Below are 115,343 nucleotides of genomic sequence, written 5' to 3' on the forward strand. Positions count from 1 at the left end.
GCCTATCAGATTTGTTTCGGGCAAGGACGATTCGGCTATGGTTTCAGAGAAGCGCTTCATGCGCTCCGTGAAAAAGCTTGAAAAGCTGGGCTATGAGAGCATATCCCACCGTCTTTTCGAGGGAATGCGCCATGATGTGCTCATGGAGAAGAACTCCGTAAACGTATATAAGGACATCGCAAAGACCTTGTTTTCGTGGCTTGACCGCTGGAACGACCAGCGGGCAGAGGAAATGCCTGCGGAGCCTGTACAGGCGGCAGAGACTGCACCAGAGCAGGAAACAGCCGAAAACGAGGAATAATCATCATATACACAGCGAAATTGCAGGTTTTGACCGCAAACTTCGCTTAATGAAAGGAAATACTATGGATATCAACAAGGAATTGGCAAAAGAATTCGGACTAAAACAGGAACAGGTAGATAATACCGTAGCTCTTATCGACGACGACAAGACTATCCCTTTTATCGCCCGTTACCGTAAGGAGCTTACAGGCTCTCTCGACGACCAGATACTCCGTGAGCTCTATGACAGGCTCATGTACCTCCGCAACCTTGAAAAGCGCAAGGAGGAGGTAACTGCCGCTATCACAGAGCAGGAGAAGATGACTCCCGAGATAGAGGCTGCTATCAGCGCAGCTGTTACTCTTGTCGAGGTCGAGGACATCTACCGTCCGTTCAAGCCAAAGCGCCGTACCCGTGCAAGCATTGCCCGTGAGAACGGTCTCGAACCTCTTGCAGTAATGCTCATGGCTCAGGAGAACTCCACAGAGCCCGAAAAGGAGGCAGAGGCTTATATAGATGAAGAGAAGAAGATAACCGACGCTCAGACTGCATTGCAGGGGGCTATGGACATCATCGCAGAGGATATCTCCGACGACGCTGATATCAGAAAGAAGCTCCGTGCTCTTGCAGGCGAAAAGGGCGAGCTTGTGTCAAAGGCTTCGGATCCCGAGGCTGAGAGCGTATATATGAACTACTACGAGTACTCAGAGGCTATCCCGAAGGTTGCAAATCACCGTGTTCTTGCCCTTGACAGAGGCGAGAAGGAGGGCTTCCTCAAGGTATCCGTTACTCTTGACGAGACTATGGCTACAGATGTTATCTTCGGCAAGTACATCAAGGCTAACAATGCCTGCGGAGAGCTTGTCAGAGCTGCTGCCGCAGACAGCTACAAGAGACTTATATTCCCCTCTATCGAGCGTGAGATACGCTCAGAGATGAGCGCTAAGGCTGCCGAGGACTCCATAAAGGTATTCGCAGCAAATCTCCGTCAGATGCTTCTCCAGCCGCCGCTTAAGAGCAGCATTATCCTCGGACTTGATCCGGGATATGCTCATGGCTGCAAGACCGCAGTCATCGACGGCACAGGTAAGGTGCTTGATACAGCTATCATCTACCCTGTTGGTTCGGCAGGAGCTGTTGAGGCTGCTAAGAAAAAGGTCAAGGAGTTTATCCAGAAGTACAACGTAAATGTTATCTCTATCGGAAACGGTACGGCTTCACGTGAGACTGAGAGCTTTGCCGCTGAGATAGTCAAGGAAGTGCCGCAGGACGTAAGCTACATGGTAGTAAGCGAGGCTGGAGCTTCCGTATATTCCGCTTCAAAGGTAGCCGCAGAGGAATTCCCCGAGTACGACGTATCTATCAGAGGAGCTATCTCTATTGCACGCCGTTTGCAGGATCCTCTTGCAGAGCTTGTAAAGATAGATCCGAAGGCTATCGGCGTCGGTCAGTATCAGCATGATATGCCACAGGCAAGAATGAGCGAAGCCCTCGGCGGCGTAGTCGAGGACTGCGTTAACTCCGTCGGAGTTGACCTGAATACCGCTTCACATTCGCTTCTTTCCTATATCGCAGGCATAAATGCAACAGTTGCAAAGAATATCGTTACCTACCGTGAGGAAAACGGCAGATTCACAGACCGTAAGGAGCTCCTCAAAGTTCCTAAGCTTGGCAAGAAGGCTTTCGAGCAGTGCGCAGGCTTCCTGAGAGTACGCGACGGAAAGAATCCACTTGATAACACCGCAGTTCACCCCGAGAGCTATGAGGCAGCTTCATCGCTTCTCAGCGAGTGCGGCTTCACCATTGCCGATATCGCAGGCAGCGGAGCTGAGGGTATCACAGAAAAGGCAAACAGCATAGGCATAGAGAATATCAGCAAGTCCCTCGGCATAGGCGTTCCAACTCTCACCGACATCATCGGCGAGCTTAAAAAGCCGGGACGCGACCTCCGTGACGAGCTCCCCGCACCTCTTCTCAGAAGCGGCGACGTTATGGAGATAAAGGACTTAAAGCCTGGCATGGAGCTTGTGGGAACTGTCCGCAATATCATAGATTTCGGCTGCTTTGTTGATATCGGAGTCCACGAGGACGGACTTGTACACATCTCGCAGATATGCAGCAAATACATCAAGCACCCTCTCGAAGCCGTAAAGGTGGGCGAGGTAGTCAAGGTAAGAGTTCTTGACGTTGACCTCAAGAGAAACCGTATCTCCCTTACAATGCGCCTTAACGACGAGGAGGAGAAGAAGCAGCAGAAGTCCGAGCGCAGACCGAATAACAGAAAGCGCGAGGACCGCAAGCCTAAGGGTTTTGACGCGTCACAGCTCCACAACAGCAGTTTCCGTATCAAGAAGAAATAAGGAGTAGGAAATGGTTTTCAGAACTGAGGAAAAAGAGTTCAAGTGCGCAGTATGCGGCGAGGTATCGGCGCATGAAGTCATAGCCGAGCAGGAGAAACCGACAGAAGCTCCCGACCTTGATATGCGCCCCGGAGAGCCTGTCCGCTCGGGAATTAAGTACTGGGTGAGCAAGTGCCCCAACTGCGGATACTGCAATTCATCAATAGATATACCCGTGAAGTTCACAAGGGAATACCTTGAAAGCTCCAATTACAATAAGGCAGGGGACGACCTTGCAGGAAGATTCATAAAGAAGTCTCTTGCCTGCGAGAAGAACAGCCAGTGGGAGGAGGCTCTCAAAAGCTGTATGTACGCCGCATGGGTCTGCGACGACGAGGGCGACGATGAAAGAGCCGCCGAATGCCGCAGAGCTGCCGTAAGGATATACGATACCCACGGCGCAGTTTTCAAGGAAAGCGCCGATATAAAGCTGCTTGTGGCTGACCTTCTCAGAAGAAGCGGCGCTCATGACCGGGTTATACGCGATTATAAGGGAGAGCGCTTCGGCTCGCCGCTCATAATGGCGATGACTGAGTTTCAGGTAAGTCTTGCGGAGCAGGGCGATCCAGCCTGCCATAAGGCTACGGAAGTCCCCGGTGTAAGAGCAAAATAAACCATATCAAGCGGCAGTACCTTTACTGCCGCGTTTTTTATGCAAACCGCTGAAAAACATGGGCTTTAGGGTAAATTCAATAGTTTTGCTTGACACAAAAAGGAAATATGTGTTAAAATATTATCTGTACTATTATTTTTTGTTATGGAGGTTTTTTTATGGCATTTTGTAAATTCTGCGGAAAGCAGATCCCTGACGGCGGAAGCTGCGACTGCGAAGCAGCAAAGAAGGCTGCCGAGACAGCTGAAAAGGCTGAGAATGCTGCTGAGGCTGTAAAGGAGGACGCTGCTCAGGCTGTTGAAACAGTTAAGGAGGAGGCAGCGCAGGCTGCTGAAACAGTTAAGGAAGAAGCAGCAAAGGCTGTTGAAAAAGCTGAAGAAACAGCTGAAAAGGTCGAAGAAAAGGCTTCAGAGGTCGTAAACGAGGTAAGAAGCGACGCTGTAGATGCTGCAAAGGAGGCTCAGCAGAAGGCTGAGGACGCAGCTAAGCAGGCAGGAAACGGCTTCAAGCAGCTCAGCGGTGCTGATATCGCCAAGAAGGTAGAGGGTATCACAAACAGCATCAATGAAAAGCTTCCCGAGAACGTAAAGAAGAACAAGAGCCTTGTATATATTGCAGCAGGTGCTTGTGCTGCGCTTCTTCTCTGTCTTATCCTTGCAGTCTGCTCAATGGGCGGCGGCGCAAAGGGCACAGCTAAGAAGTACATCAACAATACCTACAGCAAGAAGGGCGGAAAGACCTTCTATTCACTCATGCTTCCAAAGTCTGCTATAAAGGAGCTTAAGGAAGACGACGATTTCGATGATATGGTCGATGATTACAACGACAGGATAGAGGATCTTATAGACGATCTGGACGGAAAGGCTACAGTTCCGAAGTTTGACAAGATCTCACGCAAGGAAAAGATGAAGAAGTCACAGCTCAACAAGGCTGAGGACTATTTCGAGAGTATCTGTGAGATGTTTGACGCTGATGATGACGATATCACAGTAACACAGGGCTATGAGCTCAAGATAAAGACCAAGAACAAGGACGAGGACGGCGACGTTCAGCACGAAAAGGATACTATCTGCGTTGTCAAGGTAAAGGGCGACGGCTGGAAGGTAATTCCTGCTGATGCAGACAGCATTTCTGCTTCATCAAGACTTCTCAGCAGCTTACTTGGCATAAGCTCAAGCTTCTCAGGCAAGGACAGCGACGATTTCAGTCTTGAAGATATCTTTGATTGATTATTATGATCCGAGGCAGAAATGCTTCGGATCTTTTTATTGACTAAAAGCCTTTTGTGTGATAGAATAAGTGTATTGTATTACGTTACGGAGGTCATATAATGCCATATTGTAAGAATTGCGGAAAAAAAGTACCATTATTCAAGAAATGTGAATGCACAGCAGCAGAAAAAAACGTAAAAAACAGCACAAAGCGCTTGCTTGTTTTAATTGTTTTCGTTGTATTCTTCATACTGGGCTTGATACTGGGAGTTAGTTTAGCAGGCTCGGGAACCAAGGGAACTGTCAAGACCTATGTCAAAGCGGCTTCAAGCAAAAAGGGCGGCAAGACCTTCTATTCGCTGACTATGCCCGACGAAGTCATAAAGGTCCTTAAGGACAGTAATAAGTACGATGACAAGGTGGACGCCTACAACGACATGATAGAGGACATGATAGAGGACTTAGAGGGCAAGGAGTCGGCTCCCAAGTTTGACAAGATAATGCGCGAGAAAAAGCTTACAAAGTCTCAGCTCAAGAAAGCGGAGCAGTATTTCGAGCGTATCGCCGAGAAGTACGGTGCTGAGAACGTGGATATAACGGTCACAAAGGGTAAAGAGGTCAAGTTCAGGACCAAGCATAAGAACGAGGACGGAGACTATAAGCAAGAAAAGGTAACGATATGCGTCGTCAAAGTCAAAGGCGAAGGCTGGAAAATAGCTCCCATGAGCGCCGACAGTCTCGGCTGATAAATATCCGATGTATTATCTTAGCACTTATATAAGAGTTTATAGTTATTTATCGGGGAAAACCTTTCTGAGGAAAGGTTCTTCCCCGAACCCCTTTCCAAAGACTTTTAGCTGATTTTTTCTATAACAGAGCCCCTCTGTAGTTCGTACAGAGGGGCAAATTGTTTTTTGGGGCTCTATTATAGAAAAAATGAAATAACGGTCTTGAAAGAGATACGAAAAGCCTTTTCAAAATGGTTACCTCAATAATAAGTATAAAAATTCTATATAAGTGTTAAGGATAATGCTTCGGATTTTTTATTGACTATTACTGCGATATATGGTAAAATAATTTGGTTACTGTTCAGGTGACCGTGAAGCGATACTGTATAAGAAAGCTGGAGAGATAATGGCGTCAACTATACTATATAAAACAGTGATAATGCTCATTCTCATCGGAGTAGGCGTTATCTGCGCAAAAACCAAACTCATAAGCGAGGCTTCAAATAAAGACCTGTCCAAATTCGTATTGCAGGTAGTCAATCCTGTTGTAATATTCATGTCATATCAGACGAAATACCGCAAAGAGCTGGTTAAGAACCTACTGCTGACCTTTGTTATATCGGCGGCAGTACTTGGCGCGGTGATACTGCTCTCCTATGGCTTTGTTCGCAAAAAGCAGGGCAGGGAAACGGAGATAGAGCGCTTTTCGTCGGTGTATTCCAACTGCGGCTTCATGGGTATCCCTCTTGTGGACGCTATCTATCACGAGGAGGGCGTATTCTACCTGACTGCCTTTATAACCGTGTTCAATCTCATTGTATGGACTCACGGAGTTATCCTCATTTCGGGAAAAAAGGACTTCAAACAGGTGGTAAAGGTGTTCTATTCGCCTACAATTATAGCGATATTTCTCGGACTTATCACGTTCTTTGTGCAGATAAAGCTCCCCTCGGCACTGGCTGATTCTCTCGGATTCATCAAGGAGATAAATACTCCCATGGCTATGATAGTTTCGGGAGTCACTATAGCAGGCACGAATATCCCGAAAATGCTGAAAAACTACAGGATATACTACGTATGTTTGTTAAAGCTCCTTGTGATACCTGTTATAATAGCTGTACCGCTGGTGCTTTTGGGCGGCATAGAAGAAAAGGTTCGTATGACCATTCTCATTGCTTCGGCAGCACCTCCGGCGGCAATGTGTACCCTCCTCAGCATAAGATACGGACGGAATTCAGTGTATGCTTCTGAGATTTTTACGTCAGGAACTATACTCTCTGTTGTCACTTTACCCCTTGTAGTTAAAGCTACGGAATATTTAACAAAAATACTATAAGTACTTTGGCAAAAACGCTGATTTTATAAATTTTTGCCCTAAAATGTTTGAAATTTAATAATAGTGTGTTATAATATAATTACGTTAAAAGAGATTGACTTTACAATAAAAAGAAAAAATTATACGGGCAGTTATAATAAAAATTACTGCTCAAAAGGCCTGCGGGGATATGCAGTTTGTACATAGTGGACTTCGTTCCAAACACTGAATTTTTGAAGAAATGGAGTTGTTGTTGTATGGAAAAAAGAGGAATCAGTAAACTCGACCTGAAAAGAAGAAACAGGATGCAGATTCTTAGAGTTATCAGAGAATCAGGCCCCATATCCCGTGTTGATGTGGCAAGCGCTCTCGAGATCACAAGAGCTGCCGTAACTATCATCACCAATGAAATGATAGAGGAGGGCGTGCTCGTTGAGATAGGCGAGGCTCCTGTAAACACCGAAAAGCTCCAGAAAGGCAGAAGAAAAATCCTCATTGATATCAACGTAAACAGCCGTTTCGCCCTTGGTGCAACAGTTGATGAAAAGGAAGTAAGCATAGGTCTTACAAACCTTAATTCCGAGGTTCTTGACAAGGCAAGCATGGTCATCGACGACAGAACTACCAGCAAGGACATCATCAACTATATTATCAAGACCAGCAACGAAATGGTTGAAAACAGCGCACTTACCAAGGATAAGATACTTGGCCTCGGCGTTGGCGTTGTGCCTTCCATGTGGGGCAAACTCAAGATTTTCTATAAGGACGGAGTTCTTGACTTTACAAACTTCATAGATAAGCTGTCGGGCGGTCTCAATTTTGAGATACACTGCGGCAACGCTATCGGACTTATGGCGCTTGCAAGCAATGATTTCAGAACGCTCAACGGCTATCAGACCAATCAGGCATTCATTCATAACGGCAATCAGGTCAATCTCGCTATCATCAACAAGAACGAGCTTTCTGCCGATTATGTATCCTATACATCTACTATCGAGAGATACATCGTTTGTCCTAACGGTAAGGCCTATGAGGGCTATCCTAACGGCTCAGTAAAGGCTGAGCTTTCAAGAACAGCTATGCTCAATGCTTTCTTTGAGATCTATTCCAAGGACAAGACACCTGTGCTCTACGAGCTCACAGAGGGCGACAAGAACGCTATCAACACAGATAATGTATTCATGGCTCTTATGAGAGGCGAGGAGGCTGTAAAGAACGTAGTTGACGATATCATCGCCAAGTACACAGTGCTCATCAACAATCTGGCTATCAGCCATTTTGCAAAGAAGATAGTACTTCACAATTTCAAGCTCAACGAGAAGCAGTTCGACTACTGCAAGCGTGAGATGATACGCCTTGTAAGCGAAGAGATCGCTGACAGAGTAGTACTCAGCAAATTAGACGGAAAGAACAATTTCCTCGGCGGCTGTGCTCTGATAATTCAGGATAACTTCTATGTAAGAGGCGGAATGCAGTAAAATAGTAACAAAACCCGTAAGAAGCTCAGCTCCTTACGGGTTTTTCATCGTGTAGGGGCGAACATCGTTCGCCCGAAATTGCTGCCAAAACTAACGGGCGCACACTGTGCGCCCCTACAACTAATCACTAAAACCTAATCACTTCTATGTATTTTTCGGGCAAAAAGCGCTATAATCCCAATAATTATCAGCGATACACACATACCCACGGTGACTCCGCCTGTATCTATCATCATATCGCGGAATTCACAGGAGCGTCCCTTGACAAAATTCTGGTGTATCTCGTCTGACATGGCGTAAAGAAAGCCAAAACCTATAACACCAAGGCTTTTTGCCGAAAAAAGCCTGCGTTTGCCTGCCGTTACCGATGCACAGAAGCCCAAAGACGCATAAATGCTGAAATGGGCAAGCTTTCGCACAATAAACGAAGCCTTGCTCCATAATTCCTTCTGAACCTCTGGGGACTGACTGTCATAATCACTGTAGAGTATCTTTACGGCGACTTTTGTGAGAAAACTGCTGGTATCAGAAGACTTTTCCGCGTCCTGAGCCGAAAGACAGAAGATAGTTACCATTATCGCTATGGTAAATATAAGAAAAAGAACCTGTATTTTGCTGAGTTTCGGGAATTTCCTTGCCATTTTTCCTATCCTTTCAAATCTTGCTGTACTATATTATTATACAATTTTTGCGGAGTTTTGTAAAGCAGAAGTTTTTTCGGAAAAAATTTCAAAAAAAACTTGTAAAATCGTAATGGAAATGCTATAATATACTGTGTGTGATTATGCGCACTTCTATATAGATCATATTTCGGAGGCAACAATGAGTAAATTTTTTGCAAATGTCTGGACAAAGCGAGTAGTTGCCCTGCTCAGCGTAGTCTATATGCTGTTTGTATGCAGGCTCTGCTATTTTTCGATATTCTACGATATGCACATCAATGACCGCGTTTCTACCTGCCTTGCAGTTTCGGGTGTTTCCCTTGCGGCACTGATAATCATGCTCTATACAAGGCATCAGATACTGACGCGGATATCCAGCTTCATAATCCTGCCTGCCATGCTTCCCGTGGTACTGCTGTACTTCGGCGAGTGGGGACTGATCATTCCCATAATTGTCGTGGGAATCATCATACTTCTTCTTTCGGGCGCAGGCGAGGGAATTAAAACCGCTCTTGCAACTATCATTCTTCTGCTTTATATATTCGGAGCTCTCGGCTACTTCCTGTTCACATCGTTCTTTGTAGCCGCTGTAAAGGAGCAGGTCGTTGAAACAGGTGTATCACCGTCGGGTACATACCGCTACAGGGTAGTTAATACCGACGATACCTCAAAGGGCAGCACAGCTGTCTATGTTGAGCCTAATTACGCAGACGTAAAGAACCAGTTCGCAGTATTCACCCTCAAGAATCAGGAGCACGTTGTCTATATGGAGCGCCCTGTTCAGAGCAAGGTGGAGATAAAGTGGGAAACTCAGTCAAGACAGGATATAACCGATCATCTCAACTCAATATCCGATGAGATAGAGGTAACTGTTACCGACGCAGAGCTCGAAAGACTGGGCTATACCTACGACAACAAGCTCATGCTCACAAATCTTTCAGCAAGCCGTAAGTTCGCACTGGGACTTACAGCCTCAGACGTTGATCCTGTTCCGCTGGACAACCTCAATCAGGAGCAGCTGGACTTCTTCGGCATAGGCAAAGAACCAAACGGAAGATACTATATCGCTGATCCTTCTCCTCGTGTTGTTGAAAAAAACGGCACTGAGCCGGGACAGAGGATATATTTCAACGAAATAAAGCCAAAGGCGCTCAAGCTTTACAACAGCCTCAACGTTGATCCGCCTACAGGCATAACCTACTTCAATGTTGCAAAGAGCCACACAGTAATGCTGAACAGCCTTACAGACGCTCAGCTTGCCGACCTTGGCGTATCAGCCAGCGGTGACGTAATGCTTCTCTCGGCTTCAAAAATGGTGGTTCCCGAGGAGGACAAGAACAAGGAGGACGCAGAGGCTACCGAGGAGGTAGTAACTGCCGAGGATAAGGTAGTTTTCCGCTATTATGTTGCGGAGCTTGAGGACTATTACAACGTAAATTCGAGACGTCTGTCCGTTGACCTTCTTAACTAAAACAATACAGAGCGCTGTGGGCGGTCATATGAATACTGACAGCTCACGGCGCTTTCATTTAAGTATATGCACAAGTCCGCAAAAGAAGCGCAGTATGTAAAAAAATGAGCAAAAAACGTCTTGCAAAAATTGCTGATTTAAGATATTATAAAAATACAGAATAACAATTCAGGTAAGGTAACCTGCACATATTTAGCCATAAAATATCGGTATGCCATTCGCCCCGCCTTTGGCGGGGCGGCGGAAGATGCGGTATTTATCAGGCTATTAAAATATTCAGAAGGAGTTGTAAATTATGGCATATTTAATAGGTGTGGACTGTGGTACAAGCGGTACTAAGACAGTTCTTTTTGACGAAAAGGGCAGCGTTATAGCTTCAAAGACTATCGAATACCCGATGTATCAGCCAAAGAACGGCTATGCAGAGCAGGAGCCTGCTGACTGGGCAAACGCAATGGTAGAGACTATCAAGGCTGTTATGGCTAAGAGCGGCGTCAAGAAAGAGGACGTAAAGGGTATCGGTATCTCAGGACAGATGCACGGTCTGGTAATGCTTGACAAGGACAATAATGTACTTCGCCGTTCTATCATCTGGTGCGACCAGAGAACAGCTGCCGAGGTAGAGGAAATGAACCGTATCGTAGGCAGAGACAAGCTTGTAGAAATTACAGCAAACCCTGCTCTTACAGGCTGGACAGCTGCTAAGATACTCTGGGTCAAGAACAACGAGCCCGAGGTATACTCAAAGGTAGCTCATATCCTGCTTCCTAAGGATTATCTCAGACTTATCCTCACAGGCGAGTATGCTACAGAGGTTTCAGACGCTTCAGGTATGCAGCTTCTTGACGTTCCTAACCGCAAGTGGTCTGACGAGCTCCTCAGCGCATTCGAGATAGACAAGAGCTGGCTGGGCAAGGTCCATGAGAGCTGCGAGGTGACAGGCACACTTACAAAGAAAATGGCTGAGACACTTGGTCTCTGCGAGGGCACTATCGTAGTAGGCGGCGCAGGCGATAATGCAGCAGCTGCTGTAGGTACAGGCGTTGTCGAGGACGGCAAGGCATTCACAACTATCGGTACATCGGGCGTTGTATTCGCTCATACTTCAAATATATCGATCGACAAGAAGGGCAGAGTTCATACCTGCTGTGCGGCAGTTCCAAATACATGGCACGTTATGGGCGTTACACAGGGCGCAGGTCTCTCACTGAAGTGGTTCAGAGACAACTTCTGCATGACAGAAAAGGAGACTGCAAAGCTCATGGGCGTTGACGAGTACTACCTCATGGACAAGCAGGCTGAGACAGTTCCTGTAGGCGCAAACAGACTTCTTTATCTCCCATATCTCATGGGCGAGAGAACTCCACACCTTGATCCTGACGCAAGAGGCGTATTCTTCGGACTTTCAGCTATCCACACCAGAAAGGATATGCTCCGCGCTGTTATGGAGGGCGTAACTTATTCTCTCCGCGACTGCGTTGAGGTATTCCGCGAGATGAATGTAAACGTAAGCGACATGATGGCTTGCGGCGGCGGCGGTTCTTCACCGCTCTGGAGAAGTATGCTTGCTGACCTTTACAACTGCAACGTTAAGACAGTTGCTTCAAAGGAAGGTCCTGCACTGGGCGTGGCTATCCTCGCAAGCGTTGGCGCAGGCATCTACAGCAGCGTATCAGAGGCTTGCGGAGCTATCATCAAGACCGACAAGGTTCAGGCTCCAAAGGCTGAGAACGTTCCCGAGTATGAGAAGTACTATCAGCTCTACAGAGAGATATATCCTGCACTCAAGGCTCAGTACGCTAAGCTTGCAACACTTTGATAAGGACTTCATATCAAAAAAGGCGGACTTTATGTCCGCCTTTACAGATTGTGAGGGTAAATATGGACAATTCTATGTTGAAAAAATTTGCTGCCAAGCAGCGCCAGCTGCTGCTCACGGATAATGACGAGCCGTCTGCATATTTCGGCTTTATGCGGCTTTGCGCAATGGCTTATGCGGACAAAACTGCTCTGGACGAACTCTGTTCTGCGCCCTCGGAGCGCCCCTGCGCACTTTTCATGGAAAAGTGCAGGCAGCTCGGGGAGAGATACGGCGGTATATTTAGTCTGTATTCCGAGCTGCCCGTTCCGCCGACGCTTTTAGCAGTCGGCGGAACAGCAGGGGCGCTCCGAGGGCTGCCGCAGGAGATATGGGACGAAGCTGATATATTGGGCAGATTCCACCAGTACTTCAACGAGCCATACAGGAGCGAGATCGCAGTGGGCCTGAAGTGCAGCAAGCGGCTGAGTTCGGACAAAATTGCGGCGGCAACGCAGCTTTTTACACCCGAGTGGGTGGTGAAGTACATGGTGCAGAATACCCTCGGCAGATATCTCCGCGAGCACGGCTTTGATATTAATAGGGGAGAGCTTGAATTTTGCAATGTCAAGGCGGAAAAGGGCACAGTAGAGCCGGAGGATATTACATTTATCGATCCCTGTATGGGCAGCGGAAATGTGCTTCTCTGCGCCTTTGATATGTTCATGGAACTCTACCGCAGCCTCGGATATTCGGACGATATTGCGGCTGAAAAAATACTCCGTCATAATCTTTACGGTCTGGAGCTTGATGAACGAGCCTGTGCAGTGGCTGAGACCGCCCTGCGGCTGAAAGCCGCAAAGTACGGCGCTTTTGCAAAGCCGCAGGTCTATGACTTTTCGGGAATAAGCTACATGGCAGGCTCACTTCTGAGCGGCGATGAACTGGACGGCAGTTCAGCTAAAACAGCAAGAATCGCCTATCTTTTAAAGAAAAATTACACCATTATTGTAACGAATCCTCCGTATCTCGGCAAGCCAGCTATGAATGTCGAATTATCGGGATTTGTACAGGACCGCTTCGCAGATTACAGTGCCGACCTGTTTTCTGTGTTCATAGCTCGATGTATGGACATGATAGAAGAAAACGGATATCTTGGCTTCCTTACGCCGACTACGTGGCTTTTCCTGCAATCCTATGAAAAGCTCCGCCGACGTATATATAGGGAGTGTTCGCTGCAAACAATGATACATTTTGAGTACTCCGCCTTTGATGACGCCACAGTTCCGCTGTGCTCCTTTACAATGCAGCAGGGATACAGCAGCGAGAATGGTATCTACTTGAGGCTTACCGATTTTAAGGGAGGTATGGACTGCCAGCTTCAAAAAGTTAAGGAGGCTTTGAACGTTGAAAAGTGCTCCTACCGCTTTGAAGCCTCAGCCGAGGATTTTCTTCATATCCCGTCCGCACCTGTTGCATACTGGCTGGGAAAGGCTATGTTTAGAGCTTTTGATAATGTTACCCTTGGTGAGCTTGTGCCTGTACGTGAGGGCATAATCACGGGAGATAATGACCGATTCTTGCGGCGATGGTTTGAAGTATCTGCTGAGAAAACTGCATTTACGGGCAACCAGAATAAGAAATGGTATATGCTGAATAAGGGCGGTGACTACCGAAAATGGTACGGAAACCGCGAGTTCGTCATCAACTGGGAAAACGACGGTGAGGAGATAAAGAGCTTCCGTGATGAAAACGGAAAGCTCCGCTCACGTCCGCAGGGACTTGCCTATAATTTTCACCCGTCTGTAAGCTGGTCGCAGATAACCAGCGGAGCTCTTTCTGTGCGATATTTCAACGAAAACTTCATGTTCAACGTGGCAGGCACAAGCGCTTTTCCGCATGATGAGCGGCAGCTTATTCTGCTTCTCGGACTGCTGAACAGCAAGGCGGCAGCGGAATTTGCGCGAGTTCTCAACCCGACCATGAACATGAACCCCGGAGACCTTGCACGGCTGCCAATACCCGAATTTCCGCAGGATACCGCTGAATATGAGAAACTGATAAAAGAGAATATCCATATCTGCCGCGAGGACTGGGACAGCTTCGAGACCTCCTATGATTTTCGGCGTCACCCTCTGATATAGGGCTTGACAGACAGTCTGAATTATGCTATAATCAGACTTATTATTTACATTGGAGGAATTGATATGAATGCACTTGTCATTAATTGCTGTCCCGTAAAAAACGGTGCGACTGCCGAGATAGTACGTATCGTTTCGGAGCGTCTTTCTGCGAAGTCCATATGTATTGACGACTATGATTTCGGATTCTGCAAAGGCTGTCGAAGCTGTCATGCTACTGCCCGATGTGTTCAAAGCGACGATATTGACCGAATTATGGCGGAGTTCGAGACTGCTGACGTTATCGTCTGTGTTTCACCCTCATATTGGGCGGATATCCCCGGGCAGTTCAAAGCTTTTATCGACAGGTGCACTCCGTGGTGCAATACTCATGAGCCTCATGCAAGTCTGAGCGGCAGCAAAAAGGGCTACGCAATAGCTTTGCGCACAGGTCCAAGCATTGGGGAATGTCAGCGTATTATCGGGACTATCGAGCATTTCTACGGTCATCTTGAGATAGAATGCTGCGGCAGTCTCGGTCTGTGTTCGATTGAATATAAAGAAGCCCTCGAGCCACATATTTCGGAGCTTGAGGACTTCTGTGACAAAATAAAAAGCCCGAGGAACTGAATCCTCGGGCAATTTTTTATCTTGGGGGAAGAAATGTATTCAGGGTATTTATAAATTCACGAACATTTTTCTCGTTTCTTGACTTCGCAGTAATTTCTGTGCCAAGATTTGAAACGCTTGCAATATTGATACCCGTCTTGCCGTCAGGGAGAACTCCCAGTGCTACGTGTAACTTTTCGCCCCATGTAGTCAGCGACATACCTGTGCTGAATACTACCTTGTAGGCATTTCTGTCTGCGGCTTTGACTTTCAGCTTGCGCTGAGCGCCTGTACGCATAACAGCGTCGAGACAAGCGTTTATGTCATAGTTGTAAACGTAATTCTGCTCAAATTTACCCCATGCCATAGTGATTTCCCCTTGTAATTAAGCCTTGTTTACGCTTCCGAAGAGCTCCATCTTCTCCTTGACCTTAGCCTTGATAGCCTCAAATCCCGGTGCGAGAAGCTTTCTTGGGTCGAAGCCCTTGCCCTGCTTGTCCTTACCAGCCTCAACGTAGCCTCTTGTAGCCTCAGCAAATACGAGCTGGCACTCAGTATTTACGTTGATCTTAGCAACGCCGAGAGAGATAGCCTTTGTGATCATGTCGTCAGGGATACCTGTACCGCCGTGGAGAACGAGAGGCATTTCGCCAACAGTCTTGTTGATAGCCTCGAGAGTCTCAAAGCTGAGGCCTTCCCAGTTTGCAGGATATACACCGTGGATATTACCGATACCAGCAGCAAGGAAGTCAACGCCGAGATCAGCGATCTGCTTGCACTCAGCAGGATCAGCGCACTCGCCCTTACCGATAACGCCGTCCTCTTCACCGCCGATAGCGCCTACCTCAGCCTCGATAGAAAGACCGAGATTGTGAGCAGCGTTTACGAGCTCAGTTGTCTTAGCAACGTTCTCGTCGATCGGGAAGTGTGAACCGTCGAACATGATAGATGTGAAACCGGCCTTGATGCACTTGTAGCAAGCCTCATATGAGCCGTGGTCGAGGTGAAGTGCAACAGGAACTGTGATACCGAGAGACTTGTCCATAGCAGCAACCATAGCTGCAACAGTCTCGAAACCGCACATATACTTGCCTGCGCCCTCAGAAACACCGAGGATAACAGGAGAATTGCACTCCTGAGCTGTAAGGAGTATAGCCTTAGTCCACTCAAGGTTGTTGATATTGAACTGACCTACTGCGTATTTGCCTGCTCTTGCTTTCTGGAGCATTTCTGTAGCTGAAGTTAACATAAAAATAATTCCTCCTGAGAATTCATTTACGGGGCATAAGACCCCATCGTTAATATTATATCATAGCTTGCTGTGAATTGCAAGAGTTTCAATAAAATTTAGCAATAAAAGCCTATTCAGCAAGTTTTTAGTGGTCAGTACATAGTGATTAGTTATCTAAGCCTTGTAGGGGACGGTGTCCTCGACGTCCCACGGGTTACAATGAAATGATAAGTGACACATTTGTAGGGGAGGGCGCCCTCGCCCTCCCGTCGCCGCACAAAACAACTTAAAATGACCATATTATGTAGGGGCGCACAGTGTGCGCCCGTTAGTTTTTTATTAATTGTCATTTGAGTCCTCTTTGATATCATCTTCTTCGATATCATCTTCGGCAAGGTCTGGAAATCTTTTTTCCATGATAGTTGTTAACGTATACATATTTGAACGTATCAGATCAACATTATCACACAGGTCTCCGAAAGCATAGAGAAATAAGCTTATAATAAAACTTGATATAAACAAAAATGGTACAATAAACAGGGACCTGATATCATCAATGATCCAATATACTGATAATATGATACTTCCAATAATATTAATATAAAATACTATTTCGGAAAATTTCTTGATTTTTTTACCTGAATTTTTGAACATAAAATATCAACTCCATTATTATATATTATTCTATGGCTGTTGTCAACATGGTTTTGAACATTATTGATAACTATTGTTGAAATGTGATAAAAACGTTTCTTTTATACAAAAAGGCGGATAGTATCCGCCTCTACAAATCGTATTTTGCGGAACGCCGAGGGCGGCGTTCCCTACAAAGCAGAAACGAGCGCTTTGAAAGCGTCGCCGCGCTCCTCGAAGTTCTTGAAGATACCGTAGCTTGCCGCCGCAGGGGACATTACGCAGCTCATGCCCTCGGGAGTTATCTCCGCAGCCAGCTTTACAGCTTCATCAAGGTGCTCTGCGTAGTGAACGCGCTCCTTGTTTTTGAAGCCGTCACGGGCGAGTATCATATCATAAACGCGCCTGCCCGAGGTTTCCATGCAAATCACGCGGATATCGAAGTCCGCAAGGAAGTCAACAAGGGGAGCGTAGTCGATACCTCTGTCCATGCCGCCGATAAGGATAGTACCTGCACTGGGAACGCTCTGCATAGCTGAAATTGCCGTAGCACAGGCAGTTGAGATAGAATCGTCATACCAGCGTATACCGCGGACAGTGTCCACGTATTCAAGTCTGTGAGCCAGTGGAGAGAACGTGCAGAGAGCCTTTGTGAAGTCCTCCTCGCGTATGAACAGTGTGGTCATATAGTAAGCAACAGCGATGTTGTAATGATTGTGAACGCCGAGGAGCTTTACCTTATCGGTGGGAATAACGTAGGGTTCAACGCAGTGTACCATGCCGTTTTTAACGTAAACATCGGCGTCGCGGTCCGTATCGGAAACAGTGTAGGTGTTCCATGAAATAGGCTCAGTCGGTGCAATATCGGAATTTATTAGCAGAACATCGTTCTCCTGCTGGTGGAGATAGATGTTCTTTTTTGCGTTGTAGTAGTTCTCCATAGTGCCGTAGTGGTCGAGGTGCTCCTCGTAGAGGTTGAGGAAAACAGCATATTTCGGCGAAACTGTCATATATTCCAGCTGGTGGCAGGAGAGCTCGCAGACCACGATAGTTTCCTCTCTCATATCCTCGGCGATGTCGAAAACGGGGATACCAATATTTCCTGCGATATGGCAGTCCAGACCGCTCTCCTTCAGCACATGGTAAATGAGAGAGGTGACTGTGCTTTTGCCCTTGGTGCCTGTTATGCCGATTATCTGCTCGCGGAAGCACTCAAAGAACACCTGAGTTTCGCAGGTTATCTGGCATTTCAGCTGAGAAACAGGCTTTTCCAGTACGATACCGGGGCTTTTGAACACCATATCGAAGCGGTCAAGGCAGTCCTGATAACCCTGTCCGCAGATAAGCTCCACACTATCGGGGATATTGCTGGCTTCGCGGTCGATATCATTAAGGTCGGCAATAGCTACAGACTTTGGCGAGCAGTACTTCTCCAGCATTTTATATGTGGACTTGCCCTCTCTTCCGAAGCCGAGTATGCATACGGTCTTGTTTTCAGTATAGTTCTTGATATATTCGCCGAATGATGTCATAAAAGGTTCTCCATTTCTTTTCTGAGTATGGTCTTGAACTCGTCGGGGAGCAGATTCTGCTCGTTGAACGAGCCGCAGCACTCCTTATTGAGGTAATCTATTGTCTCGGGGCAGTAAAGTCCGCGGTCCTTGTATTCCCTGAACAGTAAAGGCAGCGCCTCGCCGTTTGCCTCAAGCTTTCTTATAGCAAGGGATACAGCCAGATTAACCTCGTCAATGCTGCCTACGCACTCAAATGGCTTGTGCTCGGACTGTCCTATGAGCTCGATGAAGTATTCCAGCATATTGCTGTCATTCAGCATATCCTTTCCGAAAACCTTTATCAGCTCCTCCATAGTGAGAAATGGGGAGAGTATCAGGCAAACGAACAGGCACTTAGGACACTCGCCGCACCAGATATCGGGAGACACCTTGCTGCCCAGATTGCAGCTCCTGAAAACAGGTAGATACTTGCGGTGTGATACGAACATCTTAGCTATCTGGAACTCCGCAAGAGGACGCAGGAAACTGAAATAGTACTGTCCCGTGCGGAGGTACTTTTCCTCGTAGTTATGGAAATCCTGCTCGAATTCAAAGCTCTTGGAATACTGGTGATTAACGTCCTGACCTACGACAGTACTTTCGTTGGCACTGGACTCATTGGAGAGAACGATATATTTCAGCTCATTGAGATAAGCAGTTATCTCGGCTGAGAATGCAACTATAGCCGAAAACGGCGTATGACCGTTGATGAAACCCTGACTGTTGAGGTCTACCAGTGAGCGGTCAAAGTGGCGCTGAGATATGATTAGCGCTTCGTCATCGAGACCTGCTTTTCTGACGGTCTCTGTGATAGAGCGGCGCTTGTTTATTGAGTAGCAAAGGCATTTCATGCCCGACTTGACCAGAGTCTCCAGCGTAAGAGCGGAGTCCTTTCCGCCGCCGATAGGAACAAGGCAGCCCTTGGGTTCGCGGACTGTTTCCGTGAGGGAGCTGTTATATTTCCCCGTAGCTATGATATTCACAAAGCTGTCTATATCAGCGGATATGCCGTTTACGAAGAAAAGCTCGCCCAGTCCCATGAACCACAGCTTCTTCCACCAGAGCTTCTGCTCGTCGTTAAGCTCGCCGCATTCTGCGTAAAACTCGGGTGAGCAGGTGGCTTTCCAGTAGCTTACAGCCTCAGCCATACCCAGTGAAAAGGCAAGTCTCTCAAAGGTGAGGTCGCCTTTTACCGAGAAGTTCTCGGGCTTGCGGAAGCTCCAGCTCGGTCTGAATTCAGCCAGACCTGTAATAGAAAACTCATAGCCTATCTCAACGGTGTTTTTAGTCTCGTTTATATGATATGCCTTATATACAAAAGAGGGATACTTCTCTCTGAATTCTTCATATTTACTCATTATTTCTCTCCGTAGCTGACTGTTTATTTTTTGTCTGATTTTTCAAGGAGCTTTCTGTAATGTGATTTGAGCATAGCGAATGTTTCGTCGGAAATGTCGTGCTCTACCTTGCAGGCGTCCTCAGAAGCGATATCGCGGCTGACACCGAGAAGTATGAAAAGCTCCGTAAGAACATTATGCCTGTCGTAGATACGCTCCGCAACGTGTCTGCCGGCGTCTGTAAGTCTGATATGATTGTCGTCATCAACAGTAACAAGTCCCTCGTCCTTCATCTTTTTAAGTATGATAGATACAGTAGGGCGTGAATAGCCCAGATATGAGCAGATATCTATCGCATGAACGTCGGGCTGCTTCTGTGAGAGGATAAGTATAGTCTCGAGGTAATTTTCAACTGCTTCTGTGATAGCCATTTTAAGTCTCCTTTACAAAAAAATTAGGATCGTCGAAAAAAAGATATATACTATATTATATCATATTTTTTAGAAAATAGCAACAATCGCGGCTAAAAACTATGGTTAATTTTTTCTTTAACGCGAAAAAGGCTGCGGCGGCTCGCCGCTTATATCATATTTTTTAGAAAATAGCAACAATCGCGGCTGAAAACTAAGGTTAATTTTTCTTTAACGAAAAAAACACTTCCGCAGTTACTGGGAAGTGTTGTCAGAGAATATCATTTGAAAACCGTCATAGGATCGACGAAAGCTCCGTTATGTGTTATCTCTATATGAAGATGAGGAGCTTCTGCGCTTTCGATATCCGCAGTTTCGCCTACAGCACCGATAACAGCGCCCCGTTCCACGGGATCGCCCTGCTGTACGGCAAGATCAGCTCCGAGACCGCAGTATCTGGTGACAAAGCCGTTTTTGTGGTCGATGACCACGGACACTCCCCACAGCGGATCGTTGGATACAGAGGATATCTCGCCCTTTTCAACGGCGATGACGTCGCTGCCTACCTCAGCCGCTATATCAGCGCCGTTGTGAGTCTGCCATGTGCCTGTTGTAGCGTTTTTTACCAGTTCACCGCTGCTGAACGGCTCGATAACATTGGATATATCATTCAGCGGAGCGCAGGCGTTGTTCATACCCTTTGCTTCTGCCGCAGCTTTTCCGCGCTCAATGAAGCTTTCCACAGCCTCAGCCTTTGCGTCAACGGTTATTTCTGCGGCAGGGATATTCTCCTTAACTGGCGGAGCAGTTACAATTGCCGAGGTTATGCTGTAGGCAGGAACAGTCGCCTTTGGTATGTCGGTGACGCGCTTTCCCACGGGAGTTTCCGCCACTATGGGAGTTTTGTTTGCAGAGGGCTTGATATCGGGTATCGCGTCGCCCTGCTTATGAGCGAAAAGGCAGGCGGCAGCCACCATGACGGCGCTTATGCCGAGGGCAGCATAGAAGCCCTTAGAGCCTTTTCTGTAATGTTTGTCGGTCAGTTCGTTTTTCTTCACACTAACACCTCCGACCATATTATTGACAGTCATACGGAAAATATACATTTTCTTCAGTGATTAGTTTTTAGTGTAGGGGCGGCGTTCCGCCGCCCGAGAGCTTTGCAGTTCGATTTGTAGGGGGCGATGCCTACATCGCCCCGTGGTTTATAAATGGGCTGATGTAGGCATCAGCCCCTACACATAAAAAAGCCGATGTGATAACTATAGTACCTATATGGAAGTTTTACGCTTATTATTGAGAGAACCCCTTTTGAAAAAGGGACCCTCTGACGGAGGACGTCCCCTCTGTCACTGCGTGACATCTCCCCGCACTGCGGGGAGTCACTCTCAAACTCTCTCCCTAAAACTTTCGTTTTGTTTTTTCACAGATAGGGCGCTTCATAAATTAAAAAATCCTGCAAAATGCAGGTGCGCCCTATCTGTGAAAAAACCAGATAAAAGTCTTTGGAAAGGGGTATGGGGGAAACCTTTCCTCAGAAAGGTTTCCCCCATAAATAAGCATAAGCTTCTATATGAGTATTAAAGTTTATCACATCGGCTTTTTGTCAGTTTGTAACAGGCTCCTGATGTCCCTCTGTAGCATATGCATTGGGATCAAAGGGCGGAGTTGCAGGCTCTGTGGGTATGGTTACGGGAGCTGTCCACGGTTCTGTCGGAGGAGTCCACGGCTGCTCATATGGAGCCTCGGTCTGGGGCTCGGTATATGCCGCAGTAACGTCCTCTGCCATGGTTACGGTAGTAACTGTAGTAGTGGTCGTAGTGGTAGTTGTTGTAGAGGTTGTGGTAAGCACTGGACGCCATTCCTCGGGGAGCTTCTGCTTTGTGGGCTTTACGCCGTTCAGTCCGTAGCACTCCTGATAAGCGAGGATAAGGTCTCTTATCATATATTTTGCGTACTCACCGCTTTCGATAACGCCTGCAAATGCGATCTCGGGGTTATTGGCGGGAGCAAATCCTATAAAGAATGAGTTCTGCTCGTTGAGGTTTCGTCCTGTCTGAGGAGTACCTGTTTTGATAGCCACATCGAAGCCTAAATCGCTGAGAGAATATCTCGCAGGCATACTGTGTGAAGCGTCTATCATACCGCCTACGATATAATCGTAAAGGTCGGGAGTCTTTATCTCTATCTTGTTTGCGATAACGGGTTCGGTCTTTTTGATAAGATTTCCCGAGCCGTAGCTGTAATAGCTGTCAACGAGGTATGGCTGGTATCTCACGCCGCGGTTGCCGATAGTATTGGCAACTACAGCCATTTGCAGAGGAGTCATACCGCAGTCCTGGTTACCGATACCTGCCTGTATAACGTATCCGACGTACCATTCCTGACCGTGCTCCTTGAAGGTCTCGGGGTTACAGAGATAGCCCTCTGCGTCGCCTGTTTCTATGCCTGTATGAGAGCCCAGACCGTACATCTTGGCGTATTCGGTTATCTTGTCGATCCCCAACATACGGGAAAGCTCGTAGAAGTAGGAGTTACATGATACCTCGATAGCGCGTCTTACGGTGATATTGCCGTGAAGTCCCGTACAGGAGTAATGTGTGCCGTAAAAGTCATAGCCCATGTTGCAGACCAGCGGAGTACCGCCTGTTACAACACCCTCGTTTAGACCTGCCGTAGCGGTAATGGTCTTGAATGTTGAGCCCGGTCTGTAAAGGCCGTAGCTGCAACGGTTCACAAGGGGAGTATCCTTTGCTTCGAGGAAGTACTCATAGTTTTCAACGTAGTCCTTGAGGTTGTATGTGGGAGCTGTAGCCATGCCCTTTACAGCGCCTGTCTTTGCGTCAAGAACGCAAATAGCGCCGCAGTTTCCTTTCAGCACGCTTGGATTCGGATTTATTGCAGGGAAAGTGTTGTTAAGAAAGTTATCCAGTATATTCTGGAGCTTTATCTGATAAGCTCCGTTTACTGTGAGCTTTACAGTTTCGCCCGATGTAGCCTCGGTAATAGTTTTGACGTCGCGGACAACGCCGTCCTTGACGGCTATCTGCTCCTCGCCGTTTATGCCGCGGAGGGGAGTCTCCATAGCAGCTTCGATACCGCTCTTTCCGAGGATATCGTTGTAGCTGTAGCCCTTGGATTTCAGCTCGTCGTACTCCTCGGCGTAGATAGGACCTACCGTGCCTATCTCATGGGGGAGTATATCGCCGCGGACTATCTTTCTTTCGGAGGCGTCAACAGCCTCGATACCGCGGTAGAAGTTGCCCAGCTCTTTCATGTCGATGACGGTCTGCTCGTCAACGCCCTCTGCAAGGAGCAGGTCGTTGCTGTACGAGAAGTCCTTGTCTATCATCTGATAGCGCATACCTGCGATGATACGCTTTTCCTCGTCGGTGTACTTCTCATCTATCTCATAGTCGGAGATAAGTTTGTCTATGCAGTTTTCAGCAGTAGCGTACACGTTGAGGTTAAGGTCGGAAATGAGCTCCTCGGTGTCGTTTGACATGAATATATATGGCTTTGTAAAGGATACGGGTATGCTTTCCTTGAACTTGTAGCCGTGCTTTTCAAGCTCTCTGTAGATACCGAGAAGAGCCTTGTTGCCCTCCTGCAGGTCAGTAGGGAAGAACGCCATTTGCAGCACAAGGTCTGTACGTGCGTCGTTGGTGACTATGACATTTCCGTCGTAGTCGATTATCTCTCCGCGGGTAGCCTTGATACCCTTTTTGTATGTGAGAGTACCAGGCTCATAGAGCTGGGGAGTGCCTATATCCTTATCGCCGACTACCTGTATCTTCATAAGTCTCAGCGAGCTCAGCAGAGCAAGGAGCACTACCAGCAGTATGATTATGATAGATTTCAGGTTTTCTGCAAATCCTTTCAAAAAGTCTGCCTCCTTTACGGTCTCCCGTATGATTATGACCGCACTTTTAGGGTGCGGTCTCGGATATTATTTTCTGTTTTCTGACTGAATATTGGTATTTATCGCTTCTTCGATAGTGAGGTGTTCCCTCGGCATGAGGAAGCGGTTCACGAGCTTCAGCACAAGATACACAAAGACCGCCGATATTACAGTGTATACCCAGACTCTCAGCGAGACTCTGACGAATATGCGTCCCACATTTTCGTACTCCCATATCTGGTAGTAGAATTTATAGTCCAGCCAGCACTGTATGTATGATACCACGGTGGCAATTATCATGTAGTTTATGAAACGGTCCTTGAGATAGAGCTCAAAGAGCAGATTTGCCAATATACAGAAGAAAGTGAGCACCACAGCGTTGTAGCCGAAAAGCTTGCCGCAGCAGATATCGGTAAGAAAGCCGCATACAGCTCCCGTAACGGCTGAGCCGTACATATTGTTGTTTACGGCAATGCCGATACTCAGGGGGACAAGTATCATGGGCTTGTAAAGGGTGCCCGAGGTCATGATGATGAAGCTTACGAAAATGAGCAGGTAGTACAGTACCCAGCGCAGAGTTGTCTTGAAGCGCAGGATATGCTGCTCACGGGTAGTTCTAATCCTCATTCTCTTCGTCCTCCTTCTTGCCGCTGAAATCGGTTATAACGATGACAGAGGTAAGACGGTTTACGTCCACACATGGCTGTATATCGGCACAAACGGAGAGTCCGTTGGAGTCGAAGCCTATCTCTAAGATAGTGCCTATGGGGTAATCCTTTGGGAAGAGACCGCTGTTTCCTGCGGTTATCATAAGGTCGCCGCGCTTGAGCTTATTCTTCTTGGGGACGTGAATGAGCTTGGTCTGACCGTTCTCGGAGGAGAGCACATTGCCCTCGATAATGCCCTGATCGGCATTGGAAGATGAAGCCACAGCGGCTACGGAAAGGTCAGGAGAGAGGATAGTTCTCACGGTGGCAACGTGCTTTGAGACGTCAACGGTTATGCCCACAAGTCCCTCTGAGGTGACTACGGGGCAGTTCGGCTTTATTCCATCTGCCGAGCCCTTGTCGATAGTAAAGGACTTGAAAGGATCGTTGGTCACATAGCCCAGCACCTTACAGGGCTGAGAAAGCATATAGTCCTCATGCTCTTCTTTTATGGAAACGAACTTGCGGAGCTCCTCGACTTCTGCCTTTATTGCATCGTATTCAGTGAGCTGAGCATTGAGCTCGCCTATCTGCTTTTTGAGCCTTTCGTTTTCCTCGATATACTTATCCGCGTTGGTGAGCTTATCCACGGTGTGCTCCATTTTACGGCTTATGCTGTTTGAAGCTGCGCGGAACGGCTTGGTCACTGTGTTGATGAAGGAAGCTCCCGAAACGGAATAGCCGCCTCTTGTGACGGCATAAACCATCATGCCCACAAGAAAGGCGAGAAAACCGACCATGACCTTGAATCTGGTGCTTTTCAAAAAATCACGCATGGAGCCTCTCCTTAATAGTACTTGACGTTTTCAGTGAGAGCGTCCTGATAATCGCTGATATTTTCCAGTATCTTGCCCGTACCCTCGGCAACGCAGTCCAGCGGGTACTCCGCGATATACACAGGCATACCTGTCTCGCGGTTTATGAGCTTGTCAAGACCGCGGAGCAGAGCGCCGCCGCCTGCAAGAGTAATGCCGTGGTCGATGATGTCTGCGGAAAGCTCGGGAGGAGTTTCCTCAAGAGTGGACTTTATAGCGTCGATGACTCTTGAAAGGGGCTCAACGAGAGCGTCGCGTATCTCCGCAGAGGTAACGGTTATATTCTCGGGGAGACCGTTGAGAAGATTTCTTCCCTTTATCTCCTGAGATTCCTCCTTTTCACTTGGGAAAGCAGAGCCGATATCAAGCTTGATATTCTCGGCAGTACGCTCGCCGATGAGGAGGTTGTACTTCTTCTTGATATAGTTGATGATAGCCGCGTCGAACTCGTCGCCTGCACATCTTACAGAACGTGAAGCAACGATACCGCCCATAGATATAACGGCTACCTCACTGGTGCCGCCGCCGATATCAACTATCATGCTGCCTGCGGGCTCGTTTGTGGGGAGACCTGCGCCGATAGCGGCAGCCATAGGCTCCTCGATGATGAGGACGTTGTTTGCGCCTGCCTTTTTGCAGGATTCGCGGACAGCACGTCTCTCAACGGCAGTAACGCCCGAGGGGATACATATGATGACATTTGCCTTTGTGAAGAAAGTGCCCTTGAGAGCCTTTCTTATAAATTCCTGAAGCATGGTGGTGGCAATGTCAAAATCGGCGATAACGCCGTCTTTAAGCGGTCTTACGGCAACGATAGAGCCCGGGGTGCGTCCGATGACGTCCTTGGCTTCCTTACCGACGTAGCGGCATTTATCCGTTCTGGTATTTACGGCAACTACTGAGGGCTCTCTTATTATTATACCCTTTCCCCTCATATATACAAGGGTATTAGCAGTACCGAGGTCAATGCCAATATCTTTAGTAAACATTTTGCAGCTCCTTAAATTTTGCTATATTTCTATAAATTACATTCAAAGTGAATTATATCACAGTTTATGTGATATAACTGCCCGATACGCAGGGAGCAGAGCTTTGGTATGCGTATCTGTGGGGGCACATAAGATAATTATATCACTATCGGGAAATATGTACAAGAAAAAATCACAAGAAATTTCCCATATCCGCGTTTTTAGTGTAATACGGTAACTTAGACGCGGCAAGGTGATAAAAAACTGTCGAAAAGGACGATAAACAGCGGTTATTAACCTGAGATCACCTTAGGAGCAGTCTTTATGTAAGCATAGATAGCTATAGCGATGAAAATTACCTGCGCAACGCTTATGCTCATTGAGATACCGAATGTAAGCACAAGGATATCGGTGTCGATGAACTTGTCAAGGTTCAGAGCAAAGCTTCTGGAATAGCCCAGCCATGCGAATGAGCCTGAGGCTACATTGCCGAGAACTCCGCCGAGAACGCAGGCGCAGATGAGAAGAAGCAAAAAGTAGAGTGTCTTTTTCATAATAATATCTCCAATCTTTTGTTATTCATATTTCAAATGCCTGACGAACCGAAGCCGCCTGCGCCGCGCTCTGTTTCAGAGAGTTGGTCGCTGACTTCGATCTCGGGCATTAAGATACTTGTAGGGATAAGCTGAGCTATACGCATACCGTGCTCAACGGTAAAGGGCTCCTTGCCGTGATTTATCAGGGGCACGAACCATGCTCCGCGGTAGTCGCTGTCAACCACGCCCACGCAGTTTGCAAGGGAAACGCCGTATTTCGACGAAAGTCCCGAGCGCGGATAGATGAGCAGCGCGATGTCCTCGCGGTCAGGCTCGGCAGTGATACCGAGGGGGATCATTTTTATCTCTCCTGCTTCGATAGTCACGGGAGCGTCAAGGCAGGCGCATAGGTCAAGACCTGCGCTGCCGCTTGTAGCCCGAGAGGGGATTATCGCCCTCGGATCAAGCTTTTTAAAGGTAAGTTTCATTATTGTATACCTCTGTAGTAAAGTCCGCGGGTGATGTTTCCCTGCGGCTTGCGTCCGCTGAGTGCGGCTCGCACCTCCTCGGCGGTCTCGTCCGAGAGATAGACCACGCCGAAGGATATATTGCGTATCTCGTCAAGTCTGTCAGTCATGCATAGCCTGTCCGCATTGAGCACCTCAGCGTAATCCTTGTTACAGACTACGGGGAGCTCCCTGCCTGTGCGGTCAATGAGCTTTTTCGTGCATTTACCGCAGCCCACTTCATTTTTTATGGGACAGTTTCTCGTCAGCATAAGGGGAAGTCTGCCGTAGACTACAGCTCCCAGCGGCAGATTCGGGACGGTATCCGCTATCTGCTCCAGAGTAGCCTCCACTGAGAATACGCAGTCCTCAAGCCCGAGAATGCTCAGTATTTTCACACTGTAGGAGTTGAAAGCATTCAGAGTAAAGCTGCCGTGGAGCTTAAAACCAAGCTCCTTTCCCATAGCTATACAGTCGGGAGTGTGGCAGTAGAGCCTGTCTATACCCATAGCTTTCAGCTGTTCAAGTCTTTTCCTGAGCCCGTTCTCGTCGGTTATGAAACGGGGCGGAGCAGCGATTATCTTGTCACTATCCACGCCGCCGAGCATTTCACCGCTGATGATATTTTCGGGCACTATTACGTACTCCGACAGCTCAGCAGCCGCCGATACCTGTTCTGGTGTGCGGCAGTGAGTCCTTAACGGCAGCTTAGTCCTTTCAGGGGGAGCTATAGCCGTCAGACCTGGCTTGAAATCGGAAATAGTATATTTTGGAGTATTCTTTTCTATGATAAGCTCTGTCAGCTTTTCAGTGACAGTTCTGCGCAGTTCGTTGAGCTTTCCTGCGGGGACTATAAGTCCCTCGTCAATATCGGCAGTAAGCTTACCGAAGCTGAATACCGTGTCGCCCAGCTTTGAGAGCTGTTTTGTGAGAGCATCACAGTCTGTAGGGCGGTTCAGAGCCTTTTCGGGAACATCTCCCTGTGCATAAGCCGAAACATCGCCGCATACAGCGGTTATCACCACGGGCTGTCCCTCTTTTATGACAGCGTGAAAATCGGCTGTATAAGCCTTTCCCTCGAAGCGGTAGAGCTCATGTATCTTTGGGATAAGCTCATGGGCGGAGATAACGTCGTCCTTTTCGCGGACTCCGAACATATCCTGCCTTTTGCCTGTAAAATAGCCGTCCGTGAAGCCGCCGCGTGAGAACACGCCGCGCAGGAGCTTCATATCGGGAGCTTCTCCGTCAAGAGCTGCTTTCAGCTCATGTACTGCGGAAGCCACATACTCGGGGCGCTTCATTCGTCCCTCTATCTTGAATGAGTCCACGCCCATGTCCGCAAGCTCACGGGCATAGGGGAGAAGCGACAGGTCTTTCAGCGAAAGTGCAGCCTTGTCCCTGTTTCCAACAGCGGAAAAGGGCAGTCTGCAAGCCTGTCCGCAGCCGCCGCGGTTAGCGGAGCGCGAGCCTATCATTGCCGACATATAGCACTGTCCCGAAACGGACATACACAGAGCGCCGTGAACGAATATCTCGGTCTCTATGCCTAAATCGCAGATACGGGAAATAGTCTCCCTGTCAAGCTCTCTGGCAGGAACAACTCTTGCATAGCCCAGTTTTTTGAGCATTGCCGCGCCTGCGGCTGTATGCACCGACATCTGAGTAGAGCCGTGGAGTACCGCGTCGGGAACGCAGCGGCGTATCAGAGCCGCACAGCCCCAGTCCTGCACGATAAAGGCGTCAACTCCGCATTTTGCGGCAGCCTTTATGTAACGGCAGAAGTCCTCGGCTTCACCGTCGGAAATGACCGTATTCACGGCTAAATCAAGCTTTGCACCGTATTTGTGGCACAGCCTTGCAGCCTCCTCTATCTCATCAAGTGAGAAGTTTGTGGCGCTGCTTCGCGCCGAGAAGCGCTTTCCGCCGATATATACGGCATTTGCGCCTGCTCTCAGAGCTGCACGGAGAGTTTCCATGCTGCCTGCAGGAGCCAGTATCTCGGTAGGCTTCATTAAATGCTGTCGCTGAGCTGCTTGAGCTTGACCATATTCTCAAGCTGGATTATCTTGGATTTGAGCACCTCTATCTCCTTCTGTGCAGCGTCGCGCTCGATACGAGTTCTGCCAGCCTCGTCAACGTACTCCTTAGTCTGGTCGCGGATATTGTCAAGGCGCTGGTTAGCCTTGTTGAGGTCATCGAGGAGAGCCAGCGACACCATTATTGAAGCAGCATAAGGCGAAGAGCCGCTTGCTGCGGTGATCTCGTTTATCTTGGTTTCAAGTGCTCTTGCGAGAGCAAAAACGTAGTTAGGAGCTTCTGCAGTTTTTATTTTGTACTCCTTGCCGCAGATGATAACTTTTACTTCATTAAGCATTTGCATCGTCCTTTCCGTGGTGTAAATTTAACCACCTTACATTATACACTATTTTTCGCAAAAAGGGAAGTGTTTTTTGAAAAATATTTATTTTTAGTGCTTAGTTGTTAGTAATTAGTGAGTAGTGAGTAGAAAGTAGTGTGTAGGGGGCGATGCCTACATCGCCCCGCTAATAAATTACGGGCTGATGTGGGCATCAGCCCCTACTGCCTCTGGACTCCGCCAAAGGAACACAGTCCCTTTGGAATCCCGTTCATATGTGCTGTAAGCGATGTACGATTATCGTTTATGATAAAAGTAAGCGAGTTTACGAGCGACAACGTGGCAAGGGTGCAGCGTCACGCTGCTCAATAGTAGCGCTTCAAGCCTATGACCTTTCCGAGAACTTCCACCTCGTCCACGATGATGGGTTCCATAGTTGGATTCTCTGGCTGTAGACGGTAGTGTCCCTTTTCCTTGAAGAAGCGCTTTACGGTAGCCTCCTCGCGGTCGATGAAGGCAACGACTATATCGCCGTTTTCTGCGTAGTTCACGCGCTTTACGATGACTATATCACCGTCGAGGATACCTGCGTCTATCATGCTCTCGCCGCGTATTTTCAAGGCAAAGAGCTCCTGCGGATCAACGCCGGGAGCTTCAAAGCCGATATAGCCTGTGATGTCCTCAACGGCTGTGATAGGCTGACCTGCGGTAACTGTGCCCATAACGGGAACAGAGGTAGTGCCGCTGTTGGGCAGGCGCAGGGTGCGGTTGAGGTTGCCTGTTTTCTCGATGAGTCCCTCACGGACGAGAGTCTCTATGTAGCGGTGAGCGGTGGACGTGGACTTAAAGCCCATAGCGTCCATTATTTCTCTTACAGAGGGGGACATTCCGTCGCTGAGACGGGATTTTATATAGTTGAAAACCGCTATTTCCTTATCTTTCAGCATATTATTTCTCCTCCGAAAGCTTTTTCAGTATCATTTTTGCTATCTTGTAGGCGTCTCCGCAGCCGAGAGTGATAACGAGGTCGCCCTCCTGTGCGTGTTCGCAGACATAGTCGCATATCTGCTGGAAGTTTGCGTACTTACGCTCGTCCGTCCACTCTGCGGACTCGTCCTGCGGGAACCATATGCAGTTCGGTATCTTTTCCGCAAGGTGGCGTGTGAAGATACCGTAGGTGTTCTTCTCACGGCTGCCCATGATATCTGTGAGAACAGCGTGGTCGGGTATCTGTAATACTCTTGCGAAGTCGTCCAGCAGGAGCTTGGTACGGGAGAATGTAAAGGGCTGGAAAACTGCCCATACGTGATTGAAGTTCATTTCCATAGCCGCATTGAGGGTAGCTTCAAGCTCTGTGGGGTGGTGAGCGTAGTCGTCAACTACGGTTATGCCATTTTCAAAGCCCAGCTTCTCGAAGCGGCGCTTAGCTCCGCGGAAGTCCTCAAGACCTTTCTGTATGAACTTGAAATCCACGCCCACATAACGGGCAGCAGCAACTGCTGCAAGGGAGTTGAGAACATTGTGTATTCCTGCAACATGGAGAGTTACAGTTCCCAGCTTTTCGCCCTTGTACATAGCGTCATAGGTGGTGAGGAGACCGTTCTCGTGCTTTACGTTCTCAGGATAATAGTCGCAGGAGCTGTCCTTGCCGAAGGTGATTATCTCCTTGCCGCTGATACCCTCCAGAGACTTCATGGAATTTGCGTCAGAGCCGTTTACGATAATGCACTTTGAGGTGTTCTCGTTGAATTTATGGAAGGACTTGATGATATTTTCAAGTGTTCCGAAGTAGTCAAGGTGATCGGCGTCGATGTTGAGTATAACGGATATGTCGGGGAAGAATTTAAGGAAGTGATCCTCGAACTCGCAGGACTCGCAGACCATGATATCACTTTTGCCTGCAATTCCGCTTCCTCCTATGCAGGGGAGCTTTCCGCCGATATATGCGGAGAGGTCAACGCCTGCGGTGTAGAGTATCTGTGTGATCATTGATGTTGTGGAGGTCTTGCCGTGAGTTCCCGAAACACAGATAGCGTTGTCGTACCAGCTCGTTACTATACCGAGGAGGTCTGCACGTTCCAGCACGGGGACTCCGCTTGCTCTTGCGGCAACAAGCTCGGGGTTGTCAGCCATGATAGCGGCAGTGTGTACAATAAGGTCTGCGCCCTCGATGTTCTCGGCTCTCTGACCGATAAATACGGGGATACCCATTTTTCTTACTGCGTCGAGAGTTTCTGTCTCGTTGTTGTCAGAGCCTGTCAGGTAGTAGCCCTGTGAGTGGAGTATCTGAGCGAGGGGGTACATACCCGAGCCGCCTATGCCGATGAAGTGAATGTGCTTTTTTCCGTTTAAGATATTGATATCCAAAATGATCACCTTTCTTAAATAAATGATATACTGACGGTAGCGTAAAGCTGCCGATTATCAACGCTGAGGATAGAATATGCAGTTTTCACCGCATATACACGAAATAATAATAATATTTTCGCCTTTATTTTGCAAAATAGCTTGCATTTTTACGGAAAACAAGTTATAATAGTTTATAGGTTTACTTACTGTTTGAGTTTACTGTTATAACAGTAAACTTTATTGACGTTTAATGCTGACATTTTTATTGTACAGAAATAAAAATACAAACAAGGAGAATAGCTTATGGAAATTACAGATGTAAAGATCAGAAAGATCATGTCCGAGGGCAGGCTCCGTGCGGTAGTATCCCTGACTATCGACGATATGCTCGCTGTACATGATATCAAGGTCGTACAGGGCGATGAGAGGCTTTTCGTGGCAATGCCCAGCCGCAAGGACGAAAACGGAGTTTTCCGCGATATCGTTCACCCAATTTCATCCTCTGCAAGAAAGCTCTTTGAGGAGACTATCCTCGAGGCTTACGAGAGACAGCTTGCTGTCATGGAAGCCGAGGAAGCTGAGAATGCTTCCGTCGAAGCTGAAGAATAAAACAGAAAACTTACCGTGACCTGCCGAAAAGGCAGGTCTTTTTTATGCTCCTGTTATATCCCTAAGATACGTGCGGCTTTCAGGATAGTCACCTGAGTCTTGCCGTCGCGGATAGTTCCGTCCATTACCTGCTTTACAGCCTCTGCAAGAGGAATGCGCTCCACGTCGAGAAATTCGTCGGGATCGAGATTCTGACTGCTGAATGTAAGCCCCTTTGCAAGGTACATATAAGTTACTTCGCTGTTATAGGCAGGAGTGGGGAGCATTTCTCCAAGATATACGTACTCTGAGCAGGTATAGCCTGTTTCCTCCAGAAGCTCGCGCCTGCCGCATACTGCGTGGTCCTCGCCCTTTTCAAGCTTGCCTGCGGGGACTTCTCTTGTTACTGTCTGGAATGGGTAGCGGAACTGCTTGACGAGGAATATCTCGTTGTTCTCGGTTATTGGGATAACGCATACTCCGCCGTGGTGGTGGAGAACATCGCGGACTGCGGTCTTGCCGTTTTCAAGCTCCGCTGTGTCGTGAGTTATAGTGAAGATAGGTCCCTCGTATTTAAGGTCGCTTGTGAGTGTTTTTTCCTGTAAATGCATTATTTTCTCTCCTTTTTGAATAGGCTGTCGCAGTATTGCTGCGCCGCCTGTATCTTTTCACATGATGTGTAATCGTAGTAGTGCTTCATATCGCTGAGTCCGCCGCGCTTGCGCCTGAATATGAGGACGTATATAACAAGCACAGCCGCCGAGCAAAGGCTTATTATGATGCCTGTGCGGAGATATGGCGTTTCGTAGCGGAAAACGATAGTATTTTCGCCTGTGTCGGCTCTTACAGCCATGAAGCCCTCGTCAACGCGCTCAACATCGGCAGGAACGCCGTTTACCTCTGCTGTCCAGCCCTCGCTGTAGGGGACGCTGAAAAATACCAGCTGAGGCTTGCTCAGGTCGATGACCGAGGTAAAGCCGTGAGAATCATAGGTGAATTTCTTTGAGCAGCACATACGCTTTTCTTTGCAGAATACAGTGTACGTGTTCCGCGACAGAGCCGAAGAAGCAGGCATTTCGTATTCGGTAAGGATATCGCTGTATTTTTCCGCCTGTTCGTCGCTGAGCACAAGAGCTTTCATAAGCACGTTCTGGCGCTGGAGCTTTGATTTATTGTCAGCGTCGGATTTTTTTACGTACTTGTCATAGCCGAAGCCCATGGGGATATAGAGCTGGTTCTCGTATATCTCGAAGTGTTCGTTCTCGCCGATATACTTGAAGCTTGGCAGCTCGTCGGGGATTATCACCCTGCTGGTGTCCTCGTCGTCGCTTGCCGAAGTTTTTGACGAAGGCTCGGGCTCGGCTGAGCTTTGCATGCTTGCGGACAGGAGCTCCTCATAGCTGCACCCCTTGGTCTTTTCCTTGTAGTAGTACTTTACGGAGAAAAGTCCGCGGAGAGGGTAATTGCTCAGCTCCGCACGGGAGGCAACATCGCGCTGTATGCCGATGAAGCTGTAGAAATCCATGATAGAGGTGGAGACAACGCTCTGGAAAGCTCTCATTGAGGGCAGTCCCCATATCATGGGATAGTTGTCACAGTCCTCGGAAATATCGATACGGAAGAAATTATCCTCTGTGACCTTTTCGTATACACCGTCGCCGCCCTCGATAGCAGCGCTTATATACTTCCGTGAGTCTCCGATAGTGTTGGCTCCGTAGAGAGAGGTCGTTATTATGCAGATAACAGAGGCGGCAGCGGTGACTCCCACCATGAATCTTGTGCTGAGAGTGCCTTTTTGCTTGCGCCGTAGTATGAAGAATGTGCATATGAGGAATACTACCGCCACACCAATGGTAAGATAGAAGTAAAGCACGTCGTCTGCCATTGTGAAGAGCTTTGCCTTTTTGCCGTCCTCGGGCTTTGCAGGGAAGACACCCATGACTGCCAGTGCAGCAAGCATGACTGCACAGAAGCGCAGTCCGAATTTGCAGTCGCAGTTCTCGTCGTCAAGAGAGTGGGCAGTCATCATAGCCATGATAAGTATCGGCATATAGAACCAGCGGGCGTAGTAGTATGAGTTTGCCGCTTGGAAGAGGCTGTTGAGTACGGGTATAAGTGCGAATATGCCGCAGCAGATGAGCAGCCTTGCCGCCCAGTGCTTTTTGTGCATTCGCATAAAGGAGAGAACTCCCACCATTGAGAACAACGGCAGATATCCGCCGATAGAAGCCCATTTTTCGTAGTCCGATCTGAGCAGATTCGGGTATGCAGGGGGATCCGACGGCATAAAGAAGGTCTGGATTATCCTCGGGATAAGGGTTTTGTCGTAGTACGCCACCATATCCGCACCGTAGGCGTGTTCGCTTATCCTGTAGTTCCCCATGAGCGCCATAGCCGACGGGAGCAGTATAAACGCCGCCATAAGGGAGCCGATGACTGCTTCAAAGACCAGTCCGAAGAACTGCTTCCATGAGGTGTGGAAATCCTTGCACCTCATTCGGAACAGATAGTAAAGAACCAGAAATACCGCCTGACCTGCGAAGAAGTAGTAGTTCACGCAAGCCATGAGCGCCACGGAAAGCGCAAAAACGCCTTTTCTGCGGCAGTTTATGTTCTCCTCCATAGCAATAAGCATGAGAGGGAAGAATGCGGTAACGTCCTGAAAATGGTTGAAGAAGATGTTATACACCTGAAATCCCGAAAAGGCATAGAGCAGAGCTCCTGTGAGAGCGGCGTTCTTGCCGCGGACGAATCGGCGTATATAAATGTATGCTGTCAGCGAAGCGAAGCCGTGCTTCATAGCCAGCAGGAAAGGCATGGAGTAGATTACCAGTCCTCTCGGAAGTATGGTGCTGAGCCAGAAAAACGGGCTTCCGAAAAGATAGAACGAATAGGACGTCATGAAATCGGAGCCTAAATCGGTGAACCAGTTCCAGCCGAAGCTGCCGCTGCGAACGGTGTCGTTTGCGAGGCTGTAAAATGGTATCTGCTGGGCGTTGTAATCGCCGAAATATATGAAATATCCGCGCTCGGTGAGCATCATTGGCAGTGTGGTCAGGAGCATGACGATGAAGCCGATGAGAAACGCAGACAGGTATTTTTCCTTGTAAGAGCGTATATTACCGCAGCTCTTTTTCACAGTGTTTTCCTCCGTAAAATTAGATATACATATTGATTATATCATATTGTCATAAAAAAAGCAACAAAAATCGAATATATTTTCGCGGCGTGGAGCCCACGCTTTAAAAGTTGAGAGTGGAGAGTGAAGAGTTGAGAGTTAATGTGTTCGCTCCGCTCACCTTAATTAAATAATGTCGCCGCAGGCGACTCCGCAACTTTCAACTCTCAGCTCTTCACTCTCAACTCTCAACTAACAAACTCGGTTTGATAGTGTGAAAAACTTGCTTTATTTTATAAAGTATGCTATAATAAAAAGAATGCTACTATAAATCAATGAAGGGAACATGAAATGGAAGTTTACCTTGATAATGCGGCGACAACAAAGCCCTGTCCAGAAGCGGTTGAGGCGGCGGTGTCAGCTATGACCGTGAATTACGGCAATCCCTCGTCCCTCCACAGAGCAGGGCTCAACGCTCAGCTCGTCGTGGACGGCGCAAGGAAAGCCATTGCCGACAGTATCGGCGCAGATAAAGAATGCATATATTTCACCTCGGGAGCTACTGAGAGCAACAACCTCGCTCTCCGCGGAGCTTCTGCGGCTTACGGCAGAAAAGCCAAGAAAATAGTCATCTCAGCAGTGGAGCACGCCTCTGTTGAGGAGACTGCCGCTGACCTTGAGAAAAAAGGCTTCGAGATAGTCCGCGTTTCTCCCCGTGAGGACGGACGCTTCTATGCGGCGGACTTCGTAAATGCCTGCGGCGAAGACACCTGCCTTATCAGCATGATGTATGTCAACAACGAGACAGGTTACATACTTCCTGTTAAGGAGACTTTTTCGGCGGTTAAGCGCCGTTATCCCAATATGATCACACATACGGACTGTGTGCAGGCTTACATGAAGCTGCCTGTAAAGGCAAGTGCGCTCTGCGCCGACCTTATTTCCCTCAGCGGTCATAAGATACACGGCGGCAAGGGAGTGGGAGCTCTTTACATCAAAAAGGGAGTCCGCGTACTTCCCGTTATCACAGGCGGCAAGCAGGAAAAGGGCATACGCTCGGGTACTGAGAGCGTTCCCATGATAGCGGCTTTCGGAGCGGCTGTGAAAAAGCTTGTCCCCGCTATCACGGAGCGTTATGAAAAAGTGGGCGGACTGAAAAAGTATCTGCTCGACAAGCTCAGCGGAATCGAGGGCGTTGTTGTGAACTCTCCCGAGGACGGTTCACCCTATGTGGTGAATATCTCGGCGGTGGGAAAGCGCTCGGAGATAATGCTGCATTTCCTTGAAAGCAAGGAGATATACGTGTCCAGCGGCTCGGCTTGTTCAAAGGGACAGCAGAGCGGAGTTCTGGGACAGTTCGGCATACGTGACAAGCGTGCGGACAGCGCTCTGCGTATCAGCATGACCGCGGAGACTACAGAGGCGGAGCTTGATATTTTCTGCGAGGCTCTCCATGAGGGAATTGAAAAAATCAGAGGCTGATATATTTATATTATAATAGTATAGGAGAAGAATATGAAAGAACTGATACTTGTAAAATACGGCGAAATGGCACTGAAAGGTCTCAATAAAAAGACCTTTGAGGATATGCTCATAAAGAACATAAAGCGCAGACTGAAGCCCCTCGGTCACTTTCAGATGACCAGTGCTCAGTCCACAACATATATAACTCCTCTTGACGAGGATATCGACCTCAACGAAGTCTCAGACAGAGTGGGCAAGATTTTCGGTATCGCTACCTACTGCCGCGCCTGCGTATGCGAGAAGGACTTCGAGGATATCTGCAACAAGAGCTATGAGTATCTCGACGAGGTGCTGAGCTGTGCGAAGACATTCAAGGTCAACGCAAAGCGCTCCGACAAGGCTTTCCCCATGAAGTCGCCTGAGATATGCATGGAGCTGGGCGGAAAGCTTCTTGAAAAGTTCCCGCACCTGTCCGTTGATGTCAAGAACCCCGAAGTTACGGTAACTGTTGAGATACGCGACGAGAACGCCTTCGTTCATGCAGAGAACATCAAGGGAGCAGGCGGACTTCCCGTTGGCAGCAGCGGAAAGGCTATGCTTCTTCTTTCGGGCGGTATCGACAGCCCCGTTGCAGGCTATATGATGGCAAAGCGCGGCGTTCACATCGCGGCTATCCACTATGTCAGCCCTCCCTACACCTCCGAACGAGCACAGCTCAAGGTAGAGGAGCTCTGCCAGAAGCTTACCGACTACTGCGGAGGAATCGCATTCTACTGTGTACCTTTCACTGAGCTTCAGGAGGCTATCAAGGACAACTGCCCCGAGGAGTTCTTTACTATTATAATGAGAAGACTCATGATGGAGATAGCTCAGCGTATCGCCGCAAAGGACAACTGCCTTGCCCTTATCACAGGCGAGAGCGTCGGACAGGTGGCAAGCCAGACAATGGCGGCTATGGTCTGCACAGACGCGGTATGCCGCATACCTGTGTTCCGTCCCTGCGTTGGTATGGACAAGACCGAGATAATCGAAATTGCGCGTAAGATAGACACATTCGATATATCTGTACAGCCCTATGAGGACTGCTGCACCGTGTTCACTCCCCGTCACCCGAAGGTAAGACCTCAGCTTTCGGACATAGAAAAGGCACAGAACAGCTTCGATTTTGAACCGCTTATACAGAAGGCTGTTGAAAACACAGAGATGAAGACCTTTAATTTTGGAGATTGATTTTTTAAGTATTTCACAAATCAATCACTTAATAATTGTGAAATGTTGACTAAAGAAAGCGTGAGTATTTAGTGGTAAGCAGTAAATTTTCTGAATGTGACACCGAAAAACTTGACAAGACCGTTGAAAATGTTGTAAAATTATTAGAACGAGAGGGTTTGACCATAGCTACAGCGGAGAGCTGTACGGGAGGACTCCTTTCGGAGCTTATAACATCAGTATCGGGCGCGTCTGCGGTCTTTGAGCTTGGGATATGCACATATTCTCAGCGGATAAAGACAGAGTTTCTGGGAGTTCCTGCCGAGGTCATACAAGAGTTCGGCGTAGTGAGCGAGGAAACAGCACTGAGCATGGTCAAGGGACTAAAAATACGCTCGGGAGCAGATGTGTGCGTTTCTGTAACGGGTATCGCAGGTCCATCGGGCGGAACTGCGGATACTCCTGTGGGAACGGTGTATATCGGTTTCGATATCTGCGGCAGTCAGTTTGTAAGGCTGCCCGAATTATGGAAGCTGAGCGATATGAGCAGAACGAATATCAGACGATGTGCGGCTGCTTATGCGTTTGGCACGATTGAAAAAATACTGATGGAGGCGAGTAAAGACTGATGAGCGAAAAAATAACCGACGGAAGCTCAGAAGCTCAGCGCAGAGCTGAGAAGATAAAGGCTATCAGAAGGTCTATCCGCAGTGAAGCGGAAGTCGCTCCGATGACTTATGAAAATAAATCAGACAGCGAGCGCTCTGAGAGCATGGCTGACCGCATTGCAAGGGTAAAGGAAAAACACACTGCAACTGCGGCGGATATACTTGACGAGCTCGACAAGGCAATAGCAAGAGAAAAGGCAGACGCAGAAAGATTAGCTGCAAAGCAGGCAGAAGCTGAAGCAGATGTCAAGGCAAACGCTTCTCCCGATATCTCTGATATACTCCCTGCACTGGAAACTCCCGCACATGAGGAACTTCAGGAACTGGCGGAGGAAGTAGCCGGAGACTTCACAGAGGTCAGCGGTGATATCACGGGATATACGGAGGACTTTACCGAGACTGAGGCAGAGGCGGAAACTTATGAAGCAGAAGTAAACAACGCGTATGCACAAGAGGCAGAGACTGAAAGTGTGACGGAGGAAAAGGACGAGGAAACTATGGTCTTTACTCCGATCGGTCATGCTGCCGAAACAAAACAGACGGAAGAACCTGTTCGCCCTCTTCATCGTGTAAATGAGGACAAAGCTCCTGAGCCAATTATTCGGGCGGCTGCGGAGACGACCTCCGAAGAGACGAAAAAGCCTTCCAAAAAGAAGAAAAAGAAGAAGAAAAAAACCATTAAACAGCGCCTGCTGGACCTGTTCCCTCAGAAGGGGGACAGGCTCGGTGAGCGCATAAGAAAGATCGTTTTCCTCGGTTCTGTTGTTGCGATAGTTGTCTGCGGCTACATAGTAGGAGACTACTACTATGACCTGTGGTCAAGTAAGCGCAAGACCAGAGACCTTATGGAAATGTATGAGATATACGGTGATCAGGAGGCTCCCAAGGATGAGACACCTGTGGACGACCGCGTGAGATATCTCGATATGCTGCCCGGCGCACGCAAGCTCTGGGAGCAGAACCATGATATCGTCGGCGTCATCACTATCCCCAATACCCCTATAAATAACCCTGTCATGCAGGCAGAGGACAATAAAAAATATCTGAACATGAAGTTCGACCTGACTGAAAACATAGCAGGCGAGCTGTTCCTTGATTACAGAAACCATTTCGACGAGGTCGGCGAGGACGGCTACTTAGCGTGCGAGAACTCGGATAACCTTATCATCTACGGTCATAATATGTATGACGACCAGATGTTTGGCTGCCTTAAGTATTATAACTGGCGAGAGGATTATTACTCATTGCACCCCGTCATAAACCTCAGATCAAATTACGAAAACTACAAATATAAGATATTCGCATTCTTTATTCTTGACGCAGAGGACGAATCGGATACAAAGTTCGATTGCTGGAACAAACTTGACTTCGACGGCGAGGAGGATTTCTACAACTTCGTCAACGAGGCTAAGAGAAGATCGATACGCCTTAACAAGGTGGACGTTAAGTACGGCGATCAGCTGCTTACCCTTTCAACTTGCAATACTACTCTTGCAGATGAGGAAAGAGGACGTATCATTATAATGGCAAGACGTGTGCGCGAAGACGAGGATCCTATTGCAGGTACTCAGGACAGCGTGCGCAACCCAAATATAAAGTGGCCTAATCTCTATTATGAGAACCATTCGGACGCAAGATATGATCCGAATGCTCCATTTGAGCCATACGGACCTGCGGAGGCGAAGGATAAATAATGAACAAACCTGTAAAAATAATCTCAGCCTGTGCTGCCTGTGCGGCGGCTGTAGGACTTGGCATCTACGCTGTAGTGATAAGCAAGGACAAGAAAGCTGTCCCGATATACAGTGATGTAGTCGAGACCACCGCGCCGACGGAGGCGACAACAATGGCGCTTCCCGATGACCTTGCTGACAAGTACGGTTATGTGCCGTCTCAGCTTGGCATGACTGACAGAGCAAAGTCCCTCATGCACGTCAATAAGGACGTCGTAGGCTGGATAAAGGTGGACGGTCTTCAGATCGATTATCCTATAGTAATGGACCCAGGAGATATCTCCTCGGATATTGCTTTTTACGGCGGCAAGGATTATGACTCTAATTCCTTCTATCTCGACAATGATCTTTACAGACAGTACGACGAGAGAGGTTCACTGTTTCTCGATTACCGCGATACCTTCGGGGCTGTCGAGAGCGAACAGTCAGAGAATCAGGTAATATACGGTCACGCATGGTGGAACGGCGAAATGCTGGGCTGCACCAGAGAGTACCGACTGAACCCCGATTTCTACTGGAAGAATCCTTTCATTCACGTAAGCTCCAACTACAAGGATTACGATTATGTTATTTTCGCTGTTCTTGTTACCAGCGGAACTTACGACGCTACTGACTTCCGCTACTGGACTATGGAAGATCTCAGCTCGGAAGAGGACTTCAATTTCTATATCGACAAGTGCAAGAGCCGCTGGCTTTATGATACAGGAGTCGATGTGAAATACGGCGACAAGCTCATTACCCTTTCTACCTGCTATTCGGACGTGGATAATTCACGATTCCTCGTTGTGGGCAGACGACTCAGGGACGGCGAGGTCGCAGGAGATACAAATTCGATAAAGCGTACTGAGTCATGGTTACAGGCTCAGAAAGCAAAGGAAGCTGAAAAAGCCGCTGAGGAACAGGCTCAGCAATAAGCGAACTCTTATATTTTTCAATAAAGGAGAGCGTTATGAAGGTACAGACCATGCTTAAACGAGCGGCAGCTGTGGCTTCGGGAGTACTTGTGCTCTCGGCGTCTGTTAGCATGAAAACTGCGGACAGCTCTTTGTCAGCCGAGGAAACTACGGCTGCGGAAACTGCTTCGGCAGAAAGCGAAACAGCTGCGGAAACCGAAACAGCCTCTGAGCAGGCTTCGGAGAACGCAGAGGAAGAGCCAAAAATGCCTGAGGATTGGGAGAAAGCTGATATCAACGATTACGATTCCAGCCTCACTCTTATAAGCTATGAGCTCGCAACGCCTGAAATGGCGAAGGTGGGCGAAGCTGTTGATCCATATGCAGGGCTTTCCGAAGAAGAGCGCAAGGCTCTTGAGGAAACAATTGCCAAGAAAAAGAGCGCGTTGAAAAAAGCAACGCCTACATTATCAAAGAATGCGGCTAAGAGCCGCACCAAGGAGCCTACAGCAGTCGATATCAAGACATCGGGTGCGGCAGTAGGCGACATTCCGCCGTCTCAGGAAGGTCAGAGCGTTGAAGCCAAACCCGGTGAATTCGCATTCGTGACATATGGCTGGGGACACGGCGTCGGTATGAGCCAGAACGGTGCAAACTTCTATGCAAGCTGCGCAGGCTGGACATATCAGGATATCCTGTACCACTATTATCCCGGTACGGAACTTATGAATACAGGAATGACCGATGAGGAGGAGCTTACCATTGCTCATGAGCCCGCAGGCGATACTCTGAAGGTCGTATCTGAGATAGTCAACCGAGAGGTGGGCGGAAGCTTCGCTTACGAAGCTATCAAGGCTCAGGCAGTTGCAGTATATACTTATCTCAAGTATAACGGCGACGATTCAAAGGACCTGAGAGGCAAGCCTGATCCTCCGCAGATAGTCATCGACGCCTGCAATGAGGTCCTCGGCGAGGCTCTTTACTATGAAGGCGATTATGCGCTGACAGTATTCTCTGCTTCAAGCGGCGGCTGCTCCGCAAATTGCTATGAAGTGTTCTATGCGGATTATCCGTATCTCAGAAGCGTTCCAAGCGACTATGACGCCGCTTACGATCCGCACTGGGGAACAGTTACCTATATGAGTGCCGAGTCAGTGAAGAAAAAGCTTGAAACAGCTTACCACATCACCCTCTCGGACGATCCCGGAAACTGGATACAGCCCGTTTACTCAGAGGAGACAGGCTACGTCACCTCTGTAAACATAGACGGACAGACAACTGTGAAGGGCTACCCATTCTCAATGATGATGGGACTTAAATCATCGAAATTCAATCTGACATATACATATGATTGATATGGCTTAAAGCCAAAAGATACACAGAACAAAAGGAATAAGTCTTTGGATAGTGGGGCACAGTCTCATTATATCCGAAGGCTTATTTCTCCTTTTAGGTGAAAAAAGGTGGAGCCGTGAGGTGAAAAAACCCTGTTTTTGACCTTGAAAGGTGAAGAAAGGTGAAAACTTTAATAATAATTTAACAAAGATAAAAACGTTTGTTTCGTTTCTTTTTAATCAATGGTTAATGATTAAACAAAATCCATAAAAAATAGCCATTTTTGTGGAGTAATATTGGAAATACCCACCATTGACCTTATCTCTAAATAATGATAAAATATGTTTAGGGTGAAAAAAGGTGATTGGATGTGAAATTTTCCAAATTAGGGTGAATCATTCCTAAGGTTAAAGAGAAAGCGAGGCGAAATTCTATGGCAGATCTGTTATGCGGTACTTATTACCCAAGTATAGATCAGAAGGGCCGTATGAGTTTCCCGACTAAGCTCCGAGACGTACTTGGTGCTGAGTTTTTCCTTTGCCAGGGACATGATGACGCCTATATCGCCGTTTACTCGCCGCAAGCATTCCAGGATTACTGCGAAAAGCTTAATTCTATTAAAGGTAAGAATGGTTCTGACATCAGACGTAAGCTTCTTGCAGGTGCTGATAAGCAGGTCCCCGACAAACAGGGACGTATCTTTATCACACAGCAGCTCAGAGATCATGCCGGTATAACTGACGAAGTCGTTGTTATCGGCGCTAATAACAGAGCTGAGATCTGGAACAAGTCCAAGTGGGAAGAATTCAACAGCAGTATCACTCAGGACGAGATCAACGATGCTCTTGCTGACCTTGTTATCTGATACAGACGTTTTTATCTTTGTTACCGATCAGTTTCGGAAATAAGGAGAGTTTTGCTTGATGGAATTTACCCATATACCTGTAATGCTTGAGGAATGTATTGAAGGGCTTAACATTCGTCCCGACGGTATCTATGTTGACGGTACTGCGGGCGGTGCAGGTCACTCCTCTGCAATCGCCTCTCATTTGAATGAAAATGGAAGGCTCATCGCTCTTGACAGAGATCCCGATGCGGTTGCTGTTGCAACAGAGCGCCTGTCGGTCTACAAGAATGCAATGGTAGTTCACAGGAACTATTCAGAGATAAGAGCGGTCCTCGATGAACTTGATATAGACTATGCCGACGGTATACTTATGGACCTTGGCGTTTCGTCATTTCAGCTCGATGAGGGAAGCAGAGGCTTCTCGTACCACTCCGACGCTCCCCTCGATATGAGAATGAGCAAGGAGGGAATGAGCGCTGCCGATGTGGTCAATACTTATTCCGAGCAGGAACTGGCAAGGATAATATTTGAGTACGGGGAAGAAAAGTTCTCCCGAAAAATAGCCTCAAATATAATCCGTGCAAGAGAAAGCTCGCCGATAATGACTACTACTCAGCTGGCAGACATCATCAGAGAAAGCGTTCCTCAGAAGGCGAGACGTGAAAAGAACCCATGCAAAAAGACCTTTCAGGCAATAAGGATCGCTGTCAACGGAGAGTTTGAACACCTCGAAAAAGGACTCGACGACGCATTCCACAGTCTGAGGGCAGGCGGACGCCTTGCAGTTATTACCTTCCATTCCCTCGAAGACAGAATAGTAAAGAAAAAATTCGCGGAATGGTGCAAAGGTTGCATTTGTCCACCGGACTTTCCCCAGTGTGTATGCGGACACAAGCCGCAGGGAAAACTTGTAAACAGAAAGCCGTTAGAGGCTAAAGAAAAGGAACTCGAAAGAAACAACAGAAGCAGAAGCGCGAAGCTCAGAATAATAGAAAGGAGTGCGGAAAGCAATGGCTGAAAACACTGTACGCTATTATATGGATGAAAGCTATGACGATGCCGATTCGGACGAGATGACCGAAGCAGGTGACGCTATGCAGAATGACTCTGAGCAGAAGCCCGAGATACAGATGAGAAAGACCGAAGCCAGAAGCGGTTCGGTTTTCAAGATAATATGTGTATCACTGTTGGCTGCCGCGCTGTTGGGCTCGGTTATCTATTCTCTTGACAAGAGAAACACGGCATACAACAAGGTGTCAACTCTTCAGGAGAAGCTTGATAGCGTCGCAGCCGAAAATGTAAGACTCCAGTCTGAACTTGACGGAAAAATGTCGGCTAAGAGCATAGAGGAATATGCCAAGTCGCTCGGAATGGAAAAGATCGATTCCACACAGATAAAATATATCCAGATTCAGACAGGCGACGTCGTTACTATTCCCGAACAGAAAAAAGGAATTATGGCGAAAATTAAGTCCTTTTTCGATAAATGCGTGGAATATTTCAGAGGGTAGTACCAATATATATATAACAAAAGGGCTGCCCGCATAATTAATGAACACTATCGGCAACGAAAAAATATATATAAATGCCGAGGTTATATGTAGAACACGGAGATACAGCGGGTGATCGGAATATCGGATGTGCAGTTCCCGGGCTCTGGGCGAAATAGGGCTCGGGGACGGTATGTCCACGCTTGAATAGCGATAAATCCTTCGTCGTATCAAAACAAAAGGACATCCTGAAAAGATAAATAAGATGTTCAGAGGCGGGGCACATTACAACCCTGCCCTTTTTATTTATACAAATTGTCACGGAAAGGAAGCTTCTCAGTGATAAATACAAATCCCTCAAATGCAATGAGGTTCAGATCAAAGATAGTTATGACTGCCGCTTTCAGTGTGCTTTTTGCGGCTGTAGCAGGCAATTTTTTCAAAATATCAGTTCTTGACAACAAGAAATATCAGAATATGGCTAACGACCAGCACTTCGGTTCGGTAAGCATATCAGCCCACAGAGGCTCTATCTACGACTCAAAGGGCGTTGCTTTTGCCAAGAGCGCTACCGTTTATAAGATATTCATCGATCCTAAGAGCTTCAAGGAGGATCTTGAAAGACTGGAAAAGCTTATAAACAAGCGTACAGTGGATATAGCCAACGGCACATATACTCCCGTTCTTGATGAGGATGGCAATGATAAGAACAAGCTCCCTGCGTCAATAGACGAATTCAAGAACGACGCGGTGGCCTTCCTCTCGGTAAAGCTTGGCATAACTCCTGAGGAGATAACAAAGGCTATGGATCAGGACACCCAGTATATCGTCCTTCAGGAACAGGTGGAAAAGCCTATCGCTGACGAGATAGACAATTACTTCAACGAGTGGGGCTTTGTTTCCATAAGAAACGAGGAAGATACAAAGCGCTATTATCCGCAGAAGGATCTTGCCGCTTCTGTTATCGGCTTTACCAACGGAAATGTTGCCTACGGTATTGAGTCTTCCTATGACAAGTACCTCTCGGGAATTGACGGCAGAACCATATCTGCTGTGGACTCAAACGGAAACGCGCTCCCTTACAGATATTCCAAGACCTTTGAGCCTAAGGAGGGCAACGACGTATACCTTACTATCGACAGAGAGATACAGTATATACTTGAAAAGAACTTAGAGGATATGGTAAGGACTCATTACGTCAAGAACCGTGCCTGCGCTATCCTTATGGATCCGAAAACAGGCGCTGTTTACGGTATGGCTACATATCCTACCTTTGATCTCAACGAACCGTTCAAGGTATCGGATCAGACTATATTCAATAAGATATTCGCAGAAAAGAATATCACCGATCCTACGGAAAAGGATTTCAAGGAATATACTCCCGAAGCCAGAGAGCGTATGTGGAAGAACAAGTGCATAACAGAGACCTATGAGCCCGGTTCGGTATACAAGGTCATTACAAGCTCTGCGGCTATCGAGGAGAATGTCATAGATATCGAGCATGACAGCTTCTACTGCGAGGGCTTCAAGAAATTTGAAGGTCATAAGGCTAATATCGACTGCTGGAAACTTGCTCCCGGTCATGGTATGCAGACCTTTCAGGAGGCTCTTACAAACTCCTGCAACCCTGCTTTCATGGATATCGGCGCAAAGCTGGGCAAGGATAAATTCTGCTATTACTTTGACGCATTCGGCTTCAGAGAGCCTACAGGAATAGACCTTCCTGCCGAGGTAGGCGGCAACAATATCAGCGCTGATAAAATGTCTCCTGTCGATCTTGCAGTTAGTGCTTTCGGACAGTGCGAGACTATCACTCCTATGGAAATGATAACAGCCTGCTGTGCCTCAATAAACGGCGGATATCTGCTGAAGCCTTATGTAGTCGACAAGGTAGTCGACAGCGACGGAAACATCGTTCTCAAAAACGAGCGTACCGTTAGAAGACAGGTAATATCCGAGGATACATCGGCTAAGATGAGAAATGCTCTCTACAACGTTGTAGTCGGAAACGGCGCAGGCAACGTTAATATCAAGGGCTATGCTATCGGCGGCAAATCAGGTACATCTCAGCGACTCAGCGAGACCTCCCGTTACGAGGAGATCAAGGAGCAGGAGGACGCCACCCTGCAGGAATACGGTGCTTCGTATGTGTGCTTTACTCCTGCGGACGATCCAGAGCTGATACTTTTAGTGCTTGCTGATATGCCTGATAAGAGTGGCGACGGCTACTACGGAAGCAAGTGCGCTGTTCCTACAGCAAGAAATATCCTTACAGAGGTGCTTCCGTATCTCGGCAAGAGCCCTGAGTACAACGAGCAGGAGCTCAAGAATCTGGACGTCAAGGTACCGCTCCTCAAGGGCGCAAGCATTGATGAGGCTATAAAGACTCTTGACGGCATGGGCGTCAAGTACGAGAAGATAGGCAACGGCATCGAGGTCGTTGACCAGTCTCCGCTGACAGGCAAGGCTATAGCCAAGGACGGCTGTGTATACCTGTATACCGAAAAGGTGAACTACGCGGATACTCTGGTGACAGTTCCTTATCTGTACGGCTGTTCGCCAAGCGTTGCAAATCAGATAATCAACGACAGCGGTCTGAACTATACCACAAAGGGCGCTTCTGTCGAGCGTGACGGCGCTACTGTAAACAGTCAGTCCATTCAGGAGGGCAAGCAGGTGCCGAGAGGTACTACAATAGAGCTTGAATTCATGGTAAATGAGATGAGCGACTGATATATTCAGCCAAAAACTATTACAGATAAAATAAATATTACTGAACAAAAGAAAGACAGGAGGCAGACACAATGAAATTATGCGATCTTATCGAAAACAACGCCGTTACTGCTATAGGCGATACCGAGATAAGCTCAGTTACCGACGACACACGCAAAGTCACCGAGGGAAGCCTCTTTGTCTGTGTAAAGGGCGGCAGCTTCGACGGACACACAGCGGCTAAAGAAATGCTGGAAAAGGGCGCGGCAGCTGTAGTCTGCGAGCGTGACCTCGGGCTGGGAGACAGACAGATAATCACAGAGAACTCCCGAAAGCTCTACGGTCAGATATGCTCGGCATGGTTCGGTCATCCCGAGCGCAAAATGAAAATGATAGGCGTTACGGGAACTAACGGAAAAACTACTATCACCAATGTAATAAAGCATATCCTTATGAAGAACGGGCATAAAACAGGGCTCGTCGGAACGATACAGAACGAAATAGGAGATGAGATACTCCACACCGACAACACAACTCCGATGGCGTATGATTTCATGGGGCTGCTGGCAAAGATGGCAGATGCGGGATGCGAGTATGTTGTTATGGAGGTCTCCTCCTTCGGTCTGTGTCAGTACAGGATAGGCTCCTCATATTTCGATGTGGCTGTGTTCACAAATCTCACTCAGGATCATCTGGACTACCACAAGGATATGGAGGACTACTATCAGGCAAAGAAAATGCTTTTTGATATCTGCGACTGCGCTGTTATCAATGCGGACGACGACTACGGCAGGAGACTCTTCGGTGAAGTGAGCTGCAAGAAACTTGGCTTCAGCGTAAAGGAGAATGCGGACTTCTATGCCGACGGCATAAAGATAAAGTCCACAGGCTCAAGCTTCTGGTTCTGCAACGGCGACAAGTCACACCTTATCAAGACAAGAATGCCCGGACTTTTCAATGTATCGAACATCACGGCGGCAATTGCTGCCTGCCTTGAAGCAGGTCTCAATATCGAGAATATAATCCCTGCTGTTGAGGAATATAATGGTGTAAAGGGACGCTGCGAGGTAATACCTACAGGGCTGGACTTTACAGTAATCTGCGATTATGCGCACACTCCCGACGCTGTGGAGAATATCCTGCGAAGCGTTAAGGAGTACACCGAAAACGACCTTATCTGCCTTTTCGGCTGCGGCGGAAACCGCGACGCGGCTAAGCGCCCGAAAATGGCTAAGGCTGCGGCGAAATACGCCGACAAGCTCATAGTTACATCGGATAATCCCCGAAATGAAGAGCCCGAGGCTATCATAAAGGATATCCTCGTCGGTCTTGAGGGCACAGATGTGAACTATGATGTTGTAGTTGACAGAAAAGAAGCGATTTTTCATGCCTTGAAAATTGCTGAGAAAGGTGATATAATAGTACTTGCCGGCAAGGGACATGAGGATTATCAGATACTTGCAGGCATGGAGCATATACACTTCGACGAGCGCGAGATAGTCGCCGAGGGATTAAAGCTTCTCAATAAATAAAACTGGAGTTGTTATTTTAAATGTCTTTCTGGATAGTAAATCTTGTAACTGCACTTTTATCATTCGTCATTGCAGGAGTTTCGGGCATATTCCTTGTCCCGTTCCTGCATAAGATCAAATTCGGTCAGCCGATAAAGACTGTGGACGGTCCGAAATGGCACGAGAAGAAGCAGGGAACTCCTACAATGGGCGGTTTCATGTTCATAATCTCAACTGTGCTGACCTCTGTTGCAGGCTATTGGATATACAGGTGGGAAACAGGCGTTGACACAACGGATAAGGCGAGCTTCAAGCCCTTTTATCTGCTGCTGGCGGTAGTTCTCTTCTCTGTAGCATTCGGCGTTATCGGCTTTATCGATGACTACACAAAGGTTGCCAGAAAGAACAACGACGGACTTACTCCGTGGCAGAAGATAGCTATCCAGCTTGTGGTATCAGTTGGATTCCTTGCTGCCATACACTTCTTCGGTGACGGTGCTACAAGTATCGACCTCGGCTTCTGGAGAAGCCCCTCACTTGGTATATTCTATTATATATTGATGATACCTGTGATAATTTACCTCACAAATGCGGTAAACCTCACAGACGGCGTGGACGGTCTCTGCGGCTCGGTGACATTCGTGGCAATGCTGATATTCACAGTATGCTGCTCGATACTCAAGCAGAATGAGATGACCTGCTTCACAATGGCTCTTGCAGGCGGCTGTCTGGGATTCCTTCTCTGGAACCTGAACCCTGCAAAGTGCTTCATGGGCGATACAGGCTCGATGTTCCTCGGCGCAGCCGTAACAGGCATGGGACTTATCCTCCACAAGCACCTGCTGCTTCTCCTTGTTGCTCTCGTGTACATCATCGAGGCGCTTTCTGTTGTTATACAAGTCAGCTATTTCAAGTACACAAAGAAGAAGTACGGAGAGGGCAGACGTATCTTCAAGATGACTCCTATCCACCACCACTTTGAAATGAGCGGCTTCAGCGAATACAAGATAGTGATAACTTTTTCGCTCTTCGGCATTATTTTCGGAGTTCTGGGCATAATTACACTGTTAGTTTTCTGAATCACATATATTTAAGGAGAAAAAATGGCGTCAAGCAATTCACAGACACAAAGCCGCTTTGCCAAGTATAATCCCTTTTCGGGAGGCAGGCGCGGAGACCTGAGCCTTTCGTTCTTCGCTTATGTTATGATCTTGCTGGTCGTGGGTATCGTAATGATGTCCTCGGCAAGCTATGCATGGGCATACAGCGAGCACGGCGGCGACGGTTTGTTTTATGCAAAAAAACAAGCGAAAAATGCCTTAGTCGGCTTTGCGGCTATGCTTTTTTTTATGAAAATGGACTATCACAACTTCAAGAACCTGAAGCTGCCCGTACTTAAAAAGCTTAATATCGCGAGCCTTATGTATATCGTCGGCGCAGCACTGCTGATAGCCGTTCTTTTTATCGGTAACGACGAGGGCGGTACTATGGGTGCACGACGCTGGATAGACATCGGACCTCTTAACCTACAGCCCTCCGAGGTGGCAAAGCTGGCACTCATCATCTTTTTTGCCTACAGCATGGAGCGCGACGGCAAGAATATGAACACATTCAAGACAGGTATCCTCAAATATTCGATGATACTGGGCTTGTATGTGCTGCTCATCGGTCTTGAGAAGCATATCTCGGGTATTATCCTTATCAGCACTATCGCCGTAGCTATGATACTCTGCGGCGGCGTCAACAAGAAGCATTTCATCGGGCTCGGAGCGGCAGTTCTCGGACTGGCGATAGCCTATATATCATGGCAGGCACAGGTACCAGACAGCTACGTTGCGGTACGTATAAAGTCATGGAAAGATCCCTTTGCCGATAAGCTCAACGATACGTGGCAGACCGCAAACTCACTTATCGCTATCGGCTCAGGCGGACTTTTCGGTCTTGGTCTGGGAAACTCCCGTCAAAAGTATCTCTATCTCCCCGAGACAAAGAACGACTTCGTTTTCCCGATAGTATGCGAGGAGCTTGGCTTCGCAGGAGCTCTTGCTATCATCATCGTATTCTTCCTTCTTATTGTTGAAGGCTATTCTATCGCAGTACGCTGCAAGGACCGCTTCGGTATGCTCATTGCAGTCGGCATAACCACTCAGATAGGCATACAGACTGTCCTCAACCTTGCCGTTGTAAGCAATCTTATACCGAATACAGGTATCAGCCTGCCGTTTTTCAGCTACGGCGGAACGGCGCTTATCATGCAGCTGGCGGAAATGGGTATCATGCTGAATATATCTCAGCACAGGTATTACCCCGACGAAAAGCCCAAACAGAAAAAGACTAAGAAAGCGGCTCAGAGCAGTCCCAAGGCAGAGCCGAAAGGAGCATAAGTATGAGAGTTCTCATTGCCTGCGGAGGCACAGGCGGTCATATAAATCCGGGGCTTGCCATTGCTGATATCATAAAGAGCAAGTATCCCGATGCGGAGTTCCTCTTTGCAGGCACTCCAAAGGGCATGGAAGCAAAGCTGGTCCCTGCGGCAGGATACAAGCTTGAAACTATCAAGGTGGCAGGCTTCCAGAGAAAGATATCCATTGAAAATATCGGCAGGAATGCCAAGGCTGTGGCTTATCTTGTTACATCGGGTTCAAGAGCAAAGCAGATAATAGAGGGCTTCAAGCCCGATATCGCTATCGGTACAGGCGGCTACGCGGCAGGTCCTGTGATACGCAAGGCTGCAAGAATGGGCATACCTACCGCTATCCATGAGCAGAATGCCTATCCGGGCGTAACGAATAAGCTCCTCTCGAAAGAGGTGGACTACGTTATGCTCACAGTTAAAGAGGCTCTCAAGTTCATGGACGAGAGCAAGTTCGAGCATAGCGTTACGGGACTTCCCGTAAGAAGCAATATCAACACCATGAGCCGCGAGGAGGCACGAAAGAAGCTGGGCTTTGACGACAGCTTTACCATACTTTCATTCGGCGGCAGTCTCGGTGCAGGCTGTATCAACGATACCATGACCGAGGTCATCAAGTGGCACACAGGCAAAAAGCTTAATATAAACCATATCCACGGCTACGGCGGCATGGGAAAGGAGACCTTCCCGCAGGCTATGAAAGCCGCAGGCATACCGCTGAAATCCGACAGGCTTCGCATTACCGAGTACATAAACGATATGGACGTTTGTCTTGCGGCGGCTGACCTTGTTATCTGCCGCTCGGGAGCTTCCACACTGGCGGAGCTTGAAGCCGCAGGAAAGGCTTCGATACTTATCCCGTCGCCTATCGTTGCAGGAAATCACCAGTATCACAATGCAATGGTTCTCGGCAACGCAGGAGCTGCTGTAGTTATCGAGCAGAAAGACGTTACCAACGAGCGCATGATAGCCGAGATAGAAAAGCTCTACGGCGACTCGGCAAAGGTAAAGTCCATGTCCGAAAGTGCAGCAAAGCTGCATCTTACGGATACAAATGAACGCATACTTGCGGTAATTGAGAAATTACTTGCAAAAAACAAATGAATCAAAGTTGAGAGTTAAGAATTGAGAGTTGAAAGTTATGGTGTCGTCTGCGACGACAAAATTTAAATAATGTGAGCGAAGCGAACACATCAACTCTCAACTCTACACTCTCAACTGTAAATCATTTTTGTAACATATCTCTCATTTGAAGCATACTATACATAAAAATGCTGTGAGGTGGTATGATGCAGAAATTTGTTATTACAGGCGGCAGACGCCTTTGCGGTGAGCTTGCCTTACAGGGCAGCAAAAACAGCTCCCTGCCAATAATGGCGGCGGCGCTCCTGTGCTGCGGCGATTGTACGCTGCACAGCTGTCCCAAGCTTACCGACGTTTATGCAGCCGCAAGGATACTCAACTGTGTGGGCTGCAAATGCAGCTTTGAGGGCAATACCGCGGTGATAAACTCCGAAAACATCGGAAGTACCGAGATATCCGAGGAGCTCATGCGTGAAATGCGCTCGTCCATAATCTTTATGGGAGCTATGCTTGGCAGGGCAGGAGAATGTACTGTCAGCGTCCCCGGAGGCTGCGAGCTGGGACCTCGTCCCATAGATATGCACCTTGCCGCTCTCAGGAAAATGGGAGTGGATATCCGCGAAAGCGGCGGCAGTATCATCTGCAAGGCTCCTTCTGGCAGAGCAAAGGGAGCTAAGATATCCCTTGCGTTCCCGTCGGTGGGAGCTACCGAAAACATCATACTCTGCGCGGTTACGGCAGACGGTGAGACCGTCATAAACAATGCCGCCCGTGAGCCCGAGATATGCGACCTCTGCGGCTTTCTGCGAAGCTGCGGCGCTGACATATCAGGGGACGGCGAGAGCCGTATCATAATCAACGGAAAACATCAGCTTCACGGCTGTGAATATACAATAATGCCCGACAGGATAGTCTGCGCGACCTATCTTTCAATGGTGGCGGCGACAAAGGGCGAGCTTATACTTACAAATGCCTGCGTTCCCGAAACAGAGCCTTTTTTATCGGTTCTGGAGCAGACGGGGTGCAGTATTTATACATCTGAAAAGAAAATATACCTTCGCAGCGGTTCACGGCTGAGAGCCGTCAGAGACAGGATAAGGACCATGCCCCATCCGGGCTTTCCCACTGACGCTCAGGCTGTGCTAATGGCTGCGCTTTGTGTTGCCGACGGCACCAGCGTTTTCGAGGAGAACATCTTTGACTGCCGCTATCGTCACACCGACGCTTTTGTAAAAATGGGCGCGGATATACAGGTGCTGGGCAAGGTCGCTGTCATAAAGGGCAGGGAAAAGCTTCATGGGGCAAATGTGGAGGCTACTGACCTGCGAGGCGGTGCAGCCATGGTCATCGCAGCTCTCTGTGCAGAGGGGAGCTCCGAGATAAGCCGTATCTGCCACATTGACAGAGGATATGAAAAAATGGAAGAAGCCGTAGGACTTTTCGGCGGAGATATGCGCCGCGTCTGAGGCGGAAGGAATCAGGAGAAAATATGAAAGACGTTGAAAAGACCAGTGTTGAAAGACAGAACAGCCGAAGACGCATAAGAAGACGTCAGAGATGGACTAATGTCTACGGACTTGTGGTCATACTGCTTGTGCTCACCGTAGGCATAACTATAAGCTACACCTTTTTGTTCAACATAAACGAGATACGTGTGTCAGGGCAGTCGGATATGTACTCTGCTGAGGAGATAGTTGAGGCTTCGGGCATAAACAAGGGCGACAACCTGCTGAGACTTGACTGTGAAAAGAGCGAGCAGAGGATACTTGACAAGCTTCTTTACGTTGAGACAGCTGTGGTCGACAGGGATTTCCCGTCATCGCTGGATATCACGGTAACAAAATGCATACCTGCCTTTAATGTGAACTACGGCGAAGGAACTCTCCTCGTCAGCAAAAAGGGCAAGATACTGGCTGATAACGGCTTCATAACCGACGGACTTCCTATTATATACGGCTTCGATCCTGCGGATCATACCCCAGGTAAGCCTGCCGCTTCGGAAAACGAGCACAAGAACGACGCTTTTCATGAGCTTATATCAAGTATGTCTACCAAGGAAGACGGCAGCATAATGACTGTCGATATGAGCGACGAACACGCTATCATCGTAAATTACAAGAACGGCATGATATTCAAAATGGGCAACTGGAACGACGTTGAATACAAGCTGAATCTTGCGGATACAGTAATGCAGGATGAGACAGTCAAAGGCAAAAAGGGCTATCTGACTATGATAGGCACCAAGCAGTGCAGCTTCAGAACCAGCGACGGTCCTGTGGCAGTGCCAGGTGCTGAGGAGACTACGACACAGCCGATGACCGATGAATACGGTTTCCCTGTGATAAAGAGCGAGCACGATCCGAAGCAGGAGGAAATGCTCAATGAGTTCAACAATAACCGCGGTACTACCGAGCCGACAACTGCCGCACAGCAGTGGACAGACAACAGCGGATATAACGACGGAAGTCAGTGGAGCGATAACAGCTATCAGCAGGATAACCAGTGGACGGACAACAGCCAGTGGTCTGACGATAACAGCTGGACGGATCAGAGTGCTCAATGGTCTGACAACAGCGGTGATACGGCAAATTATGACAGCAATGCTGTAAATCAGTGGTAAATGCTTCAAAATGATGTAAAAAAATATAAGAATTTGCTGCTCGTTATTGTTTATTTCGCTGAAAATAAAAAATGTTTTATTAGGACTTGAAAAAATCATGGCATTATGCTAAAATATAAAGTGTATTTATAGGTTAATATATATATTTGATAAATCAAGGATAATTTAAATAGTAGGAGGAGTTCAAATGTCAGATTTCAATTATGAGGAAACACTCGAACCCGATGTAAATATTAAGGTCATCGGTGTTGGCGGCGGCGGCGGAAACGCTGTAAACTGCATGGTGGATTCGGGTGTCAATAATATAGAGTATATCGCTATAAACACAGACGCAAAGGCACTCAACAAGTCAAAGGCTACTACAAGGATACCGATCGGTGCTAAGCTCACAAAGGGCAGAGGCGCAGGAAACAAGCCTGAGATCGGTCAGCGCAGTGCCGAGGAGAACCGCGACGAGATCGAGACTCACCTCAAGGGTGCTGATATGATCTTCATCACTGCCGGTATGGGCGGCGGTACAGGTACAGGAGCTGCTCCTGTAGTTGCTAAGATCGCTAAGGAAATGGATATCCTTACTGTTGCTGTTGTTACAAAGCCTTTCCTCTTTGAGAGAGAGCAGAAAATGGCACAGGCTGAAAGAGGTATCGCTGAACTCAGAAAGTATGTTGATTCTCTTATCGTTATCCCTAACGAGAGACTTCTCGTTGGTCTCGATAAGCCCCTTACAATGCTTCAGTCATTCGCACTTTCAGATGACGTGCTCAAGACAGGTGTAAAGAGCATCTCTGATCTTATCGTAGAAGAGGGTTACATAAACCTCGACTTCGCAGACGTATCTACTATCATGAGAAACGCAGGCTATGCTCACATGGCTATCGGTCACGGTACAGGCAAGGACAAGGCAAGAGACGCTGCAAACGCAGTTATCTCCAGCCCGCTTCTCGAAACATCTATCTCGGGTGCTAAGAGACTCCTTATCAATATCGCTATGTCAGAGGATATTCTTTCTTCCGATGTTGATGCAGCTACAAAGATGATCACAGATACAGCTGCTGACGGTGTTGAGTTCATCTTCGGTACAGCATTCAAGGAAGATATGCAGGACGAGATGACTATCACAGTTATCGCTGCAGGCTTCGACGATATGGACGCTGCTAACGACGCTGCTGTTGAGGGAGCTCCTATCGAGAATCCTGAAGAGGATATCATTCCTATCGACAATCCTCTTATTGACGGACTTGGCTTCGGCGCACCAAGCGCACCTGCAAAGCCTGCTGCTTCAAATCAGGATTACGACCTTGACGACATCTTCAAGATGCTCGGCAACTAATAAAAATATGAGCGGCTCGATTGAGCCGCTTTTTTATTGGAACGTTAATATGCTATGAGCCCGAGGTTTTTCCTCGGGCTTTTACTTTTATAAAATTGCACAAATTCATATTTCGTATAGCATTTGTGTTTACAAAATGTAACTATTTACATTAATATAACGTATTAAGCTAAAGGAATTGACTGTAAATTTAACACGTAGTATATTTTAATGCATTTTTATAGTAAATTGCACTAAAATCAATCCAAATTTTCTACATTTCAATAGTTGAAATAATATAATTAATATGATATAATTTATGTAAGGCAAAATCATCAGAACCTGTATTCATGGACTGTGAAGGCTTTTTTATATGCAATATCACCAAAGCGGAACCTTCACCGAATCTGAATATGGGTTCTTATTCCTTAATTTTTTACCTCGGTATCAATCGAGGGGAATGGAGAGTACCATGAGCGAACCAACACCAACCGTATTAAGAGAAACCAAGATCGGTCAGAAGGGATTTATCAAAGAGGACGTTATTACATACCTCGATGAGCTTAATTCTAAGATAGTTGCCCTTGAGGACGAGCTTAAAGCGTCTAAGGAAAGCAGTTCATCTGCTGATCCCGAGGAGATAACTAAGTATAAAAATCAAGTTGAGAACCTTCAGGAGAAGCTCAATACCTCCAACAACGCTCTCAGAGCTGCTAAGAAGGAAAATGAAGAGCTCCAGAAAACTATCAATCAGCTCAAGGCGCAGGGCGGCGGTGCAGGGAATGCACAGGCTACTGCTGCTTTAGAGGCTGCTAAGAAGGAAATAGACGCACTCAAGGAACAGCTCAAGAATGCTGAGACTAAGGCTGCACAGGGAGCTGCTAATCCTCAGGCTAACGCACAGACAACTGCTGCTCTTGAAGCTGCCAAGAAGGAGATCGAGGATCTCAGAAACAGACTCAGAGCTGCTGAGCAGAAGGCTGCTCAGGGCGGTGCTGCCGCAGCTGCAGGCGGAGCTGCTGACGCAGAGCTTGCAAAGGCTAAGCAGGAGATCGCTAAGATCTCAGAAGAACTGGCTGTAAAGACAAAGCAGATCGCTGACATCAATGCTAAGCTCGAGGCTAAGACTCGTGAAGTAAACGACAAGAATACAGAGATATCCAAGCTCAACGACGAGATCGCTGATCTTAAGGAGAACTCTGCTCCTACATTCGATATGGGCGCACTCTTTACAGAAGCTCAGAAGAACGTTGTTCAGATCCAGAACAAGGCTAAGCAGGAGGCTGAGGCTGTTACCAAGGAGGCTAACGATAAGGCTGCTCAGGTAACTAAGGAAGCTGACGAAAAGGCTGCCCTCGTTACTAAGGAGGCTAACGACAACGCTGCTAAGGTAACCAAGGAAGCTAACGATAAGGCTGCTCAGGTAGTCAAGGATGCTAACGCAGAGGCTGAAAAGGCTGTTGCCAACGCTAACCGCGCTGCTGAGAACTGCATCAAGGAGGCTAACGATCAGGCTCGCAATACTGTAAACGAGGCTAATGCTCACGCTGATAAGGTAAACGAGATGTCCAAGACAGTCCGTGAAATGCTCCTTACAGAGATCGAGAGCATCAACAGCAAGTTCACAGATATCGCTTCTGTTCTCAATAACCTTACAAACCAGTGTTCAGGCAGAATGAACGACGCTCAGAACATCATCGGCGAAGCTCGCAAGGCTATCGACGTTCACAAGAATGAGCCTGCTGTAAAGAAGATGGATCCTCCAAAGGCTGAATTCACACCTTCAAAGGCTCCAAAGGCTGACGCTGAGACTTACGCTAAGACAGCAGCTGAGATCAAGACTCCTGATCCGTTTGCAGGCGTAGGCAACTTCAATAAGAACAATAATAACAACAACAATAACTTCAACAACAACAATAATAATAACAATAACAACAAGCCTGCACAGAACAACAACGTTCAGAACGCTGCTCAGAATCAGCAGAACAAGCCTCCGCAGGGCAACAAGAGCGCTAACTTCAACTTTGATATGGCTGAGCTCTTAAAGGCTGCTGAGGAAGAGGCTGCTAAGGAATCAGAATAATCAATAACCGTTATTTCCTGTTCCCTCGGGATATTCCCGAGGGACGGGGATAATATCGACTTGTATGGGAAATGCAGATTGTTGGGTGGATATCTTGCTTGATTTGGATTTCAATTTGAATGAATTGAACAGCAAAACAGATGAAGAGCTGGCTGTGCTCGGTAAGACCGATAAATCAGCGTCGGCTGTTCTCATCTCGCGCTTTTCTAAGCTTATTTTTATTAAATCGGAAATTTATGCAAACTCAGAGACCGACAGCGATGACCTGTATCAGGAGGGCATGATAAGCCTTTTAAAGGCTATTGAAGCTTTCAATCCCAAAAAAGGCGTTAAGTTCTCGACCTTTGCCGAGGTCTGTATCGTCAATCGTATGAGAACTGTGTCTAAAAAATCGGTCAGGGACTTCTCCTTTGCCGAAAGGATAGACGACGAAGAAGCAGCTGATGTGCTGTCAGATGAGGAAACTCCCGAAAGCATTTATTTTTACAAAGAATTTTTTTCCGAGCTGTGGAAGGACATCTGCTCGGTGCTTTCTCTTACGGAGCTCAATGTGCTTACCCTCTGTGTGCAGGGAATGAGCTACAGAGACGCCGCTGAAAAGCTGGAGATGACAGAGAAATCTGTTGATAATGCCATGCAGCGTGCAAGAAGAAAAATACGTGCGCTCATGCATGATACAAATTGAAATATGACCGTGTAGCTCAACCCAGAAGAGCGTTGTTTTACAAAGATGTGGGTGTAAATCCAACCGTGGTCGAAAATAATTAAGCGAGGTATTGTACTATGTACGAAGACAAGACATTAGTTTGCAAGGAGTGCGGAAACGAGTTCATTTTCTCCGCAGGCGAACAGGAATTTTATGCAGAGAAAGGCTTCGTTAACGAGCCCCAGAGATGCAAATCATGTCGTGACGCAAGAAAGAACGCAGGCAAGGCTGAGCGCACGATGTACACAGCAGTTTGCGCTTCATGCGGCGGCGAAGCAAAGGTTCCTTTTGAGCCAAAGGAAGGCCGCGCTGTTTATTGCAGCGATTGCTTTGCCAAGATGAACGAGGCATAATTAATGAGACCGAAAGCACAGTCGGAAACGGCTGTGCTTGGTTTTGTTTATGCGTACTGCTCGGCAGTGCGCTATTTTAATGATAATGAGGTACAATAATGCTTGATAACAGACTGAGAAAAATTGCCGAGCTGGTAAGCGGCGAGGGTATCGCCTGCGATGTGGGAACTGACCACGCTTATCTTGCGGCTGAGCTCATAAACAGCGGAAAATGCAGCAAGGTCATCGCCTCCGACGTGAAAGAGGGACCTCTTGACGCTGCAAGGAATACCGTGGAAAGGTACGGCATACAGGATAAGGTGGAGCTTGTGCTCTCCGACGGACTTGAAAATGTTGACCTCAGCGGCGTGACCGATGTTGTAATCGCAGGTATGGGCGGTGAGACCATTGCCGAGATAATCGGTAATTCCACAGCTGACAAGCCCGATGATATGAGGTTTATCCTACAGCCTATGACAAAGTCGGAGCTGCTCAGAAAAAAGCTCTATGAATATCAGTACGAGATCACGGCGGAGTACGCTGTTGAGGAAAAGGACAAGATATATGTCATTATGGTCGCCGAGAAGTCGTCGGAGTGGGCTAAGCTTACCGAGAGCGAGGCACTGTACGGCTTCTTTGACGACAATGACGAAACAGCAAAGAAATACCGCCGCCGTGAAGCTGAAAGGCTCGCAAAGGTAAGCGACTCTCTCAAAAAGGCAGGAGATGCGAATGGGGCAGGGCACTATTCCGCACTTTCGCAAAAAATGGAGAGTGGCGCTGATATCGCAGAGATATCGGAAATATACCGCTTCCTTGACGGCATTTATCCCTTCGGAGCACAGGAAAAGTGGGATAACTCGGGACTTCTTGTGGAGAATTACGATATGAAGTGCAGCAAGGTGCTGCTGTCTCTGGATATCACCAATAAGGCTATAAACGAAGCCTTTGAAAAGGGTGCGGAGCTTATCATTTCCCACCACCCTGTTATATTTGAGCCGAGAAAGAGCATCACTCGGAATGATCCTGTTTTCAGGCTTATCGAGTGCGGTATAGCCGCTGTATGTATGCATACGAATCTCGATATTGCGGCAGGCGGCACAAACGGCGTTATACTGCAAAAGCTAACCGAAAAGCTTGACATTGCAGGCGAGCCTGAGCCCTTTGAGGAGCTTGGCGGCGATAATTCGCTGGGCTGGATAATAGAGCTCAATGAAGAGATAGAGACGAAAAAGCTGGCTGAGCTCTGCAAGTGCATATTCGGCTGCGAGTACGTCCGCACAAGCAAAAGAGTGAGAAGAATAAAAAAGCTTGCTTTCTGCTCGGGTTCGGGCGGCTCTATGCTGGGACTTGCGGCTGAAAAGGGCTGCGACGCCCTCATAACAGGCGACGTGAAGCACGACGTATGGATAGACGCCAATAACCTTGATATAGCGGTTCTGGACTGCGGACACTTCCACACCGAGAACCTTGTGCTCTGGGAGCTCCGCCGTGTACTGGAGGAGAGATTCCCAAGACTTGATATCGAGATAGCCGAGAGCTCTGCCGATCCCTGCGAGTATGTCTGAGGTGAGAACATGAGTGTATTTATATGTCCCGTATGCGGTGAAAAGCTGGAAATTACGGGAAATACATATCTGTGCTCAAAGGGGCACAGCTTCGACAGGGCAAAGAGCGGCTATGTGAATCTGCTTCTCTCTAAGCATATCGGCAAGACTGTTCACGGCGACAACAAGCTCATGGTGCAGGCGAGGAGAAGCTTTCTCGACAAGGGCTACTACGTGCCCCTGTGTGACGCGCTGTGTGAAGCTGTGATAAAGAACATAAATGGACAGACTATTCTTGACGCAGGCTGCGGTGAGGGATATTACACCTCCGCAATAATTGGTAAGCTTGAAGCTGAAAATAAGGCGGCTCAGGTCTGCGGGATAGATATCTCAAAGGCTGCTGTGGAGTACTCTGCAAAGCGCTGCAAGTCCGCAGAGCTTGCCGTTGCAAGCGTTTTCCACATACCCGTGGCTGAAAGCTCCTGCGATATGCTGGTGACTCTTTTTGCGCCCTACTGCGGCGAGGAGTTCATTCGCGTGCTGAAAAAAGACGGCGTAATGATAATGGCTATACCCTCCGCAGACCACCTGTGGGAGCTGAAAAAGGCGATATATGATACTCCCTACAAGAACGAGGTGAAGCCCTACGAGCTGGAGGGCTTCGGGCTAATTGAGAAGAAGCATATCAAATATGACATGGAGCTCGATTCGCAGGAGGATATCGACGCGCTGTTCTCCATGACTCCCTACTATTACAGGACAGGCAGGGAACAGCAGGAGCGCCTTGCAGGCTTAGGACAGCTTACCACAACGGCTGACTTTGAGCTCCTTGTATATCGCAAATTTTGATTAGCAATATTTCGCGCAAAAAGCTATAATATAATTGTAATGAACGGCTTTTGTGCGGAGCAATAAGAACGCAGCGATGCTCAGGCTTCTGCGTTCATTTTTATGTAAAGGAATGATTCTATGGCTCTGGACGGAGCTTTCTTATATGCTGTAAAAAGCGAGCTCATGCCTCTTATCGGCGGCAGAGTGGAGAAGATACATCAGCCCTCCCGTGAGGAGGTCATCATCTCCATACGCACCCGAAGCGGCAGCAAAAAGCTTTATATCTCGGCAAATGCAGGCAGTGCGAGAGTCCACATAACAGAGAATAATGTGGACAATCCCCAGACGCCGCCTATGTTCTGTATGCTGCTGCGAAAGAGACTTGGCAGCGGCAAGCTCATCGACATCAGGCAGGACGGCTTGGAGCGCATACTCTTTCTTGACTTTGAGTGTGTAAACGAGCTTGGTGATATCGTGACCATAACTCTTGCCTGCGAGATAATGGGACGGTGTTCAAACCTCATTATCATAAACAGCGAGGGAAAGGTCATCGACAGTATCAAGCGCGTAGACGAGGATATGTCCCGTGAGCGACTGGTGCTCCCGGGCATGAAGTACACACTTCCGCCGAGAGATGACAGACTGAATTTCCTCACGGCTGAGCCCGAGGAAATTGTTTCAAGACTGAAAAACACTGAGCCTAAGGAGCTTTCAAAGGCTCTGATACGCATTTTCGAGGGAATCTCCCCCATACTTGCAAGAGAATGGGCGTTTTTTGCGGGCAGGGGAGCACACATCGAAACTGACACCATAACAGCTGACCAGCAGGACAGACTTCTCTTTGCTGTTAAGCGCACACGCCAGCAGCTTCAGAGCGGCGAGTGCTGTTTCTCGGCGGTCAGCGACAAGGAAGGACAGCTAAAGGACTTCTCATTCATTCGGCTTTCGCAGTTCGGCACCCTCATGTACACCAAGGAGCTGGGCAGCGCTTCGGAGCTTCTGGACTATTTCTACTCCGAGCGTGACCGTGCAGCCCGTACAAAGCAGCGTGCCAACGACCTGTTCAAGCTGCTTATGAACCTCACAGACCGTACTTCAAGACGTATCGCTGCGCAGCGGGACGAGCTGGCAGCCTGCGCCGACAAGGAGCACGCAAAGCTGTGCGGAGACCTTATCTCGGCTAATATGTACCGTATTCAGAAGGGCGACAGCTCAGTTACCGTAGAGAACTTCTACGACGAAAGCTGTCCGCAGGTGACTATTTCTCTGGACGTGAGAAAGACTCCTGCACAGAATGCGCAGCATTACTACAGCGAGTACAAGAAATCCGTTACCGCAGAGGAAAAGCTTGCAGAGCAGATAAGCAAAGGCGAGGAGGAGCTGCAATACCTTGAAAGCGTCTTCGACGCGCTGACAAGAGCTTCTTCCGAGAACGACATAATACAGCTCCGACTGGAGCTGAAGGAGCAGGGCTATGTCCGCTATGCAGGCGGCAAGGCTAAGCCTCCCAAGGCACTGCCTCCTGTGGAATACAAGTCAAGCGACGGTTTTTCCATACTGGTGGGCAGAAACAACAAGCAAAACGACCAGCTGAGTCTGAAATTTGCCGAAAAAACAGATATATGGCTCCATACTCAGCTCATTACAGGCTCTCACGTACTGATACTCACAGACGGCGAGACGCCGCCCGAAAGAACTATAGAAGAGGCGGCAGTCATAGCGGCTGTGAACAGCAAGGGCAGGGATTCGGGACTTGTGCCCGTTGACCATTGTCTTGCAAGATACGTCAAGAAGCCTGCAGGCGCAAAGCCGGGAAAGGTCATATTCACAAACTACAAGACCATATTTGTCAAGCCCGATACCGAGCTTGAACAGAGATTGAAGGTGTGATATGAACAAACGGCTCGACGCGGAATTCTTCCACAGGGACGTGCTGGAGGCGGCACCTGACCTTGTGGGAAAGATACTTGTCCATAAGCTTCCCGACGGCACCGAGCTCCGCGAGCGTATCGCAGAGACAGAAGCCTACAGAGGCGAGGAGGACAAGGGCTGCCACGCTGCAAGGGGCAGAACAAAACGCACAGAGCTCCTCTACGGAGAGAGCGGCGTTATTTACGTGTACCTGTGTTACGGTATGCACTGGCTGATGAACGTCATTACAGGCGAAAATGACCAGCCGCAGGGATTACTTATTCGGGCAGGAAAAAAATATAACGGACCTGCCAAACTAACAAAAAATATGAAAGTCGACGGAAGCTTCAACGGTGTTTCCCTCAGAGATAATGAGGAAATATGGTTTGAGGACGACGGATACCGCCCTAAGATAAGGACTGCTCCGCGTGTAGGCATAGATTACGCAGGAGAGTACTGGAAAGATATAGAGTGGCGGTTTATAGACGACGGGGAGTTGATACTGTGAACATACGCTGTATAGGCTGTAATTCTATTTATGACAGCAGCTCTGTATTTCGCAGAGCCGCGGCTAAGGAGTATATGCTCATGCTTATGCACAGCCGCTGTAGGTTTGACATCAACGGGCTTACTATGAGGACGCCCGCAGACACACTTATCGTACTGGACGGAAGATATCCTGTGGTTTACTCCGCCGAGGAAAGCCCTCTCGTTTGCGATTGGGTATGCTTCGACGCTGAGGACGAGCAGGAATTTATGGATTCGCTTGATCTTATGTATAACCGCCCTCTTAACGCTGTGGATACGGAGTTTGTTTCCCAGCTTATAAGAAATGTAGCCAATGAGTTCTATTCACTTGAATCGCGCAGACTCAAAATGCTGGACAGCCTCATGAGGATACTTCTTGTAAAGGTCGGAGAGACCACGGTGCACAGAGAGGCGCCTGTACAGACTGCCGAGCCCCATTACGGGCTGCTGGTTGAGCTGCGCGAAAAGATCTACAGAAATCCGCAGATGAAATGGAATGTGGACGCAATGGCGGCATATGTGAATATGTCACGTTCATATTTCCAGCACCTTTACCGCGAGACTTTCGGTGTTTCATGTATCGCCGATGTGATAAGCGGCAAAATAGAAAAAGCAAAAGAGATACTCAGTGAAACAGGCTGCACCGTTTCTCAGGTGGCTGCAATGTGCGGCTACGACAATGAGGAGCACTTTATGCGGCAGTTTAAAAAAGTAGTGGGAATAACCCCCACTAAGTACAGAAAACAGGCATAATCGGATGATATTTTTCATTTATTGCTTACACTGTTCAATTATTGCTCGATTTGCGCTTTTTTAAGGTTGTTTATTAATACTAAATTCATAAAGTTTAAGATGTGATAGACAAGTGAACGGTTTTTCAGATATTTTCCACATATGATTTTGTGCAACTTTTTAGAGCTGATTTTGCTCTTGTTTCCGAAAAATGGCGCAATATAGCCAAATATAGAAGTTATAATATTTAATTTAGTGATAAATCAAAAAATGGTTATTTTTTGGGAAAATTAAGACTATTTTAAGAAAAGGCTCCTATAATATAATCAAAAGATACGAAAGGAGTGTGAGCTCCGAGCAGTTAGGTACTGCTGCGGAGGCGATTATGGCTATTAATACATTCGCTCGCAAAGAGATAAAGTTTCTCCTTAATATGGATCAGTATCACGGGCTTATGGAGGTCATATCCGAGTATATGAATCCGGATAAGTTCTGTATTGGCGGCAAGGAATACGGCATCTACAATATTTACTACGATACACCCGACGATTACCTCATCAGAGAATCACTCTCCAAGCCTTACTATAAAGAAAAGATAAGGCTGCGCAGTTATTATTCACCTGCTGCGCCCGACGATACGGTCTTTCTCGAGATCAAGAAGAAGATAGGCGGTATCGTTACCAAGAGAAGAGTTTCTATGACGCTGGAGGAATCCGACGCATATTTCCGTGACCGCTCAAAGCCTGAATTTACCAAGTATATCACAGGGCAGGTATTCAGAGAGCTCGATGTCTTCCTTGACAGCTATCCTATAGCTCCAAAGCAGTACATCAGCTACCAGAGAGAAGCATTCTTTGGTAAGGAAGATCACGATTTCCGCCTTACATTTGACAGAAAGATCACCGAGCGCAGATATGACCTCGGATTAAACTACGAAAGCTACGGCAACTACATAATAGGCGCAGACCAGAGACTTATGGAAGTAAAGGTATCAAATGCGATCCCTGATTGGCTTGTAAAGAAGCTTTCGGAGCTTCAGATCTACAAGACAAGTTTCTCAAAGTACGGCAGGGCATACCAGAATTTTGTAAAGAGTCAGCTTGAGGACGCTCAGCAGACCGACGGTCACAGACGTATTTACATTTCGGGTATTTCTATGATAAAAAATAATGTTTTGATGAACAGGAGCGTTTGATTTTTATGTTTGAACACGGTTTTTTTGGAAATGTACTTTCAAAGTACTATGAGTCTGATTCGATAATCAACAGCAGCGATTCGGCTCTTGGCACTATCAAGCCCGGAGAATTCTTCCTCTGCGTTGGTGCGGCACTCTTGATAGGATTCCTTATCAGTCTTATCTACATCGTTACTCACAGAAAGGAAGGCTACTCTCAGAGCTATGTTCTCACAATGATCATGCTTCCTACTATAGTATCGCTTATCCTTTTACTTATCAATACCACAGCAGGTGCTCTCAGCCTTGCAGGTGCATTCACACTTGTCAGGTTTCGAAGCGTTGCGGGCGATCCGAAGGACATAGCCTATATATTCTTTGCAATGGCAGCAGGTGTTGCCTGCGGTATCGGCTACCTCGGATTTGCTATCGTATTCTTTGTTATCCTCGGCATTGTAATGTTTATCCTCAGTGAGACAGACTTCGGCGGCTGCAAGAAGAGACACATGACTCTCAAGATAGCTATCCCCGAGAACCTCGATTATCAGGGCGTTTTCGAGCCTGTACTTGCAAGATATACTACTTTCCACAAGCTCAGAAGAGTTAAGACAACTAACTTCGGTACTCTCTTTGAGCTCATCTACAGCGTTGATGTTCTTGATAACATCGACCAGAAGAAATTCGTTGACGAGCTCCGCGCACTCAACGGCAATATGACTATCAATCTTGTCTTCTTCAAGTATGACGACAAGATCTATGAAAACTAATAAACAGACTAAATACTATAGAAAACCCTCTCCTACGTTTGCCAGACTTAATAACCTTTATTGAGTCTGGCAAATTTTTATATCAGGGGGCTTCTAAAGGGGAAAAGGAGAAATTATTATGAAGTATTCAAGACTTTTGGCAGCAGCTGTAGCAGTAACAATGATATTCAGCGGCTATTCCTGCGGAAAGGACGACAATAAAGCATCGTCTGACGTCAACGACAGCACTGTTTCAGACAGCGCAGAGACTACCGAAAAGAAGAGCGCGAAGGACTCGAAATCATCGAAAACCGACAAAAAAGACGGCGAAAAAACAACTACCGACAAGAAAGACGAGAAATCCGACAAGAAGACTACCACAACAAAGGCAGGGGAGAAGAAGTCAGATACGACTACAACTGCCAAGAAAGACAGCTCCGACAAGGGCGGAAACAACTCAGGCGGCGGTTCTTCAAATAATAACGATAATAACAACTCCTCACAGGGCGGCTCCAATAACGAGAGCGGCGGCTCAGGCGAGGAGGTAAAGGAATATACCGCGGAGATAACTCTCGGCAGTACTCCAAAGGCAACAGGCAGCAACGTCAAGGTTGACGGCGGCGTTGTGACTATCACAGCAGGAGGAGACTATCTCTTCACAGGAAATATGGATAACGGACAGATACGTGTTAATACGGGCGCTTCCGAGGACAAGGTAACAGTAGTCCTCAACGGCGTCAATATCTCCAATTCAAGCGCTCCTGCTATCTTCATAGAGGAGGCTAAGCGCTGCACCATAAAGCCAAAGGAGGGCTCTGTGAACCACGTCAGCAGCGGTGTTGAGAAAAAGGGTGTACAGGATACGGGAGCTATATTCTCCAACGATACCGTAAGACTCAAGGGCAACGGCGAGCTTAACGTTACAGCTACAGCTTCTCACGGTATCAACGCAGACGACGATGTTATCATCGAAAGCGGTACATATAATATTGATTCCAGAAAGTCAGGTATCATCGCAAACGATGATATTACAATAAACGAGGGCAGACTTAATATCAAGGGCGGCACAAACGGTCTCAAATCCAAGGGTACTATCAATATAAACGGCGGCTACAGCGTTGTTTCGGGCGGTACCAAGGAGGAGAAGAGCTCTATCTACGCAGGCAGCACTTTCAGTTACACAGGCGGCTATCTCTATGCCGCAGGCAACAAGGTCTCTGTGCCCACATACAGCGAGACACCGTATATCGTGGCAGATCTGGGCGAAACAGTTGGCGCAGGCAGCTCTGTGGAGTTCTTCCTTAACGGAAACAGCATGATAACCATGAATCCACATAACGATTTCCGCTGTGTGATGATGCTTGCTCCTGAGGTAAGCGGCGGCAGCAGTTTTGCTGTATCATTTAACGGAAACAGGAGTCAGGATTTCAGCGTTTCAGACGGTGAAAATCAGTTCTCGTTAAAATAAAAAAATGATACTTGATATGCTTGCTTTGTGTAAAGCAGTTAATGAGTGTCAAAGCTGAAATGGAAAAGTCAAAAATAAACTAAAAGTTAATAAGTAATATCCTAAAACATATTCACAAAAAATTAACTGCAAAAAATACAAAAATTCAAGCAAAAGTACACTAAAGTATATTTTAGTGTACTTTTCTTTATTGTAAAGAACGCAGATTTGCAATATAATAATATCAGCAAATGAAGATTATTGGTATTCAATATCAAGTACCCTCCCCTCTCATGTGCTTGATATTGTGTATTAGTTCACTTGCACGCCATAGAAATAGTTTTGTCAAGTAATAAAACTAACCCCTTTCATTTGTAATTTTTTCATGTTTTCTATTCTCAATAACTTTTTTTAACTTATTAATCTATGGCTCGACCTACAGTGCTAAGCGATGAAAATCGTTTGGGTCGAATTCTCCGCTCCTTGTGAGCGGACTTTTTTTACTCTGTGAAATTTGCGTGAAAGATTATATAATCTGCTTGACAAATTCTATAATCTGTGCTATTATCTATATAACAACAGAAGGGAAGTGATGTACCCGTGAAAAAAAGCGTTTACAGTCTCGTTCTTATGGACGACGTTATAAAAGCCGTAGACCAGCAGGCGTACCGACTGGGGACGAGCCGCTCCAATCTCATAAATCAGATACTTGCCGAGCATTTATCCTGCGTGACTCCCGAAATGCGTATGAGGGAGATATTCGGTCAGGTGGCTGAGCTGGTCAGCAGCAGCTTCTGTGTGCAGGAGCAGCGGTCGCCGTCGCTGATGACGGTTCGGACGGCTCTTGAATACAAATACCGACCTACCATTAATTATAAGGTTGAGCTTGAACGTGCTCCTGTGGAGTATCTCGGTACTCTGCGAGTGAGTATCAGGACTCAGAGTGCGGCTCTCATAGATATGTTCCACAGCTTCTTTGCCTACAGGGCAAAGCTGGAAAATGCCTATCTGTCGCGGCTTGGCGTGGACAGCTACAGCTGTGAGATAGGTGAGGGCAGCTTTGCAAGAAAGCTTATAAATACCCGTACTCTTGATCCGGATCAGGCAGGTGCCGCAATTGGCGAGTACATCAAGGACCTTGACCGCGCCGTTAAGACATATTTTGCCGCACCTAAGGAGTTCGGTGAAAGCGCCCCCTTATTGGAGAAAAACTACCGCTTATTGCTTGAAAAGTACATTATTTAGTACAGATGTCAACAGTAATCAATTAGTATCGAAAGGAGAATAAATATGAATGCTGAAAAATTAACTCAGAAGTCCATTGACGCCGTTAGAAAGGCTCAGAGCATAGCCGTTATGAAGTCAAATTCCGTCATTGAGCCCATACATCTCCTTGCAGGACTTGTTCGGCAGGAGAACGGTCTTATCCCTCAGCTTCTGAAAAAAATGAATATAGACGAGGATATCTTCGACGGTGAGATAGAGAAGAAGATAGATACTCTCCCAAAGGTCACGGGAAGCGGCAGAAGCAGTAATCTCGGTATCTCTGCGGAGTGTGACCGTGTTCTCACAGCCGCCGAGAGTATCGCTTCAAATATGAAGGACGAGTACGTTTCTGTGGAGCACCTCATGCTTTCGCTCATTGACAGCAAGGACAGGGACGTTTCACAGCTTCTTACAACCTTTAATATCACTAAGGACTCGTTTCTCAGCGCTCTTATGTCCGTCAGAGGAAATACCAGAGTCACCAATGAGAACCCCGAGGACACCTATGACGTCCTCACAAAATACGGTCAGGAGCTTGTCGGGCTTGCCCGCAGAAACAAGCTCGATCCCGTTATCGGACGTGACAGCGAGATACGAAACGTTATCCGCATACTGTCAAGAAAAACGAAAAACAACCCTGTGCTCATCGGTGAGCCTGGCGTCGGAAAAACTGCCATTGCTGAGGGACTTGCCCTGCGTATCGTGGCAGGAGACGTTCCCGACAGCCTTAAAGACCGCAAGGTCTTCTCACTTGATATGGGAGCTCTCGTCGCAGGAGCAAAGTACCGCGGCGAGTTCGAGGAGCGTCTGAAAGCTGTCCTCAATGAGATAAAGAACAGCAACGGTCAGATACTTCTGTTTATTGATGAGCTTCACACTATCGTAGGCGCAGGCAAGACCGACGGCGCTATGGACGCAGGCAACCTCTTAAAGCCTATGCTGGCAAGAGGTGAGCTCCACTGCATCGGCGCTACAACACTCAACGAGTACCGCCAGTACATCGAGAAGGATCCTGCCCTCGAAAGACGTTTCCAGCCTGTTATGGTTGACGAGCCAAGCGTTGAGGACACTATTTCTATCCTCCGTGGTCTGAAAGAGCGCTATGAGGTATTCCACGGCGTTAAGATAAGCGATAATGCGCTTATTTCTGCGGCTGTGCTGTCCAACAGATACATCACCGACAGATTCCTCCCCGACAAGGCTATCGACCTTATAGACGAAGCCTGCGCAACTATTCGTACCGAAATGGACTCCATGCCTACTGAGCTGGACGTTATCTCCCGTAAGATAGTTCAGCTTGAAATTGAAGAAGCCGCCCTCAAAAAGGAAAGCGACAATATCTCACAGGAGCACCTTGAAGAGATACAGAAAGAGCTTGCAGAGCTTCGTGAGAAGTTCAAGGGCATGAAGGCAAAGTGGGAGAACGAAAAGAACGATATCTCCGCTGTTCAGAAGCTCCGTGAGGAGATTGAGCGCACAGGCGGCGAAATAGAAAAGGCAGAGCGTGAGTACGACCTTAACAAGGCGGCAGAACTGAAATACGGCAAGCTCCCACAGCTTCAGAAAGAGCTGGAGGAGCTTGAAAAGCAGGCTGAGCACGATGTTGAAAACGGCAGACTGCTCCGTGACAAGGTAACTGAGGACGAAATTGCAAAGATAGTATGCCGCTGGACAGGTATCCCTGTTTCAAAGCTCATGGAGGGCGAAAAGGAGAAGATACTCGGTCTGGAGGGACTGCTCCACAAGAGAGTCATCGGACAGGACGAAGCGGTCACAAAGGTCAGCGAAGCTATACTCCGTTCAAGAGCAGGCATACAGGCTCCCGACAGACCTATCGGCTCGTTCCTCTTCCTCGGACCTACAGGTGTGGGCAAGACCGAGCTTGCAAAGGCACTTTCCGAGATACTTTTTGACGACGAGAGAAATATTATCCGTATCGACATGAGCGAATACATGGAGAAATTCAGCGTAAGCCGTCTCATCGGAGCGCCTCCAGGATACGTTGGCTATGACGAGGGCGGTCAGCTCACAGAAGCAGTCCGCAGAAAGCCTTATTCGGTAGTTCTATTTGACGAGATAGAAAAGGCTCACCCCGATGTGTTCAATATACTGCTGCAAGTTCTTGATGACGGACGTATCACCGATTCACAGGGCAGAACAGTGGATTTCAAGAACACTATCATTATCCTGACTTCTAACCTCGGTTCACCGTATATCCTTGACGGTATCGGCGAAAACGGCGAGATAACCGACGAGGCAAGAGCACAGGTGGAGGGACTGCTGAAAACGCAGTTCAGACCTGAGTTCCTCAACCGTCTTGACGAGATAATCTTCTACAAGCCGCTGGCTAAGACTGAGATAATCAAGATAGTTGACCTTATGCTGGCTGACCTGCAAAAGCGTCTTGACGACAAGCATATCCGCATAAACGTCAGTGAAGCGGCTAAGAACTACATCGTTGACTGCGGCTATGATCCGAACTTCGGCGCAAGACCGCTGAGAAGATTTATCCAGCGCAACGTGGAGACTCTGGCGGCAAAGCGTATCATAGGCGGTAATCTGGCAGCAGGTGACGTCATTGATATCGACCTCGACGCAAACGGCAAGCTTGTTGCAACATGATAAAAAAGCTCCCGAGAGCAATTCGCTTTCGGGAGCTTTTGTTTGTATGCTGAATCCATGAACGGGATTCCAAAGGGACTGTGTTCCTTTGGCAGAGTCCAGAGGCAGCGCCTCTGGTGGGGTGTGGGGCAAAGCCCCGCAGTTACGAAGCGCTCCGCAAGAGAGGGCGTCCCTAATATTACTTTAAGCGCCTTTTACAAGCAGCTTTCTCAGTGCAACGAGGTCGAAAATGTCAATATTTCCGTCGCCGTTTACGTCGCCCATATCAGGTGTTGTGAGCTTTCCTGCGCCGATGATGTACTTCTGGAGCATTACAAGGTCTGCCACCTTTACTTCGCCGTCGCCGTTTACGTCGCCAATGACTTCCTTGCCTTTTTCACCGTATACTGCTATCTCAGCTATATTGCAGAGATAAACATCATCAGTGCTGAGAGGACTTGTGGGAGCGCCTGTTGGTACCTCATAGCGGACATAACGAGCATTGATATTCTCGAATTCCTCGGTATAGTTCATTCTGTAAGCAGGCTTGCTGTCAACTGTGTATACCTTTGTCCAGTTTTCGCCGTCGTTTGATACGCTTATGAAACCGCCGATCATTCTTGCTTCGTAGCCGTTTCGCGGACAGAAGCCGATGTTGCTGATCTTGCATACACTTCCGAAGTCGAGCTGTACGTATCCGCCCTCAAGACCGTCGAAGTATGTGCTGAGGTCGCCGTCGTAAGCCTTTTCGTAGCTTACGGAAGCCGTATCCTTCCACGATTTGCTGCCCTCAGCGGCAACAGGTGTGAGTTTGTCGTACTTTGGCTTTGTGCTCTGGGAAGCCTTTGTTCCGTAGAGAGCTATCTCCGCGATATTAGCACAGTATGAGCTGTCAGGATTGTCACTGCTATTCGGAGCTCCTGAGGGCACCTCATACCGTATGTAACGAGCCTGCGTATCCCCTGAAAGTGCAGTCGCATAATGCATACCCGAAGATGGTTTGCTTTTCACGGTATAAAGTGTGGTCCAGTTTGTGCCGTCCGCAGAAGCCTTGAACATTCCGTCTGTCATGCGGTATTCGTAGCCGCCTCTCGGAGCGTAGCCTATAGCTGTTATGTCATAAAGCTCGCCTAAGTCTACCTGTAACCAGCCGTCAGCGACACCGTCAAAGTAGGTGCTTGTGCTGCCGTCGAAAGCCTTGGCATAGCCTGTTGAAGCGTCGCTCTTCCATGAGTCGGAGCCGCTTATCATGCCCGATGTGATGTCGATTTTATCGGTGAGAGTTGTTCCGCCCTTGACTCCGTCGATTATGAAAGTGGTAACGGAATTGCCTGCAAGAGAAGCCTTGAGGGCTCCGCCGCTGATGTCTATAGTACCTGCGTTAGCCCAGTTCTCGGAATTGCTTGTGCGAATGACCTTTGCGCTTGTACCGCACTGGCTGAACTGTGATAGGTCATAGACCATATCCGACTTTCCCGATGAGGTATTATATGATACGATGACCAGCTGTCCGTTTTTCGCGTCAAAGGCAGCCAGTGTATTGCCCGAGGATTTCAGCATTGTCATACCGGGACGGATATATCTTGTGTACTGTCCGAAGCAGTAGTACTTCTTGGAGAGAACTATCTCGTTCTTGTCGTGGTCTGCAACGGCTGTGCCCCAGAAGCCCTTGGTCATATCAACCATGCCTGAGTCCTTTTTGCCGTTGTAGCCTTTAGAGCTTACGTGCTTGTCGATTACCTGCCAGAGTATCCACGCGGAGGAATTAAGTCCGTTGCAGTCTGCTGTGATACGCTCTGACAACCAGAGTCCGGGAGACATAGCACCTGCGTTCTGACCTGATGTGCCGTTGCCGTCTACCTCGCTCATCCAGAGATTCCTGCCTGCGTTAATGGCAGTATTTTTCAGCTGTGTACGCTGGCTGCCGCCGTAGGTATGGGTGTCGATACGTCCTATAAGTGCCTTTGTGGTACTGGACATCTTGTTCCATGAGCTTATCTGTGTATCTATAATGGATTCATCGTTTGCGCTTATGATGATATCGTTGAGATTGCGTTTTTTGAGGGATTTTGCAAGCTCCTGATATATCTTATCCATTGAAGCACCCTGGTCGAAGTGACAGCCCTCCTGCTTAGCGCTGTATGCGCCCCAGTAGTTAGTGTAGGGCTCGTTCATGGGAGTTATGCTCTGAACGTGAATGCCCCAGTCGTTTTCGTAGTGGGCAGTTACCTCTGCAAGGTACTCCGCAAAATCTGTATACTTATCGTCGCGGAGATTGTTTTTTCCTGAGTTCTTATTTCCGGAGCTGCAGCCGCTCTGCGTCATATAGTATGGGGGCGAGTTTGAGAACATCTCCACTATCATGTCGTCGCCTGCGGCTTCGATACATTTTCGGAGCACGTTTCGCTGATTGGCGTCTGCGTTCCAGTCGTATGTAACAACGCCGTTGTTGTATTTTGTATAGCCCGGCATATTTGAGTCGGTACGGGTGATGTGGTCATGCGACGGGTCGTCACCTCCGCCAATGTTGAAACGGGCGATATTAAGGCGGAGACCATTGTCGCCGTAGAAGGTGTCGGCGGCTTTTTGTGCAAGGCTGTCCGAATAGCCTACACGGTTTGCCCACCAGCACAGAGATGTGCCCCAGCCTTCGAACTTACCGCCATTTATGTCGTAAACGTCGTAAGGGGAAAGGCTGATGTTAGTTGCTGCACTCGCTTCAAATGCAGGCAGAGCAGAAGTCATAGATGTCAGGACTGCGATTGCCGCAGCAGCCGAACATATCTTGCGTAAAATTTTCATTTCCCAATTCTCCTTTATTTTAAATTTCCGTCCGCGGATACAAATCCTATATATATTATACCGCAACATTTGGAAAAAGTAAATAAAAAACCGCAATAATTGAGAATTATATGATATGATTTTTCTAATACAGCATAAATAATATATATTATGCACAATATGTTATGTCAATTATGACGCTCTCAGCCTATAGCATAGTTTGCTGCCGTGGCAGCTGTTCTATTTGGTTTTATGTTATAAGCAAGGTGCCTGTACTGCTTTTAGGCACTGAGATAAATTGATGATATAGTTTTTTTGCTGTGCTTGTTGCTATTTGGGGATTTATATGCTATAATCAAAATTGCAGTGCCGTCGCCGTGCAGAGGCGGAGCGGAGCTCCGCCTGACGGTTTCGCGCATTATAAAAAATGAACACTTTGTATTCGGCAGCGAAACCGTCGGACGCAGGCGTCCCTGCACGGCTTCAATGCTGCGATACTGCAATAAATACAAGCTTTGAGAAAGGAAAACTATGAGCGCTTACGTTGAGTTTAAAAATGTAAAAAAGACATACAAGTCGGGCGAGGTAGAGGTCCATGCCCTTAACGACGTAAACTTTGAGATAAACAAGGGAGAGTTCTGCGTTATAGTGGGAGCTTCTGGTGCAGGAAAGACAACTATCCTCAATATACTTGGCGGAATGGACACACTTACCTCGGGCAGCGTATTCCTTGACGGTACGGAGATTTCAGCCCTCAGCAAGAAGAAGCTCACCGCCTACAGGCGTTATGACGTGGGTTTTGTGTTCCAGTTCTACAATCTTGTACAGAACCTGACAGCGCTTGAAAACGTGGAGCTTGCAGCTCAGATATGCCGCGAGCCCCTTGACGCCGCAAAGGTCCTTGAACAGGTGGGACTTTCCGAGCGTACAAAGAATTTCCCTGCACAGCTTTCGGGCGGCGAGCAGCAGCGAGTTGCAATAGCGCGAGCTCTCGCCAAGAACCCCAAGCTTCTGCTCTGCGACGAGCCAACAGGCGCTCTGGACTACGCTACAGGCAAGCAGGTACTGAAGCTTTTGCAGGACACCTGCCGCAAAAACGGCATGACAGTTGTGGTCATTACCCACAATCAGGCTCTTACGCCAATGGCTGACCGCATAATCACAGTCAGCAGCGGAACTATCTCAGGCGTGAAAATGAACGACAATATCGTAGATATTGCCGATATCGAGTGGTGACGCTATGGGTTCGGCAGTAAGAAAGAACGCTCTCCGCGAGATAAGGAGCACGTTTGGCAGATTCTTCGCAATAATGGCTATCATAGCTCTTGGAGTTGGCTTCTTTACGGGAGTTAGGATAGTTACTCCTGCTATGGTGAATACGGTAAACAAATTCCTTGATGAGAATCAGTTTTACGACTACAGGCTTCTGTCGTCCATTGGCTGGGAGGAAGAGGACGTTGAGGACTTCAAAAGCCGTCCCGAGGTGCGCTATGCCGAGGGCTCGTATACTCTTGATATACTCACGGCAGGTTCACGGGAGTATGTTCTCAGAGCTCATTCCCTCACCGATAATATCAACGGCATACGCCTTAAAGAGGGCAGACTTCCACAGAATGAGAATGAGTGCGTCATCGAGAACGGACGCTTCAAGATCGGCAATACTATCACTCTTTCCGAGGATAACTCTGACAGCGTGAAAAACGCGCTGAAAAGCGACAAATTCACTATTGTCGGCTCTGCGGATTCCTCAATGTACATCAATTTCGAGCGTGGAACGACTTCTGTCGGAAACGGCGAAATTTCGGCTTTTGTTTATCTCCCCAAAGAGGCCTTCGACCTTGACGTTTATACCGAGGTATATGTGCGTTTTCAGCAGGATATGGAGATATACTCCGACGAGTATGAGACATTCATGGACGGCAGGGAAAAGCAGTGGGAGGATTACTGCCGCGAACGTGCCGATATGCGCTATGATGAGCTATACAGTGAAGCCGAGGACAAGCTCAGCGACGGCAGGGCAGAGCTTGAAAAGAACCGCGCAGACGGTCAGGAAAAGCTTGACAAGGCAAAAGCAGACCTTGACGGCGGAAAGGCTCAGCTGGATGAGCAGCTTGCGCAGCTGGAGCAGATAAAGGATATAGCTCCTCAGCAGTATTCCGCAGGCATGGAGCAGTACAATGCCGCCTATGCTGATTACGAAAAGGGGCTTGCAGACTATGAGAGCTCAAAGGCTGACTTCGACAAGCAGATAGCCGACGCCGAAGCGGAGTTGAAAAATGGCGAAAGCGACCTGAGCTCACTGAAAAAGCCCGATATTTACGTCCTTGACAGAAATACCAACATCGGCTACGCCTGCTTTGAGAGCGATTCCGAGATAGTCGCGCAGGTAGCCCGTGTTTTCCCGATATTTTTCATTCTGGTTGCAGCTCTGGTCTGCATGACCATAATGAGCCGCATGGTTGAGGAGCAGCGCACTCAGATAGGCGTTTTCAAGGCGCTGGGCTACTCCGAGGGCACTGTCATGGGCAAGTTCATATTCTATGCAGGACTTGCGGCTATAATTGGCTGTGTGCTGGGCTACAGTCTTGGCACCTACATCTTCCCGAAGATAATCTGGAAGACCTACACCCTTATGTACATTCAGCTGCCTATCGGCTATCTGTTCGATAAACAGCTTGCCCTCATAGCTCTGGCAGTATCGTTGATATGCTCGGTGGGCGTAACATGGTTCAGCTGCCGAGTGGAGCTCTCCGAGACTGCGGCAAGCCTTATGAGACCAAAAGCTCCTAAGGCAGGCAAGCGCGTACTCCTTGAATACGTGACACCTGTGTGGAAAAGGCTTAAATTCCTGCAAAAAGTCTCAATACGAAACATCTTCCGCTACAAAAAGCGCCTTTTTATGATGATTTTAGGTATCGGCGGCTGTACAGCTCTGCTGGTGACAGGCTTCGGACTAAAGGATTCTATCGCAGGCTTTGCGGAAACTCAGTACAACGAGATACAGGTTGCCGACGCATCGGCTAATCTTCGCAACGTAGGAGATGTTTTCCCCGAGGAGCTGAACAACGTGCTCACTGAGAATACCGAGGACTACACTTTACTCTACACGGGAGCGTGGGACCTGCTCTACGGCAAAAAGGTCAAGAGCGTCACTGTAAATGCTGCGGATTCCTTTGAGAATATGGAGAAATATTTCGACCTCCATACTGTCAAGGGGGAGAAGCTGACTCCGCCTGCTGAGGGCGAGGCTGTGGTCAGCCACAGTATTGCCGAGCGCTACGGCATAAAAAAGGGCAGCATGATGAAGCTCCGCGACGAGAATATGCGCGAGCTCAACGTAAAGGTCACGGGAGTTTTCGAGAATCACGTATATAATGTGGTATTTCTCGGCAGGGAAACTATGGAAAGACAGCTTGGCGAGTCCGTTCCCGTGAACTACGCTTTCCTCAACTTCAAGGATGGGGCTGACACCTACAAAACCACGGCTGCTCTGTCGAAAAACGGCAATATCACCGCAGTAATGGTCTTTGCCGACCTCAAGGAGCGACTCAGCAAAATGATGAGCAGTCTTGACTACATCGTGCTTATAGTTATCGTCTGCGCCGCAGGTCTGGCATTTATCGTGCTGTACAGTCTTACCAATATAAATATAACAGAACGTGTCCGCGAGATAGCTACAATTAAAGTTCTTGGCTTTTTCAGGCATGAGACATCATCTTATGTGCTCCGCGAAAATCTGGCGCTCACCGCCTTTGGTACGGTAGTGGGACTGGGCGTGGGAATACTGCTCCATGCCTTTGTAATGGCTCAGATACGGGTGGACTTAGTGGACTTCAGCGTCCGTATATTGCCGAAAAGCTTCCTTTTCAGCACCCTGCTCACATTCCTTTTCAACTTCATCGTTGACCTGTTCATGGTACTGAAATTGGAGCACATCAACATGGCTGAATCACTTAAATCTATCGAGTAGCTTAAATGCAGGATTGAAATTCACACCTCATTCAAATTGGGGTGTGATTTTTTGTGCAAGGTTCTGAATATGCACGATATATCATGCCTTGAATTGACATTTTGATAGATTTGTGGTATAATATGGTTGAGCCAATATGGGGCTCTGGGGATTGTATCGATGTTATCGATAAGGAGAAAACTGAATGAATTACAAGATCAGAAGAGGTGTACTCAAAAGGTACAAAGACGAAAAAGGCGTTACCGAGATCTTTATTCCCGATAATGTCGGAATCATCGATGAGGGCGCATTCAGTGGCTGTACGAACCTTGTAAGGATACTGGTACCCGAGACAGTGCAGGTCATATCGGATACTGCGTTCAGCGGCTGTGAGAACCTCAGATCTATCAATCTTCCTGAAAGCACTATCAGGCTGGGTTGGTACGCATTCCGTGGCTGTCATCATCTTGCTGATCTCACCATTCCCTCCACTTTACAGGAGATAGGTCAGCATGCCTTTGCAGGCTGCAGCGATCTTTCCACAGTAAAGGTCATTCACGATGACAGAGTGTATGAATTCGTGATAAATGGTGAGCTTGACAACAACAAGTGGCAGCAGATAAGACATTCTTTAAGCCACGAAAACAAATCAATAGCAGTATAACTCAAAACCCCCGTCCGTAATAATGGGCGGGGTGTTTTCTTGCCATAGGATTGACAATTCTGTCAGCCTATGGTATTATTTTTTCATTGGCAAAAAATTTTTTTGAAATTTCTGTAACGTTTGTACGCGGACGGAGTCTTATAGTTGAAGGCGGTGAGAAGTTTGGACAAGGTCGAAGAGCTCTATAACGATTATTTCCACGATGTATACCTGTATATACGTTCACTGTCCGCGGACGAACACCTCGCCGAGGACATCACACAGGAAACTTTTTTCAAGGCGATGAAGTCCGTAGACAGCTTCCGCGGAGACTGTGATATAAGGGTGTGGCTGTGTCAGATAGCGAAGAATCTGCTGTTCACACACAGCAAGAAAAGTAAGCGGTTCACGGGAGAGGATATCCCCGAGACCGTTCCCGACAGTACAGTATCCGTAGAGGAAAGACTTGCTGATACTCAGCAGACTATGGAGATACACAAAGTGCTCCATACACTGAGCGAGCCCTACAAGGAGGTTTTTACCCTGAGAGTTTTCGGGGAGCTTAGCTTCCGTCAGATAGGCGACATATTCGGCAAGACCGAGAGCTGGGCGCGAGTGTCCTTCCACCGTGCAAAGCTGAAGATAATAGAAGAACTGGAGGTACAGAAATGAGCAAGAATTGTGATATGATAAAGGACCTGCTGCCCCTGTATGCCGACGATGTATGCAGCGATGAGAGCAGGAAAGCAGTTGAGGAGCACATCAAAGAGTGCGCAGAATGCAAGGGGGAGCTTGATAAACTCCGCAGAAACGTCACTGTAAGCCCTAAAAACGACGGAGAGGTGCTCAAGCGTATAAAGAGACGCCTGCGAATAGAAAAGCTTGTAGTGGGTATTATAAGTGTTTTAGCCGTATGCGGAATACTTCTGTTCGGACTTATGTATCTGATAAACACGGATAAGTCAATGGACGTTGAAAAGTATAATATACCTGATAATCTTCATGTAACAATGCATGGTAGCGAGCTTTATCTTGTTGTCAATGGTGAAGCGGCAGCTTTTTGGCACGCGTTTCCGACTATAAGCGACGCCGACGGCGACCATATGGGATATGGAACAGGCTTTGACAGCGAAAAGAAGAATGGCTACGGTATAACACTCAAACAGCGTAAAATTGACAGTTTTGCAATTTCAAAAATGCTTGATGATAAAAATGGCTGTGAGATAAGGCTGTTTGATATTGAAAAGAACACAAAAATGGAAAAATTCTTCTACTATGATGATGTAAACGATAAAGAATATATTTTATGGGAGCGTGGTACAAATGACTGAGAGAAAATTCAATATACCGCTGATACTGCTTGCGGCAGCTTCATTTGCAATAGGCTTTTTCGGATTTGCTGCTGAGAGCATAGTCCTTGCTGTAGGAGTTATTATAGCTTCGGTGAAGCTTCGTGAGAAGTATCTCATAAAGATACCTGTGACTATATGTATCATTTCAATTGTTGCTTCGGGAGCTTTCCTTGCGCTTATGATATATCATTCAAGTCAGGGTATGGCTTCTTCAAGCTATTGGCTGATAAAGCTTTTATTCGGCAGTCCGGAATAAAACGAAAAATCCCTCGGCTTTTGCCGGGGGATAATTTTATACAGTTAATTCTATCTGATTTCCTTCAATGCCGACGATACAGCTTTCGTAGTAGCCGTCGCCTGTGGTTCGCGGACCGCTGAGAACTTCGTATCCGTCAGCTTTCAGCCGCGCTGTCAGCTCATCGACCTTTTCCTTGCTGCCGAGACTGAATGCGATGTGGATATATCCCGTCCTTGCCACAGCATTTTCGCAGCTTTCAAGCTGCGGACGAGTCATTATCTCCAGTCTTGCTCCGTCGTCGAAGCTGAGAAAATATGAGCGGAAATCCGTAGTTTTATTATGGTAGCCGCTGTTTGATGAAGCTCCCAGATACTTTACGAAAAAGTCCCTTGCGGCTTCAAGGTCGCGGACGTAAATTGCAACGTGTTCTATCTTCATAGCTATTCGTACTGGGCAAGGATACGCTGAGCGACTTCAAGCCGCGTCTGGCGGTTGTTCATTGCCTGTTTTTCAATGTATTTGTGAGCCTGTGGTTCGGTGAATTTAAGGTATTTCATAAGAGTGGTCTTGGCACGGTTGATAGTTCTCATTTCCTCAATACGGCTGAGTATATCCGCGCTTTCTTTTTTTACGCCTGCCATACGGGCACGGGCGGAAAGCACCAGCCTGATAGTACGCTGCAATATCTCACGGGTATAAGGTCTGGCAATGACGTTCACGCCGCTGTCGGAGACTCTGTCTGCTATCTCGTCCGCAACGTCGCCGCCGCAGATGAGTATAATTCCTGCCGATGTGGTCTCGGCTATCATTTCCGCAAGCTCCTGTCCGAATTCGTCAGGCAGGGGCGTATTTATTATTACCAGATCGGGCTCGCTCTCGTTTTTCACAAGCCGCCGTGCTTCACTTCCGCTGACAGCTACAGCTATCCTGCCGCAGCCCTCTATGCGCAGGAGCTGCTCGGCAAGCTCCGATATTTCCTGCCTTGCTGATACTATAAGCGCTCTGTCCATTGCTTACCTCACACGAATTTGAAATATGACTCTTCCTCAAATTTATCCTTGTCGGGAGCTGCGGCATAATCCCTTATCTGCCTGTCCAGCTGAGCAAAAATGCTGCTTCTTATCTCAGGGGAGAGTGTGCGCTTTACGAAGTCGCTGCCCTTTGCGATAGCGGCAGCTTCTTCGAGAGAGGAGGGCAGCTTCTGGAAAAGGTCGCTTTCCTCTCCGCTATGCATAGCGCTTTCAAAGAGAGCGCAGTCCTTTGACTGTATACCCTCGATACCTGCGGCAAGAATGAGCTTGAATGTAATGTACGGATTGCAGCAGGCGTCTGCGGAGCGCAGCTCGATTCGGGGTGTTATACCCACGGGCTTAGGTACGCGGATAAGCTGTGCGCAGTTTTCAGACGACCAGTTTATATACTTGGGTGCAAATCCGATTCCGAAGCGCTTGTAGGAATTAGTGGTGCTGTTGAGAAATGCGGTTATCTCTCTCATTCTGCCGAGTATGCCCGAGATGAAGCACCTGCCCTCAAAAGGCATAGCGTCGATATCGTTGCCGATGATGTTCTCGCCGCCCTTTTTGATACTTATGGAAATGCTGATAGCGCTTCCGTGCTCGTCGGGGAGAGGCTTGGGCATGAACGAAGCAAAAAGACCGTTCTGTGCGGCAATGGACTTAACTACGGTCTTGTAGTGTACCATATTGTCAGCCGCTGTGATAGGCTCACTTTCGCGGAACTCTATCTCGTTCTGCGCAGGACCGTGCTTATGACATGAGCTTTTAGGGCTCATGCCCATTTCCTCCAGTGAGAGACAAATCTCACGTCTTGCGTTCTCGCACTTGTCAAGGGGAGCAACGTCAAGGTAGCCGCCCTTGTCGTGAGGTATTTTTGTCGGCTCGCCGCGCTCGTCCAGTTCAAAGAGGTAGAACTCGCACTTTGTGCCCATTTCGCAGGAATACCCGTCCAGACGGAGCTGATTGATGTAGTTGGTCAGCTCAGTACGCATATCGCCTACGTAGTCGCTTCCGTCGGTGTTTTTCAGCGAGCAGAAGAAGCGGACAACGCGTCCCGACTTAGGTCTCCACGGGAGAACGGAAAGAGTGGAGATATCGGGCACAAGGAGCAGGTCCGAGCAGCCCTCGGCGATACATGAAGCGTCAAAGGGGATACCGTATTCAAATGCTCTCGGCAGCTCGTTGGGCATGATAGCCACGTTTTTGAGATTGCCGAACATATCGCAGAAAGTAAGTCTTATAAATTTTACGTCGTTCTCTTCAACGAATTTCAGTATCTCTTTAGGAGAAAAGCTCATTGAAAGACCTCCAATTAAAATTTGTAGGGGACGGCGTCCTCGACGTCCCACCAGCCCTTAGCCTTTAGCCGTTAGCTATTAGAACTAAGAGCTAAGAACTAAGAACTATTGTAAGGGCGAGTTCCGCTCGCCCGTGTTTAACGCTGCAAATTAAGAAGAATCAATTGTAGGGGACGGCGTACTCGGCGTCCCGTTAGTAGGGGCGGATATTATCCGCCCGATTTAAAAAATAATTGTAATACCGCACAAAAACTTTCCGAGGTATATATGAAAGGCTTTATTTTTTATCCTCATATTCTTCTCTGAGTATGGAGAAGTAGTGCCTTCCCACGTATTCGCCGTTCATAAAGAAATAGTCACGCAGAGTACCCTCATACGTAAAGCCGCATTTCTCTATAACACGCCTTGAAGGCTTGTTGATAGTCTTGGTGCATATCTGGACCTTGTGCAGATTTATCCTGTCGAAGCCGAATGCGATAACAGCCTTTGTAGCTTCGGTAGCATATCCTCTGCACTGGAACTCAGCGCCGATACAGTATTCTATCTCAGCAAAATGGTTCTTGCTGTCCACAAGGAAATATGCTATCTGACCTATGCACTCGCCCGATGCTTTTTCAATTACAGCCCAGCGGTAATAGTCAGGTCTTTCGTATGAGCCGATGTATTTGTCCAGCAGCTCTTTAACTTCTTCTTTTGTGGAATATACAGGCTCTGAATACATGGACTGAATTTTCTCGTCGGCTATCCAGTTCCTCAGCATTGAATCATCATCTGAGTATTCAAATTTTCTGAGAATGAGCCTGTCTGTTGTAATAGTATCTGTACCGTTATGAGTAAGCATTTTTTTCTCCATTCGATATGATATTTAGTGCGGATATTATCCGTACTAAAACTGATCACTAATAACTCAAATCACACATTGAAGCGGAACAGAACTATATCTCCGTCCTGCATAACGTATTCCTTGCCCTCAAGGCGTACAAGTCCTTTTTCCTTAGCGGCAGCCATGCTTCCGCAAGCCATAAGGTCGTCGTAGGAGATTACCTCCGCACGGATAAAGCCCTTTTCAAAGTCGGTGTGTATCTTGCCTGCTGCCTGCGGAGCCTTAGTGCCCTTGGTGATAGTCCATGCGCGGACCTCCTGCTTTCCAGCGGTGAGGTAGGAGATAAGACCGAGGAGAGAATAGCCCTCCTTGATGATACGGTTGAGACCTGATACCTCAAGACCCAGCTCGCTGAGGAACATAGCCTTGTCCTCGTCGCCCATGTCGGAGATCTCAGCCTCTATCTGTGCGCAGATAGGCAGTACAGCGGAGTGCTCCTCTGCTGCGAGAGCGCAGACAGCCTTGTAATTCTCGTTTGTCTCGATATTGTTAGTGAAGTCGTCCTCGCTGAGGTTGGCCGCATAGATAACGGGCTTTGCGGACAGCAGGGGAGTTGACTTGATAAGCTCGCGCTCCTCGTCTGTGAAATCGAAGCCTCTTGCGGACTTGCCGTTTTCAAGGTGAGCCTTTAATCTTTCAAGGAACTCAGCCTCTGCAAGGTACTTCTTGTCGCCCTTTGCAGCCTTTTTAGCGCGGTCGATACGTCTTTCAACCATTTCGATATCGGAGAAGATGAGCTCCAAGTTGATAGTTTCGATATCGCGGAGAGGATTGATGCTGCCGTCAACGTGAATGATATTAGGATCCTCGAAGCAACGAACAACGTGAACGATAGCGTCCACCTCGCGGATATCCGCAAGGAACTTGTTTCCCAGTCCCTCGCCCTTTGAAGCGCCCTTTACCAGACCTGCTATATCAACGAATTCAAGAGTAGCAGGAGTGAACTTATCGGGCTCGTACATCTCAGCAAGCTTGTCCAGTCTTTCATCGGGAACTGATACAATGCCTACGTTCTTCTCGATAGTACAGAATGGGTAGTTCGCAGATTCAGCACCTGCGTTTGTGAGTGCGTTAAAAAGTGTGCTTTTGCCTACATTAGGCAAACCAACCATACCAAGTTTCATATTTGATTCTTACCTTTCTTATCATATGTTTCCCCACCTTTACCGTGATATCTGCATAGAAACTTGTGCTTACTCATCGGGGGAACCCTTTCTGAGGAAAGGTTCCTCTGACGGAGGCGCGCCCCTCTGTCACTGCGTGACATCTCCCCGCACTGCGGGGAGTCACATCCGAACCCCTTTCCAAAGACTTTTATCTGGTTTTTTTCTGATAGGGCGCATTTATTAATATAAAAAATTCTATATTTTTGTAAGCGCCCTATCCGAAAAAAACAAAAATGAAAGTTTTCGGGAGAGAGTTTGAGAGAAGCCCCTTTTTCAAAAGGGGTTCTCTCAATAATAAGCGTAAATTCCATGCATATACCACGATATAGGCGGGGAAGATTAAACATTAAGTGCTTGCGTAAGTTATTCTCTTGTTATTTACAAGTGAGCTTACGGTGGAGTTCTGTATCTGGACATCGCCGCTGCTTGTGCCGATATCCTTAGGATTGCCTGCGTTGACAGTCATGGACACCTTAGAATCGATGATAGTGAGGTTTCCTGAGCCCAAAGCGTCACCGATGCCTGTTACCTCATCGCCCTCGGAGTCAATGGTTATCTCTGCATTTTTTATCTTAGTGTTAACGCTGCCCTTCATAGCACCAATACAGGAGTGCTTGCCCGAGCGCATTTTCATATTGATAGTACCCTGCTTGATGTAGATACTGCCCTCGCCCTCTTCGAGGACACCGATACCAACTGCCTGAGCGCCTGTACAGGACATTGTTATATCCGCACCTGAGCTTATGGTAGAGATACCCTTGCAGCTGCCGATACCTGTTACCTTGATACCAGATATAGTGATATCAAGCTTGCAGTTCTCGCCGATCTCGATATTGGCGTCGCCGTTGAAGCTGCCGACAGCAAGTCCGTTGTGAGAGTACATGAATATCTTTATATTTCCCGAACGCAGGTCGATGTCGGAGTCGTCATCGTTATGACCGCCGCCGATACACATTGAATCTATGCTGTTGGAGATGATCTCCAGATTGCCGCTGAAATCAACGATGATATCGCCGTAGCCGTGGTCGTAATCGTTGCCGATACCGATACCCTCAGAAGCGTAGCAGTCTATAGTGAGGTCGCCCTTGCCGCCGAGAACGAACTGTGAGCCCATAGGCACATAGATACCCGAGTAGCTAAGCTTGTTGCTCTTGACAACGTTGAGTTCAAGGCGGGCATACTCGCCAACAGAGATAGTAGGCTTGCTGTTGCCGCTTATCATATTGACATTTTTCAGCGTCAGCTCGCAGCTGTGATTGTCCATAATGGAGATGTTCATCTTCACAGGCTTGTCGGGATCGCCGACAATAGTGAGCTTGCTCTGATAAATGTGGATATCAGTGTATTTTTCCAGCGCCAGCTTAAGGAGGTCGAGCTCCGTATCATTCTGGGCTGCGTATATCTTCTTGACGCCGTCGGGACGTGTTTCAAGATTGGTCTTGATTATCTCGTCCTTGATATCCGCAGATATGCTGTTGAGAAGCAGGGGCTTCGGCTTTGAAGTGTAATAGCCCTGTACAAGGTCAACGCCGAGACGGATAACGGTTTTCAGTTCCTGAACGGTCTCAACGCCCTCGGCAAGGGATTTCAGCTGATTTTCGTGACAGAACTCGATTACAGACGTTACCAGCTGCTGCTTTTTCAGGTCGTTCTGGATATCGCTTATGAGCGAGCGGTCTATCTTTATGTAATCGGGAGAATAATGCAGCAGGTTTGACGAATTGGAATAGCCTGTGCCGTAATCGTCGATAGCAAGGGTAGTGTGTGCAAAGCCGCAGCGCTTCTTTAATGTCTCGATGCTCTCTGCCGTAGCCGCAGATTCCTCCACGATTTCAATAACCGTCTTTTCAAGGAGCTCGCCATAGGTCAGGTACAGCTCGTTGAAGTCCTCATCGGAAAGGAGATTGTTTGAGAGACAGTTTATAAACAGCTTGCGGTTCTCGAATACCTGCTGATTGTCGCTGAGAAGCTTCATAACGTTGAAGAATGTCAGCTTCTCGATAGCGTAAAGGTCGTTCTGTGCCGCAGCTATTTTAAGTATCTGATTCGGCGTCATCTTGATATCGCCGATAGTTCGCATAAGAGCCTCATAGCCTACTATCTCGCCCTTCTGAGTCTCAACGATAGGCTGGAGATGATAGGTAAGGAGATTCTCCTGCACGATACGGGAGAATGTCTGTGCGTTGCGGTATGAGTCCTTTTCGTGGACGTAATTCTCCTCGGAGAACCAGTTGATAACTGCGCGTTTTGAGGCCTTAGCCTCAAAAAGAGCGAATTCCGAGTAGTTCACCAGCATATTGAAGTCAGAGGCTTCCTCGGGATATGAAGCACAGCCGATAGACAGGCTTATCCTGCTCTTGTCGGAGATGTCGATTATCTCGCCGAAATCATCGGTGAGAATGCAGTTCTGCACAGCTTCGTCCATGCTGTTGAGGATATTGTAAATGCTCATCTTGTCGCTGTCGCGGAAGAAAACGCATATCTCATAGTTTGACTTTGAGCCGATTATGAGAGTATCGCTGGCAAAGCCCTTCAGCGCTTCGGCTACCGATGTTATGCAGTTGTTGGTGTTGTCAACAGTGAGATAGGAGCCCAGCTTGTCTATGCCGTTTATGTAGATAGTGGCAAGGCAGCCGTGCTGAACATCGGGGAGTATCTGCTTTATCTTCTGTGAGAACGAGGGGAATGAGGGCAGTCTTGTGATAGGATCGTACTCCACAAAAGCCTTCTTGTCGCTGAGCTCTGTCATCTGGCGCGTAAAGTCCTGAATGAAGCCCAGCCATTCATCGCTGCTCTCATAGATGTTCATTTTTATAAAACGAGTTGTATTCCCGTCAGTAAACTTGTAAATGTGCTTTTGTCCCTCTACAGGGCATTTTGATATCTTTTCGAGAAGATTGAAGAACTCGAATTCGTTTATCTTTTCACTCGGGCAGCCGAGCATATGACAGGCGGCTGAATCCAGATAAGCAGCCTTGTCCTTTGCAATATATGTAAATGCACCAATATTGCCGACAAACTGCTGGAATACCTGCCAATCATGGCTTAACACGGGCGGAGTCTGGCTAAAATCAAATATACTCATACTCACTCCTTTTTGCCTGCGGATAAGGTGATTTTCCGCGGCGCTGCCTGACTTCTGACGGTGAACAGGCGACCGTGATAACGTACATTCTATACATATTCATTATACCACATTGTTTCGGAAATAGCAATACTCGTACCCAAAACTATAATGTAAATTTTTTGCGGTCAGAAGCCATTAGTCCTTAGCCCTTAGCCTTTAGCTTGTAGGGGGCGATGCCCACATCGCTCCGTGTGACTTTATATTAATAAACGGGCTGATGTGGGCATCAGCCCCTACAACACTCTCAGCTCTAAACTGAAAAAGCCGCCATTTCTGGCGGCTTTGGAAATACTGATATATGTATCAGTCAAGGAAGTCCTTGACCTTTTTGCTTCTGCTGGGGTGACGGAGCTTTCTAAGTGCCTTTGCCTCTATCTGGCGGATACGCTCACGGGTTACGTCGAAGCGCTGTCCTACCTCTTCAAGAGTACGTGACTTGCCGTCCTCGAGACCGAAACGGAGCTTCAGTACCTTTGCCTCACGGTCTGTAAGTGTAGCGAGGACTTCGTTGAGCTGCTCCTTGAGGAGAGTATGTGAAGCTGCCTCAGCAGGTGCAGGAGCGTCATCGTCGGGGATAAAGTCACCGAGGTGGCTGTCCTCCTCCTCACCGATAGGAGTTTCAAGGGATACAGGATCCTGAGCCACACGCATTATTTCACGTACCTTGTCCACAGGCATATTGAGCTTGTCTGCTATCTCCTCGGGGCTTGGATCGTGGCCGTTCTCGTGGAGAAGCTGGCTGGATACCTTCTTTACCTTGGTGATAGTCTCTACCATATGAACAGGGATACGGATAGTTCTTGCCTGATCTGCGATAGCACGGGTTATAGCCTGTCTTATCCACCATGTAGCGTATGTGGAGAACTTGAAGCCCTTGGTGTAGTCGAACTTTTCAACAGCCTTTATAAGACCGAGGTTGCCCTCCTGAATGAGGTCGAGGAACTGCATACCTCTGCCGACGTACTTCTTGGCGATAGATACAACGAGACGGAGGTTAGCCTCGGAAAGTCTCTTTTTCGCGTAGGGATCGCCCTTAGCCATTCTCTGGGCAAGCTCGATCTCCTCCTCAGTTGTAAGAAGCGGAACTCGTCCTATTTCCTTGAGGTATATCTTTACAGGATCGTCGATAGCGATGCCCTCTGTTGAGAGCGCCATTTCCAGGTCGTCTGTCAGTGTGGAATCCAGACCTATTTTAAGGTCGGCGTCAAGGTTCATATCCTCGACAATCTCGATATTGAGGTTTTCACAGTTGTCATAGAAGGTATTTATCTGGTCAACGTCAAAGTCAAGCTCCTCCAGTGCGTCGGTAATTTCCTTTGTAGTGAGCTTTCCGTTGGTTTTGCCCTGTTCCATTAAGGCTTCGATGGTATTTTTCTTTTCCATTTTTATATCCTCCTATTTGTTTTTAGAGCGGAATAGCTTCAGCAGCTCATCGTTGCTGAGTTCTCCGTCTGCTTTGGGTGTTCTGCTTTTCAGTACCTGTGCGCAGTCCGCAACAACGTCCTGCGTTACTGCGACTTCGCGCTTTTTAGCTGCTATTCCGCTTATTCTTCCCATTTCCTCCGTGGAAAATTCATCGGAGAGAAGTGACATTGAGAATTTATCGGAATTTTTCATTCGCTCCAGCAGCGCCTTGTAGACCTTTTTGTTGAATGCGGTCACGAAGCACTCTGGGGGCGCCAGCTTTTCCACGTCCTCATATTCCTGAGGGCGCTTCAGCAGGTAGCTGATTATAGTTTCCTCGGCGCGAGCCTCTTTTTTATTGGAGACGGCGTCGGGGTTGATATCGTCGCGTATGTACGAGGTCTGAGCCTTTATGGCACGCCACTCGCTGTTCTTGGCGCTTTTGCTGTTCTTTTGCAGCATTGCGTCAATATGGGTTTTCAGTACCTGTACGGGAATGTCGCACTTCTTGGACGTTCGTGATATGTAGACCTCGCGTTCAAGGGGCGATTCTATGCCTGCAAGGACTCTTGACGTGCGTTTGAGAAGCTCCACTCGTCCTATTTCGGTGGTAAGGTCGAGACCGTCCTCGCACTTGTCCAGCATGAAGTCGTTGGCGTCATTGGAGCTGTCGATGAGCATTCGGAAGCGGTCACGCCCGAACTTCTTGATATACTCGTCGGGATCCTTGGCGCCCTCCATGTGGAGTATCTTGGTTCGCAGACCAACGTCCGCAAAGTGGTTGATAGCTTTTTGCGTAGCCTTTTGTCCTGCGCCGTCGCTGTCGTAGGCAACTACAACTTCCTCGGCGTAATGGCTTATGAGACGCGCCTGGTCGGGAGTTATAGCAGTTCCCAGCGTAGCCACAACATTCTCGAAGCCTGCCTGATTTACGGCTATGACGTCCATATATCCCTCGCATAGTATCAGCCGCTTTGCGTTTGAGTTCTTTGCGAAGTTCATGGAGAACAGGTTTGAGCCCTTGTCGAATACGGGAGTTTTTCCCGTGTTCAGGTATTTCGGCTGTGAGTCGTCAAGGACTCGTCCGCCGAAGCCGATTATGTTGCCGCGGAGGTCAACGATAGGGAACATAACGCGCTTTCGGAACATATCGAAGGTGCGTCCGTTTTTCATTCCTGCCAGCCATGCGTCAGCCATTTCGTCGTCTGAATAGCCCTTTGAGCGCAGTACATCGGTGAGCTCGTTCCATGAGTCGGAAGCGTAGCCGAGACCGTACTTCTTTATGGTCTGGGGAGTAAGCTTTCTGTTTGCGAAATATTGCAGTCCCGTCTTGTCCTTGCCCTTGAACAGGTTGGTGTAGTAGAAATTGGCGGCAATGCGGTTCATTTCGTAGATACGGGTTTTACGCTTTGCGTAGCCGCTGTCCTTATTGCCGTAGGCAGGGACTTCCAAACCTGCCCTCTGCGCAAGAAGCTTTACAGCCTCTGGAAAGGTCAGGTTCTCTATCTTCATTATGAAGGTGATGACGTCGCCGCCTGCGCCGCAGCCGAAGCAGTAAAAGTTCTGGGTATCGGTGAATATGGTGCAGGAAGGCGTTTTTTCGGAATGGAACGGACAGGAGCAGACATAATTGCGCCCTCGTCTTATGACGTTGACGTAGCCGCCCATAACTGTCTCGATAGGGTTGGCATTTCGCAGATTATAGAGAAATTCGTCGTTCTGAGGCATATTCTACCTCACTTCCAGAATTTCGGTACGAAAAGCTCTGTGTAAAGGTCAACGGCGTACTCGTCGCTCATTCCCGATATGTAGTCGCAGACAGCTCTGTCAGGATCTGAGAGCTTGATGATGTTGCGGTATTCTTCGGGGAGCTTGTCCGTGTGCTCGATAAAGTAAGCGTAGAGCTTGCGCACAAGCTGTTCAGCCTTGCCCTCCTCAGCCTTGGCGGCAGGATTGGTGTAGACTTTCTCGAACATGAACTTTTTGAGCTCGTCGTGAGCCTTTCGTATATCGGGCGCAAAATCTATATCCACAGCTCCGTGCCCGATAACGGAGGCTATGAGAGTAGTGATTCTCTTGGTCTTGGTATTTCCGAGGGCTATAACACAGCTTCTTGGCAGGTCGTTTGGTGAGAGTATGCCTGCTCGGATAGAGTCCTCGATATCATGGTTTATGTAGGCGATAGTGTCAGCCAGTCGGACTATATTGCCCTCCTTGGTGTCAGCTACCATGTTGGTGTGGCAGAGTATGCCGTTTCTTACAGCGTGGGTGAGATTTAATCCCTTGCCCTTTTTTTCAAGGACTTCCACCACACGGACGCTTTGCTCATAATGCTTGAAGCCGTGGGGGCATATTTCATTGAGAGTTCTCTCGCCGCAGTGTCCGAAAGGGGAGTGCCCTAAGTCGTGACCGAGGGCGATAGCCTCTGTCAGGTCCTCGTTAAGGCGCATACCGCGGGAAATAGTTCTTGCTATCTGTGATACCTCAAGGGTATGGGTAAGGCGTGTTCGGTAGTGGTCTCCCACAGGGGACAGGAAAACCTGAGTTTTACGCTTTAGTCTGCGGAATGAATTGCAGTGGAGTATGCGGTCACGGTCACGCTGGAACTCGGTGCGGTAGGGGCACTTGTCCTCATAGCGCTCACGCTTTGTGCCGACCTCGTCTATGCTTGCGCAGGCGTATTTGCTGAGTATACCTGCTTCGCTTATCTCGATCTGTTCGCGTACTGTCATACTTGCTCCCCCACTTTGCAGAAAAATTTAAGCGGAAGATGATCCGCCGAAAAAGTGCCTACATAATACTTATACTAAAACGGGACAAAAAACCCTTTATTTTTATCAGGAAATTTTTTTCACAGAGGAAAAATCTTCAAAAAGCTCGCCCATATCCTCGATTTCGGCAGTTCCGTTGGTCACCTCGGTGAGCTCTTTTTTCAGGGCGTCGAGCTTTTCCGAGAGAACGAGTATCTCGAGGGTGACGTCGCTGCCGAAGTCAGAATCCACAGTGATAGTGTCGTAATTGGGCAGGAGATAGGATATCTTGCCGTACATACCGTAGTCTGCGGTTATTTTCAGGCGGTGACACAGGCACATATCCATGATGTGAGCCGCGTCACAGGCAAGAGAAGCTGCATGGGAATAGGCTCTCACAAGACCGCCGCCGCCAAGAAGTATTCCGCCGAAATAACGGGTGACTACCACACATACATCGGTGAGACCGCGCTTTTTCAGCACGTCGAGCACAGGTACTCCCGCGGTGCCCTGAGGCTCGCCGTCATCGGAATAACGGGAAATATTGTCCTCGCGGAGGATATATGCGTAAACGTTGTGCTTAGCCTTGCGGTGCTCGGCTTTTATGGAATTTATAAAGGCTACCGCCTCGTCGTTGGTCTTAACAGGGGAGATATAGCCGATGAACTCCGAGCGCTTTTCTATGAACGAAGCCTTGGCATTTTCGGAAATTGTCAGATAGTTCATAATACTTACCTATGTACGAAAAGCCCCGTCAATGACGGGGCTTGTGGAATTACTTGTCCATATTGAAACGCTTCTTGAATCTGTCAACACGTCCGCCTGTATCAACAAGCTTCTGCTTACCAGTATAGAAAGGATGGCACTTTGAGCAGATTTCAACCTTGATGTTTTCCTTTGTAGACATAGTCTCGATCACGTTACCGCAGTGGCAGGTAATTGTGGTCTTCTTGAACTCAGGATGGATTCCCTCTTTCACGATTTTCACCTCTTTACATTAATTTGTAGATCGTGCAGCCCATCATTTCCCTTAGACAGTAGTGCCGAATATACATTACAGTAATAAATTATATCACACTGAGCCGTGTGTGTCAAGCCTTTTGTGATTTTATTTTATTTTTTAACTCTTGCGGCTTTGAATTCTCCGAGCTCATAGACTGTGATATTGCTTGTATCCTTTGGAATATCGTCTTCTGTGAAGAATACATACAGGGCGTCTTTTCTGCCTTTTCCCGAAGTGAGGAGCCTGTACTGCTCGTCGGCATATTCGGCAAGAACACCGTAATCGGAACGTGCAAGGTAGAAGCTGCTGAGCTTGATATGGTCTCTTGAAGCAAGGGCAGCTGTCTCGAAATACAGACTCATATAGGTCTTGTAATCCTGCGGCAGAGGCAGGAATATGACCTCGTCTGCGCCCTCCGAGGCTTTTTTCCATTCCTCATCGGTTATTGAGAGGTAATTGCCGTCGGGGACGTTGTACTGTTTGTTCAGTTCGCTTTGGTAGTTGCGGAGGTCCATTATATTGAGCCATACGCATATGGTTACTGCGGCGGCTGCCGAATGTCTGTCCAGCTTGTTCACCAGCCACAGTGCTGTTGTCATGACTATCATGCAGGGCAGCCATATGAATCTTCCCGAGGCTCGGAATATGGAGAAAGCTCCGAGTATAAGGCGCGGCAGCTTTATATCAATAAGGACGTTCTGGTTTATCACAACGGTAGTGCTGACAGCCCACATAAAGCTTACGAGGAATACCAGCAGGAAAGCGTTTATCTGAACGCGGTGTAACTTGTAGTATTCGCGGATATTTTTCAAAGCCCTGCCCTCTCTGCGTTCAAGGCGGCTCAATGCAATTATTATGCCGAGGAAACAGCATACCAGCATACCAAGTCCGAGGTAGCCGTAGCCCTCGCCCTGATCTCTTGCGGTGTTTAGCATACGAAGGTACTTTGAGTGTCCCATGCTGTTGAAGAAGGTATTGAGGTTTGCGGAATACATACCGAAGCCGCCGTCAACATAGTTTCCGCTGCCGTAAAATGCTCCTATTATCCATAGACTGAGTACGGAACAGACTGTTGATGAACCGAATGTGATAACAGCGCGCAAACGGTTTTTGTCCATGAATACGGTGAGTATCATATATCCGACCATGACGATGTATATCATCGGCAGGAAATATATGTGTACAAGCGTTGCGAGCACGCATAGAGCCGACCATAAGGCGACCGAGGTAAAGCGGTGCTTGTACTGACGCTTGTGGTCGAGAGCAAGTATCAGCGCCGCGATTATGAGCCATATTGCGGCAAGAGTGTTGTGCTGACCTACTCGGTTTATGGACGGGAAGAATGCTGAATAGAACAGGGAGCCGACAGATGTGAAGTAAATGCTCGGGGTTATCCTCCTCAGAAGCAAAGCTCCCATTCCGCCGTTAAGAGCGAAGCATACCACGCCCCAGAGTCCGAAATACTGGAAGTTCTCGGGGATAACAGGGGAGAGAAGCTTGAATATTATGGCGAAGAGCGGCAGTGAATCGGTATACATACATGAGACCATGCCGTCGGAGCTTATACCGTCGGTTAGTCCTATTGGGAATGTCCATGGCGTGTTTCTGAAATATAGCCAGCCAAGGTGGTGCTGGGTGACATCGCCTGTATTCTTGAATATCCAGCCCGTATTTGTGGGATCAATGATATTTATTCCGAATATCCATATGAATACCATAGCTCCGAGAATAGCTCCGATGAGAAATGTTAGGATCGGTGGTTTGTCTTTTTTCATTCTGTTTCTCCTGAAGTGTTTTTATGTTTCGGCAGACCTGCGCGGACACTGCTCTTTTCTGTAATAAAGGGCGGACTGAAGTCCGCCCTGTGTCTTATTTCATGCTCTGTGTGAAATCTGCGTATATCTTCTGCTCGATGACCTCGGCATCAGCCTTTGTGGGCGCCTTTGCAGTGATATATGTTTTTATCTTGGGCTCTGTACCCGATGGACGAACTATAGCCTTGCATCCGTTCTCAAGATAGAATGCGAGAACGTTCGACTTTGGAAGTGTGAGCTCCTTGACTTCGCCTGTAGCGATATTCTTGGAGGTGCTTGCGAGGTAATCCTCGAAGCGCTCGACCTTTAAGCCGCCGATAGATGAGGGGTGGTTGCTGCGGAGGTCTGACATGAGCTCTTCCATGTGCTTCATTCCGCTCTCACCATCGAACTCGAAGCTGTAGAGTGTCTGGAGGAACATACCGTACTTCTTGTACATATTCTCACGAGCCTGCATGAGAGTAATGCCCTGTGTGCGGTAGTAAGCAGCCATTTCGCAGATAAGCATTGAAGCGTCAACTGCGTCCTTGTCTCTTACGTAGCCGCCCGAAAGGTAGCCGTAGCTCTCCTCAAAGCCGAATATATAGCGGTTCTCCTCGCCCTTAGCCTCAAGGAAGCCGATCTGCTCGCCGATGAACTTGAAGCCTGTGAGAACGTCTATTACCTCTACGCCGTATTCCTTGGCGATGAGGTTTACGATATCGGTAGTAACGATAGTTTTTACTGTGATAGGATTCTTTGGCATTGTGCCCTTCTTGATACGCTGTGAGCAGATGTACTCGAGAAGCATAGCTCCTACCTCGTTGCCCGAGAAGAGAGCGTAGCCGCCCTTGCCGTCGGGAACTGCGATACCTACACGGTCACAGTCTGGATCGGTAGCAAGGAGAAGGTCTGGCTTTACCTTGTCGCAGTAGCTGAGACCTACCTGTAATGCCTCGCGTATCTCCGGGTTCGGATAAGGACAGGTGGTGAAGTTGCCGTCGGGATTCTCCTGTTCCTTTACTACAGTTACGTCTGTAATGCCGATACGCTTTAAGATCTCGCGTACAGGCTTGTTTCCTGTGCCGTTGAGAGGAGTGTATACAACCTTGAGTCCGCTTGAAGCGCAGAGATCGGTGTTTATGCCCTCTGCAAGGACTCTCTTGTAGAATTCCTCGATAACGCTGTCGTCTATATAAGAAATGTTGCCTGCGGCTAACTCCTTGTCAAAATCGGAGTGCTTTACGCCGCTGAACATATCCAGAGAATTTATCTTTTCAAGGATTATCTCAGCACCTCTGAGAGTTATCTGGCAGCCGTCCTCGCCGTAAACCTTGTAGCCATTGTACTTGGCTGGGTTGTGGCTTGCTGTTACCATGATACCGCCCTGACACTTAAGTGCGCGTACTGCCCATGAAAGGCATGGTGTAGGCATTAACTGCTTGTAGATATGTACCTTTATGCCGTTTGCTGCAAGTACCTCTGCGGCAGCCTTTGAGAACACGTCGCTCTTGATACGGCTGTCATAGGAGATAGCTACGCTTGGGTTCTTGTACTCCTGGTTGAGGTAGTCCGCAAAACCCTGTGTAGCGCGTCTTACAGTATATATATTCATTCGATTGGTTCCTGCACCGATAACGCCTCTCAGACCGCCCGTACCGAATTCGAGGTCACGGTAGAATCTGTCGTTGATTGCCTCGCTGTCGCCCTTTATCCCCTCGAGCTCAGCTTTTAAGTCGGGATCTTCCTTTGCGTTTTCACACCAAAGGCTATAAAGTTCCATTTCTGACATTATAATACCTCCTGAACAGATATATAGATATTATAGCACATAATAACAGTTTTGGGAATAGCTTTTTTTGAAAAATTCCAAATTTTTTTGATTTAATCAGTTCACAATCGCCGCTATATGGCTAAATATAAAGGTTTGACAGCGTTATATCAAATTTAAATATAAGTATTTTTGATTGTATATAATACTACTTGTATACGCAAAATTGGCAGCCCAATTGGACTGCCAAAGTGTCTTAATCGCCGAAAGATACGCCGATATCGCGTGCTGCGATGACCAGATGATTCTCTGTATCGACGAATTTTGTCTTTCCTGCTATGTCCTCAAGCTTGTTTGAGGTTATTTTATTGCCTATTTTAGCCACTGTTCTGCCGTAGCGCTCCTTTGCTATGAGGTAGGCTGCGTGAACTCCGAACTGTGTGGAGAGTACGCGGTCATAAGCGCTTGGAGCGCCGCCTCTGAGCATATGTCCGGGGACGCATACACGGGCTTCAAGGCCTGTATTATGCTGTATCTGAGCTGCAATGCGGTTTGTGGCGGTGAGTATTCCTGCCTCTGCACGCTTCTTTGCGCGTTCCTTTTTCTTCATCTGAGCTTCGTTTATATCGAAAGCTCCCTCAGCAACTGCAACGATAGAGAAGGTCTTTCCGCTGGCGCTTCTTGCCATTACTGCGTCGCAGATCTTGTCGATATCATAAGGAATCTCCGGGATTATGATAACGTCCGCGCCGCCTGCGATACCTGCATTCAGTGTGAGCCAGCCTGCCTTATTTCCCATTATCTCGCAGAGGAGAACTCGCGAGTGGCTTGCGGCTGTGGTGTGAAGTCTGTCGAGAACGTCTGTGGCGATGTCAACTGCGGTATGGAAGCCGAAGGTAACATCTGTGCCGTATATATCGTTGTCGATGGTCTTGGGGAGTCCGATGACGTTGAGTCCCTCATCAGAAAGGAGCTTGGAGGTCTTGTGAGTGCCGTTTCCGCCCAGTGTAAGTAGGCAGTCCAGCTTCTGCTTCTTGTAGGTCTCCTTCATATTCTTGACCTTGTCGATGTTGTCCTCGCCGATGACCTGCATCATCTTGAATGGCTGACGCTTTGTGCCGAAGATAGTTCCGCCCTGTGTGAGTATTCCCGAGAATGAGGATGGGGACATCTCCTTGCAGAGATTGTTGATAAGTCCGTAATAGCCGTTGGAAATTCCGACTATCTCAACATTTTCCTCGCCGAAGCGCTCGTAGCAAGCCTTTGCCACGCCGCGTATAGTTGCGTTGAGTCCGGGGCAGTCACCGCCGCTTGTAAGGATTCCGATACGTCTTTTCATAATTATGACCTCCGTGATAACGTGATAATTCTAAAGCGCTATCTTTTTGTGTCGATTTCGCGCCTTACGTTCTGTTCAAACAGTTCCTGTATCTTTTCAGGGGGCATGGGCTTGCCATAAAGGTAGCCCTGTCCGTAGTCACAGCCTGCGGAACGCAGGATACTCTGCTGTCCCTTGTTTTCGATACCCTCTGCGATAGTCTCTATCTTCTTGGATTTTGCGATACGTATTACCGCTGCGACTATCTCAAATGAGATATTGTCGTGCTCGATGTCGATTATGAACGAGCGGTCCAGCTTGAGCAGTGTGATCGGCAGTATCTGGAGATATCTCAGTGAAGAATAGCCTGTTCCGAAGTCGTCCATGGCAAGCTTTACGCCGAGCTCGCGGAGACGGTTCATCTGGTCTATTGCAAAGTCGATATCCTTGAGCGCAAGGGACTCGGTGAGCTCTACTTCAAGCCACTGAGGCGGCAGAGCCGAGCGTGCGAGGGCTTCGTAGACCTTGTCCTTGAGGTCGGTCTGATAGAAGTCGGACGACGCGAAGTTTATTGACATAACGATAGGCGGATAGCCCATTTTCTGCCACAGCTTGTTCTGGCGGCAGCCCTCGTTCAGTACGAATTCGCTTATCTTTCCGATAAGGTGAGAGCTCTCTGCGATAGGCACGAAAGCGTCGGGAGAGATAACGGTGCCGTCGGGCTTTATCCAGCGGATAAGAGCTTCAACGCCCATGATCCTGCCTGTATTGAGGTCGATCTTCGGCTGGTAGTAGAGCTGGAGCTCGTTGTTCTCGATAGCAAGAGCAAGAGACTTTTCAAGTTCTGTATCGCCGATGATAGAGTCGTGCATACTCGGCTCATAGCCGCATATGCTGCTCTGCGTGCCGTCATTGGATTTGAGGGCGAATTCAGCGTGCTCCATGACTTCGAGGAAAGACCTGCCGTCCTCGGGCATTTTGGAGAAGCCTGCCGAGCAGGTAAGGCTTATTGACGCAAGCTCGTCGACTGCAAGCTTTGCAAACTCGTCCTGTATGGACTTAACGGTCCTTGTAGGCATTTCGTCGTCGCCGTAGTCTCTCAGCAGCAGGGCGAAATTATCGCCGCTTATTCTGGCTGCAAGACCGCCTGGGGTGACGAACTTATAAAGTATATGAGCAAAGTTTTTCAGGATATAGTTTCCGTTTGAATAGCCGCAGGTATCGTTTATGATGTGGAAGCGGTCTATATCCAGAACGATTATCCAGAATGAATAGTCCAGCACCTTGCAGGAATCGTATATCTCCTGTCCTGTAACCACAAGCTTGTTGCGGTTGGCAATTTCGGTGACCTCGTCGATGTACGCGAGGCGCTCGATGAGGATATCCTTTTCGTGCTCCTCGGTAACGTCGATAACAGCTCCGCCGAAGAGGGGAAGACTGTTTCCTGTGCTGGTTATGGACTTGAAGCGGTGTGAGAACCAGCGGTAGTTGCCGTCGGCGCTTCTCAGTCTTATCTCGATGTTCTTGATGTCAGAGGCGTCGCGGCTGCGGACTGCTCCGTCAAACTGTATCCTGTCGTTGGGGTGTATAAGAGCGCGGTATTCGTTGATATTGACCGTACCGCTCTTCAAGCCCAGCATATTGACCATTTCGGGCGAGACTCTGAACACCTTCTTATCGGTGCTCATTACAAGTCCTATTTCTGCAAGCTCCATAGCCGAATGGAAGAAATCGTTGGCGTTTGCAAGATTCACACGCATTTTCTTCAGCTCGGTGAGATTGAAGCCTGTGCTGAGGTATACTGAGCGTTTTTTGTACTTCTTGACCTGTGAGGTGCTCCATGCGATAGATACGAATGCGCCGCTGGGATTGCGGAATGTGGACTCATAGGAGTTGCTGCCCACTATCTTGCTGAGAGCTGTGGGATCGGGAGTATTTATGCCGAATGCGGTCCATACGCCCTCCTTTTTGTCTGAGTAATCCGCGGTTATGCCCAGCAGGTCGCGGAGCTTTTTGTTGATATAGACATATTCAAAGTCGTCTGACCAGATTATCATTTCGGTATTGAGGTTTTCGGTTATCTTGATTATGTCCTTTTCGTCCACAGAGGTCTTTTTATTCTTATATATCCAGCCCGATATCGCAAGTATCAGAGTTGCGCATACCATTGTACAAACGTAAATGATAAGCGCCATTCTGGCGTTTTCGGGAACATTTATGCAGTAGCCTATTACGACAGCGCTTGCAGCAACGATGATAAGGGCGGCTGCAAGGGGATTGAAGCTTCTTGTGCGGGAATTGCTTCTTGGTTTCTGCTGTGCTTTATTATTCATAGGCGCCGCCTCCCTTCGTTTACACTTACCCAAGTACATTATAGCAAAAATTACTGAAAATGTCAATTGTAAATTTACAGGCTCTAACAAATTTGATAAAATTGACGGAAAAACACATAAAAATATCACTTTGTATACACTTTTATCAGATATAATGTTATAATATAAACGTAGGACAGCGAAAAGCTGTTCGTTGTATGTTTTGGACAGAATTGTTAAATTCAAATACACGGAGGGAAAAATATGGCACACATTTTAGTTGTTGACGACGAAATAAACATAAGAAAGGTCGTGCGCGAGTATGCCGAATTCGAGGGATATGAGGTAACAGAAGCCGAAAACGGCATGGAGGCTGTGAATCTCTGCCACGATAATGACTATGACCTTATCATAATGGACGTTATGATGCCAAGACTTGACGGCTATTCCGCCTGCAAGGAGATACATAAGACAAAGAATATCCCCGTTATCATGCTTTCTGCAAGAGGCGAGGAGTACGACAAGCTCTTCGGCTTTGAGATAGGCGTTGACGATTATGTTGTAAAGCCTTTCTCTCCAAAGGAGCTTATGGCGCGTGTAAAGGTGGTTCTCAAGAGGAATACCCACAAGGAGGAAGAAGCTGTTCCCGATAAATACGAATTCGAGGGACTTGAAGTGGATATCGCAGGACGCGAGGTCTATGTAAACGGTCAGAAGGCTTCCATGACTCCCAAGGAGTACGATCTGTTATTCTACCTTGTAAAGAACAAGAATATCGCTCTTTCAAGGGACAGGCTCCTTGAAGAGGTATGGGGCTATGACTTCTTCGGCGATGACAGAACTGTTGATACCCATATAAAAATGCTCCGAAACAGTCTCGGAGAGTACCGTAAATACATCGTTACACTGAGAGGAATGGGATATAAGTTTGAAGCCGATTAAGCAGTTCAGGCGCGTAGGCAGCAGGATACCGCTCCGCTTTACCATTTGGCTGTATTTCGTGCTGTTTACCGTTGCGGTATTTGCGCTTATCTGGGTATTTCAGATATTCTTCTTCGAGAAATTCTACGAAAAGATGAGGATACAGTCGACGGCTGCAAGCATGGACTCCATAGCCGAGATCTATAACAGCGCAGACAGGCAGAAAAACTATGAGACTGTTTTGGAGATACTGTCAGATGATGAAGAAAAGGAAAAGCTCTATGCTGCCGTTAAGGATACGGGAGACGCTGAGGACCTCTGCGTTGAGGTACTGGACAAATACGGCCGTGAGATGATGAAAAAGCACGTCATGGGCGAATGTATCATACACGACAGGGGCATAAACAGCGGCGTACTGTTAAACAGTATTGATGATTCGGAAAATGGCGTCATCATAAAGAAGGTCAAGCACCCCCGAAACGGCAGCTATATGCTGGTATACGGCTGTGCTCTCGGTGATCCTAAAGCTCCCGACGGTTATCTGCTGTTAAATGCGGCTCTCGTACCTGTGGGAGCTACAGTAAAGATAATCAAAAGCCAGCTCATGACCATTACTATTATATTGATAGTACTGGCATTTATCATATCGCTGTACCTGTCAAAGAGGATATCTGCTCCTATAGACAGGATAACAAAGTCTGCGGAGATACTGGCTAAGGGCGATTTCAATACGAAATTCGACGGAAGGGGCTATCTCGAAGCAAAAAAGCTGGCTGATACCCTTACCTATGCGGAAAAGGAGCTCTCAAAGGTGGATACCATGCAGAGAGACCTTATCGCCAATGTTTCCCATGACCTGAGGACTCCGCTGACAATGCTGAAAGCCTATGCGGAGATGATACGCGACCTTTCTGGAGATAATCCCGTCAAGCGCAACGAGCACCTTGAGATTATCATCAGCGAGACCGACCGTCTGGCGCTTCTTGTAAACGATATGCTTGACCTGTCAAAGCTGGAGAGCGGCAAGCAGAAGCTGAATCCCACGGAATTCGGCATAAGTGCAAAGCTCGGCGAGATAATGGACAGATTCAGGGGACTTTCAGAGAAAAACGGCTATCATATACATTTTACGCCCGACGAGGAGCGCATGGTGTACTGTGATGTGGTCAAGATAGAGCAGGTAATTTACAACTTGATAAACAATGCAATAAACTACACAGGCGAGGACAAGCAGGTGTTTGTCCGCCAGATAAATACCGAGGACGGCGTTCTTGTTGAGGTAGAGGATACGGGCGACGGTATCGAGGAGGACAAGATAAAGCTCATCTTCGATAAGTATTACCGCTCGGAGAACCATAAACGAGAGGTAGTGGGCACAGGTCTGGGACTTTCTATCGTCAAGGCTGTGCTGAAAATGCACAATTACGATTACGGTGTGCGCAGTACTCTCGGTAAGGGCTCTACATTCTGGTTCAAAATAAGCAATTTGGAGAAAAAATGATAAAAGCAGTATTCACAGATTTTTACGGCACTCTTGCCCATGAGGACGGCGATGTCGTGGCTCGGGTAGGACAGAAGATATTCAGCACGGGAAATGCGGAAAATATTTCGCAGATATCAGACTACTGGTGGGAGGTGTTCCAGCGGCTGTATACAAGCTCATACGGCGGGAGTTTCCGCACTCAGCGCGAGCTTGAGCATGAGTCTCTGGCAGAGACTATCAGGCATTTCGGTTCGGCGGCTGACGCAGATGAGCTCAGTGAGCTGATGTTCGCACAGTGGCAGAAACCGCCTGCTTTTGCGGATACGCTCCCTTTTTTCGAGAACTGTCCGCTGCCAGTATATATAGTATCCAATATCGACAGGCGCGATTTAGAGGCAGCCGTTGAGTATCTCGCCCTGCAGCCTGAAGATATGTTTACAAGCGAGGATGCACGTTCCTATAAGCCGCGAAAGGAGCTGTTCGAGTATGCCCTTGAAAAGACGGGGCTTTCGGCTGACGAGGTGATCCATGTGGGCGATTCGCTCAGCAGCGACGTTGGAGGAGCAGGCTCTGCCGGCATAAGGGCTGTGTGGCTTGACCGCGGCGGCAGGGGAGCTCCCGAGGGAGTTGACTCCATAAAGGAACTGACGGAACTGTTTGCGTTCCTTTGAACTTGTAAAGAGTTACATTCAAGCAGAAAATGTAATAACTGGGACTAATTCGGTTACAATTCTGTACGGCTGGTATAAATTAGGTGGACACAGAAAATTTGTATTGTGCATAATTGATAGTATCAAGAGAGATATGTCGAGAAGTTTCTACTGCACTTGTTGGGCAATTTCACAAAAAATACATAATAATATGCTATAATATAATTGCTGAGGGAGAAGATCCCGAAGCTGATTTTCATGGTAGTTTAATGTTTACCCCAACATTAAATTATTAAATCCCCAATAATCCCTATATCATGGCAGATGAGCTTCCTTAATAAGGAGGCTCATTTGTTTTGTATGTGAAAAAACTGCATTCATGCAATTTTTTGTTGCACTGGGGAAATACCCTATTGACAAATTTCCGACAATAGTGTATAATACATTGGAAACCTTATCAAGAGCGGCGGAGGTACAGGACCTGTGAAGCCGCAGCAACCCGAACATAATGAGTCGAAGGTGCTAATTCCTGCGGTTTTATCCGAAAGATGAGGACATTGGGTAACTGTGGCTTCTCTTCGGAACGAGAAGTCATTTTTATATTTCAGGAGGTTTTTTTAATGAGTAAATGCTTTTTCACATCTGAATCGGTAACTGAAGGACATCCCGATAAGATCTGCGATCAGATCTCGGACGCTGTTCTCGACGCTATCCTCGAGCAGGACAAGCTGGGACGAGTTGCCTGCGAGACCTGCGTAACTACAGGTATGGTACTCTGTATGGGCGAGATCACAACATCAGCTGATATAGACATTCCTAAGATAGCTCGTCAGGTCATCATCGACATCGGCTACGACAGAGCTAAGTACGGCTTCGACGGTCACACCTGCTCTGTCCTCACATCTATCGACGAGCAGTCTCCCGATATCGCTATGGGCGTTAACGAGGCTTTCGAGTACAGAGAGGAAAACGACAAGTCCGACGGACTTTCAAACGGCGCAGGCGATCAGGGTATCATGTTCGGCTTTGCCTGCAATGAGACTCCCGAGCTTATGCCTCTTCCTATCTCACTTGCTCACAAGCTTGCTCTTAAGCTTACAGAGGTACGCAAGGACGGCACACTCCGTTATCTCCGTCCCGACGGCAAGTCACAGGTTACTGTTGAGTACGACAACGGCAAGCCCGTAAGAGTTGACGCAGTTGTTGTTTCTTCTCAGCATTCTGCCGACGTTTCACTCAAGCAGCTCCGCAAGGACATCGAGGAGTATGTTATCAAGGCAGTTATCCCTGCTGACCTTATGGACAAGAACACAAAGATATTCATCAATCCTACAGGACGTTTCGTAGTAGGCGGTCCTCAGGGCGACAGCGGTCTTACAGGACGTAAGATAATCGTTGATACATACGGCGGATATTCACGTCACGGCGGCGGAGCTTTCAGCGGTAAGGATCCGACAAAGGTTGACAGAAGCGCTGCTTATGCTTCACGTTATATCGCTAAGAACATCGTTGCAGCAGGTCTTGCTGACAAGTGCGAGGTTCAGCTCTCATACGCTATCGGCGTTGCTAAGCCTATCTCTATCCTTGTTGATACATTCGGCACAGGCAAGGTAGACGAGGAGAAGCTCTCAGAGGCTGTTTCAAAGGTATTCGACCTTCGTCCTACAGCTATCATCGAAATGCTAGACCTCAGAAAGCCCCAGTACAGACAGCTTGCTGCTTACGGTCATATGGGACGTGAGGAGCTCGGCGTTGCATGGGAAAAGACAGACAGAGTTGACGCTCTCAAGGCTGCTCTCAAGTAATTGCATATAAATATTGCCCGAAGTCGGTTGGCTTCGGGCTTTTTTGTATCTATGACCTGCGGAAATATGAATGGGTTTCAAAGGAATTACTTTGACTTAACGGGCTGTCGAGGACGCCAGCCCCTACATCGGGACGCCGAGGGCGGCGTCCCCTACAATTAGAGTTCATGATAGAATGAACGGGGAATTCGGCTTTTCGTTGACATTTCTGCGGCTTTGTGATATAATTCCCGTATATCGGGAGAATGTACTCCCGAAAAATAAAATATCGGAGGTTCTTATGAGATTAGACGGTTTTGGACTATTTGTTGAGGACATGGGCAAAATGATAAGATTTTACAGAGATGTTCTTGGTTTTGAAATAAAAGAGGACGAAAACACCTCAAATGTTTATCTGCTCAAGGACGGTACGCTGTTCCTGCTTTATGGGCGTAAGGACTTCGAGAAGATGACCAATCGAAAATACGAATACCTCAAGGGCGTCAACGGACACTTTGAGCTTGCCCTCTATGTGGATACCTATGAGGAGGTTGACAAGGAGTACGAAAGAGTCATCGGAATGGGGGCGGAGCCCATATTAGAGCCCACTACCGAGCCATGGGGACAGCGAACCTGCTATATCGCCGATCCCGAGGGAAACCTTATTGAAATTGGCTCGTTCAACAGACCGTTTCAGCACTGATAGCTAAGGGCTACTTATAGCCCTTTACGCCGTTCGGCTTCATTTCGGGAAGAAGTCCGCTTGAACGTATGGAAAAGCCGCCCTCAGCGCCGATTATTATATGGTCTGCAAGAACTGCTCCCAGTGTGGAGAGGGCTTTCAGAGCATTGCGTGTGAACATCATATCGCTGTCCGAGGGCTTGGCTTCGCCGTGTGGGTGATTGTGGGCTATGAAGAATATGTCGCAGTCGCTTTTTATGGCAAATTCCGCGATATCCCGATATGAGGACGATACACGGGAGGCTGTGCCGAATGCAAGGACTTTAGTGACACATATGCGGAAACGGCTGCTCACTGCCGTCATTATGAGCTTTTCGCCTACAGCTCCGATAAAATGGCTTGCAAAATAATCGATTGCCGCCTTGGAGCTGTTGAGAGTTTTTATTGCGAAGCGCTCGGAGTACAGTGAACAGCTGATACATGGGATAAGCCGCAGAAGAACGGCGGTCTGTTCATTGACGCGGTTATCCTTCATAAGAAGCGTGGTGTCTGCGTCGGCAAGTGCGTTCACGCTGCCGTATTCGCCGAGAAGCTCCGCGGCAAGCACAGCAGGCTCGTCTGCCTGTGCATAAGTGAGTAGAAGCTCCAGTCTTTCGTGTTCTGTTAGCCCGTCAAAGCCATTGTTATGATATTTTTCGAGAAGCTGCTCCCTGCGCAGCTTTTTATTTTTATCAGCCATAGTCAGAACGCAAATGCGCCGCTTCCGCGCATTGAGAAGCACCTGCCGCTGCCGAATATGACGAGGTCACTGAAGCCTATGCCTATTGCCGAAAGAAGCTCCCCGAAAATACAGGCGATACGGTAGTCCTCGTCCTTGGGTATGGCAAGGTCTTTTCCGTGGTTTATGCCTATACAGACTGCGGCAGCTCCGCTTTTCAGCAGCATTGCAGCAAGTTCCTTTGGGGTAATGCTTCCGCATAAAAGCTCATCTATGGGCAGAGTAATGGTGCGCATGAGCTCGGAGCGTGTAGAAAGGCAGAGAATATTGCATATTCTGGCTTCTATGCCCTTGAACTGCTGGGATATGCAGCTGCATAGCTGTTTTCGGTCGGAAAGAGTCTCGCTGCTGTGGGAATTTCGCATATAGCTCAGTCCGAAGTCGTTTATGAGCTTTAGGAATACAGCGCCGCCTGCGCCTACGCCTTTGACCTCGCGGAGCTTTTCCTCATCGGCTGAAAGGACCTTGCTGAGACTGCCGAATTGGTCGGTGAGGTCGTGGGCGATACCGTTGGTATTCACTACGGGACGGGCGTAAAACAGTATCAGCTCTAAAAGCTCATGCTCGAAGAGCCCGTCCTGTCCCGAGGCGAGAAAACGCTGTCTCATTCGGCTTCTGTGTCCTGCGTGAGTATTTTTGTCGTTCATATATATATTACTCCTTGATTAAATCAGAGTTCAGTGCTGTTTGGGCTTGTTGAGCTCCTTGACGTTTGTCCTGCCGAGGATATAATCCACGGAAACGCCGTAGAAGTCGGCAAGTATCAGCAAATGCTCCACAGGGATAGTCTGGAAGCCTCTTTCATATCGTGAATAAACGGTCTGACTTGTGTGCAGGAGCTGGGCTATCTTGGTCTGGGATAAGTCCATATCCTCGCGCAGGTCTCTTAATCTCTGAAAATGCACATTATCACCTCATAATGGTATGCGTTAGAACCTTTTGGTACTATGACTTTAACACATACAGAGAGTAAAGTGAATATTTTAGTACTTGTTGGTACTAAAATATTCTGATGAAAACAAAAAGCCTTTTCAGAATACCGCAAAAAAGGACTTGTATAAGCTTTTTAGCTGAGCTATAATAAATATATATATGTTTTTTATGTTCAAGGAGGGTGTGACAATGTACAAAAAAATAAAGCTTTTTTTGTCAGCTTTGACTGCCTGCGCTGTAACAGCGGCAGCTATGACTGTTTTTCCCGTGAATGCTGTGGGAGAGACGGGAACTTCGGGGGCGACAAACAGTGCCGCGGTGAGTCTTACTTATTATGACGAGGAATTCAAGGCTCCTTATTCGTGCAATGACCTCATAGCATGGAAGGCTGATGACGATGAGGGAGAGGCGGCTATTGTGCGTAATCCTGTGGGTAACTATTACGTTTGCAGCTGGGACGGTACAAGGCTTGCGGAGTTCCTTGTCGGTGAGGAAAAGGTGCAGTCTATAGACGATGTCAAGGATTGCTTCGTTAAGTATGAGGCAGCCTTTAAAGACACGGAAAGCTATGCTATTGGAGCTGTGGTGGAATGTTACGATGCTGAGAATAAAAAAACAGCGGAAATAAGAGTTCTTGACTCATATACAGAGGATGCTTTCAGTGCAGATATCAATAATGCAAAAAAGATAAGCATAAACGGCACTGATTATTACGCAATTATCACTGAGGAAGAGAATGTTCCTGTTGAGGTCATATATATTGTCCGCTGCGAGAGCCTTGACGGTGGCAGCATAAGCGAAAAGATAGACTTTAAGGCGATAGACGCCGAGCTAAAAAATAACGGCTTTAAAATAGAAATAAGAAAGCAGCCTAAGCTTTATGTCCGCGGAACAGGCGAAAAGGGAAAGATATTCGTAAATGATGTTACTTTGGCCAATGTTCCTCACAAGGGAAGTATAAAAGTCGAGAACCATTATGACTCACGCAACCCTGTCTGGCTTAATGGACAGTATTACTCCTATTCGTCGCTGGATAAAGGCTTACGCAACGGAATGACGGTCTCTGATGACGGAACAGCTCACTGTGTGTATGAAAATAGTTCAACTAATTCGGAAAGTGAGTTTTTCAGAGGTATTCTTGACGAAAAGGCGGTGTCTTTTGATGAATATGAAAAGATGAACGTTCACTATGAGGCGACAATAAAGGCTAAGGACAAATATGCAGTGGGAGTTGAGCTCTTTGACCGTGATAGTATAACGTCGATAAATATTGTTCAGTTCAGTAATACAAAGGAATTTGTGGACGACGGTCATGACAGGGCTGATGTGAAACACCTTGACTGTGTTGAGGTAGACGGTATCAAGTATGATATTTATTCAAGGACATTTAACTATGAGTCCTGTATGAGCTTGCCTGCACCGCAGATATGGTGCATATCACAGGTCAGCTTTGAACAGGAGGCCTACGGAGCAGTTGGCGATATTGATCTCAAGAAACATTACGATGTTTGGCTAAAGAACTATTTGGAAAAGACAAACAAGATAAGCGAAATATTAATGTTTGCTGAATCATTTGGTGCCGGAAGAGGTGAATTTGACCTTGAAAAGGCTGAATTTGATCTTGTAAAGAAAGATGACGTATATGACAGAGTGATCGACAATACATCGATAAACGCTCCTGCCGAGCCTATTATTGAAGGCGGCAGCATGGTATTCTGCACAGAGAATGGAAAGTGTACCCTCAAAAAGAACGGCACTATCGTCGGTGACTGTTTCCAGAATTATGATGACAGCGTTTTCAAGTTCGGAAAGAGCATGAACTTTGAAATGGCAGACGAGCAGATAGACAGAGATAAGGGCGACTTTATCAATATGGATTTTAAAGCTAATATAAGCACGGACGGCAATTACAGCTTAGGTGCTGAGGGAAGAATGTGTGATGAACACGGCGAAGAATATATAGACTTCTATATGTATCCTGTGCTGAATTATGACGCTGTTCCAAAAGAAGCCGAGTATCTCGGTACGAAGGAGTTTACTGACAGGGAATACGATATCTATGTGTATTATAACGATCATGTTGTCACTGCCGGTGGCAAAAAGAATGTGAAGTACTACTGTATAGCCAAAAACAAGACTCCTAATGATACAATAGTATCAGGTACTATCTATCTTGCCGACGCTGTTATAGCATGGAAAAATGCAGGGCTTGAAGTAGGTCCTATCACAAATGTAGCTCTCAATGCCAATATATGCGGTATCGGCAGCGGAGAAATAGAGCTTTTACATAATGATATTATCGTTGAGAGAATGAACAGGGAGAAGTTCACATCAGATGATATATTGCTTTTCCAGAAGTACCTCCTTGGCGAGGAATGTGACCTTGAAGATAAGAATTTCGACCTCAATTATGACGGAGTATTTGATAATTTCGATATGATAGAGCTCAGAAGACAGGTCCTTAACAATTATTGATGAAAACATTCTGCTGCGCTTGACTGTAATACTCATATAGAAGCTTATGTTTATTTATGGGGAAACCTTTCTGAGGGAAGGTTCTCTCAATAATAAGCGTAAAACTTCCGTATAAGTACTACAGCTAAGCGCAGCAGACTTTTTTGCATCTAATGTTGATATGTTCATAATTTTGTGGTATAATGATATAAATATATACTCTGTTTGCGATTTATATATATAACTGTCATAAAAGCTGTACTTTTGCTTCAAACCAATTTTTTTCTATTCGCTCCATTCTGTAAACAAAACTGTATATAGCCAAGGGGGGGACAGAGATGATCAGATATACTGATTTCTGTTTTGGTGTTGCATTGTCAGCTTTATTGATCTGTTTCGGAAATCTGGCATTTACTATACTTGACGGGCATACGAGAAAGCCGCAGAACCGCATTTATATGTCGCTTCTTATGCTTCTTGCAGTCAATGCCGTTTGCGAAATGATCAACGTCCGCGTGGGAGAATATGATATGAGCTCGGAAGTGGCTTTTATGATAACGCGGTCGTCAAAATATGTTTATTTCCTTAGCCACGGTCTTATTGCACCTGTACTGTACTACTACCTGTCTTTTGTTATCGGACGTTCTGTAGGCTTCAGGTGTAGTCCTGACGCTTCAAAGAAGGAAAAGCTTCGTGTGATAGTATCATGGGCGATAGTTATCGTTTCTGAGTTTATTGTCGCCATAAATCCGCTGACGCACTGGAGCTGGTACTATACGGAGGAAAGAGTTTTCCACAGAGCATGGGGCGAATACATATTTATCTATATCACTTCCGGTCTATGGATAATCGCAGCCTTTATAATGTGCATGAAGTCGTGGAATATCCTTTCTAAGGGGCGCAAGCGCTCTATCGCCATATGCTTTCTGCTGGCAGTAGTAGGCGTGTGCTTACAGCTCTTTATACCGCAGCTGAGAGTGGAGATACTCATTGAATCTATAGGCTTTTCGGGAGTCCTGCTCTTTATCGAGAACGAGGACGACCGAAAGAATGTCGAGCTTGATGTTTATAATTCGGCGGCTTTCGAGCTTGACCTTAAAGCCAATCTGAAAAACAAAATACCTGTAAAAATACTTATAATCCGCAATATCCGTTTCGATAAGACGGCAAATACAGTCGTTTTCGGAAGAATGAACCGCGACCTTATCATAAAGGAAGTCTCGGATTACCTTGGAACTGTGATACAGCGCTATTTTATCTATTCCGTTGGTCACGGCAGATTTGCTCTTACGCTTTACAATTATTCCGATAAAGAGGCTCATGAGCTTGCAGAGACTATCGGCAAGCGCTTTCAGGAGCCATGGAGCGTAAACGGCTTTGATATCATCGTTTCTTCGAGAATTATGCTTGTTAATGTTCCCGAGCGCGCTAAGAACGTGGAGGAAGTCATCTATATCGCCGAGTGTCCTATCCCCGAGCTTATGGAGGAGCGTATCATCGAGGGCAAGTCTCTTGACTGGATCATACGCCGCTCAGCTGTCGAAAAGGCAGTCACTCACGGTCTGGACAACGGCAGCTTCGAGGTCTATTATCAGCCTACATACAATATCGATAGAACTCTTCACGGCGCAGAGGCGCTTCTGCGCATGAATGACAAGGATATGGGGATCATCTATCCCGACGAGTTCATTCCTATTGCCGAGCAGCTCGGTATCATCGATGTTATCGATGAATTCGTGCTGAAAGAGGTCTGCAAGTTTTTGTTTACTGGTATTCCTCAGAAAAACGGTATGGACTGCATAAACGTTAATCTTTCGGTGCTGGAATGCATGAAAGAGGGCTTTGCGGAATACGTCAGCGGAGTTGTTGAGGCTGAGGGCATACGCAAGAAGATGATAAACTTTGAGATAACCGAGTCCGTTGCCGCAAAGGACTATGACCATCTTGCCGATGTCATCGAGCAGCTCAAGCATGAGGGCTTTCAGTTCTCTATCGACGACTACGGCACAGGCTATTCAAATATGTCGTCGCTGTTCTCTCTCGGTGCTGATATCATCAAGATAGACAAGAGCATACTCTGGAACGCCGAAAAGAGCGAGCTTGGCATGACTCTGCTGAAAACCTCTATAGATATGGTCCATAAAATGCAGAAAAAAGCTCTTATGGAGGGCGTTGAGACAGAGCAGCAGATAGAGATACTCAAAAAGCTGGGCTGCGAGTATCTGCAGGGTTATTACTTCTCAAAGCCGCTGCCCAAGAATGAATTTATAAGGCTTATCGAGAATAACTGAGAGCATTTGCTTATACAGACATAAAAAAGCTTCGTTTTACACAAGAAAACGAAGCTTTTATGTTTTTATGCGCTTATACTCTGTCGGCAATTTCGAATATCATCTTTTCGGTCTTTTCCCAGCCGATACACGGATCGGTAATGGACTTTCCGTAGATGTGCTCGTCTACCTTCTGGTTGCCGTCCTCGATGTAGCTCTCTATCATGAAGCCCTTTACAAGCTTGCGGATACTGTCGTTGTAATTGCGGCTGCTGAGGACTTCCTTGACGATACGTGGCTGTTCGAGGTGCTTCTTGCCTGAGTTGCAGTGGTTTGTATCAACTATGCAGGCAGGATTCTGGAAGCCCTTTGACTCGTAGAATTCGTTGAGGAGCTGGAGATGCTCATAGTGGTAGTTTGGCATACTCTGGCTGTGGTGGTTCTCATAGCCTCTGAGGATAGCATGAGCAAGGGGATTGCCCTCTGTAACTACCTCCCAGCCTCTGTAGAGGAAGGTATGTCCCGACTGAGCAGCTTCGATAGAGTTCATAAGAACAGGCATACTGCCGCTCACAGGGTTCTTCATTCCGACAGGAACGTTGAGTCCGCTGGCTGTGAGTCTGTGCTGCTGGTTTTCAACAGAACGTGCGCCGATAGCAACATAGCCTAAGAGGTCGTTGATATAGCGGTGGTTCTCAGGGTAGAGCATTTCGTCGGCACAGGTGAAGCCTGTTTCCTGTATAGCTCTCAGGTGCATTCTTCTGATAGCAACGATACCCTTGTACATATCGGGCTTCTGGCTGGGATCTGGCTGGTGGAGCATTCCCTTGTAGCCCTTGCCTGTTGTACGGGGCTTGTTTGTGTATATTCTTGGTACGATGAGTATTTTGTCCTTTACCTTTTCCTGAACGCCTCTGAGACGTGTGATGTAGTCTATAACGCTGTCCTCGATGTCAGCTGAGCATGGTCCGATGATGAGAAGCAATCTGTCGTTTTCGCCTCTTATGATATCGGCGATCTCTTTGTTTCTGTCAGCAATGATCTTTCCAAGCTCTTCCGATACGGGGTATTCGCTCTTGACCTCGGCAGGTATCGGGAGCTTGCACTTGAAATTCATATTCATAGCTTTTTTTATCCTTTCTGTATCATTTCAAAATTTCTAAATCATTATAGCACAAATATTTTGAAATAGCAATACTCGCAGCAAATTCTGTGTCATTATTATTGCTTTAGTACGAAAAAATAAGCTTTACACCTTGCTATTCATCTAAATTTGTGGTACAATTTTATAGTAAATAATATGCTGAAAGGCAAAGGGGAAGCTTTTTATGTCAAAAGTTAACGTATTAGATAATACTACAGGCTGGGTGTTTATCCTTGTCGGGATATTGGTGATTCTTATCGGAGCAGTTATGCTTGCGGTTTTTGTGTGGCTGGGGTTCAAGCGTCCCGAGTACAGAAAAGAGCACTTCACAGGGCAGACAATGGGTACTGTTGAGCGTATGTCGAATATTTACAGCTGTAATATCCGCGTACCGCTTGTAAGCTATACTGTGAACGGACAGACCTATAAAGTGGCAGGTCCGCGCTTTGCAGCCTGCACCACAGTATTTGCCGATGTGGCAGGTATGCAGGTGCTCGGCGGCGGCTCGAATATCACCGTTGACGGGGAGCTTCCCACTGTGGTGAAAATGAAGGG

Annotated in this window: 95 protein-coding genes and 1 riboswitch (2 of these 96 cut by a window edge); of the genes, 56 read left to right on the top strand and 39 right to left on the bottom strand. The window is 47.6% G+C overall.

Annotated elements, in window-relative coordinates; translation table 11 throughout:
- From BT105_RS10565 to BT105_RS10595, 7 genes are all read left to right on the top strand, one after another.
- On the top strand, positions 1-301 hold the end of the coding sequence (locus tag BT105_RS10565) for an alpha/beta fold hydrolase (protein ID WP_072300716.1). Its footprint begins 719 nt before the window's first position; the window shows 301 of its 1,020 coding nt (coding positions 720-1,020); its start codon lies off the left edge, out of view; it ends in the stop codon at positions 299-301.
- 64 nt (positions 302-365) lie between these two features.
- On the top strand, positions 366-2,642 hold the full coding sequence (locus tag BT105_RS10570; protein WP_072300717.1) for a Tex family protein: 2,277 nt from the start codon (positions 366-368) through the stop codon (positions 2,640-2,642).
- Positions 2,643-2,652: 10 nt separating this feature from the next.
- Positions 2,653-3,294 (top strand): hypothetical protein, encoded by a 642-nt coding sequence (locus BT105_RS10575; protein WP_072300718.1) that lies wholly within the window; start codon positions 2,653-2,655, stop codon positions 3,292-3,294.
- 158 nt (positions 3,295-3,452) lie between these two features.
- Entirely contained in the window at positions 3,453-4,523 is a 1,071-nt protein-coding gene (locus BT105_RS10580) for a hypothetical protein (protein WP_072300719.1), read from the top strand.
- Positions 4,524-4,624: 101 nt separating this feature from the next.
- Positions 4,625-5,251: a hypothetical protein gene (locus tag BT105_RS10585; RefSeq protein WP_072300720.1), complete on the top strand. Its 627-nt coding sequence runs from the start codon at positions 4,625-4,627 to the stop codon at positions 5,249-5,251.
- Positions 5,252-5,639: 388 nt separating this feature from the next.
- Positions 5,640-6,569 carry an AEC family transporter gene (locus BT105_RS10590; protein WP_072300721.1) on the top strand — a complete coding sequence of 310 codons (930 nt, stop codon included), beginning with the start codon at positions 5,640-5,642 and terminating at the stop codon, positions 6,567-6,569.
- Positions 6,570-6,805: 236 nt separating this feature from the next.
- Positions 6,806-8,026, top strand: a complete 1,221-nt coding sequence (locus tag BT105_RS10595) for a MarR family transcriptional regulator (protein WP_072300722.1) — start codon at positions 6,806-6,808, stop codon at positions 8,024-8,026.
- 134 nt (positions 8,027-8,160) lie between these two features.
- On the opposite strand, the gene BT105_RS10600 is transcribed toward BT105_RS10595, so the two are convergent.
- Positions 8,161-8,667 carry a VanZ family protein gene (locus tag BT105_RS10600; RefSeq protein WP_072300723.1) on the bottom strand — a complete coding sequence of 169 codons (507 nt, stop codon included), beginning with the start codon at positions 8,665-8,667 and terminating at the stop codon, positions 8,161-8,163.
- 181 nt (positions 8,668-8,848) lie between these two features.
- On the opposite strand from BT105_RS10600, the gene BT105_RS10605 reads away from it, so the two are divergent.
- The 4 genes from BT105_RS10605 (at position 8,849) to BT105_RS10620 (ending at position 14,707) form a co-directional block, all read left to right on the top strand.
- Positions 8,849-10,159 carry a hypothetical protein gene (locus tag BT105_RS10605; protein WP_072300724.1) on the top strand — a complete coding sequence of 437 codons (1,311 nt, stop codon included), beginning with the start codon at positions 8,849-8,851 and terminating at the stop codon, positions 10,157-10,159.
- Between the two features lie 295 nt (positions 10,160-10,454).
- Positions 10,455-11,978 (top strand): xylulokinase, encoded by a 1,524-nt coding sequence (gene xylB / locus BT105_RS10610; RefSeq protein WP_028515833.1) that lies wholly within the window; start codon positions 10,455-10,457, stop codon positions 11,976-11,978.
- Between the two features lie 62 nt (positions 11,979-12,040).
- Entirely contained in the window at positions 12,041-14,101 is a 2,061-nt protein-coding gene (locus tag BT105_RS10615) for an Eco57I restriction-modification methylase domain-containing protein (RefSeq protein WP_072300725.1), read from the top strand.
- Positions 14,102-14,164: 63 nt separating this feature from the next.
- Positions 14,165-14,707 carry a flavodoxin family protein gene (locus BT105_RS10620; RefSeq protein WP_072300726.1) on the top strand — a complete coding sequence of 181 codons (543 nt, stop codon included), beginning with the start codon at positions 14,165-14,167 and terminating at the stop codon, positions 14,705-14,707.
- A 16-nt stretch (positions 14,708-14,723) separates the two neighbouring features.
- Here the strand turns inward: BT105_RS10620 and BT105_RS10625 are convergent, their stop codons facing one another.
- The 16 genes from BT105_RS10625 to murC form a co-directional block, all read right to left on the bottom strand.
- Positions 14,724-15,053: a hypothetical protein gene (locus BT105_RS10625; RefSeq protein ID WP_072300727.1), complete on the bottom strand. Its 330-nt coding sequence runs from the start codon at positions 15,051-15,053 to the stop codon at positions 14,724-14,726.
- Positions 15,054-15,071: 18 nt separating this feature from the next.
- Positions 15,072-15,935, bottom strand: a complete 864-nt coding sequence (gene fba / locus BT105_RS10630; RefSeq protein ID WP_028515837.1) for a class II fructose-1,6-bisphosphate aldolase — start codon at positions 15,933-15,935, stop codon at positions 15,072-15,074.
- Between the two features lie 806 nt (positions 15,936-16,741).
- Positions 16,742-18,082 (bottom strand): UDP-N-acetylmuramoyl-L-alanine--D-glutamate ligase, encoded by a 1,341-nt coding sequence (murD, locus tag BT105_RS10640; RefSeq protein WP_072300729.1) that lies wholly within the window; start codon positions 18,080-18,082, stop codon positions 16,742-16,744.
- Positions 18,079-19,461 carry a MurL-like N-terminal domain-containing gene (locus tag BT105_RS10645; RefSeq protein WP_072300730.1) on the bottom strand — a complete coding sequence of 461 codons (1,383 nt, stop codon included), beginning with the start codon at positions 19,459-19,461 and terminating at the stop codon, positions 18,079-18,081. The genes murD and BT105_RS10645 overlap by 4 nt, the downstream gene beginning before the upstream one ends.
- 23 nt (positions 19,462-19,484) lie before the next feature.
- On the bottom strand, positions 19,485-19,871 hold the full coding sequence (locus BT105_RS10650; RefSeq protein WP_072300731.1) for a metal-dependent transcriptional regulator: 387 nt from the start codon (positions 19,869-19,871) through the stop codon (positions 19,485-19,487).
- Positions 19,872-20,131: 260 nt separating this feature from the next.
- Entirely contained in the window at positions 20,132-20,908 is a 777-nt protein-coding gene (locus tag BT105_RS10655) for a M23 family metallopeptidase (RefSeq protein ID WP_072300732.1), read from the bottom strand.
- A gap of 548 nt (positions 20,909-21,456) precedes the next feature.
- Complete coding sequence (locus tag BT105_RS10660) at positions 21,457-23,733, bottom strand: penicillin-binding transpeptidase domain-containing protein (RefSeq protein WP_072300733.1); 2,277 nt, start codon at positions 23,731-23,733, stop codon at positions 21,457-21,459.
- Between the two features lie 66 nt (positions 23,734-23,799).
- The gene (gene mreD / locus BT105_RS10665; protein ID WP_072300734.1) at positions 23,800-24,378 is read right to left on the bottom strand and encodes a rod shape-determining protein MreD; all 579 of its coding nucleotides are present in this window, start codon (positions 24,376-24,378) and stop codon (positions 23,800-23,802) included.
- On the bottom strand, positions 24,368-25,234 hold the full coding sequence (gene mreC, locus BT105_RS10670) for a rod shape-determining protein MreC (RefSeq protein WP_072300735.1): 867 nt from the start codon (positions 25,232-25,234) through the stop codon (positions 24,368-24,370). The genes mreD and mreC overlap by 11 nt, the downstream gene beginning before the upstream one ends.
- Before the next feature lie 11 nt (positions 25,235-25,245).
- The gene (locus tag BT105_RS10675; protein ID WP_019678277.1) at positions 25,246-26,262 is read right to left on the bottom strand and encodes a rod shape-determining protein; all 1,017 of its coding nucleotides are present in this window, start codon (positions 26,260-26,262) and stop codon (positions 25,246-25,248) included.
- A 272-nt stretch (positions 26,263-26,534) separates the two neighbouring features.
- Positions 26,535-26,795, bottom strand: a complete 261-nt coding sequence (locus BT105_RS10680) for a DUF4321 domain-containing protein (protein ID WP_037325051.1) — start codon at positions 26,793-26,795, stop codon at positions 26,535-26,537.
- A gap of 32 nt (positions 26,796-26,827) precedes the next feature.
- Complete coding sequence (dut, locus tag BT105_RS10685) at positions 26,828-27,265, bottom strand: dUTP diphosphatase (protein WP_072300736.1); 438 nt, start codon at positions 27,263-27,265, stop codon at positions 26,828-26,830.
- Positions 27,265-29,295 (bottom strand): U32 family peptidase, encoded by a 2,031-nt coding sequence (locus BT105_RS10690; RefSeq protein ID WP_072300737.1) that lies wholly within the window; start codon positions 29,293-29,295, stop codon positions 27,265-27,267. The genes dut and BT105_RS10690 overlap by 1 nt, the downstream gene beginning before the upstream one ends.
- Complete coding sequence (locus BT105_RS10695; RefSeq protein ID WP_024862118.1) at positions 29,295-29,657, bottom strand: cell division protein ZapA; 363 nt, start codon at positions 29,655-29,657, stop codon at positions 29,295-29,297. The genes BT105_RS10690 and BT105_RS10695 overlap by 1 nt, the downstream gene beginning before the upstream one ends.
- A 347-nt stretch (positions 29,658-30,004) precedes the next feature.
- On the bottom strand, positions 30,005-30,586 hold the full coding sequence (gene lexA / locus BT105_RS10700; protein WP_072300738.1) for a transcriptional repressor LexA: 582 nt from the start codon (positions 30,584-30,586) through the stop codon (positions 30,005-30,007).
- 1 nt (position 30,587) lies between these two features.
- Positions 30,588-32,006, bottom strand: coding sequence for a UDP-N-acetylmuramate--L-alanine ligase (gene murC / locus BT105_RS10705; RefSeq protein WP_072300739.1), 1,419 nt, complete (start codon positions 32,004-32,006; stop codon positions 30,588-30,590).
- A gap of 285 nt (positions 32,007-32,291) precedes the next feature.
- Between murC and spoVG the strand changes: the two genes are divergently transcribed.
- Positions 32,292-32,597 (top strand): septation regulator SpoVG, encoded by a 306-nt coding sequence (spoVG, locus tag BT105_RS10710; RefSeq protein ID WP_072300740.1) that lies wholly within the window; start codon positions 32,292-32,294, stop codon positions 32,595-32,597.
- Positions 32,598-32,650: 53 nt separating this feature from the next.
- Here spoVG and BT105_RS10715 read toward each other — a convergent pair whose 3' ends face one another.
- Positions 32,651-33,187 (bottom strand): NUDIX domain-containing protein, encoded by a 537-nt coding sequence (locus BT105_RS10715; RefSeq protein WP_072300741.1) that lies wholly within the window; start codon positions 33,185-33,187, stop codon positions 32,651-32,653.
- Complete coding sequence (locus tag BT105_RS10720) at positions 33,187-35,715, bottom strand: YfhO family protein (protein ID WP_072300742.1); 2,529 nt, start codon at positions 35,713-35,715, stop codon at positions 33,187-33,189. Before BT105_RS10720 ends, BT105_RS10715 begins: the two co-directional genes overlap by 1 nt.
- A 330-nt stretch (positions 35,716-36,045) precedes the next feature.
- Here BT105_RS10720 and BT105_RS10725 point away from each other — a divergent pair, with 330 nt between their 5' ends.
- The 30 genes from BT105_RS10725 (at position 36,046) to clpB (ending at position 72,906) form a co-directional block, all read left to right on the top strand.
- A complete protein-coding gene (locus BT105_RS10725) occupies positions 36,046-37,176 on the top strand; it encodes a cysteine desulfurase family protein (protein ID WP_072300743.1) in 1,131 nt (376 codons plus the stop codon).
- Between the two features lie 33 nt (positions 37,177-37,209).
- Positions 37,210-38,388 (top strand): tRNA uracil 4-sulfurtransferase ThiI, encoded by a 1,179-nt coding sequence (gene thiI / locus BT105_RS10730; protein ID WP_072300744.1) that lies wholly within the window; start codon positions 37,210-37,212, stop codon positions 38,386-38,388.
- A gap of 71 nt (positions 38,389-38,459) precedes the next feature.
- Positions 38,460-38,996, top strand: a complete 537-nt coding sequence (locus BT105_RS10735; protein ID WP_072300745.1) for a CinA family protein — start codon at positions 38,460-38,462, stop codon at positions 38,994-38,996.
- Entirely contained in the window at positions 38,996-40,729 is a 1,734-nt protein-coding gene (locus BT105_RS10740; RefSeq protein ID WP_072300746.1) for a sortase domain-containing protein, read from the top strand. Before BT105_RS10735 ends, BT105_RS10740 begins: the two co-directional genes overlap by 1 nt.
- Positions 40,729-41,682: a class B sortase gene (locus BT105_RS10745; RefSeq protein WP_072300747.1), complete on the top strand. Its 954-nt coding sequence runs from the start codon at positions 40,729-40,731 to the stop codon at positions 41,680-41,682. The genes BT105_RS10740 and BT105_RS10745 overlap by 1 nt, the downstream gene beginning before the upstream one ends.
- A gap of 35 nt (positions 41,683-41,717) precedes the next feature.
- Positions 41,718-43,016 (top strand): SpoIID/LytB domain-containing protein, encoded by a 1,299-nt coding sequence (locus tag BT105_RS10750; protein WP_072300748.1) that lies wholly within the window; start codon positions 41,718-41,720, stop codon positions 43,014-43,016.
- A gap of 413 nt (positions 43,017-43,429) precedes the next feature.
- Positions 43,430-43,861, top strand: a complete 432-nt coding sequence (locus BT105_RS10755) for a division/cell wall cluster transcriptional repressor MraZ (protein ID WP_028515858.1) — start codon at positions 43,430-43,432, stop codon at positions 43,859-43,861.
- Between the two features lie 58 nt (positions 43,862-43,919).
- Positions 43,920-44,861: a 16S rRNA (cytosine(1402)-N(4))-methyltransferase RsmH gene (gene rsmH / locus BT105_RS10760; RefSeq protein ID WP_028515859.1), complete on the top strand. Its 942-nt coding sequence runs from the start codon at positions 43,920-43,922 to the stop codon at positions 44,859-44,861.
- The gene (locus BT105_RS10765) at positions 44,854-45,354 is read left to right on the top strand and encodes a hypothetical protein (protein ID WP_072300749.1); all 501 of its coding nucleotides are present in this window, start codon (positions 44,854-44,856) and stop codon (positions 45,352-45,354) included. The genes rsmH and BT105_RS10765 overlap by 8 nt, the downstream gene beginning before the upstream one ends.
- Positions 45,355-45,672: 318 nt before the next feature.
- Positions 45,673-48,066 (top strand): penicillin-binding transpeptidase domain-containing protein, encoded by a 2,394-nt coding sequence (locus tag BT105_RS10770; RefSeq protein ID WP_143186578.1) that lies wholly within the window; start codon positions 45,673-45,675, stop codon positions 48,064-48,066.
- Between the two features lie 71 nt (positions 48,067-48,137).
- Positions 48,138-49,577, top strand: a complete 1,440-nt coding sequence (locus BT105_RS10775) for a UDP-N-acetylmuramoyl-L-alanyl-D-glutamate--2,6-diaminopimelate ligase (RefSeq protein ID WP_072300750.1) — start codon at positions 48,138-48,140, stop codon at positions 49,575-49,577.
- A gap of 20 nt (positions 49,578-49,597) precedes the next feature.
- Positions 49,598-50,635, top strand: a complete 1,038-nt coding sequence (gene mraY, locus BT105_RS10780) for a phospho-N-acetylmuramoyl-pentapeptide-transferase (protein ID WP_072300751.1) — start codon at positions 49,598-49,600, stop codon at positions 50,633-50,635.
- A gap of 24 nt (positions 50,636-50,659) precedes the next feature.
- Positions 50,660-51,940, top strand: coding sequence for an FtsW/RodA/SpoVE family cell cycle protein (locus BT105_RS10785; protein ID WP_072300752.1), 1,281 nt, complete (start codon positions 50,660-50,662; stop codon positions 51,938-51,940).
- A gap of 2 nt (positions 51,941-51,942) precedes the next feature.
- On the top strand, positions 51,943-53,073 hold the full coding sequence (murG, locus tag BT105_RS10790) for an undecaprenyldiphospho-muramoylpentapeptide beta-N-acetylglucosaminyltransferase (protein ID WP_072300753.1): 1,131 nt from the start codon (positions 51,943-51,945) through the stop codon (positions 53,071-53,073).
- A 185-nt stretch (positions 53,074-53,258) separates the two neighbouring features.
- Positions 53,259-54,518 (top strand): UDP-N-acetylglucosamine 1-carboxyvinyltransferase, encoded by a 1,260-nt coding sequence (gene murA / locus BT105_RS10795; RefSeq protein WP_072300754.1) that lies wholly within the window; start codon positions 53,259-53,261, stop codon positions 54,516-54,518.
- A gap of 23 nt (positions 54,519-54,541) precedes the next feature.
- Positions 54,542-55,672, top strand: coding sequence for a cell division protein FtsQ/DivIB (locus BT105_RS10800; RefSeq protein WP_081367868.1), 1,131 nt, complete (start codon positions 54,542-54,544; stop codon positions 55,670-55,672).
- 187 nt (positions 55,673-55,859) lie between these two features.
- The gene (ftsZ, locus tag BT105_RS10805; RefSeq protein WP_072300755.1) at positions 55,860-57,002 is read left to right on the top strand and encodes a cell division protein FtsZ; all 1,143 of its coding nucleotides are present in this window, start codon (positions 55,860-55,862) and stop codon (positions 57,000-57,002) included.
- A gap of 451 nt (positions 57,003-57,453) precedes the next feature.
- Positions 57,454-59,064: a coiled-coil domain-containing protein gene (locus BT105_RS10810; protein WP_072300756.1), complete on the top strand. Its 1,611-nt coding sequence runs from the start codon at positions 57,454-57,456 to the stop codon at positions 59,062-59,064.
- 124 nt (positions 59,065-59,188) lie between these two features.
- Positions 59,189-59,749 (top strand): sigma-70 family RNA polymerase sigma factor, encoded by a 561-nt coding sequence (locus BT105_RS10815; RefSeq protein WP_242940124.1) that lies wholly within the window; start codon positions 59,189-59,191, stop codon positions 59,747-59,749.
- Between the two features lie 98 nt (positions 59,750-59,847).
- A complete protein-coding gene (locus BT105_RS10820) occupies positions 59,848-60,123 on the top strand; it encodes a zinc-ribbon domain containing protein (RefSeq protein WP_028515869.1) in 276 nt (91 codons plus the stop codon).
- A 98-nt stretch (positions 60,124-60,221) separates the two neighbouring features.
- Entirely contained in the window at positions 60,222-61,670 is a 1,449-nt protein-coding gene (locus BT105_RS14700; RefSeq protein ID WP_081367869.1) for a Nif3-like dinuclear metal center hexameric protein, read from the top strand.
- 9 nt (positions 61,671-61,679) lie between these two features.
- Positions 61,680-62,498: a putative RNA methyltransferase gene (locus BT105_RS10835; RefSeq protein ID WP_072300757.1), complete on the top strand. Its 819-nt coding sequence runs from the start codon at positions 61,680-61,682 to the stop codon at positions 62,496-62,498.
- Between the two features lie 120 nt (positions 62,499-62,618).
- Positions 62,619-64,370, top strand: coding sequence for an Rqc2 family fibronectin-binding protein (locus BT105_RS10840; RefSeq protein ID WP_072300758.1), 1,752 nt, complete (start codon positions 62,619-62,621; stop codon positions 64,368-64,370).
- Between the two features lies 1 nt (position 64,371).
- Positions 64,372-64,899, top strand: a complete 528-nt coding sequence (locus BT105_RS10845; protein ID WP_072300759.1) for a DNA-3-methyladenine glycosylase — start codon at positions 64,372-64,374, stop codon at positions 64,897-64,899.
- Positions 64,896-65,672, top strand: a complete 777-nt coding sequence (locus tag BT105_RS10850) for a helix-turn-helix domain-containing protein (protein WP_072300760.1) — start codon at positions 64,896-64,898, stop codon at positions 65,670-65,672. The genes BT105_RS10845 and BT105_RS10850 overlap by 4 nt, the downstream gene beginning before the upstream one ends.
- Positions 65,673-66,036: 364 nt before the next feature.
- Positions 66,037-66,846, top strand: coding sequence for a polyphosphate polymerase domain-containing protein (locus BT105_RS10855; RefSeq protein ID WP_072300761.1), 810 nt, complete (start codon positions 66,037-66,039; stop codon positions 66,844-66,846).
- 5 nt (positions 66,847-66,851) lie between these two features.
- Entirely contained in the window at positions 66,852-67,592 is a 741-nt protein-coding gene (locus BT105_RS10860) for a DUF4956 domain-containing protein (RefSeq protein ID WP_028515876.1), read from the top strand.
- 118 nt (positions 67,593-67,710) lie between these two features.
- Positions 67,711-69,039 (top strand): carbohydrate-binding domain-containing protein, encoded by a 1,329-nt coding sequence (locus tag BT105_RS10865; protein WP_072300762.1) that lies wholly within the window; start codon positions 67,711-67,713, stop codon positions 69,037-69,039.
- Positions 69,040-69,618: 579 nt separating this feature from the next.
- The gene (locus BT105_RS10870; protein WP_072300763.1) at positions 69,619-70,263 is read left to right on the top strand and encodes a hypothetical protein; all 645 of its coding nucleotides are present in this window, start codon (positions 69,619-69,621) and stop codon (positions 70,261-70,263) included.
- A gap of 45 nt (positions 70,264-70,308) precedes the next feature.
- Positions 70,309-72,906 carry an ATP-dependent chaperone ClpB gene (gene clpB, locus BT105_RS10875; RefSeq protein ID WP_072300764.1) on the top strand — a complete coding sequence of 866 codons (2,598 nt, stop codon included), beginning with the start codon at positions 70,309-70,311 and terminating at the stop codon, positions 72,904-72,906.
- 183 nt (positions 72,907-73,089) lie between these two features.
- Here clpB and BT105_RS10880 read toward each other — a convergent pair whose 3' ends face one another.
- Positions 73,090-75,687: a discoidin domain-containing protein gene (locus BT105_RS10880; RefSeq protein ID WP_072300765.1), complete on the bottom strand. Its 2,598-nt coding sequence runs from the start codon at positions 75,685-75,687 to the stop codon at positions 73,090-73,092.
- Between the two features lie 510 nt (positions 75,688-76,197).
- Between BT105_RS10880 and BT105_RS10885 the strand changes: the two genes are divergently transcribed.
- The 6 genes from BT105_RS10885 (at position 76,198) to BT105_RS10910 (ending at position 81,866) form a co-directional block, all read left to right on the top strand.
- Positions 76,198-76,902, top strand: coding sequence for an ABC transporter ATP-binding protein (locus BT105_RS10885; protein ID WP_028515880.1), 705 nt, complete (start codon positions 76,198-76,200; stop codon positions 76,900-76,902).
- Positions 76,903-76,906: 4 nt separating this feature from the next.
- Positions 76,907-79,636 carry an FtsX-like permease family protein gene (locus BT105_RS10890; RefSeq protein ID WP_072300766.1) on the top strand — a complete coding sequence of 910 codons (2,730 nt, stop codon included), beginning with the start codon at positions 76,907-76,909 and terminating at the stop codon, positions 79,634-79,636.
- A gap of 184 nt (positions 79,637-79,820) precedes the next feature.
- Positions 79,821-80,279: a leucine-rich repeat domain-containing protein gene (locus BT105_RS10895; RefSeq protein WP_072300767.1), complete on the top strand. Its 459-nt coding sequence runs from the start codon at positions 79,821-79,823 to the stop codon at positions 80,277-80,279.
- A 162-nt stretch (positions 80,280-80,441) separates the two neighbouring features.
- A complete protein-coding gene (locus tag BT105_RS10900) occupies positions 80,442-80,930 on the top strand; it encodes an RNA polymerase sigma factor (protein WP_072300768.1) in 489 nt (162 codons plus the stop codon).
- Positions 80,927-81,589 (top strand): zf-HC2 domain-containing protein, encoded by a 663-nt coding sequence (locus BT105_RS10905; RefSeq protein WP_072300769.1) that lies wholly within the window; start codon positions 80,927-80,929, stop codon positions 81,587-81,589. Before BT105_RS10900 ends, BT105_RS10905 begins: the two co-directional genes overlap by 4 nt.
- Complete coding sequence (locus BT105_RS10910) at positions 81,582-81,866, top strand: hypothetical protein (RefSeq protein WP_072300770.1); 285 nt, start codon at positions 81,582-81,584, stop codon at positions 81,864-81,866. The genes BT105_RS10905 and BT105_RS10910 overlap by 8 nt, the downstream gene beginning before the upstream one ends.
- Before the next feature lie 36 nt (positions 81,867-81,902).
- Here BT105_RS10910 and BT105_RS10915 read toward each other — a convergent pair whose 3' ends face one another.
- The 15 genes from BT105_RS10915 to BT105_RS10990 form a co-directional block, all read right to left on the bottom strand.
- A complete protein-coding gene (locus BT105_RS10915; protein ID WP_072300771.1) occupies positions 81,903-82,286 on the bottom strand; it encodes a VOC family protein in 384 nt (127 codons plus the stop codon).
- 2 nt (positions 82,287-82,288) lie between these two features.
- Positions 82,289-82,858 (bottom strand): ANTAR domain-containing response regulator, encoded by a 570-nt coding sequence (locus tag BT105_RS10920; RefSeq protein WP_072300772.1) that lies wholly within the window; start codon positions 82,856-82,858, stop codon positions 82,289-82,291.
- An 8-nt stretch (positions 82,859-82,866) separates the two neighbouring features.
- Positions 82,867-84,162: a glutamine synthetase family protein gene (locus BT105_RS10925; RefSeq protein WP_072300773.1), complete on the bottom strand. Its 1,296-nt coding sequence runs from the start codon at positions 84,160-84,162 to the stop codon at positions 82,867-82,869.
- 277 nt (positions 84,163-84,439) lie between these two features.
- Positions 84,440-85,003 (bottom strand): GNAT family N-acetyltransferase, encoded by a 564-nt coding sequence (locus tag BT105_RS10930; RefSeq protein ID WP_072300774.1) that lies wholly within the window; start codon positions 85,001-85,003, stop codon positions 84,440-84,442.
- A 71-nt stretch (positions 85,004-85,074) separates the two neighbouring features.
- Positions 85,075-86,169: a redox-regulated ATPase YchF gene (gene ychF / locus BT105_RS10935; protein ID WP_072300775.1), complete on the bottom strand. Its 1,095-nt coding sequence runs from the start codon at positions 86,167-86,169 to the stop codon at positions 85,075-85,077.
- A gap of 388 nt (positions 86,170-86,557) precedes the next feature.
- Positions 86,558-89,296 carry a bifunctional diguanylate cyclase/phosphodiesterase gene (locus BT105_RS10945; RefSeq protein ID WP_072300777.1) on the bottom strand — a complete coding sequence of 913 codons (2,739 nt, stop codon included), beginning with the start codon at positions 89,294-89,296 and terminating at the stop codon, positions 86,558-86,560.
- A 345-nt stretch (positions 89,297-89,641) separates the two neighbouring features.
- On the bottom strand, positions 89,642-90,721 hold the full coding sequence (gene rpoD / locus BT105_RS10950) for an RNA polymerase sigma factor RpoD (protein WP_028515891.1): 1,080 nt from the start codon (positions 90,719-90,721) through the stop codon (positions 89,642-89,644).
- Between the two features lie 12 nt (positions 90,722-90,733).
- Positions 90,734-92,470, bottom strand: a complete 1,737-nt coding sequence (gene dnaG, locus BT105_RS10955; protein WP_072300778.1) for a DNA primase — start codon at positions 92,468-92,470, stop codon at positions 90,734-90,736.
- 8 nt (positions 92,471-92,478) lie between these two features.
- Positions 92,479-93,474 carry a deoxyguanosinetriphosphate triphosphohydrolase gene (locus tag BT105_RS10960; RefSeq protein WP_072300779.1) on the bottom strand — a complete coding sequence of 332 codons (996 nt, stop codon included), beginning with the start codon at positions 93,472-93,474 and terminating at the stop codon, positions 92,479-92,481.
- A gap of 105 nt (positions 93,475-93,579) precedes the next feature.
- A complete protein-coding gene (locus tag BT105_RS10965; RefSeq protein ID WP_028515894.1) occupies positions 93,580-94,218 on the bottom strand; it encodes a YigZ family protein in 639 nt (212 codons plus the stop codon).
- 49 nt (positions 94,219-94,267) lie between these two features.
- Positions 94,268-94,471 (bottom strand): 50S ribosomal protein L31, encoded by a 204-nt coding sequence (gene rpmE, locus BT105_RS10970; protein ID WP_019678077.1) that lies wholly within the window; start codon positions 94,469-94,471, stop codon positions 94,268-94,270.
- Positions 94,472-94,605: 134 nt separating this feature from the next.
- Positions 94,606-96,270: a DUF6311 domain-containing protein gene (locus tag BT105_RS10975; protein WP_072300780.1), complete on the bottom strand. Its 1,665-nt coding sequence runs from the start codon at positions 96,268-96,270 to the stop codon at positions 94,606-94,608.
- A gap of 94 nt (positions 96,271-96,364) precedes the next feature.
- On the bottom strand, positions 96,365-98,080 hold the full coding sequence (locus tag BT105_RS10980; RefSeq protein WP_072300781.1) for a phospho-sugar mutase: 1,716 nt from the start codon (positions 98,078-98,080) through the stop codon (positions 96,365-96,367).
- Between the two features lie 235 nt (positions 98,081-98,315).
- A complete protein-coding gene (locus BT105_RS10985) occupies positions 98,316-99,398 on the bottom strand; it encodes a 6-phosphofructokinase (RefSeq protein WP_072300782.1) in 1,083 nt (360 codons plus the stop codon).
- A 38-nt stretch (positions 99,399-99,436) separates the two neighbouring features.
- Positions 99,437-101,710 carry a sensor domain-containing protein gene (locus BT105_RS10990; RefSeq protein WP_072300783.1) on the bottom strand — a complete coding sequence of 758 codons (2,274 nt, stop codon included), beginning with the start codon at positions 101,708-101,710 and terminating at the stop codon, positions 99,437-99,439.
- A gap of 243 nt (positions 101,711-101,953) precedes the next feature.
- On the opposite strand from BT105_RS10990, the gene BT105_RS10995 reads away from it, so the two are divergent.
- From BT105_RS10995 to BT105_RS11015, 5 genes are all read left to right on the top strand, one after another.
- Complete coding sequence (locus tag BT105_RS10995) at positions 101,954-102,631, top strand: response regulator transcription factor (protein WP_072300784.1); 678 nt, start codon at positions 101,954-101,956, stop codon at positions 102,629-102,631.
- Positions 102,618-104,111: a sensor histidine kinase gene (locus tag BT105_RS11000; RefSeq protein ID WP_242940125.1), complete on the top strand. Its 1,494-nt coding sequence runs from the start codon at positions 102,618-102,620 to the stop codon at positions 104,109-104,111. The genes BT105_RS10995 and BT105_RS11000 overlap by 14 nt, the downstream gene beginning before the upstream one ends.
- Complete coding sequence (locus BT105_RS11005; protein ID WP_072300785.1) at positions 104,108-104,764, top strand: HAD family hydrolase; 657 nt, start codon at positions 104,108-104,110, stop codon at positions 104,762-104,764. Before BT105_RS11000 ends, BT105_RS11005 begins: the two co-directional genes overlap by 4 nt.
- Positions 104,765-105,194: 430 nt before the next feature.
- Positions 105,195-105,298, top strand: a riboswitch (SAM riboswitch).
- Positions 105,299-105,363: 65 nt separating this feature from the next.
- Complete coding sequence (gene metK, locus BT105_RS11010; protein ID WP_072300786.1) at positions 105,364-106,548, top strand: methionine adenosyltransferase; 1,185 nt, start codon at positions 105,364-105,366, stop codon at positions 106,546-106,548.
- Positions 106,549-106,828: 280 nt separating this feature from the next.
- Entirely contained in the window at positions 106,829-107,230 is a 402-nt protein-coding gene (locus BT105_RS11015) for a VOC family protein (RefSeq protein ID WP_072300787.1), read from the top strand.
- Positions 107,231-107,240: 10 nt separating this feature from the next.
- Here BT105_RS11015 and BT105_RS11020 read toward each other — a convergent pair whose 3' ends face one another.
- From BT105_RS11020 to BT105_RS11030, 3 genes are read right to left on the bottom strand one after another with little or no spacing between them, the layout of a single operon-like run.
- Entirely contained in the window at positions 107,241-107,948 is a 708-nt protein-coding gene (locus BT105_RS11020; protein WP_072300788.1) for a JAB domain-containing protein, read from the bottom strand.
- A gap of 2 nt (positions 107,949-107,950) precedes the next feature.
- Entirely contained in the window at positions 107,951-108,634 is a 684-nt protein-coding gene (locus BT105_RS11025) for a JAB domain-containing protein (RefSeq protein ID WP_072300789.1), read from the bottom strand.
- A 30-nt stretch (positions 108,635-108,664) separates the two neighbouring features.
- On the bottom strand, positions 108,665-108,892 hold the full coding sequence (locus BT105_RS11030; protein WP_072300790.1) for a helix-turn-helix domain-containing protein: 228 nt from the start codon (positions 108,890-108,892) through the stop codon (positions 108,665-108,667).
- 217 nt (positions 108,893-109,109) lie between these two features.
- On the opposite strand from BT105_RS11030, the gene BT105_RS11035 reads away from it, so the two are divergent.
- Both BT105_RS11035 and BT105_RS11040 read left to right on the top strand, forming a co-directional pair.
- On the top strand, positions 109,110-111,395 hold the full coding sequence (locus BT105_RS11035) for a glycoside hydrolase family 11 protein (RefSeq protein WP_072300791.1): 2,286 nt from the start codon (positions 109,110-109,112) through the stop codon (positions 111,393-111,395).
- 317 nt (positions 111,396-111,712) lie between these two features.
- On the top strand, positions 111,713-113,665 hold the full coding sequence (locus tag BT105_RS11040) for an EAL domain-containing protein (protein WP_072300792.1): 1,953 nt from the start codon (positions 111,713-111,715) through the stop codon (positions 113,663-113,665).
- A 73-nt stretch (positions 113,666-113,738) separates the two neighbouring features.
- Here the strand turns inward: BT105_RS11040 and BT105_RS11045 are convergent, their stop codons facing one another.
- Complete coding sequence (locus BT105_RS11045; protein WP_072300793.1) at positions 113,739-114,767, bottom strand: 3-deoxy-7-phosphoheptulonate synthase; 1,029 nt, start codon at positions 114,765-114,767, stop codon at positions 113,739-113,741.
- Positions 114,768-114,972: 205 nt separating this feature from the next.
- Between BT105_RS11045 and BT105_RS11050 the strand changes: the two genes are divergently transcribed.
- Positions 114,973-115,343 carry the 5' portion of a DUF3592 domain-containing protein gene (locus BT105_RS11050; RefSeq protein ID WP_072300794.1) on the top strand. The gene runs 217 nt beyond the window's last position, so 371 of the gene's 588 nt are visible here — the first part of the coding sequence; its start codon is at positions 114,973-114,975; its stop codon lies beyond the right edge, outside the window.

The sequence above is a fragment of the Ruminococcus flavefaciens genome (genome assembly GCF_900119075.1).
Classification (GTDB): Bacteria; Bacillota; Clostridia; order Oscillospirales; family Ruminococcaceae; genus Ruminococcus; species Ruminococcus flavefaciens_Q.

Excerpts from the sequence above, each read along its gene's own strand:
- BT105_RS10570 (WP_072300717.1), top strand. The coding sequence starts at position 366 with ATGGATATCAACAAGGAATTGGCAAAAGAATTCGGACTAAAACAGGAA.
- BT105_RS10575 (WP_072300718.1), top strand. The coding sequence starts at position 2,653 with ATGGTTTTCAGAACTGAGGAAAAAGAGTTCAAGTGCGCAGTATGCGGC.
- BT105_RS10580 (WP_072300719.1), top strand. The coding sequence starts at position 3,453 with ATGGCATTTTGTAAATTCTGCGGAAAGCAGATCCCTGACGGCGGAAGC.
- BT105_RS10585 (WP_072300720.1), top strand. The coding sequence starts at position 4,625 with ATGCCATATTGTAAGAATTGCGGAAAAAAAGTACCATTATTCAAGAAA.
- BT105_RS10590 (WP_072300721.1), top strand. The coding sequence starts at position 5,640 with ATGGCGTCAACTATACTATATAAAACAGTGATAATGCTCATTCTCATC.
- BT105_RS10595 (WP_072300722.1), top strand. The coding sequence starts at position 6,806 with ATGGAAAAAAGAGGAATCAGTAAACTCGACCTGAAAAGAAGAAACAGG.
- BT105_RS10600 (WP_072300723.1), bottom strand. The coding sequence starts at position 8,667 with ATGGCAAGGAAATTCCCGAAACTCAGCAAAATACAGGTTCTTTTTCTT.
- BT105_RS10605 (WP_072300724.1), top strand. The coding sequence starts at position 8,849 with ATGAGTAAATTTTTTGCAAATGTCTGGACAAAGCGAGTAGTTGCCCTG.
- xylB (WP_028515833.1), top strand. The coding sequence starts at position 10,455 with ATGGCATATTTAATAGGTGTGGACTGTGGTACAAGCGGTACTAAGACA.
- BT105_RS10615 (WP_072300725.1), top strand. The coding sequence starts at position 12,041 with ATGGACAATTCTATGTTGAAAAAATTTGCTGCCAAGCAGCGCCAGCTG.
- BT105_RS10620 (WP_072300726.1), top strand. The coding sequence starts at position 14,165 with ATGAATGCACTTGTCATTAATTGCTGTCCCGTAAAAAACGGTGCGACT.
- BT105_RS10625 (WP_072300727.1), bottom strand. The coding sequence starts at position 15,053 with ATGGCATGGGGTAAATTTGAGCAGAATTACGTTTACAACTATGACATA.
- fba (WP_028515837.1), bottom strand. The coding sequence starts at position 15,935 with ATGTTAACTTCAGCTACAGAAATGCTCCAGAAAGCAAGAGCAGGCAAA.
- murD (WP_072300729.1), bottom strand. The coding sequence starts at position 18,082 with ATGACATCATTCGGCGAATATATCAAGAACTATACTGAAAACAAGACC.
- BT105_RS10645 (WP_072300730.1), bottom strand. The coding sequence starts at position 19,461 with ATGAGTAAATATGAAGAATTCAGAGAGAAGTATCCCTCTTTTGTATAT.
- BT105_RS10650 (WP_072300731.1), bottom strand. The coding sequence starts at position 19,871 with ATGGCTATCACAGAAGCAGTTGAAAATTACCTCGAGACTATACTTATC.
- mreD (WP_072300734.1), bottom strand. The coding sequence starts at position 24,378 with ATGAGGATTAGAACTACCCGTGAGCAGCATATCCTGCGCTTCAAGACA.
- mreC (WP_072300735.1), bottom strand. The coding sequence starts at position 25,234 with ATGCGTGATTTTTTGAAAAGCACCAGATTCAAGGTCATGGTCGGTTTT.
- BT105_RS10675 (WP_019678277.1), bottom strand. The coding sequence starts at position 26,262 with ATGTTTACTAAAGATATTGGCATTGACCTCGGTACTGCTAATACCCTT.
- BT105_RS10680 (WP_037325051.1), bottom strand. The coding sequence starts at position 26,795 with ATGAAAAAGACACTCTACTTTTTGCTTCTTCTCATCTGCGCCTGCGTT.
- dut (WP_072300736.1), bottom strand. The coding sequence starts at position 27,265 with ATGAAACTTACCTTTAAAAAGCTTGATCCGAGGGCGATAATCCCCTCT.
- BT105_RS10690 (WP_072300737.1), bottom strand. The coding sequence starts at position 29,295 with ATGAAGCCTACCGAGATACTGGCTCCTGCAGGCAGCATGGAAACTCTC.
- BT105_RS10695 (WP_024862118.1), bottom strand. The coding sequence starts at position 29,657 with ATGCTTAATGAAGTAAAAGTTATCATCTGCGGCAAGGAGTACAAAATA.
- lexA (WP_072300738.1), bottom strand. The coding sequence starts at position 30,586 with ATGCTGAAAGATAAGGAAATAGCGGTTTTCAACTATATAAAATCCCGT.
- spoVG (WP_072300740.1), top strand. The coding sequence starts at position 32,292 with ATGGAAATTACAGATGTAAAGATCAGAAAGATCATGTCCGAGGGCAGG.
- BT105_RS10715 (WP_072300741.1), bottom strand. The coding sequence starts at position 33,187 with ATGCATTTACAGGAAAAAACACTCACAAGCGACCTTAAATACGAGGGA.
- BT105_RS10725 (WP_072300743.1), top strand. The coding sequence starts at position 36,046 with ATGGAAGTTTACCTTGATAATGCGGCGACAACAAAGCCCTGTCCAGAA.
- thiI (WP_072300744.1), top strand. The coding sequence starts at position 37,210 with ATGAAAGAACTGATACTTGTAAAATACGGCGAAATGGCACTGAAAGGT.
- BT105_RS10740 (WP_072300746.1), top strand. The coding sequence starts at position 38,996 with ATGAGCGAAAAAATAACCGACGGAAGCTCAGAAGCTCAGCGCAGAGCT.
- BT105_RS10745 (WP_072300747.1), top strand. The coding sequence starts at position 40,729 with ATGAACAAACCTGTAAAAATAATCTCAGCCTGTGCTGCCTGTGCGGCG.
- BT105_RS10750 (WP_072300748.1), top strand. The coding sequence starts at position 41,718 with ATGAAGGTACAGACCATGCTTAAACGAGCGGCAGCTGTGGCTTCGGGA.
- BT105_RS10755 (WP_028515858.1), top strand. The coding sequence starts at position 43,430 with ATGGCAGATCTGTTATGCGGTACTTATTACCCAAGTATAGATCAGAAG.
- rsmH (WP_028515859.1), top strand. The coding sequence starts at position 43,920 with ATGGAATTTACCCATATACCTGTAATGCTTGAGGAATGTATTGAAGGG.
- BT105_RS10765 (WP_072300749.1), top strand. The coding sequence starts at position 44,854 with ATGGCTGAAAACACTGTACGCTATTATATGGATGAAAGCTATGACGAT.
- BT105_RS10775 (WP_072300750.1), top strand. The coding sequence starts at position 48,138 with ATGAAATTATGCGATCTTATCGAAAACAACGCCGTTACTGCTATAGGC.
- mraY (WP_072300751.1), top strand. The coding sequence starts at position 49,598 with ATGTCTTTCTGGATAGTAAATCTTGTAACTGCACTTTTATCATTCGTC.
- BT105_RS10785 (WP_072300752.1), top strand. The coding sequence starts at position 50,660 with ATGGCGTCAAGCAATTCACAGACACAAAGCCGCTTTGCCAAGTATAAT.
- murG (WP_072300753.1), top strand. The coding sequence starts at position 51,943 with ATGAGAGTTCTCATTGCCTGCGGAGGCACAGGCGGTCATATAAATCCG.
- murA (WP_072300754.1), top strand. The coding sequence starts at position 53,259 with ATGCAGAAATTTGTTATTACAGGCGGCAGACGCCTTTGCGGTGAGCTT.
- BT105_RS10800 (WP_081367868.1), top strand. The coding sequence starts at position 54,542 with ATGAAAGACGTTGAAAAGACCAGTGTTGAAAGACAGAACAGCCGAAGA.
- ftsZ (WP_072300755.1), top strand. The coding sequence starts at position 55,860 with ATGTCAGATTTCAATTATGAGGAAACACTCGAACCCGATGTAAATATT.
- BT105_RS10810 (WP_072300756.1), top strand. The coding sequence starts at position 57,454 with ATGAGCGAACCAACACCAACCGTATTAAGAGAAACCAAGATCGGTCAG.
- BT105_RS10820 (WP_028515869.1), top strand. The coding sequence starts at position 59,848 with ATGTACGAAGACAAGACATTAGTTTGCAAGGAGTGCGGAAACGAGTTC.
- BT105_RS14700 (WP_081367869.1), top strand. The coding sequence starts at position 60,222 with ATGCTTGATAACAGACTGAGAAAAATTGCCGAGCTGGTAAGCGGCGAG.
- BT105_RS10835 (WP_072300757.1), top strand. The coding sequence starts at position 61,680 with ATGAGTGTATTTATATGTCCCGTATGCGGTGAAAAGCTGGAAATTACG.
- BT105_RS10840 (WP_072300758.1), top strand. The coding sequence starts at position 62,619 with ATGGCTCTGGACGGAGCTTTCTTATATGCTGTAAAAAGCGAGCTCATG.
- BT105_RS10845 (WP_072300759.1), top strand. The coding sequence starts at position 64,372 with ATGAACAAACGGCTCGACGCGGAATTCTTCCACAGGGACGTGCTGGAG.
- BT105_RS10855 (WP_072300761.1), top strand. The coding sequence starts at position 66,037 with ATGGCTATTAATACATTCGCTCGCAAAGAGATAAAGTTTCTCCTTAAT.
- BT105_RS10860 (WP_028515876.1), top strand. The coding sequence starts at position 66,852 with ATGTTTGAACACGGTTTTTTTGGAAATGTACTTTCAAAGTACTATGAG.
- BT105_RS10865 (WP_072300762.1), top strand. The coding sequence starts at position 67,711 with ATGAAGTATTCAAGACTTTTGGCAGCAGCTGTAGCAGTAACAATGATA.
- clpB (WP_072300764.1), top strand. The coding sequence starts at position 70,309 with ATGAATGCTGAAAAATTAACTCAGAAGTCCATTGACGCCGTTAGAAAG.
- BT105_RS10880 (WP_072300765.1), bottom strand. The coding sequence starts at position 75,687 with ATGAAAATTTTACGCAAGATATGTTCGGCTGCTGCGGCAATCGCAGTC.
- BT105_RS10885 (WP_028515880.1), top strand. The coding sequence starts at position 76,198 with ATGAGCGCTTACGTTGAGTTTAAAAATGTAAAAAAGACATACAAGTCG.
- BT105_RS10890 (WP_072300766.1), top strand. The coding sequence starts at position 76,907 with ATGGGTTCGGCAGTAAGAAAGAACGCTCTCCGCGAGATAAGGAGCACG.
- BT105_RS10895 (WP_072300767.1), top strand. The coding sequence starts at position 79,821 with ATGAATTACAAGATCAGAAGAGGTGTACTCAAAAGGTACAAAGACGAA.
- BT105_RS10905 (WP_072300769.1), top strand. The coding sequence starts at position 80,927 with ATGAGCAAGAATTGTGATATGATAAAGGACCTGCTGCCCCTGTATGCC.
- BT105_RS10910 (WP_072300770.1), top strand. The coding sequence starts at position 81,582 with ATGACTGAGAGAAAATTCAATATACCGCTGATACTGCTTGCGGCAGCT.
- BT105_RS10915 (WP_072300771.1), bottom strand. The coding sequence starts at position 82,286 with ATGAAGATAGAACACGTTGCAATTTACGTCCGCGACCTTGAAGCCGCA.
- BT105_RS10920 (WP_072300772.1), bottom strand. The coding sequence starts at position 82,858 with ATGGACAGAGCGCTTATAGTATCAGCAAGGCAGGAAATATCGGAGCTT.
- BT105_RS10925 (WP_072300773.1), bottom strand. The coding sequence starts at position 84,162 with ATGAGCTTTTCTCCTAAAGAGATACTGAAATTCGTTGAAGAGAACGAC.
- BT105_RS10930 (WP_072300774.1), bottom strand. The coding sequence starts at position 85,003 with ATGCTTACTCATAACGGTACAGATACTATTACAACAGACAGGCTCATT.
- ychF (WP_072300775.1), bottom strand. The coding sequence starts at position 86,169 with ATGAAACTTGGTATGGTTGGTTTGCCTAATGTAGGCAAAAGCACACTT.
- BT105_RS10945 (WP_072300777.1), bottom strand. The coding sequence starts at position 89,296 with ATGAGTATATTTGATTTTAGCCAGACTCCGCCCGTGTTAAGCCATGAT.
- rpoD (WP_028515891.1), bottom strand. The coding sequence starts at position 90,721 with ATGGAAAAGAAAAATACCATCGAAGCCTTAATGGAACAGGGCAAAACC.
- dnaG (WP_072300778.1), bottom strand. The coding sequence starts at position 92,470 with ATGCCTCAGAACGACGAATTTCTCTATAATCTGCGAAATGCCAACCCT.
- BT105_RS10960 (WP_072300779.1), bottom strand. The coding sequence starts at position 93,474 with ATGACAGTACGCGAACAGATCGAGATAAGCGAAGCAGGTATACTCAGC.
- BT105_RS10965 (WP_028515894.1), bottom strand. The coding sequence starts at position 94,218 with ATGAACTATCTGACAATTTCCGAAAATGCCAAGGCTTCGTTCATAGAA.
- BT105_RS10975 (WP_072300780.1), bottom strand. The coding sequence starts at position 96,270 with ATGAAAAAAGACAAACCACCGATCCTAACATTTCTCATCGGAGCTATT.
- BT105_RS10980 (WP_072300781.1), bottom strand. The coding sequence starts at position 98,080 with ATGTCAGAAATGGAACTTTATAGCCTTTGGTGTGAAAACGCAAAGGAA.
- BT105_RS10985 (WP_072300782.1), bottom strand. The coding sequence starts at position 99,398 with ATGAAAAGACGTATCGGAATCCTTACAAGCGGCGGTGACTGCCCCGGA.
- BT105_RS10990 (WP_072300783.1), bottom strand. The coding sequence starts at position 101,710 with ATGAATAATAAAGCACAGCAGAAACCAAGAAGCAATTCCCGCACAAGA.
- BT105_RS10995 (WP_072300784.1), top strand. The coding sequence starts at position 101,954 with ATGGCACACATTTTAGTTGTTGACGACGAAATAAACATAAGAAAGGTC.
- BT105_RS11005 (WP_072300785.1), top strand. The coding sequence starts at position 104,108 with ATGATAAAAGCAGTATTCACAGATTTTTACGGCACTCTTGCCCATGAG.
- metK (WP_072300786.1), top strand. The coding sequence starts at position 105,364 with ATGAGTAAATGCTTTTTCACATCTGAATCGGTAACTGAAGGACATCCC.
- BT105_RS11015 (WP_072300787.1), top strand. The coding sequence starts at position 106,829 with ATGAGATTAGACGGTTTTGGACTATTTGTTGAGGACATGGGCAAAATG.
- BT105_RS11020 (WP_072300788.1), bottom strand. The coding sequence starts at position 107,948 with ATGGCTGATAAAAATAAAAAGCTGCGCAGGGAGCAGCTTCTCGAAAAA.
- BT105_RS11025 (WP_072300789.1), bottom strand. The coding sequence starts at position 108,634 with ATGAACGACAAAAATACTCACGCAGGACACAGAAGCCGAATGAGACAG.
- BT105_RS11035 (WP_072300791.1), top strand. The coding sequence starts at position 109,110 with ATGTACAAAAAAATAAAGCTTTTTTTGTCAGCTTTGACTGCCTGCGCT.
- BT105_RS11040 (WP_072300792.1), top strand. The coding sequence starts at position 111,713 with ATGATCAGATATACTGATTTCTGTTTTGGTGTTGCATTGTCAGCTTTA.
- BT105_RS11045 (WP_072300793.1), bottom strand. The coding sequence starts at position 114,767 with ATGAATATGAATTTCAAGTGCAAGCTCCCGATACCTGCCGAGGTCAAG.